The following is a 113,977-nucleotide window of genomic DNA, read 5'->3' on the forward strand; positions in this document are numbered from 1 at the left end:
GTCGCTCGGTCGTCCCTCTCGCGCCACGGCTCCCCCGTCATCGGGTCTGTCCTTCGTGGATACCCCGGCCGTCAGGCCGGGGAGGAAATGAAGCTCCTGCGGAGCAGGGCAGGGGAAGCCGGTTGGCCGCCAGGGCGGACCGGTGTGCGCCGTCCACCGGCTGACACCCGCTGCCCACACGGAAGTTGATAGAGTGTGAGACGTGACGCGGCAGGTCAAGCGGGCGTTCAAGTACCGCTTCTACCCCACCGGCGTGCAGGCGGCTGAGTTGTCGCGCACGTTCGGCTGTGTCCGCCTCGTCTACAACAAGGCCTTGGAGGAGCGCACGCGGGCCTGGTACGGCGAGCAGCGCCGCATCTCCTATGTGCAGTCCTCCGCCGCGCTGACGCAGTGGAAGAAGACCGAGGAACTGGCCTTCCTGGCGGAGGTTTCCTCGGTTCCGCTGCAGCAGGCGCTGCGCCATCTGCAGACGGCGTTCGGGAACTTCTTCGCCCAGCGTGCACAGTACCCGCGCTACAAGAGCCGCAAGAAGTCCCGCGCGTCGGCCGAGTACACCCGCAGCGCCTTCACCTGGCGCGACGGGCGCCTGACGCTGGCGAAGATGGCCGGCCCTTTGGACATCCGCTGGTCGCGTCCGCTGCCGGAAGGTGCCGAGCCCACGACGGTGACGGTGTCCCGTGACGCGGCGGGTCGCTGGTTCGTGTCCCTGCTGTGCGAGGACACCATCGCCCCGGCCGCCGCCGCCACGGCGGCCGTCGGCCTGGACGCCGGGATCACCTCCCTGGTGACCCTGTCCACCGGGGAAAGGGTCGCCAACCCGAGGCATGAGCAGCGGGATCGAACACGGCTGGCCCGTGCGCAGCGGGAGTTGTCGCGCAAGGCGAAGGGCTCGGCGAACCGCGAGAAGGCCCGCCGCAAAGTCGCCCGCGTGCATGCGCGGATCGCCGACCGGCGCCAAGACTTCCTGCACAAGCTGTCGACTCGACTCGTCCGCGAGAACCAAACGGTCGTGATCGAACACCTGAGCGTGCGCAACCTGCTGAAGAACGGCACGCTCGCACGCGCCATCAGTGATGCGGCCTGGACGCAACTGCGCTCCCTGCTGGAGTACAAGTGCGCCTGGTACGGGCGCGAGCTCGTGGTGGTCGACCGATGGTTCCCCAGCAGCAAGCTGTGCGGGAACTGCGGCACGGTCGCGGCGAAGATGCCGCTGAACGTCCGCGAATGGACGTGCGCCTGCGGCGTCGTGCATGACCGCGACATCAACGCGGCACGCAACATCCTGGCCGCCGGGCTGGCGGCATCTGCCTGTGGAGACGGTGTAAGACCTCAACCGGAGTCCTCCCGGACGGGGCAGTCGTCGGTGAAACAGGAACCCCAGCGGGCGACCGCCGGAATCCCCCGCCTTTAGGCGGGGGAGGAAGTCAACGATTCACCCCATTGTCCTGTACGGCAGGCCCATTGACCCCAGCTGGCGGCGCATAGTCAGACAGCAGCTCGGCGCCCAGGTCCGCGACTGAGTACCACTCGTCGCCGATGCGGCCCTGGTCTGCGCCCGGCTCTACGATCAGCTTGTCCTCGACCATTGCGTAGAGGCACGTGGTCCAGGCTCGTGCCATTGCGTCGGCCCGGTCGATCACGCGTGGTCGTCATCGAGCACCGTGCGCATGTCCCTGAGGGCCGGGGTCCTTCGCCCCTGCCGGACAGCCAGCCGCGGATCACATCACCAGACTCCAACCAACATGGCCGATTCCTGCCCTGTTGACACTCGCATCACCCGGATCCACTGACCGGTCCCTTCAGTTCTCGGGGTTGACCTTCGAGGCCAGAGCGATCAGCCCTGCCGCCGACGCGATGAGACCTCCGGCCAGTTCCTCGTATCCCTGGAAATAGGCGATGGGGATGGCAATGACGCAGGCTGTTCCGACCAGGACGATGACGCGTCCGATGAGCCGCCGGAACCTGCCCGGCTGCGGAGGGTATTGAGGGTTCGGCGGGTTTCCCCCGAAGGGAAGGGGGCCCGGCCTGGGTTTCCAGCCCTCGTCCAGGAGTCGCACGAACTCCGGGTGGTGTCGGGCGTAGCCCAGGCGGTGGGGTGCCAGGCGCCGCCATGGCAGCCCACCATGCCTGATGGCGAGCCAGGTGAATCCCGGCAGGCAAGCCAGGGCTGCCCAGATCCCTGCGACCGTCCGCTCTCCGGTCGAAGCCGGCAGAATGCCGAGGAGTCGGTCCAGTTGGCCGCTGGCCGCGTAGGCGATCAGCGCGGCGATGGAGAGCACCGCCGCGGTCTGCTCGATCTGGTGTCCGGTGTGGCAGCGGGCGCAGCGTGGCACGTGTACGACTTCCTGGCGCCACTTGGTGCGCAGGACAATGATCCACCGGGTCATGGTCGTGTCGGCGTCGCGGTGCAGCCCCTCGACACGGTCGTGCCACGACGCCGGAGTGGCTTTCCCACAAAACCAGCACTCCCGCACCACGACTTTCCTCTCCCCCTACGGCCAGTCCCGCTGGTGAGGATGGTATCGATGCCGGTCCGGGACTGGTCCCGCTCAGCCGGGACGGTCCGTCGCCCGTACCAGTCGGTTCAGTGGATCGGAAGAACTGCTCTGAGTGATTCTGACATTCGTCACAGACCGTCACAGATGTCCACATGACGTGGGACGCCACCCGGCCGTCCGAGCGGCTCAGACGTCCAGAACACCGCCACGGTCAGCAGGAAGGACCACCGTCCGTCGGCCGCGCACGCGGACACCAGCGCGTCCAGGCCCTACAGCCCGCCAATCGACATACCGAGCAGGCCGATGAGAGAGCGGGGCACGATCCCGAGCGCGGAGGTTGCGGTCGACCGACTGGCGTTCTTCTCCTCGGCGAAGCCGCTCAACAGAAAGCGCCGCCGGGATGACGATCCGGCCGCCCGGAATGGCGGTGTCGAGGTTCCTGTGGAGTCACTTGAAGATGGCTCCTGCTGCGCGCCTTCGACGCCGCGGCGATTGCCCATGCGACGGTCTTGGCGGCGGTTGCGTTCCGTTAGCACGTGCTGCTCGCGGTGACGAGGACCCGGTCTCAGGACATCAAAAGTGGCAAACGGGCAGGTGGCGGCATGGCGGGCACGGCAGCGACGGGAGCCGGGGGACGCCCGGTGGGGACACGGAGAGTGCTCGCTCCGCTGGCGTTGGCGCAGTTCATCTGCAGCTTCGCCGGCTCCAACATGAACGTGATGATCAACGACATCAGCGAGGACCTGGACACCACCGTGCAGGGTGTCCAGACCGCGATCACGATCTTCCTGCTGGTGATGGCCGCGCTGATGATCCCGGGCGGGAAGCTGACCGACAAGTGGGGGCGCAAGCGCTGCCTGCTGGCGGGACTCGTGGTCTACGGGGTGGGGGCGGTGCTCAGTGCGGCCGCGCCGGGGCTGGGCGTGTTGATCCTCGGGAACTCGATTCTGGAGGGTGTGGGTACGGCGCTGTTGATCCCGCCGGTCTACATCCTGACCACGCTGCTGTTCACCGACGTGGCGTCCCGGGCGCGTGCGTTCGGCGCGATCATGGCGATGGGCGGGATCGGGGCGGCCGCCGGTCCGCTGATCGGCGGGCTGATCACGAGCGCGATCAGCTGGCGGGCCGCGTTCGTGTTCCAGGCACTGGTGGTCGTGGTGATCATCGTGCTCAGCCGAGGAATCGCCGATCCGCTGCCGCCCGACCCCGCCCGGCCCTTCGACACGGTCGGGGCGGTGCTGTCGGCGGCGGGCCTGGTGCTGCTGGTGACGGGCATCCTGGCCGTCGACAACAACGGCTGGCTGGCGCTGGGACTGCTGCTGGCCGGTGCGTTGGTGCTGGCCGGGTTCTTCGCCTGGGTACGTGGTCGCGAGCGCGCCGGCCGGGAGGCGCTGCTGTCGACGGACCTGTTCCGCAATCGCATCTCCAACCTCGGCCTGGTCACCCAGAACACGCAGTGGCTGATGCTGATGGGCGTCTCGTTCACCGTTGCCGCCTACCTACAGGTCGTCCGCGGCTACGACGCGATCGAGACCGGCGTCATCTTCACCGCCGCGACCCTCGGCATCCTCGCTTCCTCACTGGCAGCCGAGAACTTGGCCCGGCGCCGTGCGCAGCGCGCCCTCATCATGGCGGGCTTCGTCGTGACGATCGCCGGCATCGCCATGCTGCTGGCCCTGGTCGCCTGGAAGCCCGGCGCCTGGGCGTTCGCCCCCGGCCTGCTGCTGATCGGGCTGGGTCTGGGGATGATGCTCACCCCGTCGGTGAACCTGGTCCAGTCGTGCTTCCCCGAGACGCAGCAGGGCGAGATCTCCGGCCTGTCGCGCAGCATCTCCAACCTCGGCTCCTCGCTCGGCACGGCCGTCGCGGGCACGATCCTGGTCTCGGGCCTCAGCAAGGGCGCGTACGCGGCGGCCATGGCGGCGCTGGCGGTCGTGGGCCTGGGCGGACTGGCTGCGGCGGCGCTGCTGCCGCGCGCCGGCCGGGCCCCTGCCACCGGCGCCGGGACTACGACACCGCCGACGGCGCCGCAGTGACCGTGACGCGGCACCTGCGCCGACTGCCCGCCGAGGCTTCGTGCAGTCAGCCGGTCCGGCCTTCGGCGCGGTCGAGCGCCTCGTCCAGGCCAGGTGGCGCCGAGCCGGGCCAAGTGGGTGACGGCATGCGGGCAGTTCCGAGTTCTTCGCCCGAGGGGGGCCGACCTCTTCGGCGAACAGGCCGACGTGGCCGGCGTAGGTGAGCAGGTGAGCTGGCGGAATTCCTGCGCTTCGGCGGCTAGCTCGCGCCACTGTCGGTCCTCAACGACCCCCGTGCCCTGCTCCGCTCGACGGCGGGCCGGTCCCTGCTGCTGCCCACGGCCCTGGCCCCGTCACCCCAGGAGCACGTGTCTCCTGGTAACTCGCCGCGCCGGTGACCCACGGCATCGGCCCCGACCGACGGACCCCGCTGCCGCTCCTGCCCATCACGGCAGGTGCCCTCGCCTACGCCGCCACACTCGCCCAGACGAGGAGGAGCACAACGCCGTCCACCTCCGCAACCTCACCCTCGCCTCACGAACAGACAACCCCTCGCACCCGCTCCGGCCTGCCCGAACACAGCCTTGTGTAGAGGCTGGGCAACAGCAGCGACGGCACGCACGAATCGCGCGGCGTCCAGCGACTCCTGCATGCCGGCCACCAAGCGGGCCAAGCCGGTGCCACGCCAACCGGCACGGCGCGTCATTCCGCAGGGATGTGAAACTCGAATTCGGGGCGGTCCCACGGCACGGCGGGCGGGTTCGCCAACACGGTCCCGGTCCGCACCGCACCCACACGGTGGTAGAAGTCCGCGGCGGAAACATGCGAGACGACCTTGAGGCGGTCGATCCCGGCAGCCCGCGCCTCGGACTGCATGTGTGCCACGAGCTGCCGCCCAATACCCCGTCCTTGCACCTCGTCGGCGACGAACAGCAGATCGAGCTCCGGCGGATCGAGCACGAGCGAGTAGAACCCGAGAACCCGACCTCCAGGGTCGTCGGCGCCGACTGCCACAAAGGCGCGGTGGGCCTCGATGTAATCAGGACCGACCCGGTAGCCCGCCACTGCGGCAGCGTACTTACCCGCGTAGGCGCTTGAGCCACGCACCAGCCGCGTGAGCCGTTTGGCATCCCGCGCGACGGCCCTCCGAATCGTGACCGGCTGGCTGACCGGGGAAGTGCGTGATCTCATCGCGTGAGTATTTCGCATCGGGGAGTGCCTTCCTGCGGCGGGTCGGCTGCTCGGGCAGGCGTTCCCGCACCGCTCCCGGGAACCACTCGTGCAAACGCAACCGGTCTCACGCCCGGCGACGACGATCATGTCGACGTCGCGCAGGAGGGCGACGGTTGAGGCGACGTGCCATGGCTTCGCGCGGCCGTCGCGGTCGGCATGGGTACGTCGAGCCTGCCGTAGCCGGTGGTCAGCTGGGTGAACGTGGCGGGCATGAGAGGTACTGGTCCTTCGTCGATTGTGGGGGGTAGTCGGTAGGGAGGGCGAGGTGTGCCGTCCGCGCCAGACGTTTGAGGGTGTGCGACGCCGCGCTCCGGCGTGGGTCCGGTGAACCGGCGGCGGGGCGGGGGCCGATCTCAGTCGGCAGTGGTCTGCGTGCGGCGGGCGTAGGCGCGGGCGGCGCGGGCGCGGTCGCCGCAGCGGACCGAGCACCAGTGGCGGCGTCCTGCGCGGAGCAGGTAGCGGTTGCAGGGGGTGGAGGGACAGGCCGTCAGCCGTTCGGCGTCGGGTCCGGTGAGCAGGTCGGCGGCGTCGGCGGCGAGGATGCCCAGGGCCTGGTCGACGATCTGGTCGATGGGGTGTGGGGCGGTGCGGTGCATGCCGCGGACCGGGTCCCAGCCGAGCGGGGAGGCGGTGGGGACCCGTGTGAGGGCGTCGTTGACGGCAGCCAGTGCGGTGGTGGGGGCAGGGTTGCCGCCGACTTGGGCGGCGAGCAAGGCTCGTACCTGTTCGCGCAGGGAACGCAGGCGTGCCGCGCAGATCTCCTGGATACCGGCGTCCGCGGGGGCCAGGTGGTGGTTGACCAGCCACTGGTTGGCGCCGGAGGGGGTGCCCAACGCATCGAGGAACTGGCCGCCCGGCAGGGCGATGGCGCTGTTGGCGAGATCGAGCGCGGGGTAGAGCTCGGCGCCTGGTGCCTGCGGCAGCCCGGGGTCTGCGGTTTCGGCGGTGGCGGCGATATCGGTCTCACTCACACACCTCACGCTACAGCTTGCCTTCATCCGTGACAAACATCTATGGTCACGGATGAGAGCTAATCTATCCGTGAGGTGATTTCGTCATGGCAGCACCCGGCACGCCCAGCGAACAGGTCCCCATCCGCGTCTTCGGCGGTCCGACCGCACTCATCGAGTACGGCGGGCTGCGGTTCTTGACCGACCCGACCTTCGACGCCCCCGGCAGCTACGCGTCGGGGCTGGCCAAGACCGCACCCGCATCCACCACACCCGCCGAACTGGGCCGCATCGACGTGGTGCTGCTGTCGCACGACGAGCACGACGACAACCTCGACGTCTCGGGCCGCACACTGCTCGCCGATGTCCCTCTGACCCTGACCACGCCCAGCGGCGCGGGCAGGCTGGGCGGCACCGCACGCCCCCTGAAGGACTGGGAGGCCATCGAACTCGACCGGCCCGGCGGCGGCACGATCACCGTCACGGGCGTCCCGGCCCTGCACGGCCCCGGAGCACGCGAAGACCTCGAACCGGTCGTCGGTGAGGTAGTCGGATTCGTCCTGAGCGGTGACGGTCTGCCCACCGTCTACGTCAGCGGTGACAACGCCCAGCTCTCCCTGGTCCGCGAGATCGCCGACCGTTTCGGTCCGGTGGACACCGCCGTGCTGTTCGCCGGCGCGGTCCGCACCCCCGTCCTGGACCGCGCGCTGCTCACCCTCGACAGCGCTCAGGCCGCCGAGGCCGCCCGCATCCTGGGCGCCCGCCGCATCGTGCCGGTCCACTTCGACAGCTGGGCCCACTTCACCGAGGGCCGCGAGCAGCTCGTGGACGCCTTCACCAAGGCCGGCTTGATCGACCGTGTGGAACTGGCCTGACTCCGAACGCCCGGCCGCTGCGGCGTGCCACAAGATCACCGCAGCAGCCCGCTTCCCGGCCCGGCCACATGCGCCGGGCCGGCGTATCGCACCAGGACTCCCCGTGAAGGACCCAGTCAAGGACCCAGCCCGCGGATCCGCTCCCGCGCTGATGTCCGTCCTCGACACCGCCCTGGCCGACCGCGGCATCACCCGTGGACGGGGCGCACTTTCCGTGTGGGGTGGGGCTCGCGGGAGCAGTCGCCGGTGCACCTGGTCGTGCCCGAGGTCGTCGCTGAAGTCGCCGTGGATGTGGCGCGGGACAGCGCCGGACGCTGGCGCCGGCCGACCCGGCGCACGCCTGTCCGCACGGACATGAGGCCGGGCAAGGCGCCGCTGCGCTCCAGGTTCTGCAGGTGACAGACCACCGATGCCGGGCTGCCCAGCCCCAGGCCGCCCCCAACTCACCCACCAACAAGACTTCTCCGCCCTCCAGGATCGAGCGCCGGACCTGAGACAGCACCTGCTCCTCGCGCCGCGTGAAGTGCTCCAGTCGGCGGCTCACCGGACACCCTCCAGCACCCAAAGCTGTCGCCCCTGGCGGCACAGGCGCGGCCGCCGGCACCGCGGCCGTACGGCGACGGAGAGGCGTCGGACGGTTCATCTACGGCATCCGGGTACAGGCAAGTGACGCTGCCGTTCGAACGATGAGAGAGGAAGTGGCGGATGGAAGCGGCCAAATGGTCGGTGGATCGCGAACGTCTGGCGCAGTGGGTTCCCGAGGGCGAGCGGATGACGGCCGGCTGTGCCGTGACATACGGGCGCATGCTGTGGGGCCTGGCGCCGCGACAGGCGTCACTCCTGCTGACCGACCGCCGGGTGCGAGTGCTGCGTCACCGAGGCAATGACCTCCGGTACGGCATACGCGGCATCTGGTTCGAGATGATGCGTGGCGAGGCCGAAGCAGCGTGCGTCAATCCGCAGGTGCGGGTGGATTTCGACAAGGGGCAGGAGATCGAACTGCGTCGGCGTGACGGCGGGGTTGAGCGCCTGGTGATAAGCCAGTGGGACGCGGTGCATGCCGAAGCCCTGTACGAGGCGTTCCCTTCCCGGGAGTCGGACACGCGGTGATGTCGGGCCGCTGCGACGAGGGCGGCCGCTTGCGCTGCACCGGTCGCACCACGACGCTGCACGCAACCGTCCGGCAAGCCCTCACCGACCAACTGCACGCCGTGGGGGGCGTACTTGGGGCTCGCGGGAGCAGCTGTCGGTGCAACTGGTCGCGCCCGAGGGCGTCGCCGAAGTCGCCGTGGACGTCGCCCGGGACAGCGCGGACCTGGCGGGTGTCTGCGCGGGACCGTGCTCCGGTTCTGGTCCTACTCCTCGCCGTCCGCGTCGATCGTTGGGCCGGTACGTCCTGTACGAAGCGGGATGTTTCGGCGCTCAGTGCCAGCCGGTCACCGACGTAGACGGGACTTTCGGCAGTGGTCGGAGGGCGCCCGATGTCCGTACCGTCGCCTCTGTGGACAGCACAATGATCAACGGTGGGACTGCGACCGGAACCACTGTTCTACGGCGGGCACTTGATCCTGGGACCATTCTCGCGGCGGCCACCGTGGTGGTTGCTGGTCTGAGCGTGATGAACCCGTGGTGGGCCGTCCCGACTGCCGTCGCCGCGTTCCTGGCAGGCCGACGTCCTGGACGTACGGCACCGACAGCGCTCGCCCTGGTCGCGATACTCGCGGCCGGCGTGGTGGCCTTGTCCGTCGTTCCTGCTTGGCTCCCCCTTGCCGGCCGCTTTGTGACAGTGGTGGTCGCCGCCACGATGCTGCCCTGGTTCGCGGGCCGGTTCTGGTGCCAGTATCGGCAGCTTGTCCGGGCCGGTTGGGAGCTTGCTGATCAGCTGCAACGCGAGCAGCAACTGATCGCTGACCAAGCCCGGTTGCGCGAGCGGGCACGTATCGCTCAGGACATGCATGACGTACTCGGCCATGACCTCAGCCTCATCGCTCTGTCGGCCGGGGCACTCAAACTCGCGCCGGACCTTGAAGAGCACCACCAGAGGGCCGCAGGAGACATCCGAGCCAGAGCCGCGGCCGCGGTGGAGCGTCTCGGCGAGGTGATCGGTGTCCTGCGTGAGGAGACCGACGCAACGCCCATCGAACCCAACAACTCCAGCCTCACGAGCTTGACTTCTGAGGCTTCTGCGGCCGGACTCACGGTGGAGTTGCGCATCGAGGGTGACGCGGACGAGGCGCCGCCCGTGGTGAAACGGGCGGCTCACCGGGTCGTGCAGGAAGCTCTGACCAACGTTGCCAAGCACGCGTCCGGCGCGACCGTGACGGTGCACGTGACGCATACGGCATCAGAAACACGGGTTGTCGTGGAGAACGGCCCGCCCTCGTCTGCGGCCAACCAGCGGTCCCGGCCTCGGAGCGGAGGGCGTGGCCTGATCGGTCTCGAAGAACGTGTGCGGTTGACCGGCGGTTCGTTCGACCACGGCCCGCGCGACGGAGGCTACGCGGTCGTCGCGCGTATCCCGCACACACCCTCGCCGCCGCCAGCGCCGCTCGCGTCGTCAGCCTCGCGCGGTGACGAGTTGCCGCAAGAACTTCGCCGCGCTCGGCGCCGGGTCGGCCGGGCTCTGGTCGCCGCGGTCATGGTGCCCCTCGTGACGGGAGCTGTGCTGAGCGGAGCTCTCATGGGCTGGGAGATGATGTCTGCGTCACGGTCGGTCCTGGACCCGCGCGACTATGCCCGCCTGCACGTAGGGCAAGATCGTTCCCAGGTGGACCGTCTCCTGCCGGACCGGCAGACGAACTACCGACCGCTGACTGCCGAGCCGACGGGAGACGGCACAACGTGCGAGTACTACGCGATGACGGCCAACAGGTTCGACGACCGGTCCGGCGACGCCTACCAGCTCTGCTTCCGGAAGGACACCCTGGTGTCCCTCGACACGATCACCCCGTGAGCGTTTGATGATCCGGGTACTGATCGCCGACGACGAGCCGATGATCCGCGCAGGGGTACGCGCCGTTCTTGCCACGGATCCGGACATCGAAGTCGTCGCCGAGGCCGTCGACGGGCACGACGCCGTGGAACTGGTCCAGCGCCACCGTCCCGCGGTGGCGATACTCGATATCCGCATGCCAGGAATCAACGGCATCGACGCCGCCGCGGAAATCAGCAACACAGTGCCGGCCACGAGCGTCATCATGCTGACGACCTTCGGAGAGGACGACTACATCCTCAAGGCGCTCGGCGGTGGTGCAGCAGGCTTCCTGATCAAGTCTGGCGAGCCAGAGGAACTGATCACCGGAGTGCGTGCGGTGGCCGAAGGCGCCGCCTACCTGTCACCGAAGGTCGCGGCCCGGGTCATCGCACACCTCGCCGCGACGGGCGCGGGCGCCCTGGCCGGTCGGCGCTCCGCCGCCCGCGACCAGGTCAACGCCCTCACCGCCCGGGAAAGAGAGGTGTTGGCCTTTCTCGGAAGGGGCCTGTCCAACGGGCAGATCGCCCGGCGGCTCCATGTGGTGGAGGGAACGGTCAAAGCCCACGTGAGTTCCATCCTGGCGAGGCTGGGCGTCGACAATCGGGCCGCTGCCGCGGTGGTGGCCCACGAGGCAGGGATCGTTCCGCCTCAGCCTTCCCAGCCGTGATGCCACCCCCTGGACAAGGGGCATGAACGCGAGCAGCACCGCCGCCACGACAGCACCGCCGAGCGTCGCGCCGGCGAGCACATCGTGCGGGTAATGGACCCCCACCAGCACACGCAGCAGAGCGGCGGCCCCGGCCAGCGGCAGCGTGATCGCGGCGAGGCGGGGCCGCAGCACGGCGAGACCAACGGCCAACCCGGCGGCCAGGGTGGCGTGGTTGCTCGGGAACGACCAGTCCCCCGCTCCGGGGCATTCCGCGACAGATTCGGCGCCTGCGCGTAGCACACGGCAAGGACGTTCCTCGTCCACAACGAGCTTCACCGCTTCGCTCACCGCATAGGCCGCGACAGTGCCGAGACCGGTCAGCACGGATCCGGCGAACTCCCGTGTGTCTTTGCGGCGCATCGCCGTCCACCACATCCAGACCAGCAGCATTCCGAGGATCACCAACGTGCCCTCGGTGGCCACTTCCAGGAGCGGGCCCAGCCACGACGGTGCACCCGCCACCGCCCCGGCCACCGACCAGTACGCGGATGCCGAAACCCCGCCCGTGACCTCGACAGCACCAACTTCGCCCAGCCCACCGGGAGACAGCCAAGTGACAACTCCCGCTCCCACGCCCAGGACGGCCAACGCACCGAGCGGCCGACCGGCTCGGACTTTCCTTCGCGGTTCTCGTTCCATGAGGCCCGAACCTAAAAGCGGGAACAGGGGGAAACCCGAGCCGAACGGCAACTTGGGACCTTGACGATCGTCAGGCTTGACAGCTCCGAGCACCTTCGTTCCGCGTCACCGGACACACCGCGACCTTCAACAACCCTTCGAGGAGGGGCCGGCGGCGCCGTGGTCGCTGTGAAGATGAGGGCCAGATCCCGTCCGTCGACTCCACGTAGCCTTCCCACCCCGGTCTGGGGGTGAGGACCCGGACCTCGATGGACCGTTCGTCCTGCCCCGTCAGCCCTCCGTGACCCGGATGATCGTCTTGCCGGGGTTGCGTCGCCCGGGTGCGAAGGCGGCGGGTGCCTCGCAGAGCGGTCGTACGTCTCCGACGATCGGCTTGAGCCGCCTCTCCCGCAGGCGCTGGGCCAGGTCCGCGAGCCGGACGCGAACTGGTTCGACCACGAAGAAGAGGGCCTGTCCCTTCTCGGGCTGAACCCTGGGAGGCTCGGCGATGGTGACGAGGGTGCCGCCGGCGCGTACCAGGGCGGTCGAGCGGTCGAGGATCTCGCCACCGAGCACGTCGAGGACGAGGTCGACTTCACCGACATCCTCCACGGCGTCGCTCTGCAGGTCCAGGAACTCATCCACGCCGAGACCGAGGGCAGCCTCTCGGGAGGCCGCCCTGCCGCTGCCGATGACTCGGGCTCCGGCCTCGCGCGCGAGTTGCACGGCGATCGACCCGACACCGCCTGTCGCGCCGTGAATCAGGACGGTCTGGCCCGTCATGAGGCGGCCGTGGTCGAACAGGCCCTGCCACGCGGTCAGCCCGGAGATGGCCAGTGCGGCCGCCGCGGTGTGGTCCACGTCCGCCGGAAGCGGGGCGAGGTTGCGTGCCTCCACTGCGACGTACTCGGCCAGTGAACCGTCGCGGGCCCAGTCGCACAGTCCGAACACCCGCTGGCCCACGGTGAGTCCGGTCGTTCCGTATCCCAGTTCTACGACGACGCCGGACAGCTCGTGCCCGGGGACACTCGGGGTGCGGTCGCGGCCGGCGCGGTCGGACCACGTCGCCGGCCAGTCGAGTTCACCAGGGGTGAAGCCTGCGGCGTGCACCCGCACGATGACGTCGTTCTCGGCGGCGTGCGGGTAGGGGATGTCCGTCAGGGACAGTCCGGCGGATCCGGCGGCACGGTCGCGGACGGTGATGGCTTGCATGGCGGTTCCTTACGGTGATCATGAGGGGCGTCGGGCCAGTAGTGGGCTCATCCGCGGCACCGGCCGTCGTGGGGGACCGGCAGGGAGGCTGCCGTCGTCTCGATTACTTCGGCCAGGCCGATCCGGTGATCCGATCGACCATGGTGGTGCGGTGGAAGTCAGGAATGAAGTGTTCGAGTACGTCGGAATTCACCGTGCCGTAAGTCGTTTCCGGGCGGTTCTTGAGTGCGTCGACGAACTCCTGCAGAAACCCCTTTTTGAAGTCCCCGCGCGGATGGACGGCGGTGATTTCCTCCACCTGGTCGCCGTCCAGTCTCTCCAGGCCCCAGCCGATCGCATCGGTCAGGACGCCGAGATGCGTGGCAGCGATCTCGGGGCCCATCCGGCCGGGAATGCCCGGCGTCGTGTGCAGGGCCACCGCTTCCCAGACCACGTCGGCGGCCTCCGGTGAGAATCCGTGGTCGAGCAGGAACTTGCGCGCGTGGTCCGCCCCGTCGAGCTCGAAGCGCTGCACCGCGTCGGAGAACGGCGTCCGGAGACCGGTGTCGTGGAACATCGCGGCGAGGTAGAGCAGTTCGAGATCGGGCCGCAGTTGGAGTTCACGGGCGTGAAGAGCCCCGAAGAGAAAGACCCGCCGGGAATGGTGGAAGACCAGGGGGCTTGTCATTTCCCGAACCCGGCGAGTGGCTTCGCCGGCCGCCGCGGTCTCGGGAATCTCAATACCAGCTACTTCGTCATTCACTGTCCTGTTCCTCCGGTCGACCGTATGGCACCAGTACAGGTACGCCTTGCCACCGGTACCGGTGCGTCTTTCCCCCAGCCTGTCCCCCGGCGACCTTCCGCGCCGCCTCGGTCCGGCCATGAACCACGCGAATCAGGACAGCACGCAGGGTGACGGATCGTGACCCCCGTCCGGAGCCCGGCGGAGACGAAAACCCTGCGAAACGGCCGCTCCCCGCGACGAGCACAATGGGGAAGTACAGGCTCCTGTGGGGAGCCGGGATCCCCGAGGGTGAGGACCATGAAGCCGAGCGAGCACAGCATCGGTGTACTCGTGTTCGACGACATGAAGATGCTGGATCTGTCCGGGCCCGCCGAAGTCTTCCGCGAAGCCAACCGGTACGGGGCGCACTACCGGTTGAGCATCGTGTCGGTCGGCGGAGCCTCGGTCACTTCATCCATCGGCATTCGAGTGCCCGCCGACACCGACGCGGCCGACGCCCCTGCCTTCGACACTCTGTTGGTGGTGGGCGGCGACGAGGTGCCCCAGGCCCTGGTGGACCCGGACCTCGTCGCCGCCGCACGGAAACTGGCCTCCAGTGCCGGCCGGGTCGCATCGATCTGCACCGGGGCGTTCATCCTGGGCGCGGCGGGTCTGCTCGACGGCAAACGGGCAACGACGCACTGGCAGCACACCGAGCTACTGGGCCGGCGCTTTCCGACCGCGCGCGTCGAGCCCGACGCACTCTTCGTCAAGGACGGCACCCTCTACACCTCGGCCGGTGTCACGGCGGGCATCGATCTGGCCCTCGCCCTGGTGGAGCAGGAGCACGGACCGGACCTGACCCGCAGCGTCGCCCGCTCACTGGTGGTGTACATGCAGCGTTCGGGCGGGCAGTCCCAGTTCTCCGCCTCGCTTCAGGGGCCGGCCCCGCAGACGCCGGTGCTGCGGCAGGTGCAGGACGCCGTCCAGGCCGACCCCACGGGCGATCACAGCCTGGAGGCCCTCGCCGCGCGAGTCCGGGTCAGCCCCCGGCATCTGACCCGCATGTTCCGTGCGGAGCTGGACACCACACCGATGAAGTACGTGGAGCTGATCCGCTTCGACATGGCGAAGGCGTTGCTGGACTCCGGACACAACGCGACAGAGGCAGCCGCGCGGTCGGGATTTCCCAGCTACGAGAGCCTGCGCCGCGCGTTCGCCCGCCAGCTGGGTCTTTCACCGACCAAGTACCAGCGCCGCTTCACCACGACGGGCGCCGGGTCCCGCACGTCGCGTCCCACTCAATGACACGCACCGCAGGCATGGCCGTTTCCGAGGGGTTGTCGACCATCCAATAGCGGACCCGAGGCCCACGGCGGACGGATGGTGGATGGACCAACACCACTGCCGAGGAGACAGCTATGAGTGAGAAGATCGCCGGCGTCGAGATCCCCGACACCAAGCTGGTCCGGGACGCCACGGACTTGATCCGCACCACCACGCCACCGCTGATCTTCCACCACTCTCGGCGGGTGTACCTGTTCGGCAGTCTGCAGGCCGCGGCACGGGGACTCCGTCCCGACCCGGAACTGCTGTACGTGGCGGCGCTGTTCCACGACACCGGCCTGGTCGCTCCGTACCGCAGCGACGACCAGCGCTTCGAGATGGACGGTGCCGACCAGGCCCGTGCCTTCCTGCTGACCCATGGCCTGTCCGAAACCGACGCGGAGAAGGTCTGGACGGCCGTCGCTCTGCACACGACACCTGAGGTGCCCTACAGGCTGGCCCCCGAGATCGCGGCCACTACGGCGGGTGTGGAGACCGATGTGCTCGGCCTGAACCTGGCTCACCTCACCAAGGCCCAGATCGACGAGGTCACCGCGGCCCATCCCCGCCCGGACTTCAAGCGGCAGATCCTGCGCGCGTTCACTGAGGGGTTCCAGCACCGTCCGAAGAGCACGTTCGGCACGGTGAACGCGGACGTCCTGGAGCACTTCGTCCCCGGCTTCCGCCGCATCGACTTCGTCGAGGTCATCGAGAACTCCGCCTGGCCCGAGTGAGCCCGCGCACGACCCGAGCCCCGCGTGCACGGCCAGCCGGGCCGGCTGGGGATCAGGGCGGGGGTCTTCGGCCGGCATCCACCAGGCACACTCGTACGCGCCGACGAAACGGTGCGCGTACTCGATCGTGGGATTGCGGCAGCTGCGGACCGCTGCTTGGCAGCGCGACGGGCCGCCCCACGGGGCTGGCAGTTGAGCAGGTCACGGTTCCGTGTCTGCGCTATTGGGGGATGGTGACCAGGACGCGGCCGTGGCCACCGCCGGCGTCGACGTCTTCGTGGGCCTTGGCGATGTCGTCCAGCGGATAGCGGGTGCCGACGGCGACGGTGAGGGCGCCGACGGCGGCTGCGGAGGTGAGGTCGCGGGCAGCCTGGCCCTTGGCCTCGGCGGGGAAGTCGTCGCTGCCGAGCAGCCGCAGGGTGACGTTGTTGAACAGCAGCGGCCAGAAGGGGATCTCGGTGCGGTCCGCGCGGGTGGCGTAGGCGGCGATGACGGCGTTGTTGGCGGCGACGGCGTTGTCGAGATCGGCGTTGTCCGAGAGCGCGACCTCGATGATCCGGTCAACGCCCCGCGGCGCGTGCGCGCGGATGGCCGCGGCGGGGTCGCCGATATCCAGGGCGACGGCGTGGGAGACGACGGCCGGGTCGACGCGGTCGAGGTCCGCGGTGCGGCGGACGGTCGCGATCACCGTCGCGCCGGCCCAGTGGGCGAGCTGGGCGGCCAGGGAACCGACGCCGCCAAGGACTCCGTGGACCAGGACCAGTCGGCCGTCGACCGGGCCGTCGGCGAAGACGGTGCGGTGGGCGGTGATGCCGGGGATGCCTAGGCTCGCCCCCAGCTCGTCACTGAGATGATCTGGCAGAGGTACGGCTTGGTGGTCGGGTACGGCGGTGTACTGGGCGGCGGTGCCGAAGGGGCGGTAGGACTGGGCGCCGTATACCCAGACCCGCTGTCCGACGCGGTGGGCGTCGACTTGGGAGCCCACGGCGTCGATCACTCCGGCGGCGTCGCTGTGCGGGATGACCCGTGGATAGGGCATGGACGAGCCGAGCCAGCCGCGCCGCTTCTTGGTGTCGCCGGGGTTGACGCCCGAGACGGTGACGCGGACGCGGACCTCGCCGGGGCCGGGGACGGGATCAGGGAGTTCGCCGACGTGCAGGACATCGGTGGCGGGTCCCTGGGCGTCGTACCAGGAAGCAAACATGGGGGTACCTCCGTGGGCAGTCAGCTCGCGGGAGCGGCGGGGTCATGCGGATCGCGGTCGGTGCGTGCGGTGTCGAATGCGGGCGGTTCCTCGCCGAGGGCCTCGCGCAGCCAGGTCCGTTCGGCGCGGCTGGTGGCGCGGGCGGTGAGCAGCATGCCCCGCCGGTAGGGGTCGGCGATCTCCTCGGCACGCAGGGGCCGCTGGTTGTCGTAGAAGAAGCTCGCCGGTTCTTCCAGGAACTCCAGCCGTCTGCGCAGCACCGCGTGCTGTTCGGCCACGTCGGGCAGGCGGGAGAGGAAGGCCAGGACGACGTAGAACCGGGTGAAGTCGGTGATCTCGTGGTCGGCGGGCTTGCGCAGGCGCTGAAGCATGTCGGCCCGTCCGGCCGCGGTCAGGCTGAGCACGTATCGGGCCGCCCCGGCGGCCGGGTCGGCGCGCCGCTCGATGAAGCCCGCTCTGGTCAGGCGATTGATCGCCGGATACAGGCTGCCGTCACTGACCGGCCGCGTATAGCCGGTCAGCTGTGAGACGCGGCGGCGCAGCTCGTGTCCAGGCAGGGGTCCCTCGGCGAGGAAGCCGAGTATCGCGAGTTCCAGCATGAGTCCATCATCGCATGCAGACATCGAATCGATGTATACATCGATTCGATGTTACGCTCGTGGATGCCCGCCCAAACGTCTCCGGAGAGGCACAGCACGATGCCATCGCAGTCCACCAAGTCAGTGATGAACCGTTTCGTCGAGTTCATCAACACGGGCAACGAGGATCTCGCCCGCGAGGTCATTTCCCCGGACGCGGTGTTCCACGCGCCGAGCCACCCGGAACCACTGCGGGGGCCCGGTGGGTACATGGAAGTCCTCGGGATGATGCGCGGCGGCTTCCCGGATGTGCAGTGGACGCTGGAGGAGACGGTCACCGAAGGCGACACCGTGGCCGCGCGGTTCACCATGCGGGGAACCCACGACGGTGAGTTCTTCGGGATCCCGGCAAGCGGCAACAAGATCTCGGTGCAGGCCATGAACTTCTACTACCTGGCCGACGGCCGGATCGTCGGCGAGCGGGGCCAGCCCGATCTCCTCGGGGTGATGCAGCAGATCGGTGCCGTACCGGCGCCCTGAACCTCGTAGCGCCGGTGAACGGGCGTGATGTGGGCTTGCTCCAGCTGCCTGACCACCCGTTACCGGGCGCAGAAGGACGTCACCTTCAGGACGGAGCTCCCGGCCGACCTACCCGGCCAGCCGGAAGGTGAGCGAGCCGGCGTCCTGTGCGAACCGGCCCGCACTCTCGACCCGACCAGGCGGGCTCTTCGTCCTGCTGCGTGCGCTGGTGCTGCGGCTGGATTCGGTCAGGAAGGCCTGACCGCCGATACGGCGGTGACGGTCACCGTGTCGTCGCACTCGGCGAACTGCCCGTCGTCCAGGGCCACCTGGTACGCCCCGGACCCCGGCAGCCGGACGACCATCGTGGGATACACCACGGGCGCCGAACCGGACACGCAGTACCCGTCGGCCTCTCCCTGCACCTGAACGAACGTCAGCTTCACCCACGCCTTGCCGCCGGGGGCAACCTTCACCGGCGCCGCGGCACCGGTCGGCTTGACGGTGAGCGGCACGTTCATCTCGGGAGAGCCGTTCCCGGCGCCTGCCACCGCGGGGTGCCCCGTGAGGACGCACGTCCGTCCGGACATGTTGGTGAACTCGACGACGGCCGCCCCGGTCCCCGTACCGGCCGGCCGCACGGCTGCCTGACGGGCGGTCGCCTTCAGACTGCCCGCGGAACAGGTCGCCGCCGAACCGCCCGGAGCGGGTGCGGACGACGCGGGTGCGGAGGCCGCGGGCGAGGAGGAACCGGAGGCGGAGCTGCCGGGCTTCGAGGCGCCCGGCGTGGAGGAAGCCGCTGAGCTGGCGGCACCAGACGGGGTGATGCCGCCGTCTGCGGCGTCCGCGCCGCCCCCATCGGGCTGACACCCCGCCATCGCCAGCGCCGCCGAAGTCACGACGACCGCCACCACCGCACCGCGCATTCCGTTCACGTACCGCATGTTGTCCCCCGAGTCCCAGTTGTCCGGAGCACGGCTCCTCGCCGCCCTCGTCGAACCAGACAAAACTGTGAAGCCGGCAGTTCTCCGACACTCCGACCTGTGACCCACCGGTGACGAATTCCGGCCACAACCACCGTGAAACGCCCCGGCAGACCGATGTGGAGGGGTGGAGGTTGCTGGTGACGGCGACCGCGTCGTTCGTAGACGGCGTCGCCGGCCGGGCTCGTCGTCCTCAGGAGGTCCACCACAGTGGGGCAGCAGGCCGTCGCCCGGTCGGAGGGGCTGCTCGGTCGCCAGGCCCGTGAGGAAGGCGTCGGCCTCGGCCGGCACGGCGGCGCCGTTCCGTCGGTCCGTAGAAGGTCAAGTCGTCGACCGGGGTCGCGGCGATCTCGTCGGCGTCCGCGTCGGTCAAGCCCGCACGGTGAGCGCGCAGCAACGCCACCGACTCGGCGCGGAAGGGGGTGTCGACGTCGTGAGGTACGGCGTAGCTGTTCCAGTGCGGTTGGGTTGCGGGAGAAGCGCCACCACGGTGCCCACGCCCGATGGCCGGCAGACTCACGACTTCTTCGTCACGGACCGCTTCGTGCCTGTACCGCTGTTGCTGCTCGCAGTGCTGCGCTTCGGCTTTGCGGGCGCCCTCTTGCGCGTGCGTGTGGTGGGCTTCTCCGCGCCTGCGGCCGTTCGCGATGGCGCTGCGACGGGCGGTGCGGTCGGCCACTTGAACTCGATCTCCAGCTCGATCTCCCCATCACCGATCTCGACTTCTATCTCGCTGCGCAGGTCGTCGGGGATCCGCAGGCTCAGCGTTCCGGGACTGAGTTCCACTTCGGCCTCCCCGCCCTTCCGCAGCGCGTCGGCCAGTGCGGCGAGTTGGTCAGCCGCCTCAAGGCGTGACAGGGAGCGCTTCCGCTCGAACTTGAGGTCCTTCATATGGTGTCTCCGATCCGCAGACTGCCTGGATACCGGGCAGCTCCGCACAACCGCCGTTCACATCCGAGCGGCGGGCTACCTCCAATCTCGTCCCCTCGGGTGCCACGCGCACATCGGGGGTGCGCGCGGCGACGGCACACGATGCGCGAGGCCGGAAGGGGATCTACGGTTGAGGGGCCCCGTCTGCGGAATGCGGTTCTTCCGCCTCACGCCCCTTCGGGCTCGACACTCACCAGGAGGGCATACGCGATGTCCACTGCATCGGACACTCCTGTCCTGGACACCCTCGCCGCCATGACGGTCGACTCGGTCGAGCGGTGCGGACTGGCCCCGGACGCGCTCATCCTCACGCGCATCGCGGCACTCGCCGCCTCGGACGCCCCGCCCATCTCCTACGCGGCCCATATCGACCCGGCCATCAGAACCGGCCTGACCGTCGAACAACTGCAGGACGTCCTGGTCGCCATCGCACCCATCGTGGGCACCGCCCGCGTCATGACGGCCGCGGGCAACATCGCCACGGCGCTCGGCATGGCCATCGCCGTCGCCGATGCCGAGATCGCAGCCCAGGGCTGAGAGCAGCCGCCCACCCGGCATCGATGGTCCGCACAGCCGGCATCGGACAGAGCACCAAGGAACTGCCCGCCGGGTACGACCTGCCGTGTGCCGGGCGCGCCCATGGCGGCAGGAGCAGGCAAACCAGGCAGGAGCGTCTCCGATGTCCCAGAACGCGACCACCGCCATGCGTGCCGCACCCCACGCCACGCCCGAGAACCGCGCGGCTCTCGGCAAGGAGGCACGGCGCCGCTCGCCACGGTCGGGCCACGCCGTGTACACGCCGTCTCCCGACCGGCCGGACCCACTGTCCATTCTTCAGGCGCAGTCCGAGGCACGGGTGCCCGAGCTCGTCCCGATCCGCTACGCCCGGATGATGGAGTCCCCGTTCCGCTTCTACCGGGGCGCCGCCGCCATCATGGCCTCCGACCTGGCCGACAGCCCGGTCTCGGGACTCACGGCCCAGCTGTGCGGGGACGCACACCTGCTGAACTTCCGTCTGCTCGCCTCACCGGAACGCCAGTTGGTGTTCGACATCAACGACTTCGACGAGACGCTGCCGGGCCCCTGGGAGTGGGACGTCAAGCGCCTGTCGGCGAGCTTCGTCATCGCGGGCCGGGAGAACGGCTTCGACGACGACGAACGCGCCCGCATCGTGCGCGCCACAGTCCGCTCGTACCGCAAGGCCATGATCCGCTTCGCGGAAAGGGGCAACCTCGACGTCTGGTACACGAAGATCGACGCGGACCTCCTCGAATCACTGGCCTCAGGCCGGCTCCAAGCAACGAAGCGCGGGCGCAAGAACCTGGCCCACGCCATCGCGAAGGCCCGCACCCGCGACAGCCTCCAGGCATTCGACAAACTCACCGAGACGGTCGACGGCCGGCCCAGGATCGCGGCGGACCCCCCACTGCTCGTCCCGGCCGGCGACCTGCTGCCAGACGTGGAACGCAGCGCGCTGGAACGCCAGTTCCGCGGTCTGATCGAGCGGTACGGTCGCACGCTCGCGTCCAACCGGCGCACACTCCTGGAGGACTACCGGCTGGCCGACGTCGCCCGCAAGGTGGTCGGCGTCGGCAGCGTCGGCACCCGATGCTGGATCTTCCTGCTCCTCGGCCGGGACGACCAGGACCCGCTCTTCCTCCAGGCCAAGGAGGCCGACACCTCCGTGCTCGCCGCACACGTCGGCACGAGCCAATACCGCAACCAGGGTGAGCGGGTGGTCTCGGGCCAGCGGCTGATGCAGGCCACCAGCGACATCTTCCTCGGCTGGGAACGGGTGGACGGGATCGACGGCAAACGACGCGACTTCTACGTCCGCCAGCTGCGCGACTGGAAGGGCATCGCCATGCCGGAGAGGATGCGGCCGAAGGACATGCAGGCGTTCGGCGAACTGTGCGGGGCCACGCTGGCGCGTGCGCACGCGCGGTCCGGCGACCGCATCGCGATCGCCGCCTACCTGGGCAACGGCGACTCCTTCGACCGCGCACTCACCTCCTTCGCGGAGTCATACGCCGACCAGAACGAACGGGACCACCAGGCTCTGCTCGATGCGGTACGGGCCGGCCGACTCCCCGCGGAGGAACTGCCGACAGCCTGACCCGCTACAGGCCACCCGGCTCGCCCGCACGCGTGGGTTCTTCCGCCACTCCGGCAAGGGTGGCTCTGGCGTCACTGGGGTCGGTCGGGCGATGGCCCTTGTCTTCGCCGCTGCGCTCCTGGTCGCGGGCGGGATCTTCTACGGGGGGCATCACGCACCGTGTGCGCGTCGGGCTTCGTGATGCGTGTTGCTCCCGAGAGCACGTGCAGGTGCACCGCGGTGACCGGTTCGCTGGTCCCCGGCCGCCCGAAGGTGCGTGCGAGGTCCCGTGGTGTTGGAATTGAAGGCGGAAGTGAGCACGATCGGCGGGGCACGACTGTCGCGCCGACGGAGGCCGCAGGCCGCCAGGCGAGGAGTTCGGTATGAGCGTCGACGCATTGTCCGAGGTGGGACCTGTCGATTACCTGATCCTGGAATTCCCTGGTAATCGCATGACCGGCGAAGGCCTGCCGCTGCTGCTCGACCTCGTCGATCGGCACATCATCCGTGTCCTCGACCTGTCCTTCGTCCGCAAGGACGAGGACGGCTCGGTCAGAGCGATCCAGCTCACCGACATGGACGGGGACGGGGAACTCGACCTGGCCGTGTTCGAGGGCGCCTCCTCGGGGCTGCTCGGCGAGGACGACCTCCAGGAGGCCGCCGCCGTCCTCGAACCCGGCAACTCCGCGGGCGTCATCGTGTACGAGAACGTGTGGGCGGCGCCGCTGGCAGCGGCCCTGCGGCGCGGCGGAGCCAGGATGGTGGCCAACGGCAGGATCCCGGTCGAGGACCTCCTGGCGACTCTGGAAGCCACCGAGTCCCGGTCCGCCTCCTAGCGGCTCACGCCCGCCCGACGACAAGGACACCTGTCATGCCTGGTCTGCTCCGCGGGGTCGCCCGCACCGCCGTCATCTCCGGTACCGCCACCGCCGTCTCCAACCGGGTGTCACGACGCCAGGCCGGCCGATGGGCGCAGCAGGACTCCGGGCAGCCTGCCGCGGCGCCGGCCTCCAGCGCTCCGGCACCCGCACCCGCACCCGAGCCTGCGGCCGCGGCGTCGATGGACACGAAGATCTCTCAGTTGAAGGAACTCGCCCAGCTCAAGGAGCAAGGGGTGCTCTCCGAGGCTGAGTTCGCGGCCCAGAAGAGCCGCATCCTCGCCCTCTGAACCGGACGACACTCCTTCGCGTCCAATCGAGGGTCCTCCCGCTACCGGGATTCATTCGCAATTCCTAATCGGCAGCCGAGTCGTCGTGGGACGCCGAGCGGCTAATCTCTTCTAGCCACGCACGGCAGATCAGTAAGAGCCACGCCCGGCGCCCCTGGGTGGATGAACCATACGAAGGGTTCACCACGTCCCGCAGAACAACGTAGGGATCAGCAACTCGGGCACGAAGACCAAGTGGACAGGCTTCACAAAGGACAGTGCAGGCCAGTTCTGATGTTCTGCACCTCACCCATCACGCACATATGTAGCGTGGCCGGCATGCAGCTTCGGTACGGCTTCCGCCTGTACCCGGACACTGTCCAGGCCGCCGCTCTGGCCAGGGCGTTCGGGTGCGCCCGCGTGGTGTTCAACGACGCGCTGCGCGCCCGTGAGGAGGCCCGCGCGGCCGGGCTGGCCTTCCCCACCGCCGGGCGCTTGTCAAAACAGCTGATCACCGAGGCGAAGCAGACCGCCGAGCGGTGCTGGCTGGGCGAGGTCTCCTCCGTCGTGCTCCAGCAGTCCCTGCGCGATGCCGAGACCGCCTACAAGAACTTCTTCGCCTCCCTCAGGGGCGAGCGCAAGGGTGCGCAGATCGGTGCGCCCCGGTTCAAGTCCCGCAAGGACAGCCGTCAGTCGATCCGCTTCACGACCAATGCCCGCTGGTCCATCAGCGACTCCGGGAAGCTGCACCTGCCCAAAGTCGGCGCGGTGAAGGTGAAATGGTCCCGCTCCCTGCCCGCGCAGCCTTCCTCGGTCACCGTCATCAAGGACGCGGCCGGACGGTACTTCGCCTCCTTCGTCGTCGACACCGACCCCGGTGCTGACGCCGCCCGGATGCCCGACACCGGCCAGAGTGTCGGTATCGACCTGGGCCTGACGCACTTCGCCGTCCTCTCTGACGGGACGAAGATCGACAGTCCTCGGTTCCTGCGCCGTGCGGAGAAGAAACTCAAGAAGGCCCAGCGGGAGCTGTCCCGTAAACAGAAGGGATCCACAAACCGGGAAAAGGCCCGCCTGAAGGTCGCCCGCGCCCACGTGAAGGTGGCCGACGCCCGCCGCGAATTCCACCACCAGCTCTCCACCAGGCTGATCCGCGACAACCAAGCGATCGGCGTGGAGGACCTAGCGGTCAGGGCACTGGCGCGCACCAGGCTGGCCAAGAGCGTGCAGGACGCGGGCTGGGCACAGTTCGTGGCGATGCTCGAATACAAGGCCGCCCGGTACGGGCGCACTCTGGTGAAGATCGGCCGGTTCGAGCCGACCAGTCAGCTCTGCTCGCAGTGCGGGGTCAAGGACGGGCCCAAGCCCCTGCACATCAGGAAGTGGACCTGTGCCGCCTGCGGAGCGGTCCACGACCGGGACCACAATGCCGCGAAGAACGTGAAGACGGCCGCCGGACTGGCGGTCGAAGCCTGTGGAGCGCAGGTAAGACCAGGACCCGTCCTGGCACCGCGCAGTGAAGCAGGAAGCCACGGATTCTCCCCCGAACCCCGTGCCGCCTAGCGGCACAACAACGGACGAGAAGGCCAGAATCCTCGGGCTTCAGCCCGAGGAGCAAGTCAAGCGCCGCCCGCAGCCTTCTCCTGTGGGCGGTGCGCGGCGGCCTTCTCACCTACGTGGTGCGCAGCGGTCGACGGTCCCTTCGGGAGCAGCTCGACGGTGACGAAGGACGTCACGGACGCCAGGATCACCACGGGGATCGTCTCGGAGTTGCCGAGCGCCAGCACCACCAGGGCCGCGCTGCTGACCGGAAGGCGCAGGGCGGCTGCCGACGCCGCGGCCATGCCGACAGTCACACCGGGGATCACCCCGAGGCCCGGCAGCGGCGCGAGCAGCGCTCCTGCCGCCGCGCCCAAAAAGAGCGCGGGAAAGACCAGGCCACCGCGGAGGCTCCCCAGGCACAGGGCGTACGCGGCGGATTTGAACAGCAGGACGGCCAGAAGTGCGCCGACGCCCCAGGCATGGGGGTCAGCCGCGAGTCCGGCCAGCGTGGCCTGTCCGGACGAGGCGACCTCGACCGGGGTGCGGCCGGTGATGACCGCGTAGAGGGCGGCGCAGCCCCCTGCGGCGACCGCGCAGGTCACCGTCCTGACCAACGGGGAGCCCGCCACGAAGACGACGGTCAGCCGACCACCGATGATCACCAGGTGCAGCAGCGCACCGACGCCTGCCCCCAGCACGATCGACCACACCACGTCACCGGTGTCCAGACGCGGGGGCGACGTGGGGAAATGGACGGAGAGGCTGCCGGTCTCAAGGCCCGTCCAGCGTCCGAAGTCCGTGAACACCACGGCTCCGACGCCGCTCGACAGCAGCGCGGGGAGCATGACGACGAACAGTTGTGGACCGCCCACGCCCGCCACTTCGATCAGAAGGACCGCGGCGATGAGCGGATTGCCGAAGATGGCAGCGATGGCTGCCGCCGCGCCTGCCGCGTACAGCAGCGCGGTGCTCTGCGGGGTGGCGGGGGCGCGGACGAGCTGCCGGAACAGCATGGCCAGACCGGCACCCAAGGCGATCAGGGGCGCCTCCGGGCCGAGGGCGGCACCGAGCGGCAAGCTCGCGGCCGCGGCGATGATCACTCCTGGCAGCGCCGCCGCCGAGGCTCCCCCTGCCTGCAGGCCGTACGCGGGGATGTGACCGCCCGCGCCGGGCAGGTGGGTCACCACCAGCCCCACGACGAGCCCGGCAACGGCGAGCAGCGGCAGCGGCCACCAGGCCGGCGGGGTGTCCCAGCCCCAGGCCTTCGGCAGGTCCGCCCAGATCGCGTGCTCCAGCTCATGCAGGCCGACGAGGAACCCGAAGGCCGCCAGGGAAATCGGAATGCCGATCAGCGCGCTGAAGATCAGAAGCCTGCGGTATGCGGGCGTACGCAGCAGCTCGCGCAATCGGTCGGCTTCCGGCGGTTCGGGGGATTCAGGGGATTCGGAACCGGGGTCGGGAGTCATGGTGAACGCTCCTCCGGCGTGGGCGAGGACTGTCGTCGCTCCAGGCCGAGCCGGACCGCCCCGACCATGACCTTCGCGATCATGCCTACGAGGATGAGGTCGGCCACCATCTGGCACGTGGTCAGGACTCGGGCGGTTTGGGAGACGGGCACGATGTCGCCGAAGCCGACGGTCGCGAAGACCGTCACCGTGAAGTACAGGGCGTCGTTCCTGCTGAGCGGTTCGGAGAAGGAGTGCGCTCCTTGCTCTTGGGCGTACAGGAAGTAGGTGGCCGAGAACAGCAGCAGAAAGAGGGGAACGGCGGTGGTCAGCGCCTCGATGGCGCGCAGCCGAGGATGCGACGAACCGATGATGCTCACCGCTTGCAAGGCAAGGAGCGCGCCGATGCCCAGCAGGCCCATGCCGAGCACCGTGGCGGTGTGCTGGTCCAGGTCACGGTCCAAGGGGAGCAGGTAGTACGCCAGGGTGGCGGCTGCCACCGCGGCCATGGAGCGCAGGAGCGGCAGGAGCAGGCGCGCGCGGTGCGGGCGCAGCGGGCGGTCCCGGTCGCTGTCCTGGGGCGTGCTCATGAAGGCTGCGGTTCCTTCTCGCCGCCATTCCGCCTGGTCCCGTTCGCCGCGTCGTCGGCCTCGTCGAGGAACTCGCGCACGGCGAAAGCCGCCAGGACCGCCACCACGATCCACAGCACGACCACCGTGCTCGGATACGACCAGGCGACGAGGACGAGCAGCGCGATCAGGAGGATCAGCCCGCCGATCAAGCGCTTGTGGCGGTGTACGAAGCGGCCCGTCGCGCCGAGCCGCAGGCCCGCCGAGCCGGCGACTCCGCGCATGGACGCGATGCCGCCGGCGCACGCCTGGCGGATCGTGACCGCCGCGCGCGACGGCCCGGTCAGGAAGGCACCGCAGGCTGTCACCAGGGCGACGGCGGCCACCGCACGGACGGTGGCCCGCAGGAACCTGACGAGCGCGTCGAAGACAGCGGCCGCCGCGTCCTGCGACATCTCGGCCGGCAGGCGGTCGAGGTAGATGCCGCGGAAGACGGCCAGGCTCACTCCGAGAACCAGCATGCCGAAGGCCACGGCAAGCGCCTCCGCAACCAGGACACGCCGCCGGTGGGCCGCCAGGAGAACCCCGGCGGCGGCGATCAGCACGGTGATCACCGGAAGCCACGAGCCGACGATCTGCAGAATCCGGGTGAACGTCTTGACCTTGGCGAGCTCCTGCGAGGAGAAGACGACGAATTCGCTGTGCACCTGCGGGATGCTCCCGGCGCGGGAGAAGCCGGATTTCACCAGCTCGTCCTTGGCCCGCTCCACGATGGGGCCGACGTCGATGGCCACCTGATCGTCCTTCAGGGTGACGGCGCCGCCGCCTTTGCCCGTGAGCGCCTTGTCCAAGGACCGGTGTGCGGCACGGTTGGCGTTCGTCCACAGCGTTTCGAAGGCGGAACTCGACACGAGCCGCTGGACCGTGGTGCTCACCAACGCCTTGAGACCGTTCTCGATGGGACCGTCCAGCTCGCCGATCAGTTTCGCGGCGGCGGGACGGGTCCCTTCCTCCCGGACCGCTGTGGAGAGCTCCGCCACCAGGGCCTTCACGTCGATCTGCTCGAGGATGACCGTCGTGGCCCGATTGGTCACCGCCTTCTGCACGGCCGGGTCCGCGGCGAGCGGCGCGACGGTGTCGACATAGCGGTCGGTGTCCTCGACCATGCTGTTGGCCCACACCGCGACGACCGACAGCATGGACAGCAGCGCGGCCAGGACCACCAGCACGGCGGACAGAAACGACCGCCAGCGATGCCGGCGCGGTCTCCCGCCGCCCTCCAGCTCCGCGATCCGGCGCTGCAGGTCCGCCAACTCGTCCCTCTGCGCTTGCGGAGAGGGCGCGCCGGGTGACGGATCCGGCCGGCTGGGCTGAGCTTCCATACGGATCTCCTGCAAGGAAACTTCGAGGGTGACCGAGAGCGACGGAGTAACCGCCGCCAGTCCAGCAAAGGCGCTCCCGGCAGGTCCCGCGACCGGAGCCGCGTCGCACGCCGCACGCTTGCGGCGCGCCCTGACAGGGCCGCCCTCCTCGCTGTGCCGAAGAACGGGGCCGGGATTCACGCGGCCGGATAGGGCCGGTCGGATGAACGTCACGCTCTGATCCGTTTCGCCCGAGCAGTGGCGCGGCCTTACGAGGGTGCCGGACCTCTCCGGCCTTACGCGGATACACGTTGCAGCCGCCGCGAGCCCACGGGTTCGACGCCCTCGGCCGTGGAACCGCCCGTCGGCGTCACGATGGCTACGCCGCCGGTGCGGAGCATCGGTCGTCGCGTCGGTCTTGTCGCAGCAGCCCCGCCCGCGGATGGCAGCCTCCCCGATCACGCCGGTGCCGAGGGCTCGCCGGTCCGGTTCTCGCAGTACATGGGGAGCCCGCCGTAGCCCTTCACCCGTACGCCCGCGGCGACCGTCTCGCGGATCTGCAAGCGGCATGCCACAGCGGCCGCTTTAGCACCGCGATGCGTCCGGTTAACGGGAGGACCGTCCAGGACTCGGCGTCGGCCCGTACTTCTGCCGCGAGGACAGAGGACTGGCTGAGGTCGTCCTGGAGGTCGGGCTCGCTCGGCTGCGCACCTACGAGGCCCGGGGCCCGTCGATCCCGAGGAGACTGCTTTCGGATCCCCTACTTCTGCGAGGGGTAGCGCCCGCCGATGCCCTGTCGGTCGGCCTGCTCGGCGACGGCGCGCCGGGCCGCGTCGGGGAACTCCCGCTCGACCGACTCCTGGAGCAGACTCAATTCGGCTCGCACGGAGGGGTGCCGTTCCGGCGGGAGGGTTTCGAGGAGGCCGTCGAGCAAGGCGCGGAGCCGGCGGCAGATCTGCACGGACGACGCTCCGTAGTCGCGGATCTCGCACAGGGCCAGCTGAAGGTAGCTTTCCCAGTCCCGCCCGAGCAGTACGAGCCGGGGGTGCCCCTGGCGATCGGCCAGGACATAGCGGCCGGGCAGGGGCGCTTTGCGCGCCATGTGCAGGAACGACTCGATGTAGTTGAGCACCTGCACCGCGGTCGTGGGGTCGTTCACCGCGGGGGAAAGGGCTCTGATGGCGATGTCGACGAGGACTCTGAGGGCGAAGGCGGGGTCCTGCTCGATGGTCCGCTCGGCCCCGAGGGCGACAAGGCCGGTCACTCGTTCCGGGTCGGGTCGCGACGTGCCGCCGTGGACCTCCACGAGGACCGCACCAGGCGGCGCGAAGTCTCCGATCAGCCGGGTGACGACGAAGACGCAGTCGTGACGCGCGGCCTCGGCGACCAGCCCGGTCACGTTGAAGGACTGGATGGCACCACCGCGTTCGGAACAGATCCGCATGACCGGAGTCCCGGGCGGCACCTGCTCGTCCGCGTTCGGCGCCGCGCCGCGGATCTCCACGGCGCCACGGCGGAAAACGGCTCGTCCCATGCGGGCGACCAGGTCGGCGATGGCCACCGGTCTGAGACTGTGCGTGAACCGGTTCAGGTAGACGAGCAGGAGCACCAGGCTGATGGCCACCGCTCCGCCGGCCAGGGTGACACCGAGGTCGGGCACGGAGTCGTCCTCGATGCTGCGCAGCAAGGAGAAGGCGAACGCGAAGGTCCCGGTGAAGGTCGCCAGCACCGCCTTCTGCAGACGGTCGCGGTACCACAGGCGCATATAGCGAGGAGAGAGCGTGCCGGTGGCCTGCTGGACGACGAGGACGCCGATGGTGACGACGAAGCCCAGCAACGCCACCATCGCCCCGACGATGGCGGTGAGTACGCCGCTCGCCGTGCTCGTGGAGTAGTGCCAGCCGCTGGGCGGCCATCCGGTTCCGTCGGCCGCGACGGCCCATTCGGCGAGGATGCCGCCCAGGACGAGACCGAGCAGCGGCACGATCCACAGGCTTGACTTGATGTATTGCCGCACCCTGAATCTGGCCGCCCAGGACGCCACGATCTTCACTTCACGCCCCTTTGCCGGAGGAGCCCAATACAGATGGGCGCGCGGAGCACCTGGCTGCGTCTGCGGGACCGCTGCCTCTCACGGTAGGGCCGTTCTCGCGGGAGTGCAGCGGCAGGGCGAAGGCGCCCCTCGGCGTCACTTCGCTCGGCAGGACGGCGCCACATCGGAGGCCTAAGCTGACGGATGGCACCGGATTTCCCTCGCGCGCCGCGTATCCGGTGACTCTCTCGCCGCCGCGTGCGGAGCCCTGCGAGGCCGCTCAGGCGGATCCGGATCCTTGTCGGCCCGGGCCGAAAGGGGCTCACGATGGACGACTATCCCCTGATCGAGAACCATGGGCTGATCGGTGATCTGCAGACCGCGGCCCTGGTCACCACCGACGCCACGATCGACTGGTTCTGCTGTCCACGCTTCGACTCACCCAGCGTCTTCGGCGCTCTGCTCGACCGGCGCAAAGGCGGCCACTTCACCGTCCGACCCGCCGCGAGCGACTACGAGACCAAGCAGCTGTACCACCCCGACACCGCCGTCCTGGTGACACGCTTCATGACGGAGGCCGGAGCCGGCGAGGTCGTCGACTTCATGCCGGTGACCGGGACGACGGCAACGCCGCGGCACCGGCTGGTCCGCATGCTGCGCTGTGTACGCGGCAGCATGACGTTCGAGGGTGAGATCGCCCCCCGCTTCGACTACGGCCGCAAGCCGCACGAACTGCACATCACCGAGCACGGGGCCCTGTTCAGCTCGGAGGACATGGATCTTGCCGTGCACCCTGTCCGGGAGCCGCACGACGAGCGACTCCTGAACGCTCTGTCGGGCGACAAGGACCTCCGCTTCACCCTGACCCTGCAGGCGGGACAACAACGCGGTCTGGTCATCGAGTCGTCGCCCGCAGGGCCGCCCCACGAGGTGCGGCTCGCGGAGTTCGAAGAACTGTTCAACGAGACGGTCCGCTTCTGGCGCTCATGGCTCAGCCAGTCCACCTACACCGGCCGGTGGCGCGAGGCGGTCGAACGCTCAGCCATCACCCTCAAGCTCATGACCTACGCGCCGAGCGGCGCGCTGGTCGCCGCCCCCACGACGGCGTTGCCGGAGCAGCTGGGCGGCGAGCGCAACTGGGACTACCGCTTCACCTGGATCCGCGACGCGTCCTTCTCCGTGTACGCCTTGCTGGGCCTGGGCTTCAAAGAAGAGGCGACGGCGTTCATCAGCTGGCTCCACAACCGGGTGAAGGAAGAGGCCGGCCAGGGCAACGGCACCGGGCCGCTGAACATCATGTACCGCGTCGACGGCTCGACCGACCTGGTGGAGGAGGAGCTCAAGCACTGGGAGGGCTACCGCGGCTCCGCCCCCGTCCGCATCGGCAACGGAGCCGCGAACCAGCTGCAACTGGACATCTACGGCGAGGCGCTGGACAGCATCTACTTCGCACACCAGCACGGCATCCATCTGGACACCAAGGGATGGACGGCGCTGCACACACTGCTCGACTGGCTGGTCGACCACTGGGACCAACCCGGAGAAGGCCTGTGGGAGACCCGCGGCGGCCGCAAGGACTTCACCTACGGCCGAGTGATGTCCTGGGTGGCCTTCGACCGCGCCCTGCGGATCTCCTACGACGACGGGCGCCCGGCGGCCCGCGGCCGCTGGATGGCCGAGCGCGACAACCTCTACGCGCAGGTCCTCGACCAAGGATGGGACCAGCAGAAACAGTCCTTCGTGCAGCACTACGGCGACGACGTGCTCGACTCGTCGCTGCTGCGCATGCCCACGGTGGGTTTCATCACGCCCGATGACCCGATGTGGAAGTCCACCATGGACGCGATGGACCGTGAACTGGTCAGCGACAGCCTGGTCTATCGCTACAACCCCGAAGCGTCACCGGACGGGCTGCGCGGCTCGGAGGGAACCTTCTCCCTGTGCACGTTCATGTACGTCGATGCCCTGGCGCGGACCGGTCGCACGGATCAGGCCAGGCTGGTGCTGGAGAAGATGCTCACCTACGCCAACCATCTGGGCCTGTACTCCGAGGAGATCGCCCTGACGGGCCGTCAACTGGGCAATTTCCCGCAGGCCTTCACCCACCTGGCGCTGATCGACGCGGCCATCACCCTCGACGCGACCCTCAACAGCAAGCGCGTGACGGCGTAGGGAAACCGCCGAAACGCCGGCTCCGCTGCCCTTCGACGCTCACCCTTCGGAGGGGGCGGAGCCGAGCAGTACCACCTGGTCGCCCTCCCCCGGGATGACCTGCTGCTTGTCGGTGACCGGCTCCAGCCGCCGGTCGGCGCGGACGACGAACAGGGTGTCGTGGCCCTCCGGGAGGGGGGCCGAGCCGGACCGGATCACGAAGCGGGCTCCCCGCTCGTAGCGTGCCGCCAGGATGTGACGAACGAGCGCGGTGCCGAACAGGATGTCGCCGCCGGTGTAAGGGGCGACGACGCCATGACCGCCGTGCGGCGGTCCGACCCGGTACACGGGGCCTTCGACGCTGTCCTGCATCACCACGGCGGCGAGCGCGTTGAAGTCGTCGTCGTCGGTGGCCAGGAAGACGGCCGTCACACCCTCCAGCCTGGCGCCGGGATTGGTGGCCGTGGCCAGCAGATCACCGGTGGCCAGCTCGATTCCCGCGGCGTCGATGCGTTCTCGTTCGGCGTCGGCCCCCGCCCACATGAGTACGTCCAGGCCGGCGCTCTGCAACGTTCTTCCCAGGTCCACCACCCATGGCTCCCCGCCCACCAGCAGGATCCGGTGTCCCCCGGGTTCGACGATGCCGAGCCGTCGCGCCACCGGCGCCGCGGTGAGCGCGTACAGCACGACGGTGCCCACGATCACCAGGAAGGTGACGGGAAGGATGCGGGAGGCTCCGGGCTCCCCCTGCTCGACGAGGCCCGCCGCGAATGCCGAGGCCGTCGCCGCGGCCACGATGCCTCGCGGTGCCATCCATCCGATGAAGGCCCGCTCCCCCATGGTCAGGCCGGACCGGGTGGTCGACGCGAAGGCGATCACGGGGCGCACGACCAGGACGAGCAGAGCGATGAGCCCCAGAGCCGGCAGCAGCACGGGCCTCACGGAGGAGGGAGCGACGCTGGAGGAGATGGAGACGAACAGCAAGCCGATGATCAGTTGGGCCAGTGTCTCGAAGAAGGGCCGTCGGGCCGGAATGTCGAAGCCGCGGATGTTGGTCACGGCGAGACCCGCCACGATGGCGGCGATGAGCCCGGTGTCGTCCCGGACGATGTCGCACATCGCCGACACGGTGATCACCGTGGCCAGTTGCGCCAGCGTTCCCAAAGTCTCGCCCAGCCGCAGGGTGCGCAGCGTCAGCCACAGCACGGCCGTCGCCACCGCTCCCCCGACCAAACCCACAACGAGGCTGAGCGCGAACTGACCCAGTTGGTAGCCCCGGCCGATGTCGACCCGGTGCGTCGTGGCCACGGCATGGAACACCAGCGCGCCCAGGATGCCGCCGATCGGATCCGTCAGCGTCCCTTCCCAGATCAGGATGCGGCGCACCTTGTCGTTCGGACGGACGAAGTCGAGCAGTGGACCGACGACGGTCGGGCCGGAGACCACGAGGATCACACCGAGCATCGCGGCGACCCGCAGGGGCATGTCGAACATCGCGGGCGCCACCGCTGCCGTGACGAAGAACGTGAGCAGCACGCCGAACAGCAGCAGCCTGCCCACGATCCATCGCGTGCGACCCGTGAGTTTGCTCAGATTGAGCCCGAGGCCCGCGTCGTAGAGGATCACCGCGACGGCCATCGAGACCAGGGCGGAGAAGTCCGGGCCGATCAGCTTGTCCGGATGGATGACGTCCGTCAGCGCCCCGGCCGCGAAACCCGCCGGCAGCAGGATGATCAGTGCGGGGACGCGCAGCTTGCTCGCCAGGATCTGGGATCCGGCGGCGAGCGCGAACGTCAGAGCGATCCCGAGAAGGATCTCGTCGTCCGTCACAACAGCTCCCTCGGTCGGGGCGCGGGCGCGATGGGGATACGGCGGTGGGCCGTCAGGCGGTTCCGGAGGGGCCGTTCTCGCCCGTACCGCTTCGTCGCAGTTCGGCGTCCGTGAGTTCCTCCAGTTCGCCGTGGGTGTCCAGCCAGTACAGGAGAGCGACGGCCGGGAAGACCACGACCACGGCGATCACCGTGACCACAAGCAGCCACGTGAGTGTGGCGGGGGCGCCCGCCCCGTCGGACACGGTCAACGACGTCGGAAGGAGGTAGGGCCGCTGGGCCATGCCCCAGGCGAGCACCGCACCCGCGACGACCGCGACGGCCGCGACCCGGACCCAGACGCCCGGCGTCCGCAGAAGCAGCCAGATCGTCGCGAGGACGGCCACCCCCGCGGCGATGACGAAGCCCAGACCCACGCCATGGGTCAGTCCGTGCCACACGTGCGCACTGTCGTCCCGGGTGACGGACAACGCGAGCACAGCCAGCACGGACACGACCGCGAGGCTGGCCAGCGCGCGCCGCCGGAAGTAGCCGACCAGATCGGCGTCGAGGCGCCGGGCGTCTCCCGTGAGGAAGACCGCGCCAAGGAACGCGGTGCCCGCGACAGCGGTCAGACCGAACATCAGCGAGGTGGGGTTGAACCAGGCGTCGGCGGAGGCCTCCGTGCCGGGCGAGACCCGGCCCGACGCGACCCCGCCGACAGCCGAGCCGAGGAAGAACGGCGTCACGAGCGAGGCCACGGCGAACACGGCACCGTACAGACGCCGCCCCACGAGCCGGCGGGCGGGCTTGCGGAAGGCGAAGCCGGCGCCCCGCAGGACCATGCCCATCGCGGCCAGCGCCAACGGCAGCCACATCGCGGAGAACACGGTCTGGAAAAGGACCGGGAAGCCGGTCCACATGATGACGAAGACGAAGATCAGCCAGACGTTGTTCACCTCCCACACGGGAGCCATCGCGTGGTCGATCAGCTGCCGGGGGCGCTTGCCGCGCTCCGCCCCGCCCGCGGTGAGATCCCAGAATCCTGCGCCGTAGTCGGTGCCGCCCGCACACGCGTACGCGGCGACGGCGAGGAGCAGCGTCACGGCGATGACGTCGGCGGTCACGGGCGGCCGTCCCGGGGCCTGCCTCCGGTGCCGGAGGTGAGGATGTCGTCGCCCTGAGGAGCTGTTCTCGGCCCGTAGGGGGTATCGGCCTCCGGTGCGTGCGCCGCCTGTTGCTCGTCGGCGAGCCGCCAGCGCGCCCGCATCTTGAGCAGGACCGTCAGCAGCGAGCCGAAGACGAACACATACACCACGATCACCAGGCCGAACATGATCCACAGGGTGCTGGAGCGGGTCGCCGTGACCGCCTCGGCGACCCGCATGTTCTGGTAGACGATCCAGGGCTGGCGGCCGACCTCGGTGGCGACCCACCCGCACTCCACCGCCACGACGGACGCGACTCCGGCGCAGGCCGCGCCGCGATAGAACCACGTGGATTCGGGAGGCCGGCGGTGGCGCAGCCAGATCCATCCGTAGCACAGCGCGAGCAGCAGCAACGCGGTGCCGATGAAGACCATCGTGTCGAAGGCCCAGTGCGCGATGGTCGCCTGAGTGGCGGTCGGCCGTTCACTGGCCGGGACGGAGGTCAGCCCGACCACCTTGGTGTCCGGGCGGAACCCGGCCAGCACGGAGTCGAGCAAGGGAATCTTGATACCGCCGGAGATCGAGCCGTCCGGGTGCAGGCGACCGTAGAGGTACTCCGGTACGCGGGTGTCGGTCTTCCAGACGATCTCCATGGCCGCGAACTTCACCGGCTGTTTGTGGAAGACCGAGCGCGCGATGGAGTCGCCCAGGACCATCTGCACGGGCGCGGCGATGGATGCGATCGTGAAGGGAATGGTGAACCCGAGCCGGTGATACCGGTCCCGGCGGCCCCGCAGCCAGCCCACGGCATAGACACCGGCCACCATGTAACCCGCCGTCATCAGCATGGCTAGGACGAAGTGCCAGTACTGCGGCCCGAACATGGGCGTGAAGATCGCCTTCCACACGTCGACATCGACCGGTCGGCCCGAGGCGTCCAGGGAGAACCCCTGCGGTGTGTTCATCCAGGAGTTGGCTGCCAGAATACCGAACGCGCCCAGCAGGGCGGTGGCCGGGAGCGGCAGCCCGAGCAGGAAATGGGTACGCGGCTTCAGCCGGCGCCACCCGTAGAGATAGATCGCGATGAGTACCGCCTCGAGGAAGAACGCCCAGGCCTCGACACCGAACCCGATCCCGAAGACGTCGCCCCACCGCCCCATCAGTCCCGGCCAGAGCAGACCGAACTCGAAGGAAAGCACCGTGCCGGTGACGACGCCGACCGCGAACTGCACCGCCATGACGGCCGACCAGCGCCGGGCCAGGAGCAGCGCGGTGGCATCGTTGCGGCGCAGCCCTCGGTAGTGCATGACCAGGGTGATGAGAGGGAGCGCCACGCCCAGGGGCACCAGGATGATGTGGGAGGCCAGGGTGAAGGCCATGAGCTCCCGGGCGGGCAGCAGTTGCGCTGGGGCGTCCGCCACCAGCGAGACGTAGGTGTACATCGACGCCCTTACTGTTCGTGGCGTTCCAGGGGAAGGTCAGCCACCGGTGGCGAACCCGGGGAAGAGAGTCATGCCGCCGTCCACGTACAGGGTCGTCCCCACGACGTAGTCCATGAGGTCGGACGAGAGGGCGACGACGGCGTGGGCGATGTCGTCGGGGTCGCCGATCCGGTCGTAGGGAATCAGCCGCAGCAGGTCTTCCCGGGCCTCGGGCGTCTCCCAGGCGCTGCGGTTGATCGGCGTCTTGATCGCACCGGGGGCGACCGCGTTCACCCTGATCTTCTCCGGGGCGAGCTCCTGGGCCAGGGTCTGCATCATCATCTGCACGCCCCCCTTGGAGGACGCGTAGTTGACGTGGCCGGACCACGGGATGAGCTGGTGCACCGAGCTCATGCAGATGATCTTCCCGGCCGCGCGGGACACCTCGGGAACGACACCGCGGCGCCGGAACTCCTTGGCCGCCTCCCTGGCGCACAGGAACTGCCCCGTGAGGTTGACATCGATCACCTTCTGCCACTGCGCCAGCGTCATCTCGGTGAGCCGGGCGTCGCGCTGCAGACCGGCGTTGGCGACCATGATGTCGATCGTCCCGAACTCCTGGACCATCCGATCCACCATGGCGACGACCTGGTCCTCCTTGGACACGTCCGCCTCGTAGGCGGCCGCGCGCACGCCGAAGGAGGTGATCTCCTCGACGACCTTCTCGGCGGCGTCACGATCCGCCACGTAGTTCACGACCACGTCCGCGCCGGCCCGGGCGAGCCCCAGCGCGGTGGCCATGCCGATGCCCGAGTTCGCTCCCGTGACCAGTGCCTTCTGACCCCTCAGAAGGTGCGCCGGAATGACGCCCTGTGGTGCTTCGGTCGAATCCACGATGTTCTGCCTCCTCGCAGCACGGCCGGGCCCGCCGCCTGCGGCCGACCCGGCACGCAGGTCACGCAATCACCGGTCGCGGCGGACGGCATGGCCACGGAGCGACCGTTGGGCCGTTGGGCCGAGCATCTTCGTCCCATCGGACGAGCGGCCCGACCGGTCAGCCGAGCCGCGCGAGGAGACGGTCGCCGACCCGCAGCGCGTTGGCGATGGCCGTCAGGGACGGGTTGACCGCGCCGACGCTCGGGAAGAAGCTCGTGTCGACGACGTAGAGATTGTCCAGGTCGTGGGCCTTGCAGTTGACGTCCAGCGCGGAGGAAGCCGGGTCGGTTCAGAAACGGACGGTGCCCGCCTGATGCGCCGTCGCGCCGATCGGCATGCCCTTGTGCAGGTAGATGCTGCGGGACAACAGCCGGTGTTCATGCATGCCCTAATGGCCGACCGCCACGACCCGCTCAGGTGTCGGATGGGCCAGTGCACCCCGCGGGTTCGTCTCGCCCTCCGTTACGCCGCGTCCCGCAGCCGCATGTGGAACACCCGCGAACTCGCGCTCGCCCATGCGCGTGCCGGCCGGACCAGGACCGGCCCACGTCACGGGGAATCCCACGGAGTGAGCCCCCATCGCAGGACATGGGTGTCACCCGGCTCGAGAACCGTCAGATCGGTGCCGCTGCGGAGCGCGTCCGCCGGACAGGACATGGGCTCCACGGCCACGCCCCGGCGTCTGCGTTCGGGCTCGGCCAGCGTGTCACCCGTGTACACCTGGACGTAGCGGGTGCCGTCGCCGAGCCACAGATCGACGCCTCGCAGTCCGGAAGGATGGGCCAGCCTGACGACCGTCCGGCCGCGCGCGTCGCGGTCGAGGCCGGTGAAGGCGGTGTCCAGCCGCAGGTCGCCAATGGGGCGGGCAGCGCGGAAGTCGTACACGGTTCCCTCCACCGGCTCCTGACCGACAGGCAGACCCCGCTCGTCGGTGAGCAGCCGGTACCCGGCCGGAACGGTCAGCAGGGCGGTGTCGACGAGGTCGGTGCCGACCGTCAGATACGGATGCTGTCCCACTGCGCAAGGAGCGCGGACCGTACCGGAGTTGGTGGCGAAGACGGAGACTTCCAAGCCTTCGGGACCGAGCCGGTACTCCGCACGGACCTCGAGGAGGAAGGGATAACCCGGCTGCGGGCACAGTGTGGTGCCGATCCTGAGCGAGTCCTCACTGTGGGCAAGCAGCTTCCACAAGGTCCACCGCAGCAGACCGTGGATGGCGTTGTGCTCCTCCGGTTCCGTCAACGGGAGTTGCAGGTCGTGGCCGTCGAAGCGGTAGCGTCCGTCGGCCACACGGTTCGGCCAGGGGACAAGGAGCTGTCCTCGCCCTCCTGTGATGGCCGAGTCGCTGGTGAACCCGTCGAGCAGGGGCCGGTCGTTCACGACGTACTCGCGCAACGCGCCGCCCAGTTGGACGATGGAAGCCCGTTGCCCACCATGGCGCAACTGCCACTGGTCGCCCGTCGGACCGGCGGAGACAAGCCGCTCCTCACGTCGTGCGGAGCGCTCGATGAGCGGCCCTGGCGGCAGGTCGTCCACAGCGTCTTCTCCGCGCATCAGCGAAAGCACCGACGCGGCCACGGCCTCCGGGGACTGGTCGATCTCGACCACCAACGGATGTTCATCGGCCACCGGCTCCTGTAGTTCGGCGAACTGACTGTCCAGCAGACCTGCCGGGAAGAAGTGGCCGTGCCGGGCGGCCAGCCGTGAGCGGATCAGATCGTGCGACCCGTGCAGGTACACCAGACGCACGCCAGGGCGCCCCGCCAAAAGGCGGTCCCGGTAGACACGCTTGAGCGCGGAACAGGTCACCACAGCCGACCGGCCGGCGACGATCTCACGGTCCATCCAGGCACCGATGGCTTCGAGCCAGGGCTCTCGGTCGCTGTCCGTGAGGGCGTGGCCGGCGGCCATTTTGGCGCGGTTGGCCTCGGAGTGGAACTCGTCCGCGTCCCGATACGGCCGGCCCAGCCGCTGCGCCACGAGCCGCGCCACCGTCGTCTTGCCCGACCCGGCGACGCCGACGATGAGCAGCACGTCCGGCGGCGGCCCTGCCACTGTCTCGCTCGCCACGGCCGTCGAGGTCCCGGACCTCAGTCCGGCATCGGACCAGGGGCTACGCACAGCGCCCAGATGACGAAGGCGTCGAGGGCGATGAAGAGCAGCGCCCACCACGGGTTGTAGGGCAGCCACATGAAGTTCGCGATCATGCTGAGACCCGCCAGCACCACGCCGACGACCCTGGCCCACGTGGCGCCCTTGAGCAGGGCGAAGCCGGCGCAGGCGATCACGATGCCCAGTATGAGGTGGATCCAGCCCCATCCGGTGAGATCGAGCTCGTAGACGTAGTTGCGGGTGCTGAAGAACACGTCGTCCTCGGCGATGGCCGAGATACCGGCGAGCAGCGTCATGATGCCGCTGAAGATCATCATCACGGAGGCGAACACGAGCCAGCCGCTGCCGTGCGTTGCCCTGGCCGGGCCGGCTTCTCTCACATTGGTTGTCATGACAGGTTCCTCCCTGTCGTGGGCTGCCCGTCGACGTTTCCGCGCGACGAGTCCGATACATCCAATCTGAACCTCCACGTCCTCCGGCGCACATCGGCAGCGCGGACCCGGAGGAGCCCTGCTCCCGAAGCAGCGCAGGAAGGCACTGCGGGACACCCCCGCAGCCGCGGCCAAGTCAATGACGGTGACGTAGTCGAAGCCCTCGCGGCGGAACAGCTCGAAGGCCACATGGGCCAGACGTCTCGGGACGAGCGACCGTCACCCACCTCGACCGTTCGACAACCTCCCGGAGCACCCCCGCCGGCATGCATCGACAGCCCCGCACACCAGCGGGCCAGATCCTCGTTTTCCGGTCCCGGGAACGGTTCTGACTCCCGACTCACGACAGATTCCCTGCTCGCCGCCCGCCCCGGGAATCAACTCGGTTTGCTTCATTGACATCTCCCTCAGAAGTCCTAGCGTTGGGAGCGCTCCCATAACAGCCTTGCAACTGGAAGGAGTCCCCCCCACATGCGCACACAGAGTCCGTTACCCGGGCGTTCGCGATCACCCCTCCGCCGGCCTCTCCAGGCGCTCGTCATGCTGTTCGCCCTGGTCGTCGGCGCACTCACCTGGTCGACCCCCGCCCAGGCCCACGGCACCATCGTCGACCCCGCCTCCCGCGCGTACCAGTGCTGGAAGACGTGGGGCAGCAACCACACGAACCCGGCCATGCAGACCGAAGACCCCATGTGCTGGCAGGCCTTCCAGGCCAACGCCGACACCATGTGGAACTGGATGAGCGCGCTTCGCGACGGCCTCGGTGGCCAGTTCGAGGCGCGGACCCCCGACGGGACGCTCTGCAGCAACAACCTCTCCAGGAACGCCAGCCTGGACAAGCCCGGACCGTGGAAGACCACCACCGTCAGCAACAACTTCTCGGTCCACCTGTACGACCAGGCGTCCCACGGGGCGGACTACCTCAAGGTCTACGTGAGCAAGCAGGGCTTCAACCCCCAGACCCAGACCCTGGGTTGGAGCAACCTCGACTTCATCACGCAGACCGGCCGCTTCGCCCCGGCGAAGGACATCACGTTCCCCGTCCAGACGTCCGGCTACACCGGGCACCACATCCTGTTCGTGATCTGGCAGGCCTCGCACCTGGACCAGGCCTACATGTGGTGCAGCGACGTGAACTTCGGCTGATCCGGCCAGCGCCGCACACGGCACCGGCCTCTGCCGGGCGCCGGTAACCCGCCGCTCGGCCGACCGAACTCCGCCGGGGCAGGAGACCCATCTGGTCACCCTGCCCCGACGGGGCTTCCTGCGCTCTTGCCTCCCGGACGCGGACCGGGACAGGTTCGTCTCTGGCAACGAGCAGAACGCCGTCACATCCAGGGTGGTCATCACGACGGCGAAAGACCGCGTGCTGTGGTGCAGCCGGGCCCGTCCCGCAAGCTGCGCGGACGTCAACCACGCCCACCACGCGGCAGTGCGACCGGCGATATAGCCGAAGATCACCCGTAGTTGTGCTCCATGCCACCGCTGGTGCGCTGATCGCCGGGCATCGTTTCGCCGAACATGGTCAAGGAGGCACCCAACAACTCGCACCGCCTGCCGCGCGCCCCTGGCTCAGGGCACGAGGAGCGCCTTGATGGCGCGTCGTTCGTCCATGGCCTGGTAGGCGTCGGCGACCTGTTCGAGCGGCAGGGTGAGGTCGAAAACCTTGCCCGGGTTGATGCGGCCGGAGAGTACGCGGTCGATCAGGTCAGGCAGGAACGCACGGACGGGGGCGGGGCCGCCGCGCAGGCCGACGTGGGAGTAGAACAGCTCCTGGCCGTCGACCGCCACGTCATGGGGGACGCCGACAAAGCCGACGTTGCCGCCGGGCCGTGTCGAGCGCAACGCCTGCTGCATGGACTCCGGCGTGCCTACGCATTCCAGGACCCGGTCGGCGCCGATCCCGCCGGTCATCTCCTTGATGCGGGCGATGCCCTCTTCCCCGCGCTCGGCGACGATGTCGGTGGCCCCGAACTCGCGGGCCAGCTTCTGTCGGGCCTCGTGCCGGGACATGGCGATGATCCGCTCGGCGCCCAGTTCCTTGGCGGCGATGACCGCGCACAGGCCGACCGCGCCGTCGCCGACCACCGCGACCGTATCGCCGGGCCGCACCTCGGCGGCGACGGCCGCGTACCAGCCGGTGCCCATCACGTCGGAGCAGGCCAGCAGGCTGGGAATGTACTGCTCGGCGGGCTGGTCGGGCGTGGCGACGAGAGTGCCGTCCGCGAGGGGGATGCGGATCTTCTCGGCCTGGCAGCCCTCGGCACCGACGAACTCGCGGTGCAGGCAGTTGGTTTGGTAGCCGTTGCGACAGTTCGCGCAGGTGTTGTCGGAGGCGAAGAACGAGCCGATGACGAACTGCCCCGGCTTGACGGCAGTCACCTCGCTGCCGACTTCCTCGACGATGCCGACGTACTCGTGACCGAACGGGGTTGGCTGCTCGACCGGGTTGATGCCGCGGTAGTCCCACAGGTCCGAGCCGCACACACAGGTCGCGGCGGTACGAATGACCGCGTCGGTCGGGTTGATGATCGTCGGGTGGACACGCTCCTCGAAGCGCACGTCCCCGGGAGCGTGGAGAACGGCTCCGCGCATGATGATGCTCCTCACGGGTTGCCGGGGTTCGGGTCAGCGGCGGGGGCTGGTACGCGGGCCGCCGTACTCGTCATCGCCGACGTGTTCGAGCCAGTCGACCTCGTCGGTCTCCCACAGCGCAATGTGCGTCATGAAGTGGTCCGGGGCGGCGCCGTGCCAGTGCTCCTCGCCCGGCGGCGTCCAGATCACGTCGCCCGGACGGGCTTCGAGGATCTCGCCACCGCGGGACTGGATCAGGGCGATGCCCTCGACGATATAGAGGGTCTGGCCCAGGCCATGGCTGTGCCAGGCGGTCCGGGCACCGGGCGCGAATCGCACGGCGTTGGCGCGGGCGCGGGAGGGTTCTTCACCCCGGTAGATCACATCCGCCCAGGCATCGCCGGTGAACCACTGGGCGGGCAGCTTCATCGTCGGCTGCTTGTTCAACAATTCCATGAGCGGTGCTCCTCTTCGCGGACTCGCGGTCAGGCTGCGGTCTGCTCGTCTGCGATCTCCTTGAGCAGGGTGATCGCGGTCATGGCGTTCGGCCAGCCGGCGTAGAAGGCGAGGTGCGTGATTGCCTCGGACAGCTCCTCCACACTCAGCCCGTTCTCCAGCGCCACACGAAGGTGGTAGCCGAGCTGCTCGCCGCGGTACAGCGCGGCCAGCACGCTCACGGTGACGAGGCTGCGATCCCGCGGGGAGAGCCCGGGCCGCTCCCAGACGTCGCCGAAGAGGACCTCATTGGTGACCTCGACGAGCTTGGGCGCGATTCCGGCCAGTTCCTGGGGTGCGGACTGCTTCGCCATAAGACGACTCCTTCGCTCACAAACGTTGTGGAAGCGGGCCCTGCAAGCCTGTGGTCAGGTGCCCGACCCGGCAGCACAGCCCGAAACCTCTCGTCCGGGCCCGCCGGCAGCCGCCGCAGCGGCCACTACCGAGGTAACCGCAGGTCACGCGCGTGTGGAAGGTACGGCTGTTCCAGGTACTGACAGAACCCCCCTCGTCCGCACCCGCCCGCCTAGCCTGGAACACGTGAGTACCGAGAGCGACATCCGCGAATTCCTGGCCTCTCGCCGCGCCAAGATCACCCCGCAGCAGGCCGGACTTCCCGCCTACGGCGGCAATCGGCGTGTGCCCGGTCTACGCCGCGAGGAAGTCGCAATGCTCGCCGGCGTCAGCGTCGACTACTACGTTCGCCTCGAACGCGGCCACCTCGCCGGTGCCTCCGAGGAGGTCCTCGACGCCGTCGCGAACGCCCTGCAGCTCGACGAGGCCGAACGCGCTCACCTCTACGACCTGGCCCGCGCCGTCGCCAGACGTCCCTTCCGCCGTACCAAACGCACTCGAGGTCCACTCCCGGACAGCGTCCTGCGCGTCCTGGACTCCATGACCGACTCCCCGGCCTTCATCCGCAACGGCCGCCTCGACATCCTCGCGATCAACCACCTCGGCCGCGCCCTGTACGCACCGCTGTTCACCGATGACGCCCCGCGCCCGGTCAACGTCGCGCGCTTCCAGTTCCTGGATCCGCACGGCCGTGACTTCTTTCCGGACTGGGAGCAGTCCGTGAACACAACCGTCTCGCTGCTGCGCACCGAGGCCGGACGGGCTCCAGGTGACAGCGATCTGACCGGACTGATCGGTGAACTCGTCACCCGCAGCGAGGAGTTCCGCACCGCGTGGGCCAAGCACAACGTGCGCCTGCACCACACCGGCAGCAAGTCGTTCCGTCACCCGGCCGTCGGCGAGATCACCCTGGACTTCGACGCCATGGAACTGCCCGCACAGCCCGGCCTGACCCTGACCGCGTACAGCGCCGGCCCGCACACCCCGGCCTACGACGCGCTGCAGCTGCTGGCGGCCTGGGCCGCCACTGAGGCACCCTCCGCTGCCGTCGACCGCTCGACCAGCCGCTGAACAACGGCCTCGGTGACAGATCCTCGATCGCCGCGAGGAGGCACCACAGCGCGCACTCGTACCTCGGCCAGGTCCTTGAGGCCTCGGCCATCGGGCTGGGCTGCCTGCATATCTCCCCGAGTTGCGGCGGGCCCCAACCCCGGCAATCGGCAATCGGCAATCGGCAGGACATGATCGCCCTGATCCGTAGCGCCGTCGACCGGGGCATCACAACGCACCTCTTTCGGGCTCGTCAGTCGCACGAAGCAGACCAAGCGGTCACTGGCACCTCTGCCGAACTCAAGACCCTGGTGAGCGATGCGGCGAATTAACCCCGCAACACACCTTGCTTCACGGCGCCATCAGCCGCGAACATCCATGAAACGATTCAGCAAGGAGATGTCATGCTCCGCAAACGCCCACTACTGCTCATGCTCCTGAAAGGTCTTGTCATGTGTGCCGTGGTCGCGGCCGCGTCGATCCTGCCCACGTCCGTATCCCCCGCCGCGTCGGCTCCCCCATCGGACGAGCCGTTCTCCGTGAAGGCTCTGACTGCCAACGGCCGGGTGAACCCGCTGGGCATCGGTGGTGAGGACCCCGTCCTCGGCTGGCAGTTGGCATCGGCCCGGCGGGGCACATCGCAGACGGCCTACGAGATCCAGGTCGGGCGCAGACCGGGCGCGGCCGATGTGTGGTCGTCCCGCCGGGTGGCGTCCGACCGCCAGGTCGGCGTGCGGTACGGCGGGCCTGCCCTGGACGCGGGCACCCGTTACTACTGGCGTGTGCGGGCCTGGGACGACAAGGGAACCGCGAGTCCATGGAGCGCGACCGCGTACTTCGAGACCGGCCTGCTGGACTCCGCCGACTGGGACGGCGCCCAGTGGATCACTCGCCCCGCGACTCCGAGCGAACTGGACAACTGGACGGACTACACCGCCACGGTCGAGTTCAAGCTGGACAGCGCGGCTTTCGGCATGTTCCTGCGTGCCTCGGATGTGAGCAACGGATACATGTGGCAGTTCAACGTCACGGGCCCGACACCGATGTTGAGACTGCACAAGCAGGTCAACGGCAACTACACCCTGGTCCAGGAGGTGGAGCTCGCGCCCTACGGCTTCACCGACGCGAGTCTCCTCGCCGACCGCCACACCGTCCGCTACGACGTGGCGGGGACCACCATCAAGACGACCCTCGACGGCAAGCTGGTCAGCACCTTCACCGACGCCACGTTCGCGAAGGGCTACATAGGTTTCCGCACCCACGCCTGCTGCGGCGAACGCGGAACCGTCTACGACGCCGTTGTCACCGGCGCCGACGGCGACACGCTGTTGGACACCGACTTCACGTCCGGCCGGAACCCGTTCACCGGCGGTGAGATCGTCGACTCGGCCCTCACCGTGTCCGGTACCACGGACGCCCTCTACGCCCCCGCGTCCCGGCCGCAGCCGCTGCTGCGCAAGGGCTTCACGACCAGGTCCGGCAAGAAGATCGCCTCCGCGCGCGTCTACGCGTCCGCACTCGGCCTCTACGAGCTGGAGCTCAACGGCAAGACGGTCGGCGACCAGGTACTCGCCCCAGGCTGGACCAACTACCACAAGCGCATCCAGTCCCAGACCTACGACGTCACGGAGCTACTCGACAGCGGCGCCAACGTGATCGGCGCTTCCCTGGCGGACGGCTGGTGGGGCGGCAAGATCGGGATCGGCTGGAGCCACCAGTACGGGGACACCCCCGCTCTCGTGGCGAAGATGCGCATCACCTACACCGACGGCTCCGTCCAGTGGATCGCCACGGACGATTCATGGAAAGCGTCGGACGGCCCCTACGTGAAGGCCGACTTGCAGGACGGCGAGACGTACGACGCTCGTCTGGAGCCGGCTGGCTGGAGCCGGCCAGGATTCGACGACGCGAAGTGGGAGCCCGCCGCGAGCCTGGACTCGCAGACCGCCCTCCTCGTGCCGCAGAGCGACGAGCCGGTGCGCCGGACCCAGGTACTCCAGGCCCGGAAGATGACCGAGCCCACCGCCGGGACCTATGTATACGACCTCGGTCAGAACATGGTCGGCGTGTCCCGACTCAAGCTGACCGGCTCAGCCGGCCAGACAGTCAAGATCCGCTACGCGGAAGTGCTCAACAAGAACGGCACCCTCTACACCGACAACTTCCGCAGCGCCAAGGTCACCGACCGCTACACCTTCGCCCAGACCGGAACAGTCACCTACGAACCCACCTTCACCCAGCACGGGTTCCGCTACATCGAGATCACCGGGGTGAACGAACCCCCCGCTCTCCTGGACGTCAAGGGCGTCGTCTGGGGGTCCGACCTCCCCGCCACCGGCACGCTGAAGACCTCGGACGGCATGCTCAACCAACTGGTGAGCAACATCTCCTGGAGCCAGCGCGGCAACTTCCTCTCCATCCCCACCGACACCCCGGCCCGCGACGAACGTCTGGGATGGACAGGCGACATCAGCCTGTTCGCGCCGACGGCCAACTACCTGGTCGACACCCGCGCGTTCCTGTCCCACTGGATGGCGGACGTACGCAACTCCCAGTACGCCAACGGCGACTTGCCGGCGGTCGTACCGACCCCTCAGGGCCAGTTCGCCGACAGCGGTGTCGGATGGTCCGACGTGATGATCACGGTGCCGTACCAGGTGTGGCGTTCCTATGACGACACCCGCATCCTGCGCGAGAACTACCCCGCCATGCAGAAGTTCTTCCAGTTCGTGCGCAACAGCGCCGGACCGGACCTGCTCGAGCCCGGCCGCACCACCTTCTTCACCGACGACTGGCTGAACCTGGACGACCCGACCGAGCAGGGCATCATGGGCACGGCCTACTACGCCGAGAACGCCCGCATGATGGCGGAGACGGCCAAGGCCCTGGGCGATGACGCGGCGGCGTCCGACTACGGCAAGCTCTCCGCCGACATCCGGGACGCCTTCACCAAGGCCTATGTCGCAGCCGACGGCACCGTCAAGGGCAACTCTCAAACCGGGTACGCGATGGCCCTCGCCATGAACCTGGTCTCGGATCCGGCACTGGTCGACAAGGTCGGGGAGAAGTTCGTGGCCAAACTGGCGCTCACCGACTACCACCTGCGGACCGGCTTCATCGGCACGCCGCTGCTGCTGCCCGCACTGAGCAGGATCGGCCGCGACGACCTGGCCTACAAGATGCTGCTGCACAAGGACTACCCGTCCTGGGGGTACGAGGTCGCCAACGGTGCCACCACCGTGTGGGAGCGCTGGAACTCGATCATGCCCAACGGCGACTTCGGCCCGGTCGACATGAACTCCTTCAACCACTATGCCTACGGTGCCGTGGGTGACTGGATGTTCCAGAACATCGGTGGCATCTCCGCGCTCGAGCCCGGCTACAAGCGCTCCCGGATCGCACCGGTACCCGGCGACAACCTGACGCACGGGACTGGAAGCCTCACCACCGTCTACGGCCGCCTGTCATCGAAGTGGAGCACCCACGACGGCGCCATCAACCTCAAGGTGATCGTCCCGGTCAACACCGTCGCGGAGGTCCATGTGCCGGCGAACAGCCCCGCAGCGGTCACCGAGGGCGGCCGGCCGGCCGACGCCACCAAGTCAGTCCGCTTCCTGCGCATGGAGAAGGGGGCCGCCGTCTTCGAGATCGGCTCGGGGTCCTACGACTTCCGCGTCGACACCGTCCGCGGAGAGGGCGGGTAGGCCCAGAAAGCCGCGTGACGTGATGGCGGGCCCGGACGCGCCGGGTCCGCCGACGGCGATCGAACAGCCAGGCACGGCAGCTCCGGACCTCCGTCAAGGTCACCTGGACCGCCTGGTGCTCTGACCGCGATGGTTCGCCGGATTGGCGGGGACACGCGCTGCTCTGCCAGCGGCAGAACACCGGCCGGACCGGGCTCGACGATCGCTACAGTCCCGTCTCATGACGACGATTACGACGCGTACGGTCGAGTATCCGGCCGACGGTCTGACGATGATCGGGCACCTCGCGCTCCCGGCCGGTGTCGACCGCCGGCCCGCGGTGCTGCTCGGGCCAGAGGGCACGGGGCTCAGCGACGTCGAGCGTCGCCGGGCCGATGCTCTCGCCGAACTGGGATACATAGCGCTGGCCTTCGACATCCATGGCGGGCGCTATGTGAGCGATCCCGAGGAGATGCTGGCCCGTTGCCTGCCGTTGCTCGCTGATCCCGACCGGATGCGGGGCATCGGCCATGCGGCGCTCGACGTGCTGCGCGCCGAACCGCGGACCGACCGCGACCGGATCGCCGCCGTCGGCTACGGCACCGGAGGCATCATCGGGCTGGAACTCGGGCGCGACGGCGTCGACCTGCGCGCGATCGGCACGGTCAACGGACTGACCACGGGCCGACCGGGCGAGGCAGCGCGCATTCGCTGCCCGGTGTGGGCCGGGGTCGGGTCGGAGGACCCGATCATGCCGCCCGCGCAACGGAACGCGTTCACCGCCGAGATGCAGGCCGCGGGCGTCGACTGGCGCCTCACGGTCTACGGCGGCGCCCTGCACGCCTTCCACCACCCGTCGGTCGACCACCCCACGCTCCCCGGCGTCGGCTACCACCCGCAGCACGCGCAGCGAGCCTGGCGCGACGTCGTCGACCTGCTCGCCGAGTGCCTGCCCGTGACGGAAGATCTGCGGGCCTGATCCGGGCAAACGGCCTGGCGCCGGGCCTGGCCCGCGTCGGGCACTTGAGACCGCCAACCAGGCCGCTTCCTGACGGGCCTGAAAAAGTTGCCGACTGCTGTCGATCCGGCCACGTCCCGTTCGACGTCATGATGTGCGGCGCCTCGCCACACGATGATGCGACAGGACCTGAAGAGGAAACAGTGGATCAACTGCTGAGAGTCATGAACTTCAACGTCTCGAGTGACGGAATCGGTGCCGGTGAGCACCAGAGTCTCGAGCGGCCGTTCGGCCTCGACCATCCCGAGAGGCTGTTCGCCTGGGCCGGAGCCACGGCAAGCTGGCCCATGCGCACGGATGCCGGGGGGAGCCGGGGCCTCGACGACTACTTCACACGAGACTTCGCACGCGACATCGGTGCCGAGATCATGGGCCGCAACAAGTTCGGGCCCGAGCGCGGTCCTTGGAATGACCATGAGTGGCGCGGCTGGTGGGGGGAGGAGCCCCCGTTCCGTACCCCGGTGTTCGTCATGACCCACCACAAGCGTCCGTCGTTCACGCTCTCCGACACCACGTTCCACTTCGTCGACGGCGACCCGGCAACGGTCCTCGCACGGGCGCGGGAAGCGGCTCAGGGCAAGGACGTCCGCCTCGGCGGCGGGGTCACCACCATCCGGCAGTTCCTTGATGCCGACCTCGTCGACACCATGCACGTGGCGGTCTCTCCGGTAAAACTCGGGTCCGGACTACGCCTGTGGGACTCCCCCGATGAACTGCTCGACCGGTTCCACCTGGAGGTCGTGCCCAGCCCGAGCGGTGTGACGCATCATCTGTTCTGGCGAAGGTGACGCGAGGGCGGCCCACTCGAGTTCAGGCTGCGACGGCGAATCCAGTGACGCCCACGCCGACTCGCTCGACGACCCCGGCGAGGTCGACCACGCTCAGTACGTCGACCTCGCCGCACTCCACGAACGCACTGCTTTCGGGATCATGACTGTGCAGAGAAGGCGGGACTTTGCGGGCTGCCGGTCGTTCACAGCCCCAGTAGGCGGTCGGCGTTGCCGTGGGCGATGCGTGCGAGGTCGGCCGGTGCGTACGGTGCGGAGCGCAGGAACCCGACTGCCTCGGCGCTGGACTCGAAGGGGTAGTCGATGGAGAACAGCACCCGGTCGGCTCCGACGGCGTGGACGGCTCCCAGCAGTGCGGCGTGCGACATGACGCCGCTGGTGGTGACGTACACGTTGTTGCGCAGGTAGTACGAGGGCAGGTGCCGCACCCGCTGCTCCACCGGCACCTGGGGGTAGCGGCTGTCGAGGCGGGCCATCTGGAACGGCAGCAGCTCCCCCATGTGCCCCAACGTCACCGAGGCGCCCGGGAACTGGTCGAACACGCCGCCGTAGATCAGCCGGAGCGCATGGGCGCCCACCGTCGCGGTCCAGCCCCACGACGGCCCCACCAGCACGGGATACCCGTCGAAGACACGCCAGTTGTCGGCGGGTATGACGGCGGGGTGCAGATACAGCGTCACGCCGAGGCGCTCCAGCTCGGCCCATACCGGCCTGAACTGCGGCTCGTCCAGGTAGTGCCCCCGCACATGGTCGTTGTAGAGCACGCCCTTGAGGCCCAGCTCCTTCACCGCCCGGCGCAGTTCCCCGACCGCGGCCTTCGGGTCCTGCAGCGGAAGGACCGCGAAACCCGCGAACCGCTTCGGATGACCGGCGACCACCTTGGCCAGATGGTCATTGACCCGCCGCGCGACAGCGACCGCCTCCGCCGGGTCCTCGATGACCTCCAGGCCCGGTGAGGCATACGAGAGGACCTGCATGTCGACGCCGTTGGCGTCCATGTCCGCCAGCCGCAGCTCGGTCAGATCCTCCAGGCGCCGGAACCACTCCTGCTTGATCGCCTCCGGCGCCGCCAAGTGCTGACGGATCGCTGCCTCCTGCCGGATGGCTCCGGGAATGGAGAAGGCCTCTTCCACGGCCACAATGCGCATCTTCTTCTCCCTCTTGGCGTTCCGATGGTTCTTCGATCCGCTGGCCGTCGTAGAGACACGGTTGCCGGGCACGGCCTCGGCTGCCATCGCCGGCGAGCCCGCGACCAGACCTCCGGCCACGGCGGCTCCGGCGGTCGCGGCGATGAATCTTCGGCGGGTGGCCGCGACGGCAGGCTCGGCGGGCGGGGGCACGGCTTGGAAGGGACGGTCGTCGGACATGGCCGCTCTCTTTCGGTGGTTGCGCGGGTGATTGCCGGGGGCCTGCCAGCGCTGTTGCGCGCCGATCCGCTCACTGACCGGTCTCGTGAGGGGGCGATGCCGGGGCGGCGGGCTCGGCCCGTTCTCCGCTGCTTGTCAGGCGGTCAGGTCAAGTGCGGCCCGAACGATGCTGTCCGCATCGAGACCGTGATGGCGGTAGACGTCCTCGAGTCCTCCGGACTGCCCGAACCGGGTCACACCGAGGGAGGAGATGGGCACGCGGTTGACGGTGGCCAGGAAGGCCAGGGTGTGCGGATGGCCGTCAAGGACGGCGACCAAAGGGATGGTGACCTTGGCGCCGCCGGAGCACACCAGTGGGTACGCCCCAGCGACGAGTTGGCGCCGACGACGCTCGCGTGCGGCGGGGTCGCCGGGCGCGGCGGCCGGCGTCTGGTCGACCCTGCTCTCCACCTCGCGCACAACGCCGAAGTCGTCCTGGGTGTCGGGCGGCGTGGTTGCTGGACTGCTCATCGGGTCTGTCCTTCGTCGATACCCCTGCCTTCAGGCTGGGGAGGAAACGAAGCTCCTGCGGAGCAGGGCAGGGGAAGCCGGTTCGCCGCCAGGGCGGATGGGTGTGCGCCGTCCACCGGCTGACACCCGCTGCCCATACGGAAGTTGATAAAGTGTGAGACGTGACGCGGCAGGTCAAGCGGGCGTTCAAGTACCGCTTCTACCCCACCGGCGTGCAGGCGGCTGAGTTGTCGCGCACGTTCGGCTGTGTCCGCCTCGTCTACAACAAGGCCTTGGAGGAGCGCACCCGGGCCTGGTACGGCGAGCAGCGCCGCATCTCCTATGTGCAGTCCTCCGCCGCGTTGACGCAGTGGAAGAAGACCGAGGAACTGGCCTTCTTGGCGGAGGTGTCCTCGGTTCCGTTGCAGCAGGCGCTGCGCCATTTGCAGACGGCGTTCGGGAACTTCTTCGCCCAGCGTGCGAAGTACCCGCGCTACAAGAGCCGCAAGAAGTCCCGCGCGTCGGCCGAGTACACCCGCAGCGCCTTCACCTGGCGCGCCGGGCGCCTGACGCTGGCGAAGATGGCCGGCCCTCTGGACATCCGCTGGTCGCGTCCGCTGCCGGAAGGTGCCGAGCCCACGACGGTGACGGTGTCCCGTGACGCGGCGGGTCGCTGGTTCGTGTCCCTGCTGTGCGAGGACACCATCGCCCCGGCCCCCGTCACCACGGCGGCCGTCGGCCTGGACGCCGGGATCACCTCCCTGGTGACCCTGTCCACCGGGGAAAAGGTCGCCAACCCGAGACATGAGAGGCGGGATCGGGCACGGCTGGCCCGTGCGCAGCGGGAGTTGTCGCGCAAGGCGAAGGGCTCGGCGAACCGGGAGAAGGCCCGCCGCAAAGTCGCCCGCGTGCATGCGCGGATCGCCGACCGGCGCCAAGACTTCCTGCACAAGCTGTCGACTCGACTCGTCCGCGAGAACCAAACGGTCGTGATCGAACACCTGAGCGTCCGCAACCTGCTGAAGAACGGCACGCTCGCACGCGCCATCAGTGATGCGGCCTGGACGCAACTGCGCTCCCTGCTGGAGTACAAGTGCGCCTGGTACGGGCGCGAGCTCGTCGTGATCGACCGCTTCTTTCCCAGCAGCAAGACGTGCGGGAACTGCGGCACGGTCGCGGCGAAGATGCCGCTGAACGTCCGCGAATGGACGTGCGCCTGCGGCGTCGTGCATGACCGCGACATCAACGCGGCACGCAACATCCTGGCCGCCGGGCTGGCGGCATCTGCCTGCGGAGACGGTGTAAGACCTCAACGGGAGTCCTCCCGGACAGGGCAGTCGTCGGTGAAACAGGAACCCCAGCGGGCGACCGCCGGAATCCCCCACCTTTAGGCGGGAGAGGAAGTCAAGACTGGCCAACTCCTGAGCTCGGCGGCGCATTCGGAGCGCTGGCCCCGAGGCGGCTCCCTCCCTGCGGATGGGCCAATTCGTTCCGCGGACCGGCCCTCTCGAGTTCAGGCATCTGCTGTGAGGCAGCCCATTTCCGCTCTCTTGAACCAGAGCCAAGCTAGTTCTAGAGTGCTTTCCAGTCAACAGAAGTGGAAGAAGCCAGATGTATCCGATCTCAATCTCATGACTACAAGTCAAGAGAGAAGGGAATTCTCAGCCGGAACCAGGCCTCGCGACCGGGCTACGCCTCGGATCGTCGGACGGTTTCCTGATCCACCGCTGGTGAGCCGCCTGGCCTAGGTCCGCGCGCACGCGGCTCCAACCAGGGCGATGAGCCGCGTAACGATCTGAAGGAACGTGAGAGTGCAACAGACCATGATGGCGGTCCACCTGTTCGAACACGGCGAACCCGAGGTACTCCAGTACCTGGAGGTACGCCGGGACGGCCCGCGTGGCCGCTGCCGTTCCAGCTCGGCCGGGACGCCGCCGGCGAAATCGTCGCCACCGGCACCAACGTCACCAAGTGGCACCCCGGCGACCGAGCCGTCCAACTCCCCCACCCACCATGCCGCAACTGCGCCCTGTGCATCCGCGGACTGGAAAACCTGTGCGTCGACACCACCTACCCCGGACACCAGATCTTCGGCGGATACGCCCAATACGTCGTACGCCACCAGGACACCGTCCTGCCCATCCCCGACGGCATCGACTACGCAACCGCCGCCGCCACCATGTGGACCTACACCACCCCCCTCAACTGCGCACGCCAGGCACCCGTCGGCCCCGGCGACACAGTGCTCATCACCGGCGCCAGCGGCGGCATGGCCACCGCCTGCGCCCAACTGGCCAAACTCAGCGGCGCCACCGTCATCGGCACCACCACCAAGGCAGACCGCGACGACGCACTCAAGACACTCGGCTACGACCACATCCTGCACTCCACCGACCCCCACCTGCCCGCACAGGTCAGACAGCTGACACACGGACTGGGCGCCGACGCCGTCTGGGACTGCGTCGGCGGCAACGACTTCTTCCACCTCTCCCTGTCCTGCGCACGCCTCGGCGCCACCGTCACCGTCCTGGGCACACCCCCCAGCCAAAGCTCCCGCCTCGAACTGGACGCACTCACCCTCATCGGCCAGCAAGTGAAGATCGCCGGGGTACGCGGCGCCACCCGGCGCGACCAGCAACTGTGCCTTCAACTACTGGCCGCCGGACACATCCACCCCATCATCGACCGGTCCTACCCCCTCGCAGAAGCAGCCCAGGCCCACACCTACCTGGAAAGCCACCGCCAAGTCGGCAAAGTCATCCTCCTGCCCTGACTGGGTCGCAGACCGCCGGTCCGAGCAGGCGGGCAGCCGACCGGAAACACTGGCCTGCCCGCCAGTCCCAACTGCCCTAAGAGGTCCTAACAAAGGCGCTGTACGTGCCGGTGGGTGATGAGGCAGGTGGCGAGACCGAGGAAGGCTTCGTGGATGTCGTCGCGTCGTTCCCAGCGGATCCGTAGGCGGCGGAAGCCGTGCAGCCAGGCGATCGTTCTCTCGACGACATAGCGGAAGATGCCCAGGCCGGAGCCGTGTGGTTGGCCTCGTTCGGCGATGACCGGGCGGATGCCGCGGGCCCAGAGCAGGCGGCGGTACTTGTCGTGGTCGTAGCCGCGGTCGGCCAGGAGCGCGTCGGGGCGGTGTCTGGGCCGGCCGACGACGCCGGACACGGCCGGAACCTTGTCCAGCAGGGGCAGCAACTGCGTGACGTCGTTGCGGTTTCCGCCGGTCAGTGACACTGCGAGCGGGATGCCCTGGCCGTCGGTGAGGACGTGGTGCTTGCTGCCCGGCCGTGCGCGGTCGACCGGGCTGGGCCCGCTTTTGGGCCGCGCCGAGCGGCCCGCACGTGCGAGGAGTCGATCACCGCCCGCGACCAGTCCAGTTTCTTCGCGGCCCGCAGCTTCTTCAGCAGCACCAGGTGCAACTTGTCCCACACACCGGCCTCGTTCCATGCGGCGAGGCGCCGCCAGCACGTCATGCCGGAGCCGAAGCCCAGCTCCTGGGGCAGGTACTCCCACTGAATGCCGGTGTGCAGCACGAACAGGATGCCGCACAACGCCTGCCGGTCCGGGATCCGCGGCCGGCCCTCCACCAGCTTCGGACCCGGCTGGGGCAGCAACGGCTCGACCAGCGACCACAGTTCGTCCGAGACGATCCACGGACGCGACTCCCTCTTTCCCACGACAACACCAACGAGCAACCAGACCGACAGTCACATGATCAACAGCTTCTGTTAGGGCTTCTAAGCTCGCGGTTCCGTGTAGCGAGCCGCGAGTGTCGGCTGGTTGCCGCCCGCGACAAACGCCGCCTCCGCGGTGAGCAGGGCGTCCAGGGCGGAGTCCTGACCCTCCAGACCAGGAGCACAGACGGTCTCGCCCAGGCGCAGCCCGGTCAGGCTGGCCGACGCCACGTCCTCGGGAGTCATCGCCCAGGGGATGCTGTGGCCGGCGCCACTGTTCCACTCCGTTGCCACAACGCCGGGGCACACGACCTGAACCCGGAGCGGGGTGTCGGCGAGTTCGCCGGCGAGGGTGCGGGTGAAGCCCAGGGTGGCGGCCTTCGCGGCGACGTACAGGGTGCGCCGGGGCGCTCGCGAGTCCGTGAAGCCCGCGCTGAAGGCGAGAAGCGAAGCGACGGTGACGATCGCGCCTTCGCCTGCCGCGAGCATTCCGGGAAGTGCGGCGTGGACCAGCCGGACGGGGGCCACGGCATTGAGGGTGAGCAGGGGCTCGATGTCGTTCGCCGCGACCTCCGTGAGGGGGGCGTAGCCGCCGGCACCGGCGTTGCTGATGAGCGTGCGCACGTCCCCGGCGGCCAGGCGGTCGGTGACAGTGGCGATGCCGTCGTGGGTACCGAGGTCGGCGGGCAGCACCTCGACGGCTGCTCCACGGGCACGGAGTTCCTCGGCGAGGTCGGCGAGCCGGTCGGCACGTCGCGCCACCAGGACGAGGTCATGGTCGCCCGCCAGGAGACGGGCGTAGGCGGCGCCGATACCGGAGGAGGCGCCAGTGATCAAAGCAATGGTTCGAGTCATGAGGCTGATTATTGCTCAAACGCCGAGTCGATGCCAAACGTTTGATAGTAATAAAGCGTCGTACCCTTCCTCTGTGACTCGACACAACCCTGGGCGTTGCGCCGCGCGGAACTGGCGGTGCAGAGACTCAACGAGCAGCAGCTGCGCCCGCTGGGGCTGGCGGCCCCGCACTACACACTCCTGACTTCGGTGCACGCGACCCGGGGCTCACCGGCGCCGAGCTGGCCCGCCGCCTCCGCGTGACCCCCCAGGCCGCCACGCGAGCATCGCTGCGGGCGTTGCTCGACCCGGTGTCCGAGACGGTTCGCCGGCGCTGACCTCGCCGCGGCCCTCTCCGCGTGGCTGCCGTCGGACCAGGCGAGCCCGGCTCATATGCAGCTGACTTATGCATATCAGGCCGTTGACGTCTGAGCGGGTGCCGTATTCTCGCCGCGTGAGACACGATGACGAGCAGCCCATCGGTGCCGACGCACTGGAGCGAGTGACGTGGGCGCTTCGCAGGGCGGAGTGGGCGGTGCAGGCCCGCAAGGATCAGCGGCTGCGACCGCTGGGTATCGCGGCCGCGCAGTACACCCTGCTGATGAACATCCACAGCGACCCCGGCCTGACCGGCGCGGAACTGGCCCGCCGTCTGAACGTCACCCCGCAAGCCGTGGCCTCTCAGGTGGCCCGCCTGGAGGAGCGCGGTCACCTGGAACGCCGACCGCACCCGCGCCACCGCCATGTGCAGGAGCTGCACCTCACCGACGCCGGCCTCGACTCCCTGCGCGACGCCGACGCCGTGATCATGGGGATCGAACAGCTGATCGCCGCGAAGCTGGGGCCTCGGAAGACCGCACAGCTGAGGACGTTGCTCGACGAGGTGGCCGACGTGGTCCGCGAGGCATGAGCGGGTAAGCCTGCCGACCCTCGTCCCCCACGGACGAGCACCGGTTCGGTCGACAGAGCTGGATCGTGCGGAGCCGCCAAGAGCCCGGTGCCAGAACCGTCACCGGCAACCCGTCCCACCGGGCCGGCACCGTCGAGCTCGGCGCGGGTGAGGACGCCGCTTCCAACTCCGCCTCGGCCTCCGGTCCAGCTAGCACCGACGCCACCACGCAGCCCTGGACCATCAAGCCGACAGAAGACGCCGCATGCCTCCCTCACTCCGAGCCGATGGGCAGTCTTGTTCGATCACGTCGGGCGACGACGAGCGTCCCCCCACGGTCGCGGCCGGAGGCGGTGGCGTACCGCGGGCGTGGTACGGGCAGTGACCGCCGGAGGGCGACGCAAAAGGCTGCCTCCTGCAAGAACCTTGAGGCCTGAACAACCTGGAGGTTGATTGTGATCGAGGTGAACGGCCTCAGTAAGAGGTACGGGGACAAGCTCGCGGTCGACGCGCTGAGCTTCACCGTGCGTCCTGGAGTGGTGACGGGCTTTCTCGGGCCCAATGGGGCGGGCAAGTCGACGACGATGCGGATGGTCATGGGTCTGGACCGGCCGTCGTCCGGAACGGTCCGCGTCAACGGCCGCCCCTACGAGCAGCACAGGGCTCCGCTGCAGGAGATCGGGGCGCTGCTGGAGGCGAAGGCGATCCACCCCGGACGCTCGGCGTACAACCACCTGCTCGCGCTGGCGGCGAGCAACGGCATCGGCAAGCGGCGGGTGCTGGAGGTGATCGACATGGTGGGCCTGACGGAGGTGGCCCGCAAGCGGGCGGGCGGGTTCTCGCTGGGCATGGGGCAGCGGCTGGGCATCGCCTCGGCACTGCTCGGCGATCCGCAGATCGTCATGCTGGACGAGCCGGTCAACGGCCTCGATCCCGAAGGGGTGTTGTGGATCCGCAACCTTTTGAAGGGTCTCGCGGATCTGGGGCGGACCGTCTTCGTCTCCTCTCACTTGATGACCGAGATGGCGTTGATCGCCGAGGACCTCATTGTGATCGGGAAGGGCCGGCTGCTGTCCGCGGGCCCGCTGGCCGACTTCGTCGCCCAGTCGTCCAGCCGGAGCGTACGGGTGCAGTCACCGCAGGCCGCGCCCCTGCGTGAGCTGCTGGTGGGTGACGGCGTCGTGGTCACCAGCAGCCGGCCCGGCGTGCTGGAGGTCCAAGGGCTGGAGGCCGCAGAGATCGGCGAACGCGCCGCGGCCGCCGGGCTGGTGCTGCACGAGCTGTTCGTCCAGGAGGCGTCGCTGGAGGAGGCGTTCATGGAGCTGACCCGCGACTCCGTTGAATACCACGCCACCACCGCAGAGTTCGCCACCGCCGGAAGGACGAGCCGATGAGCACCACTGCCCTCGACACTCAGGACGCGCAGAAGACGGCCGGGCCCGCCGGGCGGCATGCGAATGACCAGCGGGTGACCTTTCCGCGGGTCGTCCACATGGAATGGATCAAACTGCGCTCGCTACGCTCGACGCTCTACACGCTGGCGATCACCGTGACCCTGGTCGTCGGCCTCGGGCTGCTGTTCAGCAGTGTGGTCGGCTCAGGAGACGGTCCCGATCAGAATGATTTCGGTGACCCCACCTCGATCAGCCTGGGCGGGGTGTTGCTCGCCTCGCTGGCCGTCGCGGTGCTCGGGGTGCTGATGAGTGCCGGCGAGTACGCCACCGGGTCCATCCGTGCCACGTTGGCCGCGGTCCCCTCACGCCTGCCTGTGCTGTGGGGCAAGGTGGCCGTCTTCGCCTTGGTGAGCTTCGTGCTCATGTTCCTCGCTGCCCTGGGAGCCTTCCTGGCCGGTCAGTCGATCCTGTCCTCTCGCGGTCTGGACACCGCCGCGCTGTCCGATCCAGGGGTGTTCCGGGCGCTTGCCGGCGCTGCCGTCTATCTGACCGGTGCCGGGCTGATCGGCTTGGCGGTCGGCGTCCTGCTGCGCAACACCGCCGGGGCGATCACCCTCGTGGTGGGCGCGCTGTTCGTGGTGCCGGGGCTGATCCAGCTTCTGCCGAGCAGTTGGAACGACGCCATCGGCCCGTACCTTCCGTCGAACGCGGCGGACGCGGTCATGGCGGTGCAAACGGCCGGTGACTCGCTGTCACCCGGATCCGGGCTCGTGGTGTACGCCGGTTACATTGTTGTGCTCCTGGCCGGTGCGGCCGTCCTGCTCAAGCGGCGCGACGCGTGAGCCCCATCGCCTCGGACATCCCTCCAACCCGCTCGTACGCTGTCAGGCCTGAGGCGGGTGGCCACATCTGTGCGAAACCGAGGACCTGTACTAAGGAACGGTGAAGCCGTGATCGGACCTGCGTCGCTGCGACGGGTCACCGGCGCGCACCCACGGTTGATCGACGCCGCCCTCGCCACCCTCGTGGGCGGTCTCGGCCTGCTGCCCCTGCTGTTCGGACGGTGGCCCGACGGCGTACGCCCCTCGGGTGCCGACGCCGTCGCCGCGGCGGCCGCGTTCCTGCTTCTGCTCGCCCGCCGCCGGGCACCGCTGCCCGTCCTGGCGCTGACCGTGCTCGGGGAGGTGGCCTTCACCGTCCTGGAGTCGTATCCGTCACGGGTGCTGAAGATCGCCGCGTTGATCGCGGTCTACACCGTGGCCCGAACGGTCCGCCGGCGGATCGCCCTGATCGCCGTCACGGGCACAGCCCTCTCCCTGTACGCCGTCATCACCTACTCGACGGATTCGGCCACCGGCCCGGAGGCCGGCGCCGTGTTCGCCTGGACCGGGATGTTCGCCGCCGTCGGGGCCACCGTACGCACCTGGCACGCCTACGCCGCCGCGATGGAGGAGCGAGCTCTACGGGCGGAGGCGACCAAGGAAGAAGAGGCCCGCCGCCGGGTCGCCGAGGAGCGGCTGCGCATCGCGCGGGAGCTCCACGACGTGATCGCCCACCACATCGCCCTGATCACCATTCAGGCCGGGCTGGCCGATCGTTTCCTGCGAGGCCGGCCGGATCAGGCCGAGGTGGCGCTCGGCCACATCCGTGACGCCGGCCGCACGGTCCTGGACGAACTGGGCCCGCTGCTGCACGTACTGCGACAGTCCGGCGACGAGACGGACGAGGCCCCGCCGACCGACCCCGTGCCCGGCCTGTCCCGCCTCGGAGCGCTTCTCGAATCGCTGGCCGCGGCCGGGCTGAGCGTCCGCCATCGGCAGACCGGCCACCCGCGCCCCCTGCCGACCGCCATCGACCTGGCCGCCTACCGCGTCATCCAGGAAGGGCTGACCAACGCCCACAAACACGGCGCGACCGCTGAGGCGGACCTGCTCGTCGACTACGGGCCCGACGAACTGTGCATCCACATCACCAACCTGCCGCACCTCGGCTCGCCCCCGGTGTCGGCCGCTACCGGCACCGGCCACGGACTGACGGGCATGCGCGAGCGCGCCCACGCGGTCGGCGGCAGCCTTCGTGCGGCAGCGGACGCCGACGGTCGTTTCCTCCTCGCCGTGCGTCTACCGCTGCCCGTAGCCGGACCACCGACCGACACCCGCGCATCAGATCGGTCCGGCACCGCCCTGCGCGCTACCGCCGCTGAGGGAAGACTGGGATGACCATCCGCGTTCTGCTCGCCGACGACCAGGCCCTCGTCCGCACCAGCTTCCGCATGCTCATCGAGTCGGAGCCGGACATGGAGGTGGTCGGAGAGGCTGCGACGGGTGAGGAGGCGGTCAGGCTGGCCCGCAGCACGTGTGCCGACGTCGTGCTGATGGACATCCGGATGCCCGACATGGACGGTCTCGCCGCCACCCGCGCCATCTCGGCGGACGAGGACCTCGCGGGCGTACGGGTACTGATCCTGACGACCTTCGAGGCCGACGAGCACGTCTTCCAGGCGCTGCGTGCCGGGGCCAGCGGGTTCCTGGGAAAAAGTGTGGACCTCTCCTACCTCCTCGACGCCGTCCGGCTGGTCGCCCGCGGTGAAGCGCTGCTGTCACCCAGGGCGACCAAGGCACTCATCGCCCACTACCTCACCACGCCCGACATGACGAGCACTCCGGCCCCGGAGCTGACGAGCCTGACCGTACGCGAGCGCCAAGTGCTCGCCCTCGTGGCCGGCGGCCTCTCCAACGACGCCATCGCCGAACAGCTCCACATCTCGCCCTCGACCGCCAAGACCCATGTGAACCGCATCATGGCCAAGCTCGACGTCCGCGCCCGCGCCCAACTGGTCGTGGTCGCCTACCAGACCGGCTACGCCCACCCCAGCGCATGACCGGCTGAGGCGTACCGGCAAGTTGCCCGACCGTGCAGCCAACCGCCTCCAGGGTCAGACCGCCGGCGCCAGGCCGGGCAGGGGCTGTGCGGGACGGTGGATGGGGCCGGTGCCGTGCGACAGAGGCCGGCCCGTGCCGCGGTTGGTGTGGGCGATGATCTCCGCCGTGATGGAGACCGCTGTCTCCTCGGGAGTACGGGCGCCGATGTCCAGGCCGATCGGTGAGTGCAGACGGGCCAACTGGTCCTGCGAGACGCCGGCTTCCCGGAGCAGGTCGATGCGGTGCTCGTGTGTCCGTCGCGAGCCCATGGCGCCGACGTAGCCGAGAGGGAGGGTCAGTGCCAGACGCAGGAGAGGAATGTCGAACTTGGCGTCGTGGGTGAGCACGCAGACGGCGGTGCGGGCGTCGGTCCCGGTGGCGGCCAGGTAGCGGTGGGGCCAGTCGACGACGACTTCGTCGGCGTACGGGAATCGGGCGGGGGTGGTGAAGACGGGGCGGGCGTCGCAGACGGTGACCGAGAAGCCGAGGAAGTGGCCGGCCCGGCTGAGGGCGGAGGCGAAGTCGACGGCACCGAAGATCAGCATGCGGGGGCGGGATGCGTGGGTGTGGACGAGCACGCCCAGCCGTTCGGGGCAGGTGTCGGCGTCACCACCGACCTCGATGCGGGCTGTGCGGCCCGCCCGCAGGAGCGCGCGGGCATGCGCCACGACCGCCCGGTCCTGGCTGGCTTCGCCGAGAGTGCCGTCGTGGGGACCCGCGTCGGGAACGTGGAGCGTCCTGCCGACGAACTCGTCGGGGCCGTCGACGACCTGGGCCACGGCCGTGGGGTGCCCCGCCAGCACGGCGTCGAGGGCGGCGCCGAGCTGGGGCTCGGCGGCGGGGTCCACACGCTGTACCAGGACCTCGATCTCGCCGCCGCAGGTCAGTCCCACGGCGAAAGCATCGTCGTCGGAGTAACCGAAGCGGGCGCGAGCCGCCGGCCCGCCGTGTGCGAGGACGTGTTGGCACAGTTCGTAGACCGCCGCTTCGACACAGCCGGCGGAGATGCTGCCAACGGCGGTGCCGTCCGTGTCGACGGCGAGGGCGGTGCCGACGGGCAGGGGCGCACTCCCACTGACGTCGACAGCGGTGGCGAGGGCGAAGGGGCGGGCCTCGCGGCACCACGTGCGCAATGTGTCCGCGATGTTCAGCATGGCGGGCTTTCCGTGAGGTGACGGGCTTCGGGGAACCGCCGCCGCGCCCTAGGGGAGGAGGACGCGGCGGCGGCCGCTGGTGCGGGCGGTGTGGCGTAGTACGCCGTTGTACCGCCGGAAGTGCCCCGGTGGCCGGTGGCGGACCGGTCACCCGGGTGCTCAGAGCAGGGCTTCGGCGGTGATGGGCAGTTCGCGGATGCGGCGGCCGGTGGCGTTGAACACCGCGTTGGCGATGGCGGGCGCCACTCCGACGATGACGATCTCGCCGAGTCCCTTGACGCCGATGGGGTCGGCTTCGCGGTCCTCCCCGTCGATGAAGATCGCCTTGAGGTCGTGGATGTCGGCGTGGCTCGGCACGAGGTAGTCGGCGAAGTTCGCGTTGACGATCCGGCCGTCGCGGTGGTCGGTGACCGTGTGCTCGAGGAGGGCCTGACCGATCCCGCCGGTCATGGCACCGATGGCCTGGCTGTCGGCGAGCCTCGGGTTGATGATCCGGGCGGCGTCGTACACGCCCACCATGCGCCGCACCCGTACCAGGCCGAGGCGGGCGTCGACGGCCACCTCGGCGAAGATCGCGGAGTAGGCGTAGAGAGAGAACTTCTCCGGTTCCGGCGCCCCCGCGTACGAGCCGAGCACTTCGAGGTGCGTCCGGTCGTTGCGGGCCAGGAGCCGCTGGTAGGTCTCCCCGCGAGCGGGCTCGTCCTTCACATACAGCCGACCGCCTCGTACGACGATGTCGGCGGCATCGGCCCCGTACAGCGGTGATCCCTCGTCCTTGACCGCGAGCGTGATCGCCTGCGTGCGCAGCTTGTCGCAACCGTCCTGAACGGCGGATCCGACACTGGCCATGGTCATCGAGCCTGCGTGGACGGGGGCCGGGGGCATGAGGGAGTCCCCCAGCCGGAAGGTCACCTGGCGCATGGTCAGGCCGAGGGCGTCGGCGGCGACCTGGCTCATGGACGTGGCCGTGCCGGGACCCATGTCGCTGGTGGAGGACTGCACCAGGGCGGTGCCGTCGGCGTCGAGGCGGACCGAGGCCTGGGCCCGGCTGCGCGCGGTGTCGTAGACACCGGCGGCCATGCCCATCCCGATGAGCCAGTCGCCCTCCCGCGTCGAGCGGGGCTCGGGGTTGCGCCGGTGCCAGCCGAACTCGCGAGCCCCCACGCGGTAGCAGTCGCGCAGGCGGCGGGTGGAGAACGGCAGATTGCTGGACTCGTCGTCGGACGGTTCGTTGCGCAACCGCAGCTCGATCGGGTCCACGCCCAGTTCGTGGGCGAGTTCGTCCATGGCCGACTCGACGGGGTAGGCGCCGCTGGCATAGCCGGGGCCGCGCATGAACCACGGCGTGCTCACGTCCAGCGGGACGTGGTCATAGGCCTGGCGGACGTTGGGCGTGCTGTAAAGCATCTGGCCGGGGACGAGAACGCTTTCGCTGTAGGTCTCGTAGCGGGAGGACTCGGCGCGGACGTCGTGCGTCGACGCGGTCAGGCGGCCCTGTCGGTCGGCGCCCACGCGCAGTTCGTACTCGTACGCGGGCCGGAATCCCACGGCGAAGTACATCTGCCGGCGGGTGAGGACGAGCTTCACCGGGCGTTTCACCTCGCGCGCGGCCATGGCCGCGATGACGGAGTGCACCCAGGTGCGGGCGGCGTTGCCGAAGGCGCCGCCGACGAACGGCGAGATGACGCGGATGTTGGTCGGCGGGATGCCGAACTCGCCGGACAGGGTGAACACGGTGCCCTGCACGTACTGGGTCTTCTCCCAGACGGTCAGCCGGTCGCCGTCCCAGCGGGCGACGATGCCGGCCGGTTCCATCGGGTTGTGGTGGTTGCGGGCCGTCCGGTACGTGCCCTCCAGCCGGACAGCGGCGGAGTCCAGGGCCCCGTCGGCGTCGCCGCGTGCATAGGTCTGGGTTTCGCCGGCGGCCTCGGCTTCGCTCAGATCGGTCGAGGAGGTCTCGGTGGCGTAGGAGACCTTCACCAGGCTCGCGGCGTGCTGCGCGCTCTCCAGTGTGGTCGCCACCGCGACCGCGACCGGCTGTCCGAAGAACTGGACCCGGTCGTCCTGGAAGGCGCGCAGCGGCTTGCCCGGCGGGAACCGCCCTTCGACGGGCGGCAGCTTGGGCGCGTTGAGGTGGCTGATCACCTTCAGGACGCCGGGCTGGGCTTCGGCGGCGCGGGTGTCGACGCCCGTGATCCGGCCGCGGCCGATGCTGCTTTCCACGATGACCGCGTGCACGACTCCGTCGGGGCTGTTGTCGGCGGCGTACTTCGCACCCCCGGTCACCCTCAGCCGTGCGTCGACCCGGGGCAGCCCCGCACCGACTGCTGCCTGCGGCTGACTCATTGGATGCCTCCTACGATGCGCAGCTGGCGCTCGACGGTGCGTTTGAGCAGTTCGGGCTTGAAGCGGTTGTGGGCGAGGGGGTGGGCCCCGTCGGCCGCGTGCTCGGCGGCCTCGGCCCACAGCCGGTCGGAGGGGCGTTCACCGACGAGGTGGCTTTCGACGGCGGGCAGTTTCCACGGCACGGTGCCCACACCGCCGGCGGCCACTTTCGCCTCGCGGATGACGCCGCCGCGGATGTGCAGCGCGACCGCGGCCGAGGTGAGCGCGAACTCGTAGGACTGACGGTCGCGCACTTTCAGGTAGCCGGACTTCAGCGGACGCGCATGGGCCGGGATCTCCACAGCGGTGATCAACTCGCCTTTGCGCAGGGCCTGTTCGCGGTTCGGCGTGCTGCCCGGCCGGAGCAGGAAGTCGGCGAAGGGGACACGGCGTTCCCCGTCCGGGCCCAGCAGGTGCACCGTCGCCTCCAGCGCCGCGAAGGCCACGGCGGCGTCGGAGGGATGGGTGGCCACGCAGTGGTCGGAGGTGCCGAGGATCGGGTGGCTGCGGTTGTATCCGTGCAGGGCGGCGCATCCGGAGCCGGGCTCGCGCTTGTTGCAGGCGGCGGTCACGTCCCGGAAGTACGTGCACCGGGTGCGCTGCATGATGTTGCCGCCGATCGTCGCCATGTTCCGCAACTGGGCCGACGCGCTCAGCTCCAGCGCCTCGGAGATGACGGGATACAGGACACGCACCTTGGGGTGGGCGGCGGCCTCGGCCATGCTGACCAGGGCGCCGATGCGCAGGCCCCCGCGCCCGGTGACGGTGACCTCGCGCAGCGGCAGGGTGCTGATGTCGACCAGCGAGCCGGGGCGTTCGACGGTCTCGCGCATCAGGTCGACGAGTGTGGTGCCGCCGGCGATGTAACGCCCGCCGCGCCGACCCGCGTTGAGGGCCTCACGCATGTCCGCGGCTTTGGTGTAGGTGAAGGGATACATGGAGCGCGGTCCTCACTTCCGGCCGGCGGCCTGCTCGACCGCCCGCTCGATCTTCACGTAGCAGCCGCAGCGGCAGAGGTTGCCGCTCATCCACTCCCGGATCTCCTCCGGCGAACTGGTGTGACCCTCCTGGATGCATCCGACGCCGGACACGATCTGCCCCGACGTGCAGAAGCCGCACTGGAAGGCGTCCTGGTCGATGAACGCCTGCTGCAGCGGGTGGAGCCGGTCGCCCTGTGCCAGGCCCTCGATCGTGGTGACCTCGGCGCCCTCCAGTCGCACGGCGAGCGTCAGGCAGGAATTGACCCGGCGTCCGTCGACCAGGACCGTACAGGCGCCGCAGGCACCGGCGTTGCAGCCCTTCTTCGAACCGCTCAGGTCGAGATGCTCGCGCAACAGGTCCAGCAGCGAGGTGCGGTTGTCGACCGTGACCGTGTGCCGGACCCCGTTGACCGTCAGGGACAGGCGGCTGCCTGCCGGGCCCTCGGCGGCGAGCGCGGACGGCGACGCGATCAGGCCGCCTGCCACAGCGGCTCCTCCGACAACGGTCGTCGTGGCGATGAAGGTACGCCGGGTGGGTGGTGGTGTGGGGGGCTCGCCGGAGGGAGTCACCGCTTGGGGGGAACGTTCGGTGGACATGTCCACTCTCCCTTGGTGGGGGTACGGGTGGTGGTCACGGGCGTATCGATGGCCAAGCCGTACCGCGAAGGCTCGGACGGACTGCCGTTCCCACCGGCGGGATGGCAGGCAGGGGATGGGTGGTGCCGCCGGACAGCAGGGCTCATTCGGCTCCCATAGGTGCGTCGAGCGCGGCACACCCGTCTTTCAGGACCGTCACCGCCTGCCGAGGAGCCGTCGGTAAACAAGGCCAGGGTTCGGTGCACCTGCCCAGCATTAACCTCTTGATTCACAACAAGCAAGCCTCATTGCATCAAGCACCTTTACACTGACCTTCTCCAATGGCTCGGCGCCCCTGTCCAGACCAGGGGCCGTTCGGGTAGAAGGCGGTGAGGCCGGTCTGCCAGGAGACCCACACGCGACTGTTCGACTCCCTGATCAAACGGTTCGAGCGGCAGCCCGCCGGAGTGAAAGGGCGGCAGCGTCCCGGCGTTCGAGCACCATCCGCGACTTCGACGAGCTGAACTCGTCGTCTGCTCCGGCCGGCAGTGGAACCGAATCCGCGCCAGCGGTTGATGGAGGAAAGGCCCATGCCTCACGCGCGCGAGCCAGGACGCACCGTCAGCTCTCGACTGTGGGATCTGCTGTTCTCCTTCGACCCCAGCCACACCGAGCTGACACTCGCCGACCTGGTCCGACGTACCGGCATGCCGCACGCCACCGCCAGGCGCCTGACCCTCGAACTTGTGGCGGCAGGCGCGCTGGAACGCACCAGAGACAACCGCTTCGCGATCGGCCTGCCGCTGTGGCGCCTCGGGACCCTCGCACCACGCGCCGAGACGCTGCGCAGTGCCGCGCAGCCGTTCGTGGAGGACCTGTACACCGCTCTTCGCCAGCATGTGCAGCTGGCTGTCCTCCAGGGCAACCAGGCCGTGATCATCGAGCGGTTGTCGGCCGTCAACGCCGTCGGCCTGACGTCACAGATCGGCGGCCAGTTGCCCCTGCACTGCTCGGGAGTTGGCAAGGTGCTGCTGAGCCACAGCAGTGCGGCCTTCATCGATGAGGTGCTGGCGGGCAGGCTGCAACGCTTCACTCCCAGAACGATTGTGGATCCGGCCGAACTCCGGCGCGAACTGGCGTCCTGTCGCTCGACCGGAACGGTCGTCGTCAAGGAAGAGCTGAGCGAAGCGGCCGAGTCGGTCGCGACGCGCATCGTCGACGGCCGCGGCAACGTCGTCGCGGCCCTCTCCGTCGTGGTGGCCGCGGGCTCGATCAAACTGCAGGCGGCCGTTCCCACGCTGGTCGCGAGCGGACTGGGACTGTCCAGGAGCCTCGGCTGGAAGCCGGGCATCCCCATCCACAGCTCTTAACCCTTCGGGGGACGAGGAAACCGGCACGTGGCGCGATGAACCAGGGCCTCGACGGTGGGGGCCATGGGGCTGCTCGGCGCGGTGGCCAACTCGCCGAGCGGCGACAACGTCTTGGGAGTGCCCCCGACAATCTGCCTGCCCCTGCCGCCCCGCGTCGTCGCACCCGGCTTCCCGTCATGCGCGTCCGACCCGTTTCAGGCGACTGCCCCTTGAGAGCGGGCGATGGGCACGATGCTCCACCAGGTGACGCAGCGCAGGCACCACTCCAAGGGCCCGTAGCGGTACCGGCGCAGCCACCAGTGGCTGAGGACGGCCTGTACCGCGAGGATCCCCGCTGCCAGCAGCATGGCGGTGCCCCAGCGCGCGGAATCCTTGAGGCCGAGCAGCGGGGTGGCCGCGGTGACGGCGAGTGTGGCGGTGAAGTAGTTGGTCAGTGCCATCCGGCCGAGCGGTTCCAGGACCGCCGACAACGGGCGGCCGAGCCGTGTGCGTAGCAGGAGCAGCAGGGCGGTGGCGTAGGCGAGGGCGCCGAGCAGTCCGGCTTCGGCGGCGATGCGGGTGGCGAACGGCCCGAGCGTCGGATAAGTGTACTGGCACCACACCGCGGCGGCGGCTGCCGGGGCCGCCAGGGCGAGAACGGCGGCCAGTTGGCCGGTGCGGCGGTCCAGGGTGTGGGCAATGCCGAGGCGGGCGACCGCCAGGCCGAGCAGGAACAGGCCCGGGATGCTGAGGATTCCGCCGCTGGCCACGGTGACCGAAGCGACGGTGCCCAGCAGGCCGCCGGTCAGCACCAGCCACGTCGGCAGCCAGGTGGCCGGCAGCAGGATGACGAGTCCGACGATCGCGTACGGAGCCAGCGCCTCACCGGGCTGGAGGAGTTGGTGGGCGGCGCCGAGCAGGCCCAGGGCGACCAGGCGGCGCGCCAGGAGCAGGCGGGGGCGGTCCGACCGCTGGGAGGCGCTGTCCAGGAAGATCGCGAAGCTGAGCCCGAAGAGGAAGCAGAAGATCGGGAAGAAGCGTTCCTGGACGAACAGGTCGAGGAACTTTGCGATGGGGTACCAGTGGTAGGCGCTGTCCGTCGGGTTCATGGGCGTGATCTGGTTGATGTTCACCAGGAGGATGCCGCAGAGCGCGAAGCCGCGTAGGGCGTCGAGGGCGGTGATCCGCCGTGCGGCTTCCTGTCGGGGCGCCGCAGCCGGAGCTGGTGCCGTGTCGCCGAGCACCGGAGTCGTGAGATTCATGAGGCTCACGATGCTGCCGAGTGGCGGCTGGTCGCTTCGGCCACAAGGCCGATCGGCTTCGGCCCCAGGGCCGATCTTTCCGCCTGGGGCCCAGCCGCGGCGACGGTTCCGAGGGAGTCCCGAGACCCGTTCCCGAGGCGGACCCGTGCGGAGCGATAGTGAAAATTCCGCAGCGCGGCGGAGCAGGCCCTGGGCGCGGTGGCGGTCCAGGACGGAGGGGGCCGCGGTGATGCCCGCGGAAGCGATCCCGGTTGACGGACGCGCTCGGTTCCGGTGGCCGGGAACTGACCGAGCACGAGGGACATCGTCGCGATCCAGCGGGTCGGAGCCCTCGGGCACAGTGACGGTGACCTGGAGGCCGTTCTCGCCGCGCCGCTCATAGCGACCCGGACCAGTCGGTGTCGCCGCCGGCAGTGAGCGCCTCACCGAAACACGGCACCGTCGACCGTGGCCAGGGCCCGGGTCGGACCGGAGGGCTTCCTCAGACAGGCGCTCACCAGGACGGGAGAGCCGGTGGTCGTGCGGTACGAATTCAGCGGGCGACCTCGATGGTGACGAGGGCGCACAGGACGAGGCACAGCCCGGCGAGTGTCGCCAGGGCCACGTCGAGAACGGTGAGTATCTGCATGCCGTCGACGATCCCGTCGTACCGTCGCGTCCCTCCTCGGCCGCCGGGCCGGTCCTGGGTGGCCCGCATCGGCCTGCGGGCCGACCCGCTGCTCCGCCACACATCCGTACCCTTTGTCGCGTGGAACCCGATAGTCCGCTCTCCCCGGCCCTCCGGCGCGCCATCACGGCCTCCCTCTGCGCGGCCCTGGCCCTGGTATGGCTGTTCGACCTGGTGACCTACTACGACCCGCAGGGCCGCTGGTCCAGCTGGTTGCCCTTGGTCTCCGGCCCACTCGCCGCCGCCGCGCTGCTCCTTCCCGACTGCCGGCCGGGTCCCGAACGACGGGCCGGTGCCGCCGCGCTGGGCTCCTTGGCCCTGACCGTGGGCCTTTGCGCGTATGCGCCGCTCACCAGTGGTACGTGGGGCCTGCTGGAAACGGTCGCCCTGCTCGTGCTGCTCGCCCGGACCGCGCGGAGGGTGGAACGCCCGGCCACGGCCCTGACACTCTCGGCGGCGCTGGCCGTCGCGGTGATCACCATGCCGCTGCGCGGAGGCACGGAAGACCCCTTTCTCCAGTACTCCTTCGTCCTGACGTTCGTCGTCGCCGGCGCTGCCGGCCTCGGTGGCTATCTGCGCCTCCTGGACTCCCGCCGCGCCCGGGCCGTGGCCTCCGTACGCCACAACGAGCGCCTGGAACTCGCCCGGGACCTGCACGACTTCGTCGCCCACCACGTCACCGGCATCATCGTGCACGCCAACGCCGCGCTGATGATCCAAGAGACCTCGCCGGAGCAGATCAAACCCCTGCTGGAGGGAATCTCCCGGGCCGGCGGGGAAACCCTGGACTCCATGCGCCGGCTCGTGCGGGTGCTGCGCGAGGACGACCACCAGGCCGCACGCCCGGGTGAGCTGCCGACCGAGCTGAAACACCTGGTCTCCGCGTTCGCCGAGAACGGAACGGCCGCGGCGTTGGAGATCGCGCCCGAGCTCCGTGGGATCCGGCTGGCCCCGGAGGTGGAGACGTCGGTCCACCGTGTGGTGCAGGAGGCCCTGACGAACGTACGCCGCCACGCCCATGGCGCGGACGTCGTCGTCCGACTCTCACTCGACCCCCAAGGTCACCTCCGGGTGGAGGCGCGCAACACCGCGCCGCAGACGCGCTCCAGTGGGCCGATCGGCGGGCGGAGCGGCTTCGGCCTGGTGGGTCTGCGGGAACGCGTGGAGGCCGTGGAGGGGTCGCTGACCAGCGGCCGGACTGCGGACGGCGGCTGGTGCGTGAGTGCCGCCTTCCCTGTCCTGGAGGCTGTGGAAGGATCACCGGCATGAGCGACGGCAGTGATCACAACGGCCCACGGACGCGGGTACTGATCGCCGACGACCAGGAGATGGTCCGCACCGGCTTCCGGCTGATCCTGGGCACCCAGCCCGACCTCGAGGTGATCGGCGAGGCGGCCGACGGCGCCCAGTGCGTCGAACTCGCCCGCAGGATGCGTCCCGACGTGTGTCTCGTCGACATCCGCATGCCCAGGCTGGACGGTCTGGAGGTCACCCGGGCCCTGGCCGGACCGGGCGTCACCGACCCTATGCGCGTGGTCGTGGTGACCACCTTCGACCAGGACGACTACGCCTACACGGCCCTGCGCAACGGCGCCTGCGGCTTCCTGCTCAAGGACGCCGGCTCCACCCTGCTGATCGAGGCCGTGCGCTCCGCCGCCCGCGGGGACGCCCTGGTCTCCCCCGCCGTCACCGTGCGGCTGCTCAAGCACCTCGCCGGACTGCAGCCACCGGCAGCGGTGCCACATCCGCTGTCCGAGCGGGAGCTCGAGGTCGTACGCCTGGTGGCGGTGGGCCGCACCAACCAGGAGGTGTGCGGCGAGCTGTACGTGTCCCTGGGCACGGTCAAGACGCACCTGGCCAACATCAAGGACAAGCTCGGCGTGCGCAACCGCGTCGAGATCGCCGCCTGGGCCTGGGAAACGGGTCTCGTTCACGACCGCAAGACGCCGCCCGTCTGACGCGGAGGTCGGCCTACGGGCCGACCCCGGCCGCCCGCTGTCGGCCGCCTGGCCGAGGCGCGGCCACCGTCCGGCGGGCCACTCTCCTGGTGACAGCCTCACCGCAGCAAGCGCATCGCAGGAGAGAACATGAAATACGTCGCTGTGTCCCTGGCGACCGCCACCGCCGTGGCCGTGGGCGGGCTCGCGTTCGTGGCCGTACCGCGGCTGCTGAGCACGGAATCGACCAGCACCGTCGGCTCCACCGGGAGCGTGAGCCGTGCGGAGGTCGAGAAGCAGGTCCGCGAGAACTACTCCCTGCCGCTCGTCCAGGAGAAGCCGAAATCCGTGAGCTGTGCCGGAGGCCTCAGGGTGCGACAGCGCGACTCGGTCCAGTGCGCGGTGACGTCCGGGAACGGGAAGCGACAGCAGATCATGGTGTCCGTGACCAAGGCCGACGGAAACAGCATCTCGTACGACTACGCGGTGCTGGCGGGCTGACCGAGGTGCTCAGCTCGTTGCACGCAGGTCCGACGTCGGTACAGCGTCAGGATTGAGCTCGGCGAGCATCCGGAGCAGCAGGGAACGTATGACTTCCCGCTCCCCAGGCGCGAGGACCGCCAGCGCTTCCATATCAAGACGCTCCACCACAACCCGCGCCCGCTCGGCGAGCTTTGCACCGCTCGCGGTGACGGTCAGCTGGACGGTTCTGCGGTTCGAAGGGTGTTCGCGGCGGATGAGAAGGCCGCGGTCGACCAGCGTGTTGACAGCGGCCCCCATGGACTGGGGAGTGAAGCCGGTCCGACGGGCGATCTCCGCTGCGGAGATGCCCGGCACCCAAACGGCGTGCTGCAGCGCGTTGTGCTGCGCGGTCGTGAGGTTGAGCGAACGCAGCGCTCTCTCAAGTCGCGTTCCCATCACATGCACCGTCTGCCATGCCACGTAGCCCACGCGCGTGGACGGATCTGCGGGAGTGCGGCTCATGAGCGGCTCCGATAGTAAGGCGCCTGATATTTTTGTGGTAGAACTATAAGGTACCTTACATGCAGGGATGGAGCACGCCACCATGTCCACACCACCCACCACTTCCGTCGAGCCACGTCACGCGCCCCATCACCACGCGATGGACACCGCTCCGGCGCAGCAGGGTGCCACCGGAGCGAGGGGAGTTCTGCTGCCGGTCGCGATCGTGCTGGTCATCGGCTCGATCTTTGTCAGCGTGTTTCTGGCCGCCTTTCACGCCCCGCGCCCGCACGACCTTCCGGTCGGCGTCGTCGGGACGACCCAGCGGCTCGAACAGATCACCGGCGGACTGGAGCTCGGGCTCCCCGGCGGATTCGAGGTGAAGCGCTACGCCGACGAGAACGCAGCCCGCCACGCACTGCAGGCCCGAAAGGTGTACGCCGCCTATGTCGTCGGCCCCGAAAAGTCCGCCGAGCTGCTGTATGCCGGAGCCAATGGCCCTTCGGTGACCTCGACGGTCACCGGCGCCTTCTCCGGAGTCGCCAAGGCCGGCGGCGAACGGATGACCGCGAAGGACGTCGTACCGGCGTCAGCGGGCGACACCCGCGGTATGTCGGTGTTCTACGCCGGGTTCGGCGTCGTGCTGGCCGGGTTCCTGTTCGGCACGATGACCTACCAGATGGCTCCCCGACTGGAGTACCGGTGGAGGTTGGCCAGCCTGGCCTCCTTCAGCGTCCTCGCCGGTGTCCTGGTGGCGCTGATAGCCGGAAGCGTTGGCTTCTCCGCACTGCCGGGACCGTTCCTGGGCATCGCGGGGGTCATTGCTCTGATGGCGGCGGCGGTAGGCAGCGCGAGCATGGCGTTCATCCGCGTCTTCGGGCGGGCCGGGATGTCGTTGGCCGCCGTGGTCCTGTTCACCTTCGGCAACAGCACGAGTGGTGGCACGCTGCCCACCGCCTACCTGCCGGACTGGCTGCACCCGTTCTCGGAGATCCTCCCGGTGGGCGTCGGTGTACGAGCCGTCCAGGGCCTGTCCCACTTCAACAACGACGGTCTCACCGCCGGCGTCGTCGTCCTGGTGACGTGGATCCTCGTTGCCGCCGCGGTGCTCTTCTGGCGTGATGCCCAAGGGTCACGCCGTGCACCCGCCGCCTGACCCGGCTCCCGGACGAGCGCCGTTCCCCGGCCCACCGTAGGCCAGTTGAGGCACTCGTGTGCCGGGAGCGGTGAAGGCTGCGCTCACAGCACAGGCCGCAACCAGCGCCCACTCGGTGCTGCGGCCGACGTATGTCGCAAGAGGCCTAACCTCGAGCAGCGAACGCGGCGGCCGCTTCCTCAAAAGACGCGGGTTCACGGCCGAGCAGCATCCGCAGGACGTTGCTGTTGCCGCGCAGGCCGTGCCGGTCGTAGTCCTGCCACATGGCCCGCATGTCGGGGCCCCGGGACGGATCGTCGGCCACCGGGGGCGGGAGCGGCGCTTCCTCCCAGTCGACCGTCCTCGCCTCGAGCTCCACACCTCGTACACGTCCCGCGATGCGCAGGGCCTCGGCCGGTGTGGTGGTGGGGCCCGCCAGTTCGTACGTCGCCGAGCCATGGCCCTGCTCGGACAGAACCTTCACGCCGACTTCCGCGAGCTCGCGCAGATCGATGAACGAGAACTTGTTGTGGACGTCGAACGGCACGTTCACCGACCCCGCGGGAGCCCTTCCCCACGTCGACAGGACGATCTGGGCGAACATCGACGGCTGGAGGATCGTCCAGTCCAGGTCCGAACCCCGCACGGTGGCTTCGGCGTTCGCCTTGCGCATGTGGTGACGCAGGCCGGGGGTGTGCGGGTGGAGGACGGACAGGTACACGAACCGCCGCGCGCCCGCGTGCTCGGCCGCCTCGAGCGCCCTGATCGCGAAGACGTCCTCCTCCGGATGGAACGCCGGAGGAATCATGAACACGAAGTCGGCGTTCTTCACCGCCTGGCGGACGGCGTCGGGCTCCGCGAGATCCGCCTCGACGATTTCGTCGACGCCCAGAGCGGCCACCCGTTCACGACCCCCCGGACCGTGCACCACTGCGCGGACCCTGAACGGAGACCGCTGGGCCGCCTCCAACAGGTACCTACCGCAGAGCCCGGCCGCCCCGATCACCGCGAGCAAGGGCCGCTCTTCATTGCGTACGGCTTCTGGTTCGGACACTTTCGGGTTTCCTCTCGCTGGTTCCTTTGATGGCTTCGCAGAAGGGCCATGGCCTGACCGGTGACCGGCCCGTCGGGCACGTAGTCGAGGACCGCCTGCGTTCCCCGCGGTGCCAGCTCGCACAGCCGGCCGCCGAGAGCGTTGCTCGTCGCCCAGCCGTAGAGGAGTTCGTCAAGGGCGACGATGGCGGCCGGGATACCACCGGAGAGCCCAGCAACGGTCTTGAGCCGTTCCCTCTGGCGGCCGACCCGACCCCGCCGCCGCACTCGACCGACTGCGCGGGGAGACCCACGCCCGGAATCCAAGCCACGGGTTCGGTCATGGACGCGGGCGGTGTCGGCGGGAGTCGCCACTCGCCAACTCTGACCACTCGCCGACTCGGGCCGTCGCAACTCCGGCCGGCCGCGATCAACGCTCGGCGGTCACGCCTTCGTGACCGGTGAACGCCCGGCCAGAACGGACTCCATCAGGAAGCGGAGCATCTCGTGCGCCGGTCTGTTCCTGTCGTTGGGCACATGCGCGCCTTCGAACACGGTGACCACGGTATCGCGCAGGAGCGCGGCATCGATGTCGGGGTCGCCGTCGAGGCCGTGCTCGACGATGACCTCGTCGACCAGTCCGACGATCCAGCCCAGGAAGGTGTTGTGGGCGGCTCGAACCGCCTCGGAATGCGGCAGCCGGTCGTGCATGGCCTGATGCAGCGGCCGCGAATAGCGCATGTCGGACAGCCCCCGCACCAGCCGGCTCAACGGGTCGGCACCCGCCTGCTCCGCACTGAGGGTACGGATCTCGCGGCTGAGCATCCGGTCCATCACCGCGGCGAAGATGTCGTCCTTCGAGTCGAAGTACCAGTACACATTGCCCCGGGCCACACCGGCGGCAGCACTGATGTCCGCCATCGTGGTCTTGGCATAGCCCTTGGCGAGGAACAACTCTGTGGCCGCGGCGAGCAGATCACCCGCCCGCTCTTCACGGGGGATCTGCTGGCGGTTTCGCGGCATCCCGGGCTCCTCTGATGTGTTCAGCTCGTCTCAACTGAGTGTAGACAGCGAGCTGGACCAGCCCGATGTCAATGAAGCGATCTTGCCGAGAGACTGTGCGAAATGGCGCTGCGGCGGAGCCTCCGCCGACCACGACCAGGGACTGCGTGAGAAGCACGCCGCCTACAGCGATGGTCAGGCCGAAACGGTGCGGAAGAAGTGCTGGTCTCGATGTGGCCGCAATCCAGGACCCTCGACGGCGGTCCTCGGCGGCACCCCCGGCACGAGCCCCGTCGCGGCATCACCGGAGGGAATGCTCACCCTTGATCATCGCCGGCGCGGTGCAGGTCTTGCTCGTCTTTGCTTTGGCTGCCTGGTCAGCCCCTCCCCGAGGAAGGTCACCTGTCCTGCGCCGCGCATAGACTCTGCTTCATGGCCAAGAACCGCGCCGTGAAGCGGACCCGCAGCGCACCCTCCGGCGAACCCAGCCCCGGGGGTCAAACCGAGCCGGCAAAGGACAGCGAGGCTGCGGAACCGATCCGGTGGCTCAACGAGGAGGAGCTCCAGGCCTGGATGGCCCTGGTCGCCGTGGTGACCAAGCTGCCCGCGGCAATGGACCGACAGCTCCAGCAGGACGCCGAGCTCACACACTTCGAGTACCAGGTCCTCGTGGGCCTGTCCCGGGCCCCCGAGCACACCCTTCGCATGAGCGAGTTGGCCGGCTTCACCGCGAGTCAGCTGCCGCGTCTGTCCCAGGTCGCGACCCGCATGGAGCGGCGCGGCTGGCTCACCCGCCGCCCTGATCCCACCGACGGCCGTTACACACTGGCCGGCCTGACCGACGCGGGGTTGGCGAAGCTCGAGGCCAGCGCCCCCGGTCATGTCAGCGCGGTCCGCCGCCTCGTCTTCGACAGCCTCTCCCCCACGCAGGTGCGTCAGATGGCCCAGATTTCGCGGCGCATCCTGCAAGGCAGCGCCGAACTCCACTGAGCCTCAAGGCCGTGACGTCTCGGTTCAGGCACGAGACATGACTTCACGCATGAAGCGAATCGCACGAACAATCAGTTGCGCCGTGAAGTGATGCCGGATATAACTTCATGCATGAAGTGATCGGCAGGGCACGGCGATTACGCCATCGTCCGCCGTCCGCACCAGGCATCCATGGTCACCGGCCATGTCCTGCCCGTCGACGCGGGCAGAACGCCCGACGAGCGACTCCGAGATGCGTAGCAACGTTCCATACACAGACGCAGGAGCAAAGCCATGTCAGAAGAGTCCGGCAACACCCTCGCCACGAGGCGCGGAATGCTTGGTATAGCGGGGGCGGTCGCGGGCGGACTGGCGGTCAGCCAGATGGCTGCCGGCAGCGCCTCAGCTGCCACCGACAGCATGGGATCGACCGCCACGCGGACGATCAGCCTGGCCCAGGCCCAGCGACTCGCCGAGGCCGCCGTCCGCTACGTGCGCGCCCACCCGACGCTTCCCCCCATGTATGTGCTGGTCGTTGACTCCGCCGGCGAAGCCAAGGCATCCCTCCGCATGGACAACAACAGCTCGGCGGCGGCCGCGTTGGTCCCGCAGAAGGCACACACCGCACGCACCTACCGGGCCGCCACCGCCGACCTGGCCTCCAACATCAAGGACCCGGGCCAGATCGCCTCCCACGTCGCCAGTGGCGCCAGCCTGCTGGCCGGTGGTCGACCGATCTTCGAGAGCAGTCAGTTCATCGGCGCCCTCGCCGTCGGCGGAGGCACCCCGGCCCAGGACGACGAGGTCGCCCGCGCCGCGCTGGCCGCGCTCTGACTCCGCGACGAGAAGGCGCGCCATCTTCACCCCTGCGCACCTCTATGCAGGGGCCGTCTTCTCGTCATCGTGGCTGCGGATGTCCCGTCGGTCGGCGCATCCGCAGCCGCACATCACCGGGACCCCACATTGGGCACATCAGGACGCTCGACGGCGGCAACGTCCGTGCGCCTGCGACAACTTCGCTGAGTCGTCCTCCGTGTACCAGCGAGCCCTCCCCTGGCGACCCGCAAACCGGCCATCAGCGGGACCCGGCTCAAGGGCGGTTCCGGACTGCACGCCGGCATCGCCCTCGCCGCGCAGGACGGGCCGGGTGAGACCCCGGTTTCGACCGCTCTCCCGTCAGGCGGTCGCTCGCTTGCCGAAGCCGGCGGTGAGCCCGCTGATGAGCTGGTGGCGGCCGAGGATGTAGAGGGTGAGGATCGCAGCGTGGAGAGGACCAGGTGAGGAGCAGCGGGAAGAGGAAGCCGTTCCAGACGTTCAGGGCGTCGTAGATCGTGACCGTGATCAGAGCGGGCCGCGACAGGGGTGCGGCCAGGCTCCAGAGCATCCGCCGGTGGCCGGCGCCGTCCGCGCGCCCCGCTCAGCGGCAACACCCAGTGCGTGAGCAACCTCGACCCCACCCCGGCCTACCCCTTCGGACACGGACCGTCCTACACGACGTTCGCCTACGACGGGCTCGAACTGAGCGCCGAGGACATCCCCACCGACGGCGAGGTCGAGATCAGCTGCCTGGTCCGCAACACCGGCGACCGGCCCGGCTCCGAAGTCGTCCAGCTCTACACCGCGGACCCGGTCGACCAACTCCCCCGGCCGGTCACCCAGTTGATCGGGTTCACCCGGTCCTCCTCGCCCCCGGCGAGCAGCGCAGGGTCACCTTCCGCCTGCACACCGACCGCCTCGCCTACACCGGACCCGACCTGCACCGCATCGTCGAACCCGACGAGATCACCCTCATGCTCGGCGCCTCCAGCACTGACATCCAGCTCACCCGCACCCGCCACCTCACCGGCCCGACCCGCCGCGTCGGACACAACTGGAGGCTGCACACGCCCGCACACATCGGCCGAGACGTCGGCACCGCCTCCGCTCGACGGCGACCTTGAAACCGGCGTCCGTTCAATGAACACAGCCGTTCCGGCGGCGCGGGACGCCCGTCAGGATCTGGGGTGGCCAGTTCATCGGCATCGACGAGCCAGAGGAGCCATCCATGCCTGCCACCGTGCCGGGTCCGCGTATTGCCATCGTCGGAGGTGGCATCGGTGGTCTCGCCGCCGGTGCCTTCCTGCGTCGCGCGGGGTTCACAGCCACCGTCCACGAGCAGGCCTCGGCACTCACCGAGGTGGGCGCCGGGCTCGTGATGGCTCCCAATGCCGTACGGCTGCTGCGGCGTATCGGCGTCATGGCCCAGTTCCTCCGCCGGGCCGTGCCACTGGACTGGGGGTGGGAGTTCCGCCGCTGGACGGACGGCAGCGTGCTCTCGGTCGAGAAACTGAGCGGCGTCTGTGAACGGCTCTACGGCGAGCGCACCTATGTCGTGCACCGGGCCGACCTGCTGGACTCGCTCAAGGCGGCTGTGCCCAGTGAATGGGTTCGCCTGGGCGCACGGTGCACGTCGGTCGACGTCCGCAAGGACGTCGTACTGCTGCGCTTCGCCGACGGCAGCAAGGTCGAGGCGGACATCGTCATCGGCGCCGACGGCGTCCACTCCGTCGTCCGCGGCGCGGTGACCGAGCCCTTACCGCCGGCCTATTCCGGTATCTGCGCCTTCCGCACGATCGTGCCCGCCCAAGCCGTGCCCGACTTCGCCCTACGTCGCGCCCAGACCCTCTGGCTCGGGCCCGGCCGGCACTTTGTGCACTATCCGGTCGCCGGTGGGCAGGCCGTCAACGTCGTCGCTTTCGCCCCGGCCGGGGACTACACCGACGAGTCCTGGAGCAGCACGGGCACGATCGAGGAGTTCCATGCCGAGTTCAGCGACTGGGACCCGCGGGTGACGGACCTGATCACCGCCGGCGGTGTACCCGGGCGCTGGGCGCTGCTGGACCGGGCGCCGCTTCCGCGTTGGAGCCGGGACCGGGTCACCTTGCTCGGTGACGCCGCGCATCCCATGTTCCCCTTCTTCGCCCAGGGCGCGGCCCAGTCCATCGAGGACGCCGCCGTGCTGGCCCGCTGCCTGGCGGCGCATGCGAACGATCCTGAGCAAGGGCTGAAGCAGTACGAGGCTGCGCGGATCGAACGCACCACACGTCTGCAGGAGCTCAGTCACGCCCGCAGGGACAGCAACCACCTGCCCGACGGGCCCGAGCAGAAGGCCCGCGACGCCGCACTGGCCGCATCCGACCCGTTGGTGCGCAACGGCTGGATCTACGGCTTCGACGCCGAGGAAGCACTCACCTCGTGAACAACAACACCGACGACAGCGCGCATCGCATCGCTGGACGGTTCGGACGAGTTCTTCGGTCATACGGCAGAACCGGGCGCAGTCACCGGCAGCAGCGGCCGCACCACCACCCCATCGAAACGGCCGCTATGGCACCAAGTCCTTGGAGCATCACGACAAAAGCTACTTACGCGTCAGGGTGCTCCGGCAGGGCGAGCCAGTCCGACCAGGAGATCTCGCGACCGAGGAACCGCGGCTGCTCGAACGGCCAGTCGGCGGCGATCCACTGCGGCACCAGTTCGTCGAGGGCCTGCTCGACCTTGCTGCCCACGAGCTCGTCCACCACCCACCAGGAGATCTCGCCGTCCGCGCCGGCCCGCTCCGGTGGGTCGATGTAGACGCAGCCGAGCAGAGCTGTCTCCGCCGCGTCGAACAGCGCGTAGTTGAACGACTGGTGTGCGGCGATCTCCTTCTCGTGCCGCAACAGGTCGGCTTGGTCGGCCTCGTAGGTCATGCTGGCCGCGGGCCAGCCCCAGGCTGGGCCGAAGATGGTCCACAGCCGCTCGCGCGAACCCATCACCGCCGGATAGTCGAGCGGGGTGTCCGCCTCCCGGATCGGCCGCAGGTGATGACCACTGCCGGGCAGCGGTACCAGGACCGGGTGGGCGAAGTCATCGGGGAGCCAGCTCATAGCGCCCGACCGTAGCAGCGGGATGTCAGCCGGTGCCCGCAGCGAGCTTCCTGCACCGTCGTCAACTGGGTTCAGCGGGCGCGGCTTCCTCCGCCGGTCCGCGCTCGGGCCGGTCTTCCCCGGCCGTGCCGTCCCTCGGACAGCCCTCGGAGGGCCGGGTGACCACGAGACTGCGGACCTCGTACGACATCTCGGTGACGTCGGGTTCGGGAGCCGGGTGGTAACGGCCGGCGCACACGGACAGGTTGACGATGAGGTAGGCCCGCCAACTGGGCCCCACACCCCGCCCGTCGGCGAAGGCCTCCTCACCGTTCAGGGTCCACACCACACTGTGCCTGCCGAACGTCACGCCCAGTTCGAGGACCGCCCCCGGGCGCACCGCGTCATCCCTGACGTAACTCTGGCCCTGCCGTACATGGTTGGTCAGCTCCAGGAGGTCGGGATTGTCGGGGTGGTACTCGAAGACGTCGACCTCGTTGCCGCCGTCCCGCCAGGTCCAGATCGCGGGCCAGGCACCGAGCCGGGTGGGCAGTCGTACAGTGGCCTCCAGACGGTCCCCGGTGCGCACCATGAACCCCTCGGCGCTCCCCTCCGTCGTCAGCAGCCCGGTGCTCCACAGGCCGTCCGCCCTGCGCCGGGCCCGGAAGGTCCCCAGCCGGGAGTAGGCGGGGTCCTCGGTGAGGTGATCGAGTTTGTTGTCGCCCCGGTTGGTGGGCCCGCCGTCGGGATAGGCCCAGGACCGTCCCGCGACCCACTGACGTTCCGAGGCGAAATCGGCGATGAACGCGACGGTGCTCACATGCGCTCTCCTTGCTGTCAGCAACAACCTCGCCCCCCTTGTCTCTCCTACGTCGCCCGCCCGCATGCGCCATCCGCCCACACCTGACGTGCAATTCAGCCTCGCGAGTGACGAAGTGCCTCCGCAGGCCACCGGTCACACCCGGCGTCGAACGGGGAACCGTCCAGCCGAACCGCACCCTTTCAATTCACCCTCTGTCGCCCACCCCTAACTGGCCGTACACTGTCAACTCGGGGAAATTCAGGCGTGATTGACTGGGGGAACTGTCATGTCCTGGGACCAGAACGCACATCCCAACTTCGCCGTTCCGCCCATGCCGAGCGCACCACCACCCGCTCCGGCGGACCCCTGGCGGGCTTTCGCCGTGGGATTCTTGAACCTCAGTGGCCTGGGGCTGGGCTATGCCGTCGTCCGCCGTTGGAGGTTGACGATCGCGTGCCTGGTGGCCACGGGGATCCTGCTTGCCGTGGCCTTGCCGGCAGATCCGGACGGGGTGCCGGGCGCCCTGCTGGTCCTGTATCTGATCCTGTTGGTGGCGGCAGCCGCGCACGGTGCGCGGCTGGGTCTGCGCACGCGCCTGGCATGGCTGCCGAGCGCGCTGGTCGCGGCGGCGCTCAGCGTCGTGTTGCTGGCCGTACCCGCCGGCGGATACCTCCTGTATGACCAGGCACGTGACGAGGCCACTGAGCAGATGCTCCTGGACCGGCTGGCAGCAGCGGACGAGCTGGTGAAGTCGACCGGCACGCAGACCTTCGACGTGGCGCAACCCGACTACCGCAGGGCACTGGCCATCTACCACGGTCTGGCCGCGGACCATCCGACGTCACGAGCCGCCGCCGAGGTGCCGAACCGCCTCAGGACCTACTACACCACCGTCGGCGCCGCGTACGCGAAGAAGAACTACTGCGGGGCTGTGGCGCCGTTGAAGTACCTGCGTACCGTGCCGCACACGATGGACAAGAAGGCACTCGGATCCCTGTCCACCTGGCCCGACGACCGGCTGGCGACCTCGCTCTACGAGTGCGGGACGGAGTCCATGAGCGGCGACAGCGCGGCCTGGACCGCACAGTGGGGCGAACTGCTGACGACGTTCCCGAAGTCCGAACAGGCGCAAAAGGTGGGACCCGCGATCGACACGAAGGTGGGCGAGGCGGTCACGGCGGTGGGCGGCAGCGATCCCTGCGCGGCCGTTGAGCGCCTGGGCACCCTGTCCACGCAGATTCGCGGCGTGTCGGGCGAGGGGGCCGGACTCACCGAGGCTCTCGACCAGGCCGCCGACCGAGCGGATCGGAACGCGGCGTCAGGGACGTACAACTGCGGTGTGGACCAGTACAAGGACGGCAGTTTCAGCGACGCCGTCACCACCATGGACACGTTCATCAAGGACAACCCCGACAGCCCGAAGCGGAGTCTCGCCCGGAAGGTGGCCATCGCCGCGGAGGTCGCCCAGACGGTTCCGGCGGCCGGCAAGCGTCTGCCGACCACCCGCTCGGGCGGCAGCATCAGCGTCACAGTCAAGAACGACAGCCCCGACAAGATCACCGTCATGTTCACCGGCCCGGTGACCGGGAGCTTCACCCTCAAGGCCTGCGGTAGCTGCTCCACCTATTCCGCGCTGAGCAGCTCTCTCGGGCTCGACTCGAAACCGTGCAGCGACAGCGGCAAGAAGTACCCGCAGAAAACCATCCAGCTGCCCGCCGGCACCACCTACTTCGTCCACAAGTCCCAGGGAGGGACCGCCAACACCCCGGCCTCGGACACCGCCAAGCTGGAGCCGGGCTACATCTACACGGAGTGCGCCTACACGACGAGTCTGGGCTACTGACCGCCGACAGCAGGCCTTCGCGCACACGAGATCGTTGATCACCCCGGCATGGCGGGACCCGAGGTGGCGGTCTGCGAGGCGGTCTCACCACGGTTGGTGTTCCGGGCAGCACCAAAGCGCCGCTATCATCCGATATGAATCATTTCGGGCTAAAACTCGGAAAACGGTTGAAGATATTTCGGAGCGGCCCATGTCCCGCAAGGGCCCCGCGTACGACGGCGACGAACTGCTGGCCAGACTCAGCTCGCTGACGTCCCGGGCGCGTGAGCACGCCGAGCTGCAGCGTTCCCAGGTCGAGCTGGCCATCGCGCTGCAGCGCGGCATGCTGCCCGCCCAGATGCCGACAGCGCCCGGCTACCACCTGGCGGTGCGCTACGTACCGGCCTACCACGGCCTCAACGTGGGCGGAGACTGGTACGACGCCTTTCACCTGCCGGACGGCCGCATAGGACTGTCCATCGGTGACGTCCAGGGCCACAACATCGAGGCCGCCGCCTTCATGGGGCAGGTACGGGTCGGCCTGCGCGCGCTCGCCTCCGTGACAAGTGAGCCCGGTGAGCTCCTCGCGCTGACGAACGACCTCCTGCTGTCACTCGGCTCCGATCTCTTCGCCACCTGCACCTTCCTGCGCCTCGACCCTTCCACCAGCGTGCTGGAGAGCGCCCGGGCCGGGCACATTCCCTCCGTCTGGGCAACGGCGGACGGAAAGTCCGGCGTGGGCAGCGACGAAGGCGGTCCGCCACTGGGTGTCCAGGCCGGCATGACCTACCCCGTGACCCGTTACCGGCTCACCACGGGCGGCGTGTTCGTCCTGCTCACGGACGGCGTGGTGGAGGGGCCGTCCATGGAGATGGACCAAGGCCTGGACCAGGTCGTACGACTCGCCGGGATCGCCGCCGTGGCGGGCATGGACGCCAGCTCGCTCGCCGCCGCCGTGATCCGGGGCGCGGACCAGGTGGGACACGAGGACGACGCCGCCGTACTGGTCCTCGGCTACGAGGGAGCCGACCCTCAGCCGTAGGGCGGCACACCGCCGCTTTCGCCTCGCCGGAACGGCTGCCTCGGTGTCTCATGGCTTGTGTGGCGGGTACCGAGAATCAGCGCCGGACCGGCGTCTACGCCCTCCAGACACTGGCCGTGGCCGCCGGCTACTACGCTGCGGGACGACTCGGACTCCTGCGGAATCTGACCGTCGAGGGGGCGGTGTTCACCCCCATCTGGCCGCCGACCGGCATCGCTGTGGCCGCTCTGCTCATCCTCGGGCTGCGGGCCTGGCCCGGTATCGCACTCGGTTCCTTGCTCGTCATCATGCACCTCACCTCGCTGCGGCCCGAAGTGCTCGGCAATCTGGTGGGCAACACGGTCGCGCCCATCTGTGCGTACCTCATGCTGCGGGCGGTGGGCTTCCGTACCGATCTGAGCCGGCTGCGAGACGGCCTGGCCCTGGTGTTCCTCGGAGCCCTGACCGGCATGCTGATCAGTGCCACGGTGGGCGTCGGCATGCTCGTGATCACGGACCGGCTCCACGGCCACGACTTCTGGGCCGTGTGGCTGGCATGGTGGGTGGGCGACGCGATGGGGGTCCTGATCGTCACTCCCCTCCTGCTGGTGCTCCACGCGGCACGCTGGCCCCCACGCCTGACCCGTTGGCAGGAGGCCACAGGACTCACCCTCATCATCTGCGGCACCGTAGTGCTGGTCACCCACAGCAGCCTCAGCGTGCTGTTCCTCGTCTACCCCCTCCTGATCTGGACGGCCCTGCGCTTCCAGCTGGCCGGCAGCATGCTCTGCGCGCTCTTCACGTCCGTCGTGGCCACCATCGCCGCCACCGAGGGGGCCGGCCCCTTCCACGGCCTGAACCACATCGAGGTCATGATCAAACTGCAGGCGTTCAACGGCGCCATGGCCCTGACCGCCCTGCTGCTCTCCGCCGTGATCACCGAGCAGCACAACACCCGGCGCTCTGTGGAACAGGCCTGCCAGGAACTGGTCGAGGTACTCGAACACCTCACCGCGGGGAACGCGCCACGAGGCGGGCCGATCCGACCGAACGGGGAAGCGGAGGACGGGCCCCGGCAGCACAAGCCAGGGCCTTGAGTGCGCCCCGACCACATGCGTCGATGTACCCCGGCACGCTGGACTCCTCGCGCTCCCCTCAGCTTGGGAACCAGTGGCGCAGGACCAGGCGCGGAGCGCGCCGGGTAAGCCATGCGGCGGCCAGACCGATGGCAGCGCCGGTAGCAACATCGCTGGGATAGTGGGCACCGCTTTGCACCCGCTCGAGCGCCACCATCCCGGCCGGCACCGCGCATAGCGCGCCGGCGGCCGGCCAGGTGGGTGCGACGGCGGCGGTGAACGCCACCGCGGCGGCGGTGTGCCCGGAGGGGAAGGACGAGGAGTCGGGGCGGTCGTCGACCTCGTCGTGGGGGAACCACTCCTTCGGCGGCCGGGGCCGGCCGGCCACCTGCTTGCACACGCCGTTCGAGATCACCTGCGCCACGGCAAGGGCGGCAAGGCCGCCCGCCGCCGCCCTACGCCCGCGCCACCCGCCCAGCCACGCCATCGCGGCGGCGGCGCCGCACCACAACTTCGTGCTCTCGGCCGTCTCCTCCACCGCCGACAGCACCTTGCCGACGCTCGGGGGGATACCCGAGGCCGCCCGCTTGGTCAGTGACCGGTCAGCGTCGCGCAAGTCTGCCAGAAGCCTCATGAAGAGCAGGTATCCCGCAGGTCATCGACCTATGCCCAAGATCGTCGCATGACCGGTCAGGCCTCGCCCAGCCGACGCTGGTCTTCCTCGTCCCACTTCCGGGTGTCGCGGGGTTGGGTGTACGGCTCACTCTCGGCCGGATGGCCACCCGCGATGGCCCGCTGGCGCACAGTCTCCGCGTCGAACTCCAGCCCCAGCAGGATGGCCAGGTTGCTGATCCACAGCCAGACCAGGAAAACGATGACGCCGGCCATGGTGCCGTAGGTCTTGTTGTACGAGGCGAAGTTGGCGACGTAGAACGCGAAGGCGGCCGAGGCGATCATCCAGATCACCAGGGCCAGGAAACTGCCGGGCGTGATCCACCTGAAGCCCTTCACCTTGGCGTTCGGGCACGCCCAGTACAGGATCGCGATCATGACAGTGACCAGGACCACCAGGACAGGCCACTTGGCGATCGACCACACCGTCAGCGCCGTGTCCCCGATCCCGAGCGCGGTACCGGCCTGCCGGGCCAGAGCGCCGGTGAACACCACGATCAGCGCACTGACCACGGACAGCACCATCAGCACGACCGTCACGCCGATGCGCACGGGAAGGATCTTCCACACCGGGCGGCCCTCAGGCATGTCATAGACGGCGTTCGCCGCGCGGATGAACGCGGCCACATACCCGGAGGCCGACCACACCGCCAGCGCGATACCGACAAGCGCCATGACGGAGCCGACGCCTGCGTTGCTCTGCAACTGCTCCACAGCCCGGGTGATGATGTCCCTGGCCGAGCCGGGGGCGAACTTCTTGATGTTGGCCAGCACCGAGTCGGTGGCCGACTTACCGGTGATGCCCAGCAGCGACACCAGCACCAGCAGCGCCGGGAACAGCGACAGCACCCCGTAATACGTCAGGGCTGCCGCGCGGTCAGTCAGCTCATCGTCCTTGAACTCCCGCAGCGCGCCCCTGAACACGGCGCCCCAGGCCCGCTTGGGCAGCTCCGTCGGCGCGTCCGGTGCCCGGCGCTCCACCTCGGGCCCGGGCCCGGCCTCCTCGGGCGTCGGCAGCTCGTGTGCCTGGCCCGCGTTACTGCCCTGGTGCGCTTTCCGTCCTGGAAGATGCAGCTTCGACATACGCGCCGGGTAACCCCCAGGGCCCCGCCTACGCCATCACCTCCCGCCGGCGCGGCATCAGGCGTCAAGAGCATGGCGGAGGGCGGGGAGGCCGCCGATGATCTCGTCAAGGCCGACGAGCTGCCTGGTGCGCAGCACGGGCTCGGTCGGGCCGGCCGGGCGCAGCCGGCCGTGGATGTCGCGGACCCGCGTTGCGGACGGCGATGAGGATGGTGATGCCGTCGATGGGGGCGGGGGTGATCGTCAGGCCGTCCGGTCCTGCTGCCCCGCGGTTGCCCAGGGCTTGGAGGCCCTCACGAACCGCTCCGCCCCCGTGCGGAACCAGCCTGATTCGGTCACTGCCTGCGGACGAGCGCAGCCTGGAGCTCGGACAGGACCGTCTCGGGCAAGCCGGCGCCCTGCGCGTGCTTGACGACCTGCTCGGCGATCGAGGAGAGCTTGGTGTTGGTGTGCTGTGAGACCTCCCGCAGCACGGTGAATCCGTCCTCCGGGCTGATCCTTGCCATCATCACGAGGACCCCGATGGCCTGATCCACCACCGCATGGGAGGCAACCGCCCGATGCAGCTGCTCATTCTCCGCCCGCAGCTGTGCGACCTCCTGCACCAAGTCGTCGACACGAGGACCAACGTCGGGTTCGCGGCTGCGGAACGCGGAGGAGGCCATGCATATCACCGTAGATGTCATCGGAGCAGAGACGCATTTCGCCTGCCCGCGTCCCTTGGCGCATCCCCCTGCCGCGGGGGCGTCACAGCATCTTGGCCGGAATGTGCTGAGCTCTCCGAGCTGCGCCCGGAGAGCTCCGGCGGGGCTGGCTTCCGAACCCCGCCTGCGGCGGGTAGCCCGGTGACCTGTGGTCATGCCGACCTCATCACGCCGCGTCGACGTGTCGCGAAGAGCGATCAGCCCGACGACGCGGCTGGCTCGTGCCGCTGTGGACCAGGCGCAGATGTCGGCGCCGGGCATGCCGTGGCACCGGCCTTTTGCCCGACATCTGGTCCTCGATACGGTCCATCCCATACAGCAGCAGGCCCAGCACCGGCAGCAGCAACACAGCGACGGCGAACACAGCGAGACATCCCTCCGGTCGGCGGCACGAGGCCGGGTTTCCCCTCGCCCCCCGGCCCAGCAGCCTCCCCGTGTGAAGGTCTCGTGACGACCGGGCGCGAGTTGCCCCGACCGGTGGCGGTGTCACTTCTCGCTCTGGTGACCGTCCGTGTCACACGGAATCCGGTCGCATGATCCGCGTTGGGGTGGGCAGGCGGCTCTGATGTCGTGCGCGCCTGCCGAGTTGGTCTTGCAGGTGAGTTCTGCCCTGAGGCAGGCCGGGTTTCATGTACCGGGCGACGCGAACACCGGTGATCCGGGGCTCCGTGTGGTCGAAGTACCCACGGGCGCTCTGGTCAGCTGGGCGGCCTCGGACACATTCACCTCGCTGACTCGCGAACGGGCCGGCCGTGCTGCGGGCGACGACAGCCTGAAAGCGATCGTGCGGGCCGCAGTATCAGGATTGCTGATCCAGCTCGGCCACACCGTCACCGAGACGACCGACAGCGGTGATCTTGTGGTGCTCGCCGACGTGGTGACTCCCCCCGATGGCGAGGACAGCCGTTGACTTCCTCCCCCGCCTAAAGGCGGGGGATTCCAGCGGTCGCCCGCTGGGGTTCCTGCTTCAGCGACGACTGCCCCGTCCGGGAGGACTCCCGTTGAGGTCTTACACCGTCTCCACAGGCAGACGCCGCCAGCCCGGCGGCCAGGATGTTGCGTGCCGCGTTGATGTCGCGGTCATGCACCGCGCCGCAGGCGCACGTCCATTCGCGGACGTTCAGCGGCAGTTTCCCGCGGACCGTGCCGCAGTTCCCGCACAGCTTGCTGCTGGGAAAGAAGCGGTCGATCACGACCAGCTCGCGCCCGTACCAGGCGCACTTGTACTCCAGCAGGGAGCGCAGTTGCGTCCAGGCCGCATCACTGATGGCGCGTGCGAGCGTGCCGTTCTTCAGCAGGTTGCGCACGCTCAGGTCCTCGATCACGACCGTTTGATTCTCACGGACGAGACGAGCCGACAGCTTGTGCAGAACGTCACGGCGCCGGTCGGCGATCCGCGCATGCACACGGGCCACCTTGCGGCGGGCCTTCTCCCGGTTCGCCGAGCCCTTCGCCTTGCGCGACAACTCCCGCTGCGCCTTCGCCAGGCGGGCACGGTCACGCCTCTCATGCCTGGGGTTGGCGACCTTTTCCCCGGTGGAGAGTGTCACCAGGGAGGTGATCCCGGCGTCCAGGCCCACCGCGTTCGTGGTGGCCGGGGCCGGGGCGATGGTGTCCTGGCACAGCAGGGACACGAACCAGCGCCCCGCCGCGTCACGGGACACCGTCACCGTGCTCGGCTGCGCACCCTCGGGCAGGGGGCGCGACCAGCGGATGTCCAGAGGGCCGGCCATCTTGGCCAAGGTCAGCTGTCCGTCGCGCCAGGTGAAGGCGCTGCGGGTGTACTCGGCCGACGCGCGGGACTTCTTGCGGGACTTGTAGCGCGGGTACTTCGCACGCTGGGCGAAGAAGTTCCCGAACGCCGTCTGCAGATGGCGCAGCGCCTGCTGCAACGGAACCGAGGACACCTCCGCCAGAAAAGCAAGTTCCTCGGTCTTCTTCCACTGCGTCAACGCGGCCGACGACTGCACGTAGGAGATGCGGCGCTGCTCGCCGTACCAGGCCCGCGTGCGCTCCTCCAGCGCCTTGTTGTAGACGAGGCGGACACAGCCGAACGTGCGCGACAACTCAGCCGCCTGCACGCCGGTGGGATAGAAGCGGTACTTGAACGCCCGCTTGACCTGCTCCGCCATACCTCACACCGTATCAACTTCCGTGTGGGCAAAGGGAGTCGGCCGGCAGACCGCGCACGCCGGTCCACCTGGGCGGCGAACCGGCTTCCCCTACCCTGCTCCGCAGGAGCTTCGATTCCTCCCCGGCCTGAAAGCCGGGGTATCCACGAAGGACAGACCCGATGACCACAGCACGACCCGCCCTCGACCCCCAACTGCACGAACTCTTGGCCGACATGCCACTGATGTCCCACCTCACCCCGGAAGTACTGGCCCAGGTACGCCCCCTCTCCTCGATGCCCGTCGAGCCCCTCCTCGAAGGTCGCGCGATCGACCGGCGCGAGGTCACCGCCGCGAGTCCGGACGGCACCACGATCCCCTTGTCCGTCTTCAGTCCCGCGAACGCCGATCGCACCGCCGCGCCCTGCGTCTACTGGATGCACGGTGGCGGGATGGTCATGGGCGACCGCTTCTCACAGATCGACATCCCGCTGGAGTGGCTCGACGAGTTCGGCGCCGTCGTGGTCTCCGTCGATTACCGGCTCGCGCCCGAGGCCTCCGGCATGATCCCGGTCGAGGACTGCTACCAGGGACTCCTCTGGATCGCCGACCACGCCGCCGAACTGGGCATCGACCCCGCCCGGATCGTCGTCGCGGGTGCCAGCGCGGGCGGCGGCCTCGCCGCCGGCGTCACCCTGCTCGCCCGCGACCTTGGCACCCCGACGATCGCCGCCCAGGTCCTGATCGGCCCCATGCTCGACCACCGCAACACCACCACCTCCAGCCTCCAGTTCGCGAACGGGCCCGGCGTCTGGACCCGCGAGATGAACGGATTCGGGTGGCGCTGCCTCCTGGGCGACCTCACCGACGACGAGGTACCCGCATACGTCTCCCCCGCCCTGACCGACGACCTCGCGAGCCTGCCGACCACCTACATCGACACCGGGTCCGCCGAAGTCTTCCGCGACGAGGACACCGACTACGCCACCCGCATCTGGGCGGCGGGCGGCCAGGCCGAACTCCACGTCTGGGCAGGCGGCTTCCACGGATTCGACGCGCTGTACCCGCAAGCAGAGATCTCGGCCACGGCCCGCCGGACCCGCACCGAGTGGCTCGCCCGAGTCCTGCCTACGAACCCCGCCGTATAGCTTCGGCATGAGCTTGGCGCTTAACGTCGAGGGCCACTCGCCCTGCTGACATCCGTCGGAACGGGCAGCACGTGACCCGGCCGCTCTCCACACTTCGAGTAACGTCCCGCTTTCGGGTCGGGTTATCGACCGTCTCTGCGCGCCGCCCCGACATCCTCTACTCCGGCCAACAGCTCTGCCTCAAGCGCGTCGCAACCCGCCGACCACGACGCCCCGCGCGCGTCACCAGGACTCGGCCTGCAGGAACAATGAGATCGCCTCGGTGAAGAACCAGATGGCGAACACCAGGCACCCGAGCCAGAGCCCCCACAAGACCCAGCGGATCTCTCGACGTATACGCATGAGCGGATCATCCCCCGGAATTCACAGCGCGTCGCCGGCCTGAGATGTTTTCAGGTGTGGGTCAGGTCGGGGCGCCAACGCGGTGCGGGCCAGGTCGCGTAGCCAGACGTGTGCGGGGTCGGTGTCATAGCGCTGATGCCATGACAGGTACACCGTGGCCGGCGGTAGTTCGAACGGCAGTGGGAGCAGGGTCAGACCGAGAATCGTGGCCGCTGAACGCGTCGTCGATTCGGGGGCCGTGACGAGGAGGTCGGAGCCCCGCACGAACTCGAGCGCGGCCCCTTCGGTGGGTGCGGTCGCCACTACCCGTCGGGTGAGGCCGAGCCGTGCGAGAGCGTCGTCAAGGGTGTTGCCGAGCCTTCCGCGCCGCGAGACGGTGATGTGCTCGGCCGCGGCGTACCGCGCGGCGGTGACGGCCTTGACGCGGGTGAGCGGGTGCCCCTGCCGCACGACGATGACGTGCTGGGTCTCAGCCACCGGCTCGGCGCAGATGTCGGGTGCGGTCGGGCGGTTGGCGTTCGCCTCCAGGTCGACTTCGCCGCGGCGCAGTTCGGGGGTGTCGTTGTGCGATTCCGCGATGAAGCGCAGGCGCACGCCCGGGGCTCGCTTGCGTACGGCCGCGAGAAGCGTGGGTCCGCTGAGGGCGACGAGTGAGTCGTGCCAGCGGAGTGTGAAGGTGCGCTCGAGCGTCGTGAGGTCGAGTTCGCGGCTCGGTGCCAGCACGCCCTGGACCTGTTGCAGCAGCTCGTGGACCTGTTCCCGGACGGCGATCGCGTACGGCGTCGGGGTCATGGTTCGCCCGGTACGCACCAGGATCTGATCCCCCGTCGTGCGCCGGATCCGGCCGAGGCTTCGGCTCATCGCGGGGGCGGTGACATGTAGGCGCTCAGCAGCGCCGGCCACGCTGCCTTCTTCCAGGAGTGCGTCGAGGGCGGCGAGCAGGTTCAAATCCAGTTGCATGAGAATCATGCTAGCCGTGATTTACATGCACTTGCAGTTAATGATGGGCCCTCCTACCTTCGAGATGCGGGCGGGAAGGAACCACGGTTCTCCCCGGTCGACCTCATCACCCCTTGCTTAGTTGGGAGCACCGCCATGCCCGATTCGATTCAGACCACCGGGATTGCTGCAACAGCCGACTCCTCGTCCGACCCCGACCTGCTCGCGCAGACCGTGATCGCCGTGCGCGCGGCGGGTTCGGCGCTGCGGGATCGGTTCGGCGACGTGACCCGCTACCAGACCCGCGAAGAGCTGATGCGCGCGCTCGCCGCCAACGACGACGCGGCCCTCGACATCCTGCGCCCCCGCCTCGCCCTCCTGCGCCCGGACGCCCGCCTGGTGGAGGACGAGCTCGCGGGCGGGGCCCTGCCTCCCGGCGAATGGTGGGTCCTGGATCCGGCCGAAGGAAACGTCAACCACCTGCACGCCCTGCCGGAGTGGGCGGTGACCGCCACTCTCGTACGCGACAACCAGCCGGTGCTCACCGCAGTTCACCTGCCGCTGACCGGTGAGACCTACACCGCACTCGCCGGTGCCGGCGCCCATCTCGACGGCCGCCCGCTGCACGTGTCCCAGACCACGGACCTCGGCCTGAGCCTCGTGGCCACGAGCCAGGCCAGGCCCGACGAGGACGACACGGTCGTGCGACGCATCGGCTCCTCGATCACGGCGATGCTCTTCGATGCGCTCGTGGTGCGGACATCCGTGCCGGCCACCCTGCACCTCCTGAACGTGGCCGCCGGCCGGATCGACGCCTTCTGGCAGTTCGCCGGGGCCCGCGCGGACCTGCTGCCCGGGGCGCTGCTCGTCGCCGAGGCCGGCGGGCGGATATCCGATGCCGAGGGCCGCCCCTGGACCCCCGAGAGCGAGAGCTTCGTGGCCGCCGCGCCCGGCGTGCACGCCCAAGCCGTCACCACGCTCTCCCGCTGACATCTGTCAGAACCGCAAGCGCCGAAAGGACCACATCACCATGACCATGATCGCCGTTCTCGGAAACGGCCGCGTCGGCGGCAGCCTGGCCCTGGCCCTCACCCGGGCCGGGCACGAGGTGACCGTGGCGGACCGTTCACCAGGCTCCGCTGCCGACGCCGCCCGGACAGCGCAGATCGTCATCAACGCCACCCCGGGCGCCGGCTCGCTGGAGCGGCTCAGCGCTCTGCGGGAGGAACTGCGGGACAAGATTCTCGTAGACGTCTCCAACGCCACCGTCGACGGACCGGACGGACTCCCGGCCGACCTGCTCTACCCCGGCTCGAGCCTCGCGGAGAAACTACAAGAAGCCCTCCCCGGCACGCGCGTCATCAAGACGCTCAACACGATGCTCTACACGGTGATGACCGCGCCCGACGCACTCACCCAGACACCGACCGTCTTCCTCTCCGGCGAGGATCCGGAGGCCAAGCAGGCCGTACGCGGGCTTCTCGCCGACCTCAACTGGCAGCAGGAGTGGATCACGGACCTCGGCGGGATCGAGACCGCGCGGGCCGCCGAGGCGTCGATCCTCTTCGTACGGCACGTGATCCGATCCAGCGGCTTCGCGCCCTTCGCCATCTCGATCGCCCGCTGAAACCCGCTCTGCCACCCCGTCCGAAGAGGCAGGTCCTGCCGCCGCTTCCCACTGGCCACCGGCGCTCCGGTTGTACTGGTCACCCTCCCCCTCTTCCGGCGCCGGCGCGTTCGTCGGGCGGCCAGCCGTCGAGGTGCGCGGATCGTCGTCGAGGTGAGCCTGGTCCACGCCGCCGTATCCGCCCAGAGGGTGGGCGCCACCGCCAGAGCAGCCACTCCCCCGAACACGAATGCCAGGGAGTAACGGCCGCTGAGGGTGTGGAAAGAGGCGCCCATGAAGGGCCGGTGAGTACGTCCGTGAGGACCTGACGGGGCTTCACACGGGACGCGGGCGGCCAGCCGACAGCCATGCCGGGTGTGCGGTGGCGCTCGCCAACGGGGGGCCAACGGGGCGACGAGGACCAACTGGCCGTGGAACATGGCGAGTTGACGCGAATCGGGTGTCGGAGCCAGAGCGCGGTTGCTCCGGTTGGCCTCTGGCAAGGGGCTTGCGGTGACTACTCCTGGGGGCCCTCCGGTGCGTCAGCCGGCTGCAGCGTGGTGAGCCATTGGGCGACGACGGCGTCGATGAAGGCGTCGGTGACCTGGCCGCGGTCGAGGAAGAGGCGGGCGAGGACGGGTCCGTACAGCAGGGTGAACTCGTCGTCGCTGATCTGGATGCCCGAAGGCTCCAGCAGCTTGTTGAAGCCGGCGTAGCGGTCTTCGCCGATGCGGACCAGTGCCCGGGCGCTGTCGGGATCGTGGTCGGCCTGGGCGGTGACGGCCAGGGCCGCGGTGCGTACGGCGGGCACGCTGACGCCGGCGCGCAGGCTTTTCAGCCAGGCCGTGGCCACGGCGCCCACGTCGCTGCCCGGCTCGGGGTAGGTGCCGAGGTCGGGGCCCTCAAGGATGAGGTCGAAGAGCAGTGCGGCGCGGGTGGGCCAGTGCCGGTAGAGGGTCTGGCGGGTGACGTCCGCCTGCTCGGCCAGCAGGGCGTAGGTCAGTCCGGCCGGTCCGACCTGGGGCAGCAGTTCTCGCGCGACGGCCAGGACGCGGTTGCGGGTGCGCTGCACGCGCGGGTTGCTCTGGGTGGGCTGGCGGCGGTGGAGGGGCTGCGTCATGCCGCCACCCTACCGGCACATCATACGGCGAGTGTGATTGACGTCACAAGCCACAATCATGCACCGCGTGTGATAAAACTGAAGACGTAATCACACGCACTGGATGATTCTTGCGTGACGGTGCTTATCCGAAAGGCAGACGGCCATGTCGCCTCGCAACCTGCTCGAGCCCACGTTCTCCCGCACCCGCCTCGGTTCCGGCCCCGGCCTGCTCCTCGCCCACGGCGCCGGCAGCAGCCTGGCCGGCTCCTACGGCCCCATCCTGGAAGCCCTCGCCGCCCGCCGCACGATCGTCGGCATCGACTACCCCGGTAGCGGCGACACCCCCCGCGCCACCACCCCGCTGACCGTCGACGACCTCGCCGACCAGCTCGTCGCCGCCGCTGACGCGGAAGGCCTCGACCGCTTCGCCGTCTCCGGCTACTCCCTCGGCGGCCCGGTCGCCATCCGCGCCGCCACCCGCCACCCCGGACGCGTCACCGCACTCGTCCTGACCGCGGCCTTCCCGCACCGCGACAACCGGCTCGCCCTCGCCGCCTCGATCCAGAGCAAGATCGCCGCCTCCGGCGACCGTGAACTGCTCGCCGAGTTCCTCCTCATGACGGCCCTCGGCACCCAGGCACTGGAGTCGATGCCGACCGGGCAACTGCAGCAGACCCTCGGCTACACCGCCGCCTCCATCGCCGACGGCAGTGCCGAACAGACCCACCTCGTCAGCCACGTCGACGTCCGCGACGATCTCCCCGGCATCACCGTCCCCACCCTGGTCATCTCGACCACCGACGACCGGATGACGTCCCCCGCCCTGCACCGCCAGCTCGCCCAGACCATCCCCGGCGCAGAGCTCGCGGAGATCGCCACCGGTCACCTGCCGATGCTGGAGCGCACCGACGAATGGCTGCAGCTCATCACCGACTTCCTCGGCAAGCACGACGCCTGAACTCACGCCACGAGGCAAGCCACGCGGCGGACACCGGCCCAGCCCATCACCCGGAACGCCCGTTGATCACAACTCACCAACACCCAGGGGCCGTATCCAGGCCCCGGACCACTTGAATCTCTGTGGGTTCACAGACCCACTTCCCCTCGATTCCCTGGAGAAGTCATGCTCGAGTTCGGCCACCTCGACGAGTCCACCCACTTCAAGGACCAGCAGAAGGAGAAGGCCGGTCCGGTCACCATCATCAACACCTTCGTCGCCCCACAAGGCAAGGAGGACGAGGTGGTGACTGCCTGGACCGCCGACGCGGAGTACATGAAGAAGTCGGGGCACCTGCTCTCGGTGCAGCTCTACCGGGGCATCGGCGGCAGTCGGCTGTTCACCAACGTCGCCGTCTGGCGCTCCACCGAGCACCTCCGTTCCGCCCTCGGTACACCGGAGTTCGCCTCGCACTTGGCGGGCTACCCTTCCGGCACCGTCGCCTACCCGCACCTCTACCAGAAGGTCGCTGTCGAGGGCGTCTGCGAAGGGCAGTGACAGGCGGGCACTTCCCGTTGCCGGTCCCACCGTCGGGACGGGTCGACAGCGATGGCGGTACCTGGAATCGCTTCAGGTACCGCCGGAGGGCCCACAGGGGCGGCTTTCGCCTTGCAGGGGAAGCGAGAGGAACCTCGTCGGCTCACCCTGCCTTGCCCCATGGCTCCTCAGGGTCCGGCCCCGCACTGAGCGGAACTCGACGAGCTGTGGAACGCGCCGGAGGGGTGAGTCAGTGTCTGGCTGACAGGCTCCCAGCCGCTGTGTTCTCGCGCTGTGGCCATGAGGGGTGTGCTGCAGGTCTACGTGAGGGTGATCGCGCCGGCGTATTCGACGTCGGCCGCCGAGGAGCCGACGTAGACCGCGACCTTGCCGGTGGGGGTGACCCAGCGGTTCTTGGGTTCGTCCCAGTAGGACAGGGTGCGACGGCTGATCTCGATCGTCGCGGTGGTGCGCTCGCCCGGCGCGAGGCTGACCCGGGCGAATCCGGCGAGCGTCTTGGCGGGGGTGTCCACGCTGGTGGGCAGGGGCCCGACGTAGACCTGAACGACGTCGGAGCCGGTGCGGCTGCCGGTGTTGCGGACTTCCACGCTGACCTCGCCGGCGGTGTCGCCGCGGCCCCGGCTGGTCACGCGCGCGCCGCGGTGGCTGAAGGTGGTGTACGACAGTCCGTGGCCGAAGGGGAAGAGCGGCTTGGCGTGGTGCCTGTCGTACCACTTGTAGCCGACGTAGATGCCTTCGTCGTAGGTGATGCTGCCGTTGGCACTGCCGGCTCCGCCTCCTGTGTGGGTGGAGGGTCCCTGGGTCTCGTCGGCGGGGAAGGTGACGGGCAGGCGTCCGCCGGGTTCTGCGTCGCCGTAGAGGACCCCCGCGATGCTGGTGCCGGTGGCGGCTCCCAGGTACCAGGCCTGCAGCACGCTTTTGACCTTCCCCAGCCACGGCATGAGCATCGGCCCGGACGTGTTCAGGACGACGACGGTGTTCGGGTTCGCGGCGGCCACGGCGTCGATGAGCTGGTTCTGGTCGCCGGGCAGGGCCAGGTCGTCGCGGTCGATGCCTTCGCCGGTGTAGTTGTTGACGAAGACCACGGCGACGTCCGCCTTCTTCGCCGTGGCGACGGCATCCGGGATGAGGGATTCGGGCTGCCAGCACAGCTTCATGCCGGGGCCGTTGAAACCGGCGCCCTTGGTCGAGTACTCGACGGCGATGTCGACGCTCGTGCCCCCGGTCAGGTGGACGACGCCACCCAGGGTGAATTCCTTGGGGCCGAAGAAGAAGTCCCACAGGAAGCGGGAGCCGTTGAAGACGGTCGTGCCGTCGATGACGAGCTTGGCGGCGCCGGACAGCAGGGTGTTGAACCGGATCCAGCCGGTGTGGGGGACGGCCAGGCGTCCGGTCCAGCGCGCCGACCACGTGACGGGCAGGTCTGCGACCGGGTCGCTCCCGCGGAAGTCGACGCCCGCTGTGGTCGTCGTGGCCAGTAGCTCGCCGGACAGGTCCTCGCCGGCGAAGAACTCTGCCTTCAGACCGGGTTCTCCGTCAGGAGTGGTGAGCACCTGGCCGGGGATGACGGGGAGGGCCACATCGCCGAGGGTGCCCTGGGAACACAGGACCCGGGAGGCTCCGGTCTTGGCCTTGATGGCGTCGGCGGCGGTGGTGAAGTCGCCCGGGTCGACGTAGGAGGAGCCTTCCACGCCGGTGGTGGCGTCCTTGCCTGCCGGACCGATGACGGCGATGGTCTGGCCCTTCGGCAGCGGGAGCAGGTTGTCGTTGTTCTTCAGCAGGACGGTGGCCTGCTCGCCGGTGATCCGGGCCAGGATCTGGTGTGCGTCACTGGTGACGACCGCGGCAGGGGTCGTGGGCACCGGGTTGTCGTAGGTGCCGGAGGCGAACAGGGCGTAGAGGATGCGACGGCATGCGTCGCGGGTGCGGTCCTTGGGGATGCGGCCGTCGGTGAAGGCGGCCTTGGGGGTGTCGGGGATCAGCGCGGCGCAGTCGACTCCGTTCTTGATCGCTTCGATGTCGTCGGCGCCGGGCCGGTAGTCCGTTCCCAGGTAGCCCTTGAGACCCAGTTCGTCTTTGAGGGCGCTGATGAGGTGGGGGTTCTGGCAGGCGAACACGCCGTTGACCCGTGGGTAGGAGCCCATGACGGACAGGGCGCCGCCGTCGCGGATCGTGTGCTCGAAGGCCGGGTAGTACACCTCGCGCAGGGCCCGCTCGGACACCTTCACGTCGAGGGAGTTGCGGCTCTCTTCCTGGTTGTAGCAGGTGAAGTGCTTGATCTGGGCGATGACGTCGTTCTGCTGGAAGCCCCGGGTGACGGCACCGCCGATCAGTCCGCTGACCAGGGGGTCTTCGCCATAGGACTCGGCCGCGCGGCCGGCTCGCGGGGTGCGCTCGATGTCTACGGTCGGACCGAGCAGGACGTTCCATCCCTTGGCGCGGGCCTCGGCTCCGATGGCGTGGCCGTATCGCTCGGCCAGGTCGGTGTCGAAGGTGGCTGCGAGCGCGTTGGGTGCGGGGAAGGCGGTGACTCCGGTGTCACCGCGCAGGCCGTCGGAGGCGTCCACGTAGGTCATCGCCGGGATGCCGAGGTGGTGCAGCGGCTCGAAATCGGCCGGCGTGATGGCGGTGACCAGGACGGCCTGCTCTTCGAAGGTCATCGCACCGAGGAGGGAGTCGGCGCGGCGTGAGGGGGACTTCCGCTTGTCGCGCCAGGGCTGATCGCCCGCGGCGGCCGGGGCGGTGCGGGGCGCGGCTGCAGCCGGGGCGGGAAGGCCGGCGGTCAGCGCCGCGGCTCCTCCCAGGGCGGCTACGGATACGGCGACGGCTTCGCGCCGGGTCATTCGCTGGGGACGGGTCACGTCACGCTCTCCTTGTGTCTGGTGGCGGTAGGAGTGCTGCATCACGAGGTGGTGCGGTGGGCGGCTCGCTGGTCGTCCGGTGCGATTGGCCGGGTCGCGGAGGTGGGGGCGGTCGGCGCCGATGTCACCCGGGCGGTGCTTCTCCCGCCGGCCGTGGGTGCGGTGGGGCAGGGTTCGGCGGGAGAAGGACTGGGGTGAGTGGACTCAGGCGGCTTGCTCGGTCGGGGCGCCGCTGTCGATGCGGTGCTCGCCCGCGCCCACGGTGACCGGGGCGCAGCCGGGGAGTTCGACGACTCCTTCGCAGCCGTCGGGGACGGTGACCTTGGCGCTGATGCCGGCCGCGGTCTGCTCCCAGGCGATGGCTGCCGTGCCGTAGGGGGTTTCGTGGCGGGCCTTGGCCCAGGTGATTCCGGCGCCGGGGCGGGGCCGGAAGGCGATCGTGCGGTAGCCGGGCCGGGTCGGCTCGAGGCCGGCGACGGTGCGGTGCAGCCAGTCGGCGACGGCGCCCAGTGCGTAGTGGTTGAACGAGGTCATGCCGCCGGAGTTGAGGGTGCCGTCCGGGCGCAGGCTGTCCCACCGTTCCCAGATGGTGGTGGCGCCCATGGACACGGTGTAGAGCCAGGAGGGGCATTGAGTCTGCGTCAGAAGCCGGTAGGCGACGTCCAGGTGACCTGACTCGGTCAGGGCGTCGCAGATCAGCGGGGTGCCCACGAAGCCGGTGGCGATACGCGCGTCGTCCTCCAGGACGAGTTCGGCCAGCCGGTCGCCGGCGAAGGCGCGCTGTGCGTCGCCGTCGAGGAGGTTGAACATCAGGGCCACGCAGTAAGCGGTGGGACTGTCGCTGGTCATACGGCCGTTGGGCTCGACGTACCGGGCGCGGAAGGCGGCGGCGACCTCGTCGGCGAGTCGGCCGTAGGTGGCAGCGGTGTCCTCGTAGCCCAACTCCTTTGCGGAGTGGGACAGATGGCGGGCGGAGTGGGCGAAGTAGGCGGTGGCGACCAGGTAGCGGTCGGTGCGTGAGGCGGCGGGGTCGTCCGGCGGGGCGATCGGGTCGAGCCAGTCCCCCAGTTGGTCGCCCGTGTCCCAGATCCGGTCGTCGCCGGCCAGTCGTTCGAGCAGGTCCACCCAGGCGCGGCCCATCGGGAAGTGCCTGCGCAGCAGTTCCAGGTCGCCGAAGCGCTGGTACAGGACCCAGGGGGTGAGCGTGGCCACGTCGCCCCAGGCCGCTCCGGGCTGGATCGGGGTCCACTGCGGGCCGCCGGGGATGACCGGAACGTACCAGGGGACGGTGCCGTCGGGCAGTTGCTCCGCGGCGACGTCGTCGAGCCAGGAGTCGAGCATGCCGACGCAGTCGTAGAGGAAGGCGGCGGTGGGGGCGAAGACCTGGATGTCGCCGGTCCAGCCGAGGCGCTCGTCACGCTGGGGGCAGTCGGTGGGCAGGTCCACGAAGTTGCCACGCATGCTCCATACGACGTTCTCGTGCAGCCGGTTGATCATGTCGTCGCTGCACTGGAACCAGCCGGTGCGCCGCATGTCGGTGTGGTGGACGCGGGCGGTGACGTGTGCGGGCGTCAACTCGCCGTGCCAGCCGCTGATCTCGGCGTAGCGGAAGCCGTGCAGGGTGAAGCGCGGCTCCCAGGTGATGGGGCCGTTCCCGGCGAGGATGAGGACGTCCGTGGAGGTGGCGCCGCGCAGGGGGCGGGTGGCTAGTTCGCCGTTCTGGAGGACTTCGGCGTGGCGCAGGGTGATCGTGGTGCCTGCCGGGCCGTCGGCGGTGACGGCCAGGCGGCCGACGAGGTTCTGTCCGAAGTCGAGGAGGTGGCGGCCCGCTCCGGTGGGGGTGATGGAGAGCGGGGTTATCTCCTGTGTGCAGCGCACCGGCGACGACTTGGGGGCGATGAGGGTGTGCGGGTCGCGCTCGCGCACGGCCACCGGCGTCCAGCCCGCGTCTTCGTGCTGCGGGGTGGACCAGGCGGGATCGTGCAGGCGGGCGTCGAACGTCTCCCCTTCGTACAGGCCGCTGAACAGGATCGGGCCGGTGGCGGCCTGCCAGGAGGCGTCGGTGGCGACGGTCGTGGTGGTGTGGTCGGTGTGGGTGACTTCGAGTTGGGCGATCAGGGACTGGTCGGTCCCGTAGATGTTGCGGGTGCCGCCGTCGAAGCCGATCCGGCCGCGGTACCAGCCGTCGCCGAGCCAGGCACCGATGGTGTTTGCGCCCTCGGTGAGATGGGCGGTGACGTCGTAGGTGTGGTAGCGCAGCCGCTCGCCGTAGACGGTCCACCCCGGTGAGAGGGTGTCGGCGCCCACGCGGACGCCGTTGATCTCGGCCTCGTACAGCCCGTGCGCGGTGATGTACAGGCGGGCGTGGGCCACCGGCTTGGTCAGGGCGAAGTCGCGGCGCACCCGGGAAGGGCGGCGGTCGCTGTCGGGGTCCTCGTGCCAGGCGCCGCCGACCGGCTCGGCCTGCCAGTCGGCTGCGTCCAGCAGGCCCGCTTCGACGGTCGAGGGCGGGGACCAGGCGCTGGGTTCGTCTCCAGCACCCCAGGTGCGGACACGGACGGTGACGCGTTCGCGTGAGGCCAGCGGGCGGCCGGGCCAGGGCACCAGGGTCTGGTCGCCGCTGTCGATGCGGCCGGTGCGGTGGACGGTGCCGGCGCGGTCGAGTTGGAGTTCGTACGCGGTCTGGAGCGCGCTGCCGGGGGGCAGTTGCCAGGACAGCCCGGGTGCGCGCTGACCGATTCCGAGGCCGTCCCGCAGGTGGTCGAACGTGACGGGGGCAGGCTGAGGCGACACAGCGAGGGGAACCTTCCGTGAGGTGGGCGTGGGACAACCGGTGTGGGGTGGGTTGTCAGCCCTTGACGGCGCCTGAGGTGAGTCCCTTCATCACCTTCTGGTTGAGGAAGAGGTAGATCACCAGGGTGCCGAAGACGTTGATGCAGATCGCGGCGAACAGCGGGCCGTACTGGGTGGCGCCGAAGTCACCGGTGAAGTTGAGCAGTCCGACCTGGACGGTCCGCAGGTCCTGGCTGTTGGTGAAGGTCAGCGCGATGAGCAGGTCGTTCCAGATGAAGAAGAACTGCACCAGGCCGACAGTCAGCAGGGCGTTGCGGACCATGGGCAGGCTGATGGTCCAGAAAGAGCGCAGAATGCCGGCGCCGTCGATCGTCGCCGCCTCGAACAGCTCGCGCGGCAGGCTCTTGTAGTACGTGGCCATCATGAACACCGTCAGCGGAAGACCGGTTCCGGTGTACGTCAGGATGAGCGGCCACAGGGTGCCGGACAGGCCGGTCTGGAAGTAGACGGTGAACAGCGGCAGCAGGATCATCTGCGAGGGCACCATCATGCCCGCGAGGAAGACCAGCAGCGTCAGGCTGCGGCCCTTCCACACCATGATCTGCAGGGCGAATCCGGCCGCCGTGCCCAGCAGCAGGATCAGCGCCAGCGAGGGCACCACGGCCAGCAGGCTGTTGCGGACGTACAGTCCGATGTGGCCGGTGGTCCATGCGTCGACGTAGTTGCCCCACTCCCAGTGGCTCGGCAGGCTCCAGGTGGAGTTGTTCAGATAGTCGCTGTTGGACTTGAGCGAGGTCAGGAACATCCAGATCAGTGGGTAGACCTCGACGACCAGCAGCAGACCGACAACGATCTTCACCCATGCTCGGCTGCCCCGGGCGCGCCGGCGGGGGTGCGCTGCCCCGACCGGGCCTTTGCGGTGGTGGTGACGCGCAGAGGTCTTCACCGGTGTACCGATGGCCATGGCTCAGCTCTCCGTGAGGTCGCGCCGCGAGACGCGGAAGACGACCAGGGTCACCAGCAGACACACCACGGTCAGCAACAGTGCGATGGTGCTGCCGTAGCCGTAGTCGCCGTACGTGAATGACGTCTGGAACATGTACAGGGTCAGTGGGGTCGTGCCGTTGCCGGGCCCGCCGTTGGTCAGGGCGACGATGGAGTCGAAGACCTTCAGGGTGCCGTTGACGCTGAAGATCAGCGACGACATCAGCACGGGCAGCGACAGCGGCAGCACGATGTGCCGGATCAGCCGCAGCCCGGACGCCCCGTCGAGGCGCGCCGATTCCAGGACCTCGTCGGGGATGTCGACCAGGCCAGCGAAGAGCAGGACGGCGTAGAAGCCCATGGAGCGCCAGATGTCCATGATGATCAGGACCCAGAAGGCGTGGCCGGCACCGCCGAAGAAGTCGATCGAGTCCAGTCCGACCGCGTTCAGCAGGGAGTTGACCGGGCCGGTCTGCGGGGCGACCTGGAAGAACCTCTGGAAGAGCAGGCCGACGGCGACCGTGGGCAGCACCACGGGGAAGAACACCAGCGTGCGCACGAGTGCGGAGGCCCGCTTCAGGAAGAAGACGTACAGCAGGGCCAGTAGGTAGCCCGCGACGACCTGGCCGACGGTCACGGCGACGGCGTACTTGAGCGTGAACCAGAGGGCGTCGTGGACCGCCGGATCCGAGAACAGTCGTGAGAAGTTGGCGAGACCATTGCCGGTGAAGCCGTCGATGGTGTTGCCCTTGGTGAAGGAGTAGCCCAGTGACCACACCATGGGCACGAGCATGATCAGTGAATAGACGAGGAGTGCGGGGCCGAGCAGGATCGCGATGGCCCGGCGGTCACCAAGTACGCGGTGCATGGATGGTGTCCACTTCGCTTCGGTCGGGGAGCTGGCTGGTCGGCGGCTGGGCCGCGCACAGCGGGCACGGAATCGGGCCCGCTGCGCGCCGCCCACGGCCGGTCACTGGGAGGCCAGCGCGTCCTGCACGGTCTGCATGAACTGTGTGGCGCTCATGTTGCCGCTGACCAGACTCGCGGCGTTGGTCGTGCTCACCGTCTGGGCCTTGGTGGTGAACAGCGCTTCGAACCACAGCACGTTCTGCTTCGCGGAGGTGATGGTCGTACGGACCTGACTGGTGACCTTGTTGGCGTCCTGGACCGGAGTGTTGACCTTGAAGCCGGAGATGGTGCCCTGGTCCTTCAGTGCCGTGCTGCCGTAGTTCTTGGCGATGCAGGAGACCCAGTCACCGGTCTTCCCGTCGAAGCTGCCGGCGCCGAGGGTGATGCCGATGCCGACGTTGGACGGGTACTGGTCGATCGAGCCCTTGCCGCCGGAGACGGCCGGAAACGGCATGAAGCCGACGTTGGCCGCGCCGATCTTGTCCTGCTCGGGGTCGGCGATGTTCGCCAGGGCCCAACTGCCCATGTAGAGCATGGCGGCCTTGCCTGTCAGGAACTGGTTCATCGAGGTGTCGTAGTCGATGGAGCCGACGCCCTTGCCGAAGTAGCCCTTCTTGCCCAGGTCGGCGACCTCCTGTGCGGCCTTGACGTACTCGGGGTCGGTCAGCTTCGCCTTGCCGTCGGCCACCTTCTGCAGCGCGTCGGGTCCGATGTCGCGGTAGAGGTAGTTGCCGATCAGTCGGGTCAGCGGCCAGCCCTGCTGACCGGAGGCGGAGAACGGCTGGATCCCCTTCGCATCCAACCGGGCGGCCGACGCGACCAGTTCGTTCCAGGTTCCCGGCACCTTCAGACCGTTCTCCTGGAAGATCTTCTTGTTGTAGAAGACCCCCTCGATGTTGTACTCGTACGGCAGCACCTCCAGCTTGCCGCCGTACAGGGCCTTGATCGTGGAGACGGCAGCCGGCTCCAACTGGTCGTAGACGCCCAGGCTTTTGAGCTTGGCCTCGAGATCGGCGACCTTGCCCGCCTTGGCCAGCTGTTGGGTGAGCGCCGGGCTGCCCATCGTGAACTGCACCGGCAGCGCGCCCTGGCCGGCCAGGAGTTGGAGCTTCTGGTCGTTGTTCGCCTGTGCCACGGTCTCGACCTTCAGCGGCAGGGCCTTGTTCTGGTCGGCGCAGGCTCCCTTCGACAGGGTGGTCAGCGCCGCCCGCACCGTCGTGTTCTCCGTGACGCTCAGATAGCTGAAGTTCTTCGGCGCCGAGGCCGAGCCGCCGCCCGTACCGCCACAGGCGGTGGCGAGGAGCGCCACGGCGGCGGCGCTCGCGGTCAGCCCGGTGAGCCGGGCCCTTCTGGCAGCGGACGAGACGGTGTTCACGGCGAGCTCCCTGTCATCGTGGAATCGGAGGAGGTTCGAAGGGCGCAGCGCGCCGACGAGGAAGAGTGGAGAGAACGAGGCAGGTATGTAGAACGTTCTCCACCGACGAAGTGCGCACTACGATGCATGGAGACGACCAGAGCGTCAAGACATCGGCCCGTAACGCCAGAGAAAACAGCCCTACACCTTTCCGACTGTCGCCCGATCATGTAGAACGTTATCTAGATCATGGCAGTCCAGACCTACAAGGAGCGCAGAGCATGGGGCAGGACCCGCAACCCAAGAAGCGCGTCACCATCACGGATGTCGCGCAGCACGCGGGCGTGTCCACCGCCGCGGTCTCCAAGGTGCTCCGCAACGCCTACGGGGTCAGTGCGGCCATGCAGGAGAAGGTCCGCGCCGCCATCGCGGAACTGGACTACCGGCCCCACACCGCGGCACGCGGCATGCGCGGACGCACGTACACGATCGGCGTGCTCCTGGACAACATCCGCAACGCGTTCTTCGCCGACATCCTCGACGGCGTCCACGACGCACTCCAGGACAGCGAGTACACCGTCATGATCGGCGCTGCGGGCTTCAGCGCCGACGCCCAGCGCAAGACCGTCCAGTCCATGATCGACCGTCAGGTCGACGGCCTGATCCTGATCGCCCCCAGTACGCAGCGGACCGAAACTCTGACGACGGCGCAGTCCACACCCCTCGTCATCCTCGGCCACCACGACGTCTCCGACCTGCACGATTCCGTGGTCGACGCCGACGCGGCGGGTGCCGCCCTGGTGGTCGACCACCTCGTCTCGCAAGGCCATCGCAACATCGCGCTCGTCTCGTCTCCCGGCACACGCAGCAGCAAATGGGCGCGCACTCCCGAGATCGTGCTGACCAATGGCTACGTCGAGGCGATGAACCGGCACCGGCTCGCCGACCACGTGCGGATCTGCCGCGCCGCGTACTCGGACGAGGGCGGCTACAAGGCCGGCCTGAGCCTGCTCACCGGGGAGAACCCGCCCACCGCCATCATGACCGGCGCCGACGTCGCCGCCCTGGGCGTGTGGCGAGCCGCCCATGAAGTGGGGCTGCGCATCCCCGAGGACCTGTCCCTGGTCGGCTACAACAACACCGCCCTCGCCGACCTCGCCACCGTCCAGCTCACCAGCGTCGACCAGGCGGGCCACGACATGGGATCCAGCGCGGCGCGACTGCTCATCGAACGCGTCGAAGGCCGCCGCGAGCACGCCGTACAGACCAGCATGACCCCACGCCTGATCGTGCGCCGAAGTACCGCCGCGCCGGGGCCTGGCCGAGCGCTGCCGGGGTCGGGGCGTCGGTGATCAGGCGGGTCCAGGGCCAGTGCAGGGCCACGACCATCAGCATCCAGGCCAGCGGGTCGAGGATGTCCTGGGTGATCTCCAGCCAGAACCGCTTCTAGCTGTTGGCCGACCGCCCAGCGACCACATAGTCGTGGTACTCGTCCTGGACCAGGCCGACGTTGACCCATCTTCCGCGTGCCGCTCCGGTGATGTCTTCGGCGGCTGCCAGGGCGGCAAGCGGGTCATCGCGAGTCGCGACAAGGCGGCCGAAGTCCTCCTCCGCATCGTCGGTGCGAAGAGGGGGGAACTCGACCACGTCCACGAAGGTCTCGTGGCCCACGTCTTCCAGGGTGTGCAGGTAGACCTCGTAGCGGGTCTTGGTCGGCCTGACCTCGACGTATCGGATGCCGGGACGCTCGGATGAGCCGGCAGGGCCGAGGAACTGCTCGACTGGTCGGCCCCGTCTCAGGGCCCCAAGGGCGAAGGACTCCGTCAGATAGCGCACGTGAGAAGCGTAGAGGGCCTGCGGGGACCGTCGGCAGGGCGACTGCCGCATGGGGCGGAGGAGCGGCGCCGGTCAGCGGCGGGCCATGCGGCCCATGAGCCGGACGATCAGGCGGCGCGGCAGGATCTTGCCGGCGAGGGCGAGCGGGCGGCCGTTGGTGATCACCGACGGGGGCGCGGAGCGGCGGTCGAGCGTGTCGAGGGCCGTCTTGACGACGTGTTCGGGGGTGACTCGCTTCGCGCCGTAGTCGGCCGTCTCGCTGCCGGCGGCATCGTAGAACTCGGTCTTCGTGGCGCCGGGGCATACGGCCAGGACGCGCAGGCCGGTGCCACGGTTTTCTTCCCACAGCGATTCGGTGAAACTGAGGACGAACGCCTTGGTGGCGCCGTAGACGCTCAGGTACGGGGTGGGCTGGAAGCCCAGCAGGCTCGCGACGTTGATCAGGATGCCGGTGTCGGCGGAGTTCAGCGGGTCGATGTAGGCGCGGCTGAGGTCGACCAGCGCGCTGACGTTCAACGTGATCATGCTCTGCAGGCGGTCCGGGTCCTCGTCGGTGAGGGCGTTGTGGGAGCCGAAGCCGGCGTTGTTGACGAGTCCGGTGGCGTGGGTGCCGCGGGACTCGAGTTCGGCGCGCAGCGTGCGGCCGGCGTCGGGCCGGCCGAGGTCGCGGGCGACGACGTGCACCGTGACGCCGTGAGCGCGGGTGAGTTCGTCGGCCAGGTCCTTGAGCCGGTCCGCTCGGCGGGCGACGAGTACGAGATCCGCGCCGCGTCGGGCCAGCTGGCGGGCGAATTCCGCACCGAGGCCGGAGCTGGCTCCGGTGACGATGACGGTCTGGCGGCGATAGTCGATTTGGCTCATACCTTCACTGTACGCATGATTTTGCACTGAGTGCAAACAACTGCATGAGGAGAATAGATGTACCATCGGTGCATGGTCCAGAAACCGACGCCCCTTCGGGAACAGACCCGCTCGGTGGTCCGCGCACTCCTCGCCAAGACCGCCCTCGAACTGTTCGCCGCCAAGGGATACGACGACACAACCCTTGAGGAGATCGCCGCCGCAGCAGGTGTCTCCAAGCGGACCCTGTTCAACTACTTCCGCAGCAAGGAGGACCTCGCGCTCAACGGCCTTTCCGAGCAAGGGGAATTGATAGCCGCGCGGCTCGCCGAGCGCCCCGCCGACGAAGACCCGTGGACATCGCTGCGTGCGGCGTTCCAGGTGCTTGAGGAGATCGACGTCACGGCCGAGCGCCGCCTCGAGATGATCACGCTGCTGTTCGGCAACGAATCCCTGCGCGCCGGCCACGCCGAGAAGCAGGCCCGCTGGCAGGACCTGTTCGCCCCGCTGATCGAGCCGCGGCTGCCCGACTCCGACCACCGCACCCTGCAGGCCCGCGCCCTCGCAGCCGCGGCGATCACCTGCCTCCAGGCAGCGACGGAAGAGTGGATGCGCCTGGGCGGACAGGCCGACACCTTCGACCTCTACGACACCGCAGTACAAGCCATCCGTCGCCCCGCCGCACCACCAGAGAAAACGACGACATGAGCAAGCGCCTGCCTGCCGCCGACCTGCCGAACATGGCCGGCGCCCTGCGCGCCGAACGCGCCGAGATGCTGAACTTCACCAGCAGCCTCACCGACGACGAATGGGCCGCACCCAGCGCCGCGGCCGGATGGCGCATCGCCGACGTCGTCGCCCACATCGGTGCGACGGCTCGCAGCTTCTACACGCCCGCCGGGCTGCGCACGAGCTTCGCCGCCAGCCTGGAACAGGCGAACGAGGACCCCGTCGACCGCCGACGCGCCTGGAGCCGTGCCAAGGTGATGGCCGAGTACCAGCGCGCCAGCCGGCGAGCCACCACACTTCTCAACGTCGTCAGACGCACACCCGCCGCCCGGGTACGGGCACAGATGGCCGAACTCGGACGCCACCCCCTGGGTCTGATGATCGGCGGCGCACTCGTCTTCGACCACCACACGCACCTGCGCCACGACATGGCCCCAGCACTCGGCCGGCCCGTGCCGTCCACCGACGAGGACAGGATGCGCGCGGTGGTGACGTGGATGATCGCCGTACTGAGCAACCAGGTCGCGCAGGCACCGGTCGCCGGGCTCGACGCCCGCGTCGCACTGACCCTCACCGGCCCCGGCGGCGGGACCTGGTGGTTCGACGAGGCGGGCGCCCTGCCTCCCTCGGACGGCAAGCTCGCCGCGCACATCACCGCCCCCGCGCTGACCTTCCCCGACTGGGGCACACAGCGCTCGCCCTGGGACGACAACGACGTGACGATCACCGGCGACACCGAACTCGCCGCCCGCTTCCTCGACGCCGTCAACGTCATCTGACCGAGTCAATCGGGCTGACGTCGAGTTGAGCCGGCTCTTCACGCTCATGCCCTCGGGCACCTTGACGAACAGCACGGTGGTCGGCATCTGACGGGCCCGGAGGCCCTCGATAGTCGGCGACGCCTCATGCCCAGCGGTTCCGAGCCCTGAGCGGTCTCCCGACCGCCGCACCGCTATGACAAGCGCTTCGGGGCCGGTGCTGTTGACTCCGGGCTCGAAGCGATGCGGTTCTTCCGGCGTGCCGTCCGCCAAGTGCTCACGGCGGGGTGACACCTCGCCATGAACTCACCGATCAGTCATGGGAGTTGCAAACCGCGGGCCGCGACGGCCCGGCCGCGGGTGTCGGACCGGCAGAGCACACGTCAGTCGGCGTTGTCCGCCGTGTACTCGGTCCCGGTCGGCGCCCGGCCCCTGGAATGGGGTGAGTTGAGGTTCTCGACCTCCGGCCGCCGGTCCTGCGGCAGAGCGAAGAAGGTTCGTACCGCCGTCGGACAACCGGATTGTGCTGGTGCCTGTCGGCCACGTGTGGTTTCCTGACCCCATGACCGTGCTCGTGACCCGCCGCCACGTTGACTACGTGCGTGTCACCACCACGCGTTGTCCGTCCGTGGGCTGACACCTCGCTCCGGCTTCTACCCGGCTTTTCCTCCCGCGCCTTTGCTACCGCGCTGCACTGACCGCTGCCCTCGTCCGGGCGCGGCTGTCGGCCACGCGGTTCCTTCGCGCTTCCCCGTCCCCGCAGCGCGGGGATCTCCGCCCTCCGCACAAGGGAGCAGCACCATGAGTCAGCCGATCGACTCCGTCACCGCAGGCCACACCCCCGAGGAAGAAGCCGCCTGGCCCGACACGTCGGCCTGGTCGTTCGAGACCAAGCAGATCCACGCCGGTGCCGCGCCGGACCCGACGACCGGAGCGCGGGCGACCCCGATCTACCAGACCACCTCGTTCGTCTTCCGCGACACCCAGCACGCCGCCGACCTGTTCTCGCTCGCCGAGCCCGGCAACATCTACACCCGCATCCACAACCCCACCCAGGATGTCTTCGAGCAGCGGATCGCCGCGCTGGAGGGTGGCGTCGCCGCGGTGGCACTGGCCTCCGGGCAGGCCGCCGAAACCCTCGCCATCCTGACGCTGGCGAGCGCCGGTGACCACGTCGTCTCCAGCACGTCCCTGTACGGCGGTACCTACAATTTGTTCCGCCACACCCTGCCCAAGTTCGGGATCGAGGTGTCCTTCGTCGACGACCCGGACGACACCGAGGCCTGGGCAGCGGCGATCCGCTCGAACACGAAGGCCCTGTTCGCCGAGACGCTCGGCAATCCGCGCGGCAACGTGCTCGACGTGCGGGCGGTTGCGGACGTCGCGCACGGGGCGGGTCTGCCGCTGATCGTCGACAACACCGTGCCCACGCCCTATCTGCTGCGGCCCATCGAGCACGGCGCCGACATCGTCGTCCACTCGGCGACCAAGTTCCTCGGTGGGCACGGCACCACCATCGCGGGCGTCGTCGTCGACGGCGGCACCTTCGACTTCGGCGCGCACGCCGACGTGTTCCCCGACTTCAGCGAGCCCGACCCGAGCTACCACGGCTTGCGGTACTGGCCGGCGCTCGGGCCGGGCGCGTTCGCCGTCAAGCTGCGGGTGCAGTTGTTGCGCGACCTCGGTCCCGCACTCTCCCCGCACTCCGCGTTTCTGCTCCTGCAGGGCGTGGAGACGCTCAGCCTGCGCATCGAACGGCACTCGGCGAACGCGCAGGCACTGGCCGAATGGCTGGAGCAGCGCGACGAGGTCGCCGCCGTCCACTACCCGGGACTGCCGTCCAACCGCTGGTACGAGGCCGGGCAGCGCTATCTGCCGCGCGGCTCCGGCGCGATCCTCGCCTTCGAACTGCGGGACGGGGTCGAGGCAGGCAAACGGTTCGTGGACGCCGTCGAGCTGTTCAGCCATCTCGCCAACATCGGTGACGTACGCAGCCTGATCATCCACCCGGCGTCCACCACCCACAGCCAGCTGGACCAGGCCCAGTTGGCGGCCACCGGCACCTCCCCCGGCCTGGTGCGCCTGTCGGTCGGCATCGAGAACCTCGCCGACCTCAAGGCCGACCTGGAGGCAGGCTTCCGCGCGGCCAAGGCCGCATCCTGAACACCGTACTGACGCCCTCTCAGGTCCCCCTCCCGCCGGCCTCCGGGGCCTGGCGGGAGGGGGACCCGCCCGGACGCCGCCAGTGGCACGTCCGGGAAAAGCCGCTTCCGCTGGAGGCGGGCGGTGAACTGCCCGGCGTGCGGCTGGCGTTCGAGACGTGGGGGCAGCTGGCGGTGGACCGCTCCAACGCGGTACTCGTGCTGCACGCCCTCACCGGAGACAGCCATGTGGTCGGCCCCGCCGGCCCCGGCCACCCCACGCCCGGCTGGTGGAACGGGCTGATCGGTCCCGGTCTGGCCCTGGACACCGACCGCTGGTTCGTCGTGGCACCCAACGTGCTCGGCGGCTGCCAGGGCAGCACCGGGCCCTCGTCCGTGCGCCCCGACGGCCGTCGCTGGGGCGGCGCCTTCCCGTACCTGACGCAGCGTGACCAGGTGCTGGCCGAGGCGGACTTGGCTGACGCGCTGGGCATCGACCGCTGGGCGTTGGTGGTCGGCGGCTCGATGGGCGGCATGCGCGCGCTGGAGTGGGCCGTCGCCTATCCGCAGCGCACCGACGCCCTCCTGCTGCTCGCCACCACATCGGCGGCGAGCGCGGAGCAGATCGCCTGGGCCAACATCCAGCTGCACTCCATCCGTTCCGACCCGCACTGGCACGCGGGCCACTTCCACGACACCGGTCAGGGCCCGCACACCGGACTCGGCCTGGCCCGGCGGCTCGCCCACATCACCTACCGCAGCGAGCCGGAACTCCAGACCCGCTTCGGCCGCTCACCGCAGGGCGCGGAGGACCCGTGGTCGGGCGGGCGATACCAGGTCGAGTCCTACCTCGACCATCACGCCGCCAAGCTGGTGCACCGCTTCGACGCGGGCAGCTATGTCGTGCTGTCCGAGGCCATGAACAGTCATGACATCGGCCGCGGTCGCGGTGGTGTACGCGCCGCTCTGAACCGGGTGACCGCAAGGACCCTCGTCGCCGGAGTCGACTCCGACCGCCTCTACCCGCCCTCCCAGCAGGCCGAGTTGGCTGCGGGTATCGCCACCTCAGATCACCTCCGCGTCATCGAATCCCCCTACGGCCACGACGGCTTCCTCATCGAGGTGCAGCAAGTCGCCGCACTCGTGGACGAACTCGTTCTCTGATCCTTCGAGGATCCGTCCTGGAAAGGCACCACTCATGTCCCCCCAACCCGCGAACACGGCCGTGGCCGTCCACCCGCTGCTCGCCGAGCGCTGGAGCCCGCGCTCGTTCGACGCCACGCACACGATCAGCGACGAAGAGCTCGTATCACTGCTGGAGGCGGCCCGCTGGGCTCCCTCCGCGCGCAACGCGCAGCCGTGGCGCTTCCTCGTCGGACGCCGCGGCGACCCGACGTACCAGCACATCTTCAGCACTCTGGGGACCACCAACCGGCTGTGGGCGGGGACCAGTTCCCTGCTCGTCGCGGCGGTGGCCGCCGAGCGCCTCGCGGACGGCACACCGCATCAGAGCGCCGCATACGACACCGGGCTCGCGGTGGCCCAACTGTCCGTACAGGCACACGCCCTGGGGCTGCGCACCCATCAGATGGGCGGCTTCGACCCCGAGCGGCTGCGCACGTCGCTGGGCGTCCCGGACGGCTACCGGCCGCTTTCCGTCACCGCGATCGGCGCCCTGGCCCCGGCCGATCTCCTCCCACCGGATCTGCGCGCCCGCGAGACCGCCGCCCGCGAGCGGCGCCCCCTGTCGGAGACGTTCTTC

Annotated in this window: 101 protein-coding genes and 7 pseudogenes (1 of these 108 cut by a window edge); 53 read left to right on the forward strand and 55 right to left on the reverse strand. The window is 69.1% G+C overall.

The window, feature by feature from the left end:
* The first annotated feature begins 202 nt into the window (after positions 1-202).
* Positions 203-1,411: an RNA-guided endonuclease InsQ/TnpB family protein gene (locus tag OG381_RS02810; RefSeq protein WP_327714467.1), complete on the forward strand. Its 1,209-nt coding sequence runs from the start codon at positions 203-205 to the stop codon at positions 1,409-1,411.
* Positions 1,412-1,799: 388 nt separating this feature from the next.
* Here OG381_RS02810 and OG381_RS02815 read toward each other — a convergent pair whose 3' ends face one another.
* Positions 1,800-2,477 (reverse strand): hypothetical protein, encoded by a 678-nt coding sequence (locus tag OG381_RS02815; RefSeq protein WP_327714468.1) that lies wholly within the window; start codon positions 2,475-2,477, stop codon positions 1,800-1,802.
* 623 nt (positions 2,478-3,100) lie between these two features.
* On the opposite strand from OG381_RS02815, the gene OG381_RS02820 reads away from it, so the two are divergent.
* On the forward strand, positions 3,101-4,534 hold the full coding sequence (locus tag OG381_RS02820) for an MFS transporter (protein ID WP_443061861.1): 1,434 nt from the start codon (positions 3,101-3,103) through the stop codon (positions 4,532-4,534).
* Positions 4,535-5,215: 681 nt separating this feature from the next.
* Here OG381_RS02820 and OG381_RS02825 read toward each other — a convergent pair.
* Together OG381_RS02825 and OG381_RS02830 are read right to left on the reverse strand one after the other, a co-directional pair.
* Positions 5,216-5,704, reverse strand: a complete 489-nt coding sequence (locus OG381_RS02825; RefSeq protein WP_327714470.1) for a GNAT family N-acetyltransferase — start codon at positions 5,702-5,704, stop codon at positions 5,216-5,218.
* Positions 5,705-6,099: 395 nt separating this feature from the next.
* Complete coding sequence (locus OG381_RS02830; protein ID WP_443061862.1) at positions 6,100-6,744, reverse strand: CGNR zinc finger domain-containing protein; 645 nt, start codon at positions 6,742-6,744, stop codon at positions 6,100-6,102.
* A 59-nt stretch (positions 6,745-6,803) separates the two neighbouring features.
* On the opposite strand from OG381_RS02830, the gene OG381_RS02835 reads away from it, so the two are divergent.
* The 4 genes from OG381_RS02835 to OG381_RS02850 all read left to right on the forward strand — a co-directional run bounded on the left by OG381_RS02835 (position 6,804) and on the right by OG381_RS02850 (position 11,212).
* Positions 6,804-7,571 carry an MBL fold metallo-hydrolase gene (locus OG381_RS02835; protein ID WP_327714472.1) on the forward strand — a complete coding sequence of 256 codons (768 nt, stop codon included), beginning with the start codon at positions 6,804-6,806 and terminating at the stop codon, positions 7,569-7,571.
* Positions 7,572-8,276: 705 nt separating this feature from the next.
* The gene (locus OG381_RS02840; RefSeq protein WP_327714473.1) at positions 8,277-8,681 is read left to right on the forward strand and encodes a hypothetical protein; all 405 of its coding nucleotides are present in this window, start codon (positions 8,277-8,279) and stop codon (positions 8,679-8,681) included.
* 403 nt (positions 8,682-9,084) lie between these two features.
* Complete coding sequence (locus OG381_RS02845) at positions 9,085-10,524, forward strand: sensor histidine kinase (protein WP_327722369.1); 1,440 nt, start codon at positions 9,085-9,087, stop codon at positions 10,522-10,524.
* A 7-nt stretch (positions 10,525-10,531) separates the two neighbouring features.
* Positions 10,532-11,212: a response regulator transcription factor gene (locus OG381_RS02850; protein ID WP_327714474.1), complete on the forward strand. Its 681-nt coding sequence runs from the start codon at positions 10,532-10,534 to the stop codon at positions 11,210-11,212.
* 87 nt (positions 11,213-11,299) lie between these two features.
* Here the strand turns inward: OG381_RS02850 and OG381_RS02855 are convergent.
* The 3 genes and pseudogenes from OG381_RS02855 to OG381_RS02865 form a co-directional block, all read right to left on the reverse strand.
* Positions 11,300-11,893: pseudogene (locus OG381_RS02855) on the reverse strand (phosphatase PAP2 family protein); the annotation flags it as partial.
* A 270-nt stretch (positions 11,894-12,163) separates the two neighbouring features.
* The gene (locus OG381_RS02860) at positions 12,164-13,084 is read right to left on the reverse strand and encodes an NADP-dependent oxidoreductase (RefSeq protein ID WP_327714475.1); all 921 of its coding nucleotides are present in this window, start codon (positions 13,082-13,084) and stop codon (positions 12,164-12,166) included.
* A 103-nt stretch (positions 13,085-13,187) separates the two neighbouring features.
* Complete coding sequence (locus tag OG381_RS02865; protein ID WP_327714476.1) at positions 13,188-13,826, reverse strand: HD domain-containing protein; 639 nt, start codon at positions 13,824-13,826, stop codon at positions 13,188-13,190.
* Between the two features lie 279 nt (positions 13,827-14,105).
* Between OG381_RS02865 and OG381_RS02870 the strand changes: the two genes are divergently transcribed.
* Entirely contained in the window at positions 14,106-15,095 is a 990-nt protein-coding gene (locus tag OG381_RS02870) for a GlxA family transcriptional regulator (RefSeq protein ID WP_327714477.1), read from the forward strand.
* Positions 15,096-15,208: 113 nt separating this feature from the next.
* On the forward strand, positions 15,209-15,847 hold the full coding sequence (locus tag OG381_RS02875; protein ID WP_327714478.1) for an HD domain-containing protein: 639 nt from the start codon (positions 15,209-15,211) through the stop codon (positions 15,845-15,847).
* A 220-nt stretch (positions 15,848-16,067) separates the two neighbouring features.
* On the opposite strand, the gene OG381_RS02880 is transcribed toward OG381_RS02875, so the two are convergent.
* Together OG381_RS02880 and OG381_RS02885 are read right to left on the reverse strand one after the other, a co-directional pair.
* Positions 16,068-17,051 carry an NADPH:quinone reductase gene (locus tag OG381_RS02880; RefSeq protein WP_327714479.1) on the reverse strand — a complete coding sequence of 328 codons (984 nt, stop codon included), beginning with the start codon at positions 17,049-17,051 and terminating at the stop codon, positions 16,068-16,070.
* A gap of 20 nt (positions 17,052-17,071) precedes the next feature.
* Positions 17,072-17,650 carry a PadR family transcriptional regulator gene (locus OG381_RS02885; protein ID WP_327714480.1) on the reverse strand — a complete coding sequence of 193 codons (579 nt, stop codon included), beginning with the start codon at positions 17,648-17,650 and terminating at the stop codon, positions 17,072-17,074.
* A gap of 126 nt (positions 17,651-17,776) precedes the next feature.
* Between OG381_RS02885 and OG381_RS02890 the strand changes: the two genes are divergently transcribed.
* Positions 17,777-18,169, forward strand: a complete 393-nt coding sequence (locus OG381_RS02890) for an ester cyclase (protein WP_327714481.1) — start codon at positions 17,777-17,779, stop codon at positions 18,167-18,169.
* Positions 18,170-18,396: 227 nt separating this feature from the next.
* Here OG381_RS02890 and OG381_RS02895 read toward each other — a convergent pair whose 3' ends face one another.
* Positions 18,397-19,092 carry a DUF4232 domain-containing protein gene (locus OG381_RS02895; protein WP_327714482.1) on the reverse strand — a complete coding sequence of 232 codons (696 nt, stop codon included), beginning with the start codon at positions 19,090-19,092 and terminating at the stop codon, positions 18,397-18,399.
* A 555-nt stretch (positions 19,093-19,647) separates the two neighbouring features.
* A complete protein-coding gene (locus OG381_RS02900) occupies positions 19,648-20,022 on the reverse strand; it encodes an amphi-Trp domain-containing protein (protein ID WP_327714483.1) in 375 nt (124 codons plus the stop codon).
* Between the two features lie 249 nt (positions 20,023-20,271).
* On the opposite strand from OG381_RS02900, the gene OG381_RS02905 reads away from it, so the two are divergent.
* The 5 genes from OG381_RS02905 (at position 20,272) to OG381_RS02925 (ending at position 24,866) form a co-directional block, all read left to right on the forward strand.
* Positions 20,272-20,598, forward strand: coding sequence for a carboxymuconolactone decarboxylase family protein (locus OG381_RS02905; RefSeq protein ID WP_327714484.1), 327 nt, complete (start codon positions 20,272-20,274; stop codon positions 20,596-20,598).
* A gap of 142 nt (positions 20,599-20,740) precedes the next feature.
* Entirely contained in the window at positions 20,741-22,177 is a 1,437-nt protein-coding gene (locus tag OG381_RS02910) for a DUF2252 domain-containing protein (protein ID WP_327714485.1), read from the forward strand.
* 362 nt (positions 22,178-22,539) lie between these two features.
* A complete protein-coding gene (locus tag OG381_RS02915) occupies positions 22,540-22,992 on the forward strand; it encodes a DUF6325 family protein (protein WP_327714486.1) in 453 nt (150 codons plus the stop codon).
* 35 nt (positions 22,993-23,027) lie between these two features.
* Positions 23,028-23,324, forward strand: a complete 297-nt coding sequence (locus tag OG381_RS02920) for an SHOCT domain-containing protein (protein ID WP_327714487.1) — start codon at positions 23,028-23,030, stop codon at positions 23,322-23,324.
* Between the two features lie 318 nt (positions 23,325-23,642).
* Complete coding sequence (locus OG381_RS02925) at positions 23,643-24,866, forward strand: RNA-guided endonuclease InsQ/TnpB family protein (RefSeq protein WP_327714488.1); 1,224 nt, start codon at positions 23,643-23,645, stop codon at positions 24,864-24,866.
* 56 nt (positions 24,867-24,922) lie between these two features.
* Here the strand turns inward: OG381_RS02925 and OG381_RS02930 are convergent, their stop codons facing one another.
* The 4 genes from OG381_RS02930 to OG381_RS02945 form a co-directional block, all read right to left on the reverse strand.
* Positions 24,923-26,311: a chloride channel protein gene (locus OG381_RS02930; RefSeq protein WP_327714489.1), complete on the reverse strand. Its 1,389-nt coding sequence runs from the start codon at positions 26,309-26,311 to the stop codon at positions 24,923-24,925.
* Positions 26,308-26,880: a potassium channel family protein gene (locus OG381_RS02935; protein ID WP_327714490.1), complete on the reverse strand. Its 573-nt coding sequence runs from the start codon at positions 26,878-26,880 to the stop codon at positions 26,308-26,310. Before OG381_RS02935 ends, OG381_RS02930 begins: the two co-directional genes overlap by 4 nt.
* Entirely contained in the window at positions 26,877-28,241 is a 1,365-nt protein-coding gene (locus tag OG381_RS02940; protein WP_327714491.1) for a hypothetical protein, read from the reverse strand. The genes OG381_RS02935 and OG381_RS02940 overlap by 4 nt, the downstream gene beginning before the upstream one ends.
* Before the next feature lie 739 nt (positions 28,242-28,980).
* The gene (locus OG381_RS02945) at positions 28,981-30,273 is read right to left on the reverse strand and encodes a DUF2254 domain-containing protein (RefSeq protein WP_327714492.1); all 1,293 of its coding nucleotides are present in this window, start codon (positions 30,271-30,273) and stop codon (positions 28,981-28,983) included.
* 306 nt (positions 30,274-30,579) lie between these two features.
* On the opposite strand from OG381_RS02945, the gene OG381_RS02950 reads away from it, so the two are divergent.
* A complete protein-coding gene (locus OG381_RS02950) occupies positions 30,580-32,424 on the forward strand; it encodes a glycoside hydrolase family 15 protein (RefSeq protein WP_327714493.1) in 1,845 nt (614 codons plus the stop codon).
* Between the two features lie 39 nt (positions 32,425-32,463).
* Here the strand turns inward: OG381_RS02950 and OG381_RS02955 are convergent, their stop codons facing one another.
* The 8 genes and pseudogenes from OG381_RS02955 to OG381_RS49590 all read right to left on the reverse strand — a co-directional run.
* The gene (locus OG381_RS02955; RefSeq protein ID WP_327714494.1) at positions 32,464-34,233 is read right to left on the reverse strand and encodes a cation:proton antiporter; all 1,770 of its coding nucleotides are present in this window, start codon (positions 34,231-34,233) and stop codon (positions 32,464-32,466) included.
* Between the two features lie 52 nt (positions 34,234-34,285).
* Entirely contained in the window at positions 34,286-35,338 is a 1,053-nt protein-coding gene (locus OG381_RS02960) for a cytochrome d ubiquinol oxidase subunit II (RefSeq protein WP_327714495.1), read from the reverse strand.
* Positions 35,335-36,801, reverse strand: coding sequence for a cytochrome ubiquinol oxidase subunit I (locus OG381_RS02965; protein WP_327714496.1), 1,467 nt, complete (start codon positions 36,799-36,801; stop codon positions 35,335-35,337). The genes OG381_RS02960 and OG381_RS02965 overlap by 4 nt, the downstream gene beginning before the upstream one ends.
* A 36-nt stretch (positions 36,802-36,837) precedes the next feature.
* Positions 36,838-37,674, reverse strand: a complete 837-nt coding sequence (locus OG381_RS02970; protein ID WP_327714497.1) for an SDR family oxidoreductase — start codon at positions 37,672-37,674, stop codon at positions 36,838-36,840.
* 160 nt (positions 37,675-37,834) lie between these two features.
* Positions 37,835-38,104, reverse strand: a pseudogene (locus OG381_RS02975) (GMC family oxidoreductase); the annotation flags it as partial.
* A 161-nt stretch (positions 38,105-38,265) separates the two neighbouring features.
* Positions 38,266-39,786 (reverse strand): gluconokinase, GntK/IdnK-type, encoded by a 1,521-nt coding sequence (locus tag OG381_RS02980; protein WP_327714498.1) that lies wholly within the window; start codon positions 39,784-39,786, stop codon positions 38,266-38,268.
* Between the two features lie 20 nt (positions 39,787-39,806).
* Positions 39,807-40,220 carry a DUF7144 family membrane protein gene (locus tag OG381_RS02985; protein WP_327714499.1) on the reverse strand — a complete coding sequence of 138 codons (414 nt, stop codon included), beginning with the start codon at positions 40,218-40,220 and terminating at the stop codon, positions 39,807-39,809.
* Between the two features lie 129 nt (positions 40,221-40,349).
* Positions 40,350-40,448, reverse strand: a pseudogene (locus OG381_RS49590) (TetR family transcriptional regulator); the annotation flags it as partial.
* A gap of 351 nt (positions 40,449-40,799) precedes the next feature.
* Between OG381_RS49590 and OG381_RS02990 the strand changes: the two are divergent.
* Positions 40,800-41,405: a lytic polysaccharide monooxygenase auxiliary activity family 9 protein gene (locus tag OG381_RS02990; RefSeq protein WP_327714500.1), complete on the forward strand. Its 606-nt coding sequence runs from the start codon at positions 40,800-40,802 to the stop codon at positions 41,403-41,405.
* 426 nt (positions 41,406-41,831) lie between these two features.
* Here the strand turns inward: OG381_RS02990 and OG381_RS02995 are convergent, their stop codons facing one another.
* From OG381_RS02995 to OG381_RS03005, 3 genes are read right to left on the reverse strand one after another with little or no spacing between them, the layout of a single operon-like run.
* Positions 41,832-42,854: a zinc-dependent alcohol dehydrogenase family protein gene (locus OG381_RS02995; RefSeq protein WP_327714501.1), complete on the reverse strand. Its 1,023-nt coding sequence runs from the start codon at positions 42,852-42,854 to the stop codon at positions 41,832-41,834.
* 33 nt (positions 42,855-42,887) lie between these two features.
* Complete coding sequence (locus tag OG381_RS03000) at positions 42,888-43,289, reverse strand: (R)-mandelonitrile lyase (protein ID WP_327714502.1); 402 nt, start codon at positions 43,287-43,289, stop codon at positions 42,888-42,890.
* 29 nt (positions 43,290-43,318) lie between these two features.
* Positions 43,319-43,642 (reverse strand): carboxymuconolactone decarboxylase family protein, encoded by a 324-nt coding sequence (locus OG381_RS03005; RefSeq protein ID WP_327714503.1) that lies wholly within the window; start codon positions 43,640-43,642, stop codon positions 43,319-43,321.
* A 226-nt stretch (positions 43,643-43,868) separates the two neighbouring features.
* Between OG381_RS03005 and OG381_RS03010 the strand changes: the two genes are divergently transcribed.
* From OG381_RS03010 to OG381_RS03025, 4 genes are all read left to right on the forward strand, one after another.
* Positions 43,869-44,753: a helix-turn-helix transcriptional regulator gene (locus tag OG381_RS03010; protein ID WP_327714504.1), complete on the forward strand. Its 885-nt coding sequence runs from the start codon at positions 43,869-43,871 to the stop codon at positions 44,751-44,753.
* 383 nt (positions 44,754-45,136) lie between these two features.
* Positions 45,137-48,436 (forward strand): family 78 glycoside hydrolase catalytic domain, encoded by a 3,300-nt coding sequence (locus tag OG381_RS03015; protein ID WP_327714505.1) that lies wholly within the window; start codon positions 45,137-45,139, stop codon positions 48,434-48,436.
* A gap of 220 nt (positions 48,437-48,656) precedes the next feature.
* The gene (locus OG381_RS03020) at positions 48,657-49,394 is read left to right on the forward strand and encodes a dienelactone hydrolase family protein (RefSeq protein WP_327714506.1); all 738 of its coding nucleotides are present in this window, start codon (positions 48,657-48,659) and stop codon (positions 49,392-49,394) included.
* A gap of 182 nt (positions 49,395-49,576) precedes the next feature.
* Complete coding sequence (locus OG381_RS03025; RefSeq protein ID WP_327714507.1) at positions 49,577-50,221, forward strand: dihydrofolate reductase family protein; 645 nt, start codon at positions 49,577-49,579, stop codon at positions 50,219-50,221.
* Between the two features lie 185 nt (positions 50,222-50,406).
* Here OG381_RS03025 and OG381_RS03030 read toward each other — a convergent pair whose 3' ends face one another.
* Positions 50,407-51,588: an amidohydrolase family protein gene (locus OG381_RS03030; RefSeq protein ID WP_327714508.1), complete on the reverse strand. Its 1,182-nt coding sequence runs from the start codon at positions 51,586-51,588 to the stop codon at positions 50,407-50,409.
* Positions 51,589-51,723: 135 nt separating this feature from the next.
* Positions 51,724-52,098 carry a hypothetical protein gene (locus OG381_RS03035; RefSeq protein WP_443061863.1) on the reverse strand — a complete coding sequence of 125 codons (375 nt, stop codon included), beginning with the start codon at positions 52,096-52,098 and terminating at the stop codon, positions 51,724-51,726.
* 161 nt (positions 52,099-52,259) lie between these two features.
* Here OG381_RS03035 and OG381_RS03040 point away from each other — a divergent pair, with 161 nt between their 5' ends.
* The 3 genes and pseudogenes from OG381_RS03040 (at position 52,260) to OG381_RS03045 (ending at position 54,850) form a co-directional block, all read left to right on the forward strand.
* Positions 52,260-53,468: an RNA-guided endonuclease InsQ/TnpB family protein gene (locus OG381_RS03040; protein ID WP_327714509.1), complete on the forward strand. Its 1,209-nt coding sequence runs from the start codon at positions 52,260-52,262 to the stop codon at positions 53,466-53,468.
* Positions 53,469-53,983: 515 nt separating this feature from the next.
* Positions 53,984-54,214, forward strand: a pseudogene (locus OG381_RS49595) (alcohol dehydrogenase catalytic domain-containing protein); the annotation flags it as partial.
* Between the two features lie 42 nt (positions 54,215-54,256).
* Complete coding sequence (locus tag OG381_RS03045; RefSeq protein ID WP_327714510.1) at positions 54,257-54,850, forward strand: quinone oxidoreductase family protein; 594 nt, start codon at positions 54,257-54,259, stop codon at positions 54,848-54,850.
* 86 nt (positions 54,851-54,936) lie between these two features.
* Here OG381_RS03045 and OG381_RS03050 read toward each other — a convergent pair.
* Together OG381_RS03050 and OG381_RS03055 are read right to left on the reverse strand one after the other, a co-directional pair.
* A protein-coding gene (locus OG381_RS03050) for an IS5 family transposase (protein ID WP_443062023.1) occupies positions 54,937-55,727 on the reverse strand; the annotation gives its coding sequence in 2 pieces (ribosomal slippage) (positions 54,937-55,397 and positions 55,397-55,727; 792 coding nt in all).
* Between the two features lie 87 nt (positions 55,728-55,814).
* Positions 55,815-56,606: an SDR family NAD(P)-dependent oxidoreductase gene (locus OG381_RS03055; RefSeq protein WP_327714512.1), complete on the reverse strand. Its 792-nt coding sequence runs from the start codon at positions 56,604-56,606 to the stop codon at positions 55,815-55,817.
* Between the two features lie 117 nt (positions 56,607-56,723).
* Here OG381_RS03055 and OG381_RS03060 point away from each other — a divergent pair, with 117 nt between their 5' ends.
* The 6 genes from OG381_RS03060 (at position 56,724) to OG381_RS03085 (ending at position 61,749) form a co-directional block, all read left to right on the forward strand.
* On the forward strand, positions 56,724-56,849 hold the full coding sequence (locus tag OG381_RS03060; RefSeq protein ID WP_327714513.1) for a hypothetical protein: 126 nt from the start codon (positions 56,724-56,726) through the stop codon (positions 56,847-56,849).
* Between the two features lie 190 nt (positions 56,850-57,039).
* On the forward strand, positions 57,040-57,495 hold the full coding sequence (locus OG381_RS03065) for a MarR family winged helix-turn-helix transcriptional regulator (RefSeq protein ID WP_327714514.1): 456 nt from the start codon (positions 57,040-57,042) through the stop codon (positions 57,493-57,495).
* Positions 57,496-57,929: 434 nt separating this feature from the next.
* Entirely contained in the window at positions 57,930-58,868 is a 939-nt protein-coding gene (locus OG381_RS03070; RefSeq protein ID WP_327714515.1) for an ABC transporter ATP-binding protein, read from the forward strand.
* Positions 58,865-59,710: an ABC transporter permease gene (locus tag OG381_RS03075; protein WP_327714516.1), complete on the forward strand. Its 846-nt coding sequence runs from the start codon at positions 58,865-58,867 to the stop codon at positions 59,708-59,710. The genes OG381_RS03070 and OG381_RS03075 overlap by 4 nt, the downstream gene beginning before the upstream one ends.
* 108 nt (positions 59,711-59,818) lie before the next feature.
* The gene (locus OG381_RS03080) at positions 59,819-61,087 is read left to right on the forward strand and encodes a sensor histidine kinase (RefSeq protein ID WP_327714517.1); all 1,269 of its coding nucleotides are present in this window, start codon (positions 59,819-59,821) and stop codon (positions 61,085-61,087) included.
* The gene (locus OG381_RS03085) at positions 61,084-61,749 is read left to right on the forward strand and encodes a response regulator transcription factor (protein ID WP_327714518.1); all 666 of its coding nucleotides are present in this window, start codon (positions 61,084-61,086) and stop codon (positions 61,747-61,749) included. The genes OG381_RS03080 and OG381_RS03085 overlap by 4 nt, the downstream gene beginning before the upstream one ends.
* A 54-nt stretch (positions 61,750-61,803) precedes the next feature.
* Here OG381_RS03085 and OG381_RS03090 read toward each other — a convergent pair whose 3' ends face one another.
* The 4 genes from OG381_RS03090 to OG381_RS03105 form a co-directional block, all read right to left on the reverse strand.
* A complete protein-coding gene (locus OG381_RS03090; protein ID WP_327714519.1) occupies positions 61,804-62,943 on the reverse strand; it encodes an XdhC family protein in 1,140 nt (379 codons plus the stop codon).
* Between the two features lie 159 nt (positions 62,944-63,102).
* The gene (locus OG381_RS03095) at positions 63,103-65,289 is read right to left on the reverse strand and encodes a xanthine dehydrogenase family protein molybdopterin-binding subunit (RefSeq protein ID WP_327714520.1); all 2,187 of its coding nucleotides are present in this window, start codon (positions 65,287-65,289) and stop codon (positions 63,103-63,105) included.
* Positions 65,286-66,266 (reverse strand): FAD binding domain-containing protein, encoded by a 981-nt coding sequence (locus OG381_RS03100; RefSeq protein WP_327714521.1) that lies wholly within the window; start codon positions 66,264-66,266, stop codon positions 65,286-65,288. The genes OG381_RS03095 and OG381_RS03100 overlap by 4 nt, the downstream gene beginning before the upstream one ends.
* Positions 66,267-66,278: 12 nt before the next feature.
* Positions 66,279-66,905, reverse strand: coding sequence for a (2Fe-2S)-binding protein (locus tag OG381_RS03105; RefSeq protein WP_327714522.1), 627 nt, complete (start codon positions 66,903-66,905; stop codon positions 66,279-66,281).
* A gap of 569 nt (positions 66,906-67,474) precedes the next feature.
* On the opposite strand from OG381_RS03105, the gene OG381_RS03110 reads away from it, so the two are divergent.
* The gene (locus OG381_RS03110) at positions 67,475-68,254 is read left to right on the forward strand and encodes an IclR family transcriptional regulator (RefSeq protein WP_327714523.1); all 780 of its coding nucleotides are present in this window, start codon (positions 67,475-67,477) and stop codon (positions 68,252-68,254) included.
* A 194-nt stretch (positions 68,255-68,448) separates the two neighbouring features.
* On the opposite strand, the gene OG381_RS03115 is transcribed toward OG381_RS03110, so the two are convergent.
* The gene (locus OG381_RS03115; protein ID WP_327714524.1) at positions 68,449-69,495 is read right to left on the reverse strand and encodes a DUF418 domain-containing protein; all 1,047 of its coding nucleotides are present in this window, start codon (positions 69,493-69,495) and stop codon (positions 68,449-68,451) included.
* Between the two features lie 748 nt (positions 69,496-70,243).
* Between OG381_RS03115 and OG381_RS03120 the strand changes: the two genes are divergently transcribed.
* From OG381_RS03120 to OG381_RS03130, 3 genes are all read left to right on the forward strand, one after another.
* A complete protein-coding gene (locus tag OG381_RS03120; protein ID WP_327714525.1) occupies positions 70,244-71,431 on the forward strand; it encodes a sensor histidine kinase in 1,188 nt (395 codons plus the stop codon).
* The gene (locus tag OG381_RS03125; RefSeq protein WP_327714526.1) at positions 71,428-72,120 is read left to right on the forward strand and encodes a response regulator transcription factor; all 693 of its coding nucleotides are present in this window, start codon (positions 71,428-71,430) and stop codon (positions 72,118-72,120) included. Before OG381_RS03120 ends, OG381_RS03125 begins: the two co-directional genes overlap by 4 nt.
* A gap of 129 nt (positions 72,121-72,249) precedes the next feature.
* Positions 72,250-72,600 carry a DUF4333 domain-containing protein gene (locus OG381_RS03130; RefSeq protein WP_327714527.1) on the forward strand — a complete coding sequence of 117 codons (351 nt, stop codon included), beginning with the start codon at positions 72,250-72,252 and terminating at the stop codon, positions 72,598-72,600.
* Positions 72,601-72,609: 9 nt separating this feature from the next.
* On the opposite strand, the gene OG381_RS03135 is transcribed toward OG381_RS03130, so the two are convergent.
* Positions 72,610-73,083: a MarR family winged helix-turn-helix transcriptional regulator gene (locus OG381_RS03135; protein ID WP_327714528.1), complete on the reverse strand. Its 474-nt coding sequence runs from the start codon at positions 73,081-73,083 to the stop codon at positions 72,610-72,612.
* 82 nt (positions 73,084-73,165) lie between these two features.
* On the opposite strand from OG381_RS03135, the gene OG381_RS03140 reads away from it, so the two are divergent.
* Positions 73,166-74,218 (forward strand): ABC transporter permease, encoded by a 1,053-nt coding sequence (locus OG381_RS03140; protein WP_327714529.1) that lies wholly within the window; start codon positions 73,166-73,168, stop codon positions 74,216-74,218.
* Between the two features lie 145 nt (positions 74,219-74,363).
* On the opposite strand, the gene OG381_RS03145 is transcribed toward OG381_RS03140, so the two are convergent.
* Positions 74,364-75,374: an SDR family oxidoreductase gene (locus tag OG381_RS03145; protein WP_327714530.1), complete on the reverse strand. Its 1,011-nt coding sequence runs from the start codon at positions 75,372-75,374 to the stop codon at positions 74,364-74,366.
* Between the two features lie 299 nt (positions 75,375-75,673).
* Positions 75,674-76,252: a TetR/AcrR family transcriptional regulator gene (locus OG381_RS03150; protein WP_327714531.1), complete on the reverse strand. Its 579-nt coding sequence runs from the start codon at positions 76,250-76,252 to the stop codon at positions 75,674-75,676.
* 411 nt (positions 76,253-76,663) lie between these two features.
* On the opposite strand from OG381_RS03150, the gene OG381_RS03155 reads away from it, so the two are divergent.
* Positions 76,664-77,221, forward strand: a complete 558-nt coding sequence (locus OG381_RS03155) for a MarR family winged helix-turn-helix transcriptional regulator (protein WP_327714532.1) — start codon at positions 76,664-76,666, stop codon at positions 77,219-77,221.
* Positions 77,222-77,494: 273 nt separating this feature from the next.
* Positions 77,495-78,034 carry a GlcG/HbpS family heme-binding protein gene (locus OG381_RS03160; protein ID WP_327714533.1) on the forward strand — a complete coding sequence of 180 codons (540 nt, stop codon included), beginning with the start codon at positions 77,495-77,497 and terminating at the stop codon, positions 78,032-78,034.
* A gap of 342 nt (positions 78,035-78,376) precedes the next feature.
* On the opposite strand, the pseudogene OG381_RS03165 reads toward OG381_RS03160, so the two are convergent.
* Positions 78,377-78,611 (reverse strand): annotated as a pseudogene (locus tag OG381_RS03165) (ABC transporter permease subunit); the annotation flags it as partial.
* 26 nt (positions 78,612-78,637) lie between these two features.
* On the opposite strand from OG381_RS03165, the pseudogene OG381_RS03170 reads away from it, so the two are divergent.
* Together OG381_RS03170 and OG381_RS03175 are read left to right on the forward strand one after the other, a co-directional pair.
* Positions 78,638-79,140: pseudogene (locus OG381_RS03170) on the forward strand (fibronectin type III-like domain-contianing protein).
* A 104-nt stretch (positions 79,141-79,244) separates the two neighbouring features.
* Entirely contained in the window at positions 79,245-80,438 is a 1,194-nt protein-coding gene (locus OG381_RS03175) for an FAD-dependent monooxygenase (RefSeq protein ID WP_327714534.1), read from the forward strand.
* A gap of 166 nt (positions 80,439-80,604) precedes the next feature.
* Here OG381_RS03175 and OG381_RS03180 read toward each other — a convergent pair whose 3' ends face one another.
* The gene (locus OG381_RS03180; RefSeq protein ID WP_327714535.1) at positions 80,605-81,108 is read right to left on the reverse strand and encodes an N-acetyltransferase; all 504 of its coding nucleotides are present in this window, start codon (positions 81,106-81,108) and stop codon (positions 80,605-80,607) included.
* Between the two features lie 61 nt (positions 81,109-81,169).
* Positions 81,170-81,907: a beta-glucanase gene (locus OG381_RS03185; protein ID WP_327714536.1), complete on the reverse strand. Its 738-nt coding sequence runs from the start codon at positions 81,905-81,907 to the stop codon at positions 81,170-81,172.
* A 268-nt stretch (positions 81,908-82,175) separates the two neighbouring features.
* On the opposite strand from OG381_RS03185, the gene OG381_RS03190 reads away from it, so the two are divergent.
* From OG381_RS03190 to OG381_RS03200, 3 genes are all read left to right on the forward strand, one after another.
* Complete coding sequence (locus OG381_RS03190) at positions 82,176-83,732, forward strand: hypothetical protein (RefSeq protein WP_443061864.1); 1,557 nt, start codon at positions 82,176-82,178, stop codon at positions 83,730-83,732.
* Positions 83,733-83,922: 190 nt separating this feature from the next.
* Positions 83,923-84,753, forward strand: coding sequence for a PP2C family protein-serine/threonine phosphatase (locus OG381_RS03195; RefSeq protein ID WP_327714538.1), 831 nt, complete (start codon positions 83,923-83,925; stop codon positions 84,751-84,753).
* Positions 84,754-84,803: 50 nt separating this feature from the next.
* The gene (locus tag OG381_RS03200) at positions 84,804-85,829 is read left to right on the forward strand and encodes an MASE1 domain-containing protein (protein ID WP_443061865.1); all 1,026 of its coding nucleotides are present in this window, start codon (positions 84,804-84,806) and stop codon (positions 85,827-85,829) included.
* A gap of 58 nt (positions 85,830-85,887) precedes the next feature.
* Here the strand turns inward: OG381_RS03200 and OG381_RS03205 are convergent, their stop codons facing one another.
* The 4 genes from OG381_RS03205 to OG381_RS03220 all read right to left on the reverse strand — a co-directional run bounded on the left by OG381_RS03205 (position 85,888) and on the right by OG381_RS03220 (position 88,631).
* The gene (locus tag OG381_RS03205) at positions 85,888-86,442 is read right to left on the reverse strand and encodes a phosphatase PAP2 family protein (protein ID WP_327714540.1); all 555 of its coding nucleotides are present in this window, start codon (positions 86,440-86,442) and stop codon (positions 85,888-85,890) included.
* 56 nt (positions 86,443-86,498) lie between these two features.
* The gene (locus OG381_RS03210) at positions 86,499-87,563 is read right to left on the reverse strand and encodes a YihY/virulence factor BrkB family protein (protein ID WP_327714541.1); all 1,065 of its coding nucleotides are present in this window, start codon (positions 87,561-87,563) and stop codon (positions 86,499-86,501) included.
* Between the two features lie 335 nt (positions 87,564-87,898).
* Entirely contained in the window at positions 87,899-88,228 is a 330-nt protein-coding gene (locus OG381_RS03215; protein WP_327714542.1) for an ANTAR domain-containing protein, read from the reverse strand.
* Positions 88,229-88,433: 205 nt separating this feature from the next.
* Positions 88,434-88,631 (reverse strand): hypothetical protein, encoded by a 198-nt coding sequence (locus tag OG381_RS03220; RefSeq protein WP_327714543.1) that lies wholly within the window; start codon positions 88,629-88,631, stop codon positions 88,434-88,436.
* 306 nt (positions 88,632-88,937) lie between these two features.
* Between OG381_RS03220 and OG381_RS03225 the strand changes: the two genes are divergently transcribed.
* Positions 88,938-89,177 (forward strand): hypothetical protein, encoded by a 240-nt coding sequence (locus tag OG381_RS03225; protein WP_327714544.1) that lies wholly within the window; start codon positions 88,938-88,940, stop codon positions 89,175-89,177.
* A 13-nt stretch (positions 89,178-89,190) separates the two neighbouring features.
* Here the strand turns inward: OG381_RS03225 and OG381_RS03230 are convergent, their stop codons facing one another.
* Complete coding sequence (locus OG381_RS03230) at positions 89,191-90,399, reverse strand: RNA-guided endonuclease InsQ/TnpB family protein (protein WP_327714545.1); 1,209 nt, start codon at positions 90,397-90,399, stop codon at positions 89,191-89,193.
* Positions 90,400-90,560: 161 nt separating this feature from the next.
* Between OG381_RS03230 and OG381_RS03235 the strand changes: the two genes are divergently transcribed.
* Complete coding sequence (locus OG381_RS03235; RefSeq protein ID WP_327714546.1) at positions 90,561-91,526, forward strand: alpha/beta hydrolase; 966 nt, start codon at positions 90,561-90,563, stop codon at positions 91,524-91,526.
* Positions 91,527-91,889: 363 nt separating this feature from the next.
* Here OG381_RS03235 and OG381_RS03240 read toward each other — a convergent pair whose 3' ends face one another.
* Entirely contained in the window at positions 91,890-92,828 is a 939-nt protein-coding gene (locus OG381_RS03240) for a LysR family transcriptional regulator (RefSeq protein WP_327714547.1), read from the reverse strand.
* A 135-nt stretch (positions 92,829-92,963) separates the two neighbouring features.
* Between OG381_RS03240 and OG381_RS03245 the strand changes: the two genes are divergently transcribed.
* Positions 92,964-93,797, forward strand: coding sequence for an inositol monophosphatase family protein (locus tag OG381_RS03245; RefSeq protein ID WP_327714548.1), 834 nt, complete (start codon positions 92,964-92,966; stop codon positions 93,795-93,797).
* Between the two features lie 40 nt (positions 93,798-93,837).
* A complete protein-coding gene (locus tag OG381_RS03250; RefSeq protein ID WP_327714549.1) occupies positions 93,838-94,434 on the forward strand; it encodes an NADPH-dependent F420 reductase in 597 nt (198 codons plus the stop codon).
* Positions 94,435-94,930: 496 nt separating this feature from the next.
* Here OG381_RS03250 and OG381_RS03255 read toward each other — a convergent pair whose 3' ends face one another.
* Positions 94,931-95,533, reverse strand: coding sequence for a TetR/AcrR family transcriptional regulator (locus tag OG381_RS03255; protein ID WP_327714550.1), 603 nt, complete (start codon positions 95,531-95,533; stop codon positions 94,931-94,933).
* A gap of 145 nt (positions 95,534-95,678) precedes the next feature.
* Here OG381_RS03255 and OG381_RS03260 point away from each other — a divergent pair, with 145 nt between their 5' ends.
* Positions 95,679-96,473 carry an alpha/beta fold hydrolase gene (locus OG381_RS03260; protein WP_327714551.1) on the forward strand — a complete coding sequence of 265 codons (795 nt, stop codon included), beginning with the start codon at positions 95,679-95,681 and terminating at the stop codon, positions 96,471-96,473.
* A gap of 165 nt (positions 96,474-96,638) precedes the next feature.
* Positions 96,639-97,010: an antibiotic biosynthesis monooxygenase family protein gene (locus OG381_RS03265; RefSeq protein WP_327714552.1), complete on the forward strand. Its 372-nt coding sequence runs from the start codon at positions 96,639-96,641 to the stop codon at positions 97,008-97,010.
* A gap of 299 nt (positions 97,011-97,309) precedes the next feature.
* Here OG381_RS03265 and OG381_RS03270 read toward each other — a convergent pair whose 3' ends face one another.
* The 5 genes from OG381_RS03270 to OG381_RS03290 all read right to left on the reverse strand — a co-directional run bounded on the left by OG381_RS03270 (position 97,310) and on the right by OG381_RS03290 (position 105,932).
* Positions 97,310-99,871: a beta-glucosidase H gene (locus OG381_RS03270; RefSeq protein ID WP_327714553.1), complete on the reverse strand. Its 2,562-nt coding sequence runs from the start codon at positions 99,869-99,871 to the stop codon at positions 97,310-97,312.
* Between the two features lie 204 nt (positions 99,872-100,075).
* Positions 100,076-102,664: a family 78 glycoside hydrolase catalytic domain gene (locus tag OG381_RS03275; protein ID WP_327714554.1), complete on the reverse strand. Its 2,589-nt coding sequence runs from the start codon at positions 102,662-102,664 to the stop codon at positions 100,076-100,078.
* A 55-nt stretch (positions 102,665-102,719) separates the two neighbouring features.
* Positions 102,720-103,523, reverse strand: a complete 804-nt coding sequence (locus OG381_RS03280) for a carbohydrate ABC transporter permease (protein ID WP_327714555.1) — start codon at positions 103,521-103,523, stop codon at positions 102,720-102,722.
* 108 nt (positions 103,524-103,631) lie between these two features.
* On the reverse strand, positions 103,632-104,516 hold the full coding sequence (locus tag OG381_RS03285; protein ID WP_327714556.1) for a carbohydrate ABC transporter permease: 885 nt from the start codon (positions 104,514-104,516) through the stop codon (positions 103,632-103,634).
* A gap of 102 nt (positions 104,517-104,618) precedes the next feature.
* Positions 104,619-105,932: an ABC transporter substrate-binding protein gene (locus OG381_RS03290; protein ID WP_327714557.1), complete on the reverse strand. Its 1,314-nt coding sequence runs from the start codon at positions 105,930-105,932 to the stop codon at positions 104,619-104,621.
* A gap of 260 nt (positions 105,933-106,192) precedes the next feature.
* Between OG381_RS03290 and OG381_RS03295 the strand changes: the two genes are divergently transcribed.
* The gene (locus OG381_RS03295) at positions 106,193-107,263 is read left to right on the forward strand and encodes a LacI family DNA-binding transcriptional regulator (protein WP_327714558.1); all 1,071 of its coding nucleotides are present in this window, start codon (positions 106,193-106,195) and stop codon (positions 107,261-107,263) included.
* A gap of 94 nt (positions 107,264-107,357) precedes the next feature.
* Here OG381_RS03295 and OG381_RS03300 read toward each other — a convergent pair whose 3' ends face one another.
* Positions 107,358-107,747, reverse strand: coding sequence for a hypothetical protein (locus OG381_RS03300; RefSeq protein WP_327714559.1), 390 nt, complete (start codon positions 107,745-107,747; stop codon positions 107,358-107,360).
* 72 nt (positions 107,748-107,819) lie between these two features.
* Positions 107,820-108,608, reverse strand: coding sequence for an SDR family NAD(P)-dependent oxidoreductase (locus OG381_RS03305; protein ID WP_327714561.1), 789 nt, complete (start codon positions 108,606-108,608; stop codon positions 107,820-107,822).
* A 72-nt stretch (positions 108,609-108,680) separates the two neighbouring features.
* Between OG381_RS03305 and OG381_RS03310 the strand changes: the two genes are divergently transcribed.
* Positions 108,681-109,295, forward strand: coding sequence for a TetR/AcrR family transcriptional regulator (locus OG381_RS03310; RefSeq protein WP_327714562.1), 615 nt, complete (start codon positions 108,681-108,683; stop codon positions 109,293-109,295).
* Positions 109,292-110,095, forward strand: a complete 804-nt coding sequence (locus tag OG381_RS03315; protein ID WP_327714563.1) for a maleylpyruvate isomerase family mycothiol-dependent enzyme — start codon at positions 109,292-109,294, stop codon at positions 110,093-110,095. The genes OG381_RS03310 and OG381_RS03315 overlap by 4 nt, the downstream gene beginning before the upstream one ends.
* A 4-nt stretch (positions 110,096-110,099) precedes the next feature.
* On the opposite strand, the pseudogene OG381_RS03320 reads toward OG381_RS03315, so the two are convergent.
* Positions 110,100-110,212: pseudogene (locus OG381_RS03320) on the reverse strand (VOC family protein); the annotation flags it as partial.
* 663 nt (positions 110,213-110,875) lie between these two features.
* Here OG381_RS03320 and OG381_RS03325 point away from each other — a divergent pair.
* The 3 genes in view from OG381_RS03325 to OG381_RS03335 are tightly spaced (at most 34 nt apart) and all read left to right on the forward strand, a layout consistent with a single transcriptional unit that may run on beyond the window.
* The gene (locus OG381_RS03325) at positions 110,876-112,237 is read left to right on the forward strand and encodes a bifunctional o-acetylhomoserine/o-acetylserine sulfhydrylase (RefSeq protein ID WP_327714564.1); all 1,362 of its coding nucleotides are present in this window, start codon (positions 110,876-110,878) and stop codon (positions 112,235-112,237) included.
* Positions 112,234-113,379 (forward strand): homoserine O-acetyltransferase MetX, encoded by a 1,146-nt coding sequence (gene metX, locus OG381_RS03330; protein WP_327722370.1) that lies wholly within the window; start codon positions 112,234-112,236, stop codon positions 113,377-113,379. Before OG381_RS03325 ends, metX begins: the two co-directional genes overlap by 4 nt.
* Positions 113,380-113,413: 34 nt before the next feature.
* On the forward strand, positions 113,414-113,977 hold the 5' portion of the coding sequence (locus OG381_RS03335; protein WP_327714565.1) for a nitroreductase family protein. It continues 45 nt past the right edge of the window; the window shows 564 of its 609 coding nt (coding positions 1-564); it begins with the start codon at positions 113,414-113,416; the stop codon falls past the right edge of the window.

Origin of the sequence: Streptomyces sp. NBC_00490 (assembly GCF_036013645.1) — a bacterium.
In the GTDB taxonomy this organism is placed as follows: domain Bacteria; phylum Actinomycetota; class Actinomycetes; order Streptomycetales; family Streptomycetaceae; genus Streptomyces; species Streptomyces canus_F.

What these genes read in the sequence shown, in the direction of transcription:
- OG381_RS02820 (WP_443061861.1), top strand. Translation starts at nt 3,101, where the DNA reads ATGGCGGGCACGGCAGCGACGGGAGCCGGGGGACGCCCGGTGGGGACA.
- OG381_RS02825 (WP_327714470.1), bottom strand. Translation starts at nt 5,704, where the DNA reads ATGAGATCACGCACTTCCCCGGTCAGCCAGCCGGTCACGATTCGGAGG.
- OG381_RS02830 (WP_443061862.1), bottom strand. Translation starts at nt 6,744, where the DNA reads ATGAAGGCAAGCTGTAGCGTGAGGTGTGTGAGTGAGACCGATATCGCC.
- OG381_RS02835 (WP_327714472.1), top strand. Translation starts at nt 6,804, where the DNA reads ATGGCAGCACCCGGCACGCCCAGCGAACAGGTCCCCATCCGCGTCTTC.
- OG381_RS02840 (WP_327714473.1), top strand. Translation starts at nt 8,277, where the DNA reads ATGGAAGCGGCCAAATGGTCGGTGGATCGCGAACGTCTGGCGCAGTGG.
- OG381_RS02845 (WP_327722369.1), top strand. Translation starts at nt 9,085, where the DNA reads ATGATCAACGGTGGGACTGCGACCGGAACCACTGTTCTACGGCGGGCA.
- OG381_RS02850 (WP_327714474.1), top strand. Translation starts at nt 10,532, where the DNA reads ATGATCCGGGTACTGATCGCCGACGACGAGCCGATGATCCGCGCAGGG.
- OG381_RS02860 (WP_327714475.1), bottom strand. Translation starts at nt 13,084, where the DNA reads ATGCAAGCCATCACCGTCCGCGACCGTGCCGCCGGATCCGCCGGACTG.
- OG381_RS02870 (WP_327714477.1), top strand. Translation starts at nt 14,106, where the DNA reads ATGAAGCCGAGCGAGCACAGCATCGGTGTACTCGTGTTCGACGACATG.
- OG381_RS02875 (WP_327714478.1), top strand. Translation starts at nt 15,209, where the DNA reads ATGAGTGAGAAGATCGCCGGCGTCGAGATCCCCGACACCAAGCTGGTC.
- OG381_RS02880 (WP_327714479.1), bottom strand. Translation starts at nt 17,051, where the DNA reads ATGTTTGCTTCCTGGTACGACGCCCAGGGACCCGCCACCGATGTCCTG.
- OG381_RS02885 (WP_327714480.1), bottom strand. Translation starts at nt 17,650, where the DNA reads ATGCTGGAACTCGCGATACTCGGCTTCCTCGCCGAGGGACCCCTGCCT.
- OG381_RS02890 (WP_327714481.1), top strand. Translation starts at nt 17,777, where the DNA reads ATGAACCGTTTCGTCGAGTTCATCAACACGGGCAACGAGGATCTCGCC.
- OG381_RS02895 (WP_327714482.1), bottom strand. Translation starts at nt 19,092, where the DNA reads ATGCGGTACGTGAACGGAATGCGCGGTGCGGTGGTGGCGGTCGTCGTG.
- OG381_RS02900 (WP_327714483.1), bottom strand. Translation starts at nt 20,022, where the DNA reads ATGAAGGACCTCAAGTTCGAGCGGAAGCGCTCCCTGTCACGCCTTGAG.
- OG381_RS02905 (WP_327714484.1), top strand. Translation starts at nt 20,272, where the DNA reads ATGTCCACTGCATCGGACACTCCTGTCCTGGACACCCTCGCCGCCATG.
- OG381_RS02910 (WP_327714485.1), top strand. Translation starts at nt 20,741, where the DNA reads ATGTCCCAGAACGCGACCACCGCCATGCGTGCCGCACCCCACGCCACG.
- OG381_RS02915 (WP_327714486.1), top strand. Translation starts at nt 22,540, where the DNA reads ATGAGCGTCGACGCATTGTCCGAGGTGGGACCTGTCGATTACCTGATC.
- OG381_RS02920 (WP_327714487.1), top strand. Translation starts at nt 23,028, where the DNA reads ATGCCTGGTCTGCTCCGCGGGGTCGCCCGCACCGCCGTCATCTCCGGT.
- OG381_RS02925 (WP_327714488.1), top strand. Translation starts at nt 23,643, where the DNA reads ATGCAGCTTCGGTACGGCTTCCGCCTGTACCCGGACACTGTCCAGGCC.
- OG381_RS02930 (WP_327714489.1), bottom strand. Translation starts at nt 26,311, where the DNA reads ATGACTCCCGACCCCGGTTCCGAATCCCCTGAATCCCCCGAACCGCCG.
- OG381_RS02935 (WP_327714490.1), bottom strand. Translation starts at nt 26,880, where the DNA reads ATGAGCACGCCCCAGGACAGCGACCGGGACCGCCCGCTGCGCCCGCAC.
- OG381_RS02940 (WP_327714491.1), bottom strand. Translation starts at nt 28,241, where the DNA reads ATGGAAGCTCAGCCCAGCCGGCCGGATCCGTCACCCGGCGCGCCCTCT.
- OG381_RS02950 (WP_327714493.1), top strand. Translation starts at nt 30,580, where the DNA reads ATGGACGACTATCCCCTGATCGAGAACCATGGGCTGATCGGTGATCTG.
- OG381_RS02965 (WP_327714496.1), bottom strand. Translation starts at nt 36,801, where the DNA reads ATGTACACCTACGTCTCGCTGGTGGCGGACGCCCCAGCGCAACTGCTG.
- OG381_RS02985 (WP_327714499.1), bottom strand. Translation starts at nt 40,220, where the DNA reads ATGACAACCAATGTGAGAGAAGCCGGCCCGGCCAGGGCAACGCACGGC.
- OG381_RS02990 (WP_327714500.1), top strand. Translation starts at nt 40,800, where the DNA reads ATGCTGTTCGCCCTGGTCGTCGGCGCACTCACCTGGTCGACCCCCGCC.
- OG381_RS02995 (WP_327714501.1), bottom strand. Translation starts at nt 42,854, where the DNA reads ATGCGCGGAGCCGTTCTCCACGCTCCCGGGGACGTGCGCTTCGAGGAG.
- OG381_RS03000 (WP_327714502.1), bottom strand. Translation starts at nt 43,289, where the DNA reads ATGGAATTGTTGAACAAGCAGCCGACGATGAAGCTGCCCGCCCAGTGG.
- OG381_RS03005 (WP_327714503.1), bottom strand. Translation starts at nt 43,642, where the DNA reads ATGGCGAAGCAGTCCGCACCCCAGGAACTGGCCGGAATCGCGCCCAAG.
- OG381_RS03015 (WP_327714505.1), top strand. Translation starts at nt 45,137, where the DNA reads ATGCTCCGCAAACGCCCACTACTGCTCATGCTCCTGAAAGGTCTTGTC.
- OG381_RS03020 (WP_327714506.1), top strand. Translation starts at nt 48,657, where the DNA reads ATGACGACGATTACGACGCGTACGGTCGAGTATCCGGCCGACGGTCTG.
- OG381_RS03030 (WP_327714508.1), bottom strand. Translation starts at nt 51,588, where the DNA reads ATGTCCGACGACCGTCCCTTCCAAGCCGTGCCCCCGCCCGCCGAGCCT.
- OG381_RS03035 (WP_443061863.1), bottom strand. Translation starts at nt 52,098, where the DNA reads ATGAGCAGTCCAGCAACCACGCCGCCCGACACCCAGGACGACTTCGGC.
- OG381_RS03045 (WP_327714510.1), top strand. Translation starts at nt 54,257, where the DNA reads ATGTGGACCTACACCACCCCCCTCAACTGCGCACGCCAGGCACCCGTC.
- OG381_RS03055 (WP_327714512.1), bottom strand. Translation starts at nt 56,606, where the DNA reads ATGACTCGAACCATTGCTTTGATCACTGGCGCCTCCTCCGGTATCGGC.
- OG381_RS03075 (WP_327714516.1), top strand. Translation starts at nt 58,865, where the DNA reads ATGAGCACCACTGCCCTCGACACTCAGGACGCGCAGAAGACGGCCGGG.
- OG381_RS03085 (WP_327714518.1), top strand. Translation starts at nt 61,084, where the DNA reads ATGACCATCCGCGTTCTGCTCGCCGACGACCAGGCCCTCGTCCGCACC.
- OG381_RS03090 (WP_327714519.1), bottom strand. Translation starts at nt 62,943, where the DNA reads ATGCTGAACATCGCGGACACATTGCGCACGTGGTGCCGCGAGGCCCGC.
- OG381_RS03095 (WP_327714520.1), bottom strand. Translation starts at nt 65,289, where the DNA reads ATGAGTCAGCCGCAGGCAGCAGTCGGTGCGGGGCTGCCCCGGGTCGAC.
- OG381_RS03100 (WP_327714521.1), bottom strand. Translation starts at nt 66,266, where the DNA reads ATGTATCCCTTCACCTACACCAAAGCCGCGGACATGCGTGAGGCCCTC.
- OG381_RS03105 (WP_327714522.1), bottom strand. Translation starts at nt 66,905, where the DNA reads ATGTCCACCGAACGTTCCCCCCAAGCGGTGACTCCCTCCGGCGAGCCC.
- OG381_RS03110 (WP_327714523.1), top strand. Translation starts at nt 67,475, where the DNA reads ATGCCTCACGCGCGCGAGCCAGGACGCACCGTCAGCTCTCGACTGTGG.
- OG381_RS03115 (WP_327714524.1), bottom strand. Translation starts at nt 69,495, where the DNA reads ATGAATCTCACGACTCCGGTGCTCGGCGACACGGCACCAGCTCCGGCT.
- OG381_RS03125 (WP_327714526.1), top strand. Translation starts at nt 71,428, where the DNA reads ATGAGCGACGGCAGTGATCACAACGGCCCACGGACGCGGGTACTGATC.
- OG381_RS03130 (WP_327714527.1), top strand. Translation starts at nt 72,250, where the DNA reads ATGAAATACGTCGCTGTGTCCCTGGCGACCGCCACCGCCGTGGCCGTG.
- OG381_RS03135 (WP_327714528.1), bottom strand. Translation starts at nt 73,083, where the DNA reads ATGAGCCGCACTCCCGCAGATCCGTCCACGCGCGTGGGCTACGTGGCA.
- OG381_RS03140 (WP_327714529.1), top strand. Translation starts at nt 73,166, where the DNA reads ATGTCCACACCACCCACCACTTCCGTCGAGCCACGTCACGCGCCCCAT.
- OG381_RS03150 (WP_327714531.1), bottom strand. Translation starts at nt 76,252, where the DNA reads ATGCCGCGAAACCGCCAGCAGATCCCCCGTGAAGAGCGGGCGGGTGAT.
- OG381_RS03155 (WP_327714532.1), top strand. Translation starts at nt 76,664, where the DNA reads ATGGCCAAGAACCGCGCCGTGAAGCGGACCCGCAGCGCACCCTCCGGC.
- OG381_RS03160 (WP_327714533.1), top strand. Translation starts at nt 77,495, where the DNA reads ATGTCAGAAGAGTCCGGCAACACCCTCGCCACGAGGCGCGGAATGCTT.
- OG381_RS03175 (WP_327714534.1), top strand. Translation starts at nt 79,245, where the DNA reads ATGCCTGCCACCGTGCCGGGTCCGCGTATTGCCATCGTCGGAGGTGGC.
- OG381_RS03180 (WP_327714535.1), bottom strand. Translation starts at nt 81,108, where the DNA reads ATGAGCTGGCTCCCCGATGACTTCGCCCACCCGGTCCTGGTACCGCTG.
- OG381_RS03190 (WP_443061864.1), top strand. Translation starts at nt 82,176, where the DNA reads ATGTCCTGGGACCAGAACGCACATCCCAACTTCGCCGTTCCGCCCATG.
- OG381_RS03195 (WP_327714538.1), top strand. Translation starts at nt 83,923, where the DNA reads ATGTCCCGCAAGGGCCCCGCGTACGACGGCGACGAACTGCTGGCCAGA.
- OG381_RS03200 (WP_443061865.1), top strand. Translation starts at nt 84,804, where the DNA reads ATGGCTTGTGTGGCGGGTACCGAGAATCAGCGCCGGACCGGCGTCTAC.
- OG381_RS03205 (WP_327714540.1), bottom strand. Translation starts at nt 86,442, where the DNA reads ATGAGGCTTCTGGCAGACTTGCGCGACGCTGACCGGTCACTGACCAAG.
- OG381_RS03210 (WP_327714541.1), bottom strand. Translation starts at nt 87,563, where the DNA reads ATGTCGAAGCTGCATCTTCCAGGACGGAAAGCGCACCAGGGCAGTAAC.
- OG381_RS03215 (WP_327714542.1), bottom strand. Translation starts at nt 88,228, where the DNA reads ATGGCCTCCTCCGCGTTCCGCAGCCGCGAACCCGACGTTGGTCCTCGT.
- OG381_RS03230 (WP_327714545.1), bottom strand. Translation starts at nt 90,399, where the DNA reads ATGGCGGAGCAGGTCAAGCGGGCGTTCAAGTACCGCTTCTATCCCACC.
- OG381_RS03235 (WP_327714546.1), top strand. Translation starts at nt 90,561, where the DNA reads ATGACCACAGCACGACCCGCCCTCGACCCCCAACTGCACGAACTCTTG.
- OG381_RS03240 (WP_327714547.1), bottom strand. Translation starts at nt 92,828, where the DNA reads ATGCAACTGGATTTGAACCTGCTCGCCGCCCTCGACGCACTCCTGGAA.
- OG381_RS03245 (WP_327714548.1), top strand. Translation starts at nt 92,964, where the DNA reads ATGCCCGATTCGATTCAGACCACCGGGATTGCTGCAACAGCCGACTCC.
- OG381_RS03250 (WP_327714549.1), top strand. Translation starts at nt 93,838, where the DNA reads ATGACCATGATCGCCGTTCTCGGAAACGGCCGCGTCGGCGGCAGCCTG.
- OG381_RS03255 (WP_327714550.1), bottom strand. Translation starts at nt 95,533, where the DNA reads ATGACGCAGCCCCTCCACCGCCGCCAGCCCACCCAGAGCAACCCGCGC.
- OG381_RS03260 (WP_327714551.1), top strand. Translation starts at nt 95,679, where the DNA reads ATGTCGCCTCGCAACCTGCTCGAGCCCACGTTCTCCCGCACCCGCCTC.
- OG381_RS03265 (WP_327714552.1), top strand. Translation starts at nt 96,639, where the DNA reads ATGCTCGAGTTCGGCCACCTCGACGAGTCCACCCACTTCAAGGACCAG.
- OG381_RS03285 (WP_327714556.1), bottom strand. Translation starts at nt 104,516, where the DNA reads ATGCACCGCGTACTTGGTGACCGCCGGGCCATCGCGATCCTGCTCGGC.
- OG381_RS03295 (WP_327714558.1), top strand. Translation starts at nt 106,193, where the DNA reads ATGGGGCAGGACCCGCAACCCAAGAAGCGCGTCACCATCACGGATGTC.
- OG381_RS03305 (WP_327714561.1), bottom strand. Translation starts at nt 108,608, where the DNA reads ATGAGCCAAATCGACTATCGCCGCCAGACCGTCATCGTCACCGGAGCC.
- OG381_RS03310 (WP_327714562.1), top strand. Translation starts at nt 108,681, where the DNA reads ATGGTCCAGAAACCGACGCCCCTTCGGGAACAGACCCGCTCGGTGGTC.
- OG381_RS03315 (WP_327714563.1), top strand. Translation starts at nt 109,292, where the DNA reads ATGAGCAAGCGCCTGCCTGCCGCCGACCTGCCGAACATGGCCGGCGCC.
- OG381_RS03325 (WP_327714564.1), top strand. Translation starts at nt 110,876, where the DNA reads ATGAGTCAGCCGATCGACTCCGTCACCGCAGGCCACACCCCCGAGGAA.